The sequence below is a fragment of the Streptomyces sp. NPDC127129 genome, from assembly GCF_042671585.1.
Lineage (GTDB): Bacteria > Actinomycetota > Actinomycetes > Streptomycetales > Streptomycetaceae > Streptomyces.
Window position 1 is genome coordinate 278477 of the sequence record NZ_JBHXTV010000003.1, and the last position, 113923, is coordinate 392399.

General features: G+C 72.0%; 107 protein-coding genes and 1 riboswitch (2 of these 108 cut by a window edge). Of the genes, 40 read left to right on the forward strand and 67 right to left on the reverse strand.

Going from position 1 to position 113923, the window contains the following annotated elements:
• Positions 1–802: the start of a glutamate synthase large subunit gene (gltB, locus tag ACFVGW_RS07395; RefSeq protein WP_385851177.1), read on the reverse strand. It extends 3785 nt beyond the left edge of the window; 802 of the gene's 4587 nt are visible here — the first part of the coding sequence; the start codon lies at positions 800–802; its stop codon lies off the left edge, out of view.
• Between the two features lie 457 nt (positions 803–1259).
• Positions 1260–1988 (reverse strand): VIT1/CCC1 transporter family protein, encoded by a 729-nt coding sequence (locus ACFVGW_RS07400; RefSeq protein WP_352186392.1) that lies wholly within the window; start codon positions 1986–1988, stop codon positions 1260–1262.
• 219 nt (positions 1989–2207) lie between these two features.
• Here ACFVGW_RS07400 and ACFVGW_RS07405 point away from each other — a divergent pair, with 219 nt between their 5' ends.
• From ACFVGW_RS07405 to ACFVGW_RS07435, 7 genes are read left to right on the forward strand one after another with little or no spacing between them, the layout of a single operon-like run.
• Positions 2208–3218: an ADP-ribosylglycohydrolase family protein gene (locus ACFVGW_RS07405; protein WP_385851178.1), complete on the forward strand. Its 1011-nt coding sequence runs from the start codon at positions 2208–2210 to the stop codon at positions 3216–3218.
• Positions 3215–4558, forward strand: a complete 1344-nt coding sequence (locus ACFVGW_RS07410) for an ADP-ribosylglycohydrolase family protein (RefSeq protein WP_385851179.1) — start codon at positions 3215–3217, stop codon at positions 4556–4558. Before ACFVGW_RS07405 ends, ACFVGW_RS07410 begins: the two co-directional genes overlap by 4 nt.
• On the forward strand, positions 4539–5693 hold the full coding sequence (locus ACFVGW_RS07415) for an ADP-ribosylglycohydrolase family protein (protein WP_385851180.1): 1155 nt from the start codon (positions 4539–4541) through the stop codon (positions 5691–5693). Before ACFVGW_RS07410 ends, ACFVGW_RS07415 begins: the two co-directional genes overlap by 20 nt.
• Positions 5690–7156 (forward strand): ADP-ribosylglycohydrolase family protein, encoded by a 1467-nt coding sequence (locus ACFVGW_RS07420; RefSeq protein ID WP_385851181.1) that lies wholly within the window; start codon positions 5690–5692, stop codon positions 7154–7156. The genes ACFVGW_RS07415 and ACFVGW_RS07420 overlap by 4 nt, the downstream gene beginning before the upstream one ends.
• A complete protein-coding gene (gene rbsK, locus ACFVGW_RS07425) occupies positions 7153–8073 on the forward strand; it encodes a ribokinase (RefSeq protein WP_385851182.1) in 921 nt (306 codons plus the stop codon). The genes ACFVGW_RS07420 and rbsK overlap by 4 nt, the downstream gene beginning before the upstream one ends.
• Positions 8070–9278, forward strand: a complete 1209-nt coding sequence (locus ACFVGW_RS07430; RefSeq protein WP_385851183.1) for a CaiB/BaiF CoA transferase family protein — start codon at positions 8070–8072, stop codon at positions 9276–9278. The genes rbsK and ACFVGW_RS07430 overlap by 4 nt, the downstream gene beginning before the upstream one ends.
• A complete protein-coding gene (locus ACFVGW_RS07435; RefSeq protein ID WP_352186399.1) occupies positions 9275–10081 on the forward strand; it encodes an aldolase/citrate lyase family protein in 807 nt (268 codons plus the stop codon). The genes ACFVGW_RS07430 and ACFVGW_RS07435 overlap by 4 nt, the downstream gene beginning before the upstream one ends.
• An 83-nt stretch (positions 10082–10164) precedes the next feature.
• On the opposite strand, the gene lgt is transcribed toward ACFVGW_RS07435, so the two are convergent.
• From lgt to hisI, 11 genes are all read right to left on the reverse strand, one after another.
• Complete coding sequence (gene lgt, locus ACFVGW_RS07440; protein WP_385851184.1) at positions 10165–11154, reverse strand: prolipoprotein diacylglyceryl transferase; 990 nt, start codon at positions 11152–11154, stop codon at positions 10165–10167.
• 88 nt (positions 11155–11242) lie between these two features.
• The gene (locus ACFVGW_RS07445; RefSeq protein ID WP_385851185.1) at positions 11243–12064 is read right to left on the reverse strand and encodes a thioredoxin domain-containing protein; all 822 of its coding nucleotides are present in this window, start codon (positions 12062–12064) and stop codon (positions 11243–11245) included.
• A 64-nt stretch (positions 12065–12128) separates the two neighbouring features.
• Positions 12129–12944 (reverse strand): tryptophan synthase subunit alpha, encoded by an 816-nt coding sequence (trpA, locus tag ACFVGW_RS07450; RefSeq protein ID WP_383221288.1) that lies wholly within the window; start codon positions 12942–12944, stop codon positions 12129–12131.
• Complete coding sequence (gene trpB, locus ACFVGW_RS07455) at positions 12941–14236, reverse strand: tryptophan synthase subunit beta (protein ID WP_385851186.1); 1296 nt, start codon at positions 14234–14236, stop codon at positions 12941–12943. The genes trpA and trpB overlap by 4 nt, the downstream gene beginning before the upstream one ends.
• A 345-nt stretch (positions 14237–14581) precedes the next feature.
• On the reverse strand, positions 14582–14785 hold the full coding sequence (trpM, locus tag ACFVGW_RS07460) for a tryptophan biosynthesis modulator TrpM (RefSeq protein WP_385851312.1): 204 nt from the start codon (positions 14783–14785) through the stop codon (positions 14582–14584).
• 85 nt (positions 14786–14870) lie between these two features.
• Complete coding sequence (trpC, locus tag ACFVGW_RS07465) at positions 14871–15680, reverse strand: indole-3-glycerol phosphate synthase TrpC (protein WP_383221292.1); 810 nt, start codon at positions 15678–15680, stop codon at positions 14871–14873.
• Positions 15681–15822: 142 nt separating this feature from the next.
• Positions 15823–16326 carry a DUF2752 domain-containing protein gene (locus ACFVGW_RS07470; protein ID WP_385851187.1) on the reverse strand — a complete coding sequence of 168 codons (504 nt, stop codon included), beginning with the start codon at positions 16324–16326 and terminating at the stop codon, positions 15823–15825.
• Between the two features lie 91 nt (positions 16327–16417).
• Complete coding sequence (locus tag ACFVGW_RS07475; protein WP_383221295.1) at positions 16418–16669, reverse strand: HGxxPAAW family protein; 252 nt, start codon at positions 16667–16669, stop codon at positions 16418–16420.
• A 144-nt stretch (positions 16670–16813) separates the two neighbouring features.
• Complete coding sequence (locus tag ACFVGW_RS07480) at positions 16814–17473, reverse strand: TIGR02234 family membrane protein (RefSeq protein ID WP_385851188.1); 660 nt, start codon at positions 17471–17473, stop codon at positions 16814–16816.
• Between the two features lie 14 nt (positions 17474–17487).
• The gene (locus tag ACFVGW_RS07485; protein ID WP_385851189.1) at positions 17488–18978 is read right to left on the reverse strand and encodes an anthranilate synthase component I; all 1491 of its coding nucleotides are present in this window, start codon (positions 18976–18978) and stop codon (positions 17488–17490) included.
• A gap of 11 nt (positions 18979–18989) precedes the next feature.
• Entirely contained in the window at positions 18990–19340 is a 351-nt protein-coding gene (hisI, locus tag ACFVGW_RS07490; protein ID WP_345692165.1) for a phosphoribosyl-AMP cyclohydrolase, read from the reverse strand.
• Between the two features lie 84 nt (positions 19341–19424).
• Between hisI and ACFVGW_RS07495 the strand changes: the two genes are divergently transcribed.
• Positions 19425–20060 (forward strand): TIGR03085 family metal-binding protein, encoded by a 636-nt coding sequence (locus tag ACFVGW_RS07495; protein WP_383221300.1) that lies wholly within the window; start codon positions 19425–19427, stop codon positions 20058–20060.
• A 394-nt stretch (positions 20061–20454) separates the two neighbouring features.
• On the opposite strand, the gene ACFVGW_RS07500 is transcribed toward ACFVGW_RS07495, so the two are convergent.
• The 10 genes from ACFVGW_RS07500 to hisD all read right to left on the reverse strand — a co-directional run bounded on the left by ACFVGW_RS07500 (position 20455) and on the right by hisD (position 28162).
• Complete coding sequence (locus ACFVGW_RS07500; RefSeq protein WP_385851190.1) at positions 20455–21705, reverse strand: MFS transporter; 1251 nt, start codon at positions 21703–21705, stop codon at positions 20455–20457.
• Positions 21702–22289, reverse strand: coding sequence for a helix-turn-helix domain-containing protein (locus tag ACFVGW_RS07505; protein ID WP_385851191.1), 588 nt, complete (start codon positions 22287–22289; stop codon positions 21702–21704). The genes ACFVGW_RS07500 and ACFVGW_RS07505 overlap by 4 nt, the downstream gene beginning before the upstream one ends.
• 124 nt (positions 22290–22413) lie before the next feature.
• Positions 22414–23169, reverse strand: a complete 756-nt coding sequence (hisF, locus tag ACFVGW_RS07510; protein ID WP_352190536.1) for an imidazole glycerol phosphate synthase subunit HisF — start codon at positions 23167–23169, stop codon at positions 22414–22416.
• Positions 23166–23564, reverse strand: a complete 399-nt coding sequence (locus ACFVGW_RS07515) for a RidA family protein (protein ID WP_385851192.1) — start codon at positions 23562–23564, stop codon at positions 23166–23168. Before ACFVGW_RS07515 ends, hisF begins: the two co-directional genes overlap by 4 nt.
• Positions 23561–24298 (reverse strand): bifunctional 1-(5-phosphoribosyl)-5-((5-phosphoribosylamino)methylideneamino)imidazole-4-carboxamide isomerase/phosphoribosylanthranilate isomerase PriA, encoded by a 738-nt coding sequence (priA, locus tag ACFVGW_RS07520; protein ID WP_383292810.1) that lies wholly within the window; start codon positions 24296–24298, stop codon positions 23561–23563. Before priA ends, ACFVGW_RS07515 begins: the two co-directional genes overlap by 4 nt.
• A gap of 2 nt (positions 24299–24300) precedes the next feature.
• On the reverse strand, positions 24301–24951 hold the full coding sequence (gene hisH, locus ACFVGW_RS07525) for an imidazole glycerol phosphate synthase subunit HisH (protein ID WP_385851193.1): 651 nt from the start codon (positions 24949–24951) through the stop codon (positions 24301–24303).
• Positions 24948–25115: a hypothetical protein gene (locus ACFVGW_RS07530; protein WP_175439076.1), complete on the reverse strand. Its 168-nt coding sequence runs from the start codon at positions 25113–25115 to the stop codon at positions 24948–24950. Before ACFVGW_RS07530 ends, hisH begins: the two co-directional genes overlap by 4 nt.
• Before the next feature lie 4 nt (positions 25116–25119).
• Positions 25120–25713 (reverse strand): imidazoleglycerol-phosphate dehydratase HisB, encoded by a 594-nt coding sequence (hisB, locus tag ACFVGW_RS07535; RefSeq protein WP_158986436.1) that lies wholly within the window; start codon positions 25711–25713, stop codon positions 25120–25122.
• The gene (locus tag ACFVGW_RS07540) at positions 25710–26840 is read right to left on the reverse strand and encodes a histidinol-phosphate transaminase (protein ID WP_383221308.1); all 1131 of its coding nucleotides are present in this window, start codon (positions 26838–26840) and stop codon (positions 25710–25712) included. Before ACFVGW_RS07540 ends, hisB begins: the two co-directional genes overlap by 4 nt.
• The gene (hisD, locus tag ACFVGW_RS07545) at positions 26837–28162 is read right to left on the reverse strand and encodes a histidinol dehydrogenase (RefSeq protein WP_383221309.1); all 1326 of its coding nucleotides are present in this window, start codon (positions 28160–28162) and stop codon (positions 26837–26839) included. The genes ACFVGW_RS07540 and hisD overlap by 4 nt, the downstream gene beginning before the upstream one ends.
• Positions 28163–28336: 174 nt before the next feature.
• On the opposite strand from hisD, the gene ACFVGW_RS07550 reads away from it, so the two are divergent.
• From ACFVGW_RS07550 to ybaK, 4 genes are all read left to right on the forward strand, one after another.
• Entirely contained in the window at positions 28337–29938 is a 1602-nt protein-coding gene (locus ACFVGW_RS07550) for an oxidoreductase (protein WP_385851194.1), read from the forward strand.
• A gap of 139 nt (positions 29939–30077) precedes the next feature.
• Positions 30078–31115, forward strand: a complete 1038-nt coding sequence (locus ACFVGW_RS07555; protein WP_385851195.1) for a hypothetical protein — start codon at positions 30078–30080, stop codon at positions 31113–31115.
• 5 nt (positions 31116–31120) lie between these two features.
• Positions 31121–31858 (forward strand): LON peptidase substrate-binding domain-containing protein, encoded by a 738-nt coding sequence (locus tag ACFVGW_RS07560; protein ID WP_385851196.1) that lies wholly within the window; start codon positions 31121–31123, stop codon positions 31856–31858.
• Between the two features lie 12 nt (positions 31859–31870).
• Positions 31871–32368, forward strand: coding sequence for a Cys-tRNA(Pro) deacylase (gene ybaK / locus ACFVGW_RS07565; protein ID WP_385851197.1), 498 nt, complete (start codon positions 31871–31873; stop codon positions 32366–32368).
• Between the two features lie 31 nt (positions 32369–32399).
• On the opposite strand, the gene ACFVGW_RS07570 is transcribed toward ybaK, so the two are convergent.
• The 4 genes from ACFVGW_RS07570 to ACFVGW_RS07585 all read right to left on the reverse strand — a co-directional run bounded on the left by ACFVGW_RS07570 (position 32400) and on the right by ACFVGW_RS07585 (position 36248).
• Entirely contained in the window at positions 32400–33020 is a 621-nt protein-coding gene (locus ACFVGW_RS07570) for a DUF2567 domain-containing protein (protein ID WP_383221314.1), read from the reverse strand.
• 34 nt (positions 33021–33054) lie between these two features.
• The gene (locus ACFVGW_RS07575; RefSeq protein WP_385851313.1) at positions 33055–33831 is read right to left on the reverse strand and encodes an ABC transporter permease; all 777 of its coding nucleotides are present in this window, start codon (positions 33829–33831) and stop codon (positions 33055–33057) included.
• Positions 33832–33958: 127 nt separating this feature from the next.
• Complete coding sequence (locus ACFVGW_RS07580) at positions 33959–34924, reverse strand: ABC transporter ATP-binding protein (protein WP_385851314.1); 966 nt, start codon at positions 34922–34924, stop codon at positions 33959–33961.
• A 43-nt stretch (positions 34925–34967) separates the two neighbouring features.
• Entirely contained in the window at positions 34968–36248 is a 1281-nt protein-coding gene (locus ACFVGW_RS07585; RefSeq protein WP_385851198.1) for an NYN domain-containing protein, read from the reverse strand.
• Positions 36249–36474: 226 nt separating this feature from the next.
• On the opposite strand from ACFVGW_RS07585, the gene ACFVGW_RS07590 reads away from it, so the two are divergent.
• Positions 36475–36645, forward strand: coding sequence for a hypothetical protein (locus ACFVGW_RS07590; RefSeq protein ID WP_352190524.1), 171 nt, complete (start codon positions 36475–36477; stop codon positions 36643–36645).
• A 90-nt stretch (positions 36646–36735) separates the two neighbouring features.
• Here the strand turns inward: ACFVGW_RS07590 and dnaE are convergent, their stop codons facing one another.
• Positions 36736–40275, reverse strand: coding sequence for a DNA polymerase III subunit alpha (gene dnaE, locus ACFVGW_RS07595; protein WP_383221319.1), 3540 nt, complete (start codon positions 40273–40275; stop codon positions 36736–36738).
• 157 nt (positions 40276–40432) lie between these two features.
• Between dnaE and ACFVGW_RS07600 the strand changes: the two genes are divergently transcribed.
• The 5 genes from ACFVGW_RS07600 (at position 40433) to ACFVGW_RS07620 (ending at position 46593) form a co-directional block, all read left to right on the forward strand.
• Complete coding sequence (locus ACFVGW_RS07600) at positions 40433–41782, forward strand: DUF2252 domain-containing protein (RefSeq protein WP_385851199.1); 1350 nt, start codon at positions 40433–40435, stop codon at positions 41780–41782.
• An 81-nt stretch (positions 41783–41863) separates the two neighbouring features.
• Positions 41864–42553 (forward strand): hypothetical protein, encoded by a 690-nt coding sequence (locus ACFVGW_RS07605; RefSeq protein WP_385851200.1) that lies wholly within the window; start codon positions 41864–41866, stop codon positions 42551–42553.
• A gap of 59 nt (positions 42554–42612) precedes the next feature.
• Positions 42613–43428 (forward strand): DsbA family protein, encoded by an 816-nt coding sequence (locus tag ACFVGW_RS07610; protein ID WP_352190520.1) that lies wholly within the window; start codon positions 42613–42615, stop codon positions 43426–43428.
• A 221-nt stretch (positions 43429–43649) separates the two neighbouring features.
• The gene (locus ACFVGW_RS07615; RefSeq protein WP_385851201.1) at positions 43650–45299 is read left to right on the forward strand and encodes an alkaline phosphatase D family protein; all 1650 of its coding nucleotides are present in this window, start codon (positions 43650–43652) and stop codon (positions 45297–45299) included.
• Positions 45300–45627: 328 nt separating this feature from the next.
• The gene (locus ACFVGW_RS07620) at positions 45628–46593 is read left to right on the forward strand and encodes a zinc metalloprotease (RefSeq protein ID WP_385851202.1); all 966 of its coding nucleotides are present in this window, start codon (positions 45628–45630) and stop codon (positions 46591–46593) included.
• Positions 46594–46667: 74 nt separating this feature from the next.
• On the opposite strand, the gene ACFVGW_RS07625 is transcribed toward ACFVGW_RS07620, so the two are convergent.
• Positions 46668–47246, reverse strand: coding sequence for a dienelactone hydrolase family protein (locus ACFVGW_RS07625; protein ID WP_385851203.1), 579 nt, complete (start codon positions 47244–47246; stop codon positions 46668–46670).
• A gap of 47 nt (positions 47247–47293) precedes the next feature.
• Here ACFVGW_RS07625 and ACFVGW_RS07630 point away from each other — a divergent pair, with 47 nt between their 5' ends.
• Positions 47294–48436, forward strand: a complete 1143-nt coding sequence (locus ACFVGW_RS07630) for a mechanosensitive ion channel family protein (RefSeq protein WP_385851204.1) — start codon at positions 47294–47296, stop codon at positions 48434–48436.
• A gap of 20 nt (positions 48437–48456) precedes the next feature.
• Here the strand turns inward: ACFVGW_RS07630 and ACFVGW_RS07635 are convergent, their stop codons facing one another.
• The 5 genes from ACFVGW_RS07635 to ACFVGW_RS07655 all read right to left on the reverse strand — a co-directional run bounded on the left by ACFVGW_RS07635 (position 48457) and on the right by ACFVGW_RS07655 (position 53138).
• On the reverse strand, positions 48457–50043 hold the full coding sequence (locus ACFVGW_RS07635) for a Na+/H+ antiporter (RefSeq protein WP_383221330.1): 1587 nt from the start codon (positions 50041–50043) through the stop codon (positions 48457–48459).
• 148 nt (positions 50044–50191) lie between these two features.
• Complete coding sequence (locus ACFVGW_RS07640) at positions 50192–50659, reverse strand: GNAT family N-acetyltransferase (protein ID WP_385851205.1); 468 nt, start codon at positions 50657–50659, stop codon at positions 50192–50194.
• The gene (locus ACFVGW_RS07645) at positions 50656–51597 is read right to left on the reverse strand and encodes an RluA family pseudouridine synthase (RefSeq protein ID WP_385851206.1); all 942 of its coding nucleotides are present in this window, start codon (positions 51595–51597) and stop codon (positions 50656–50658) included. Before ACFVGW_RS07645 ends, ACFVGW_RS07640 begins: the two co-directional genes overlap by 4 nt.
• A 17-nt stretch (positions 51598–51614) precedes the next feature.
• Positions 51615–52196, reverse strand: coding sequence for a signal peptidase II (lspA, locus tag ACFVGW_RS07650; RefSeq protein WP_383221334.1), 582 nt, complete (start codon positions 52194–52196; stop codon positions 51615–51617).
• 63 nt (positions 52197–52259) lie between these two features.
• A complete protein-coding gene (locus ACFVGW_RS07655; protein WP_385851207.1) occupies positions 52260–53138 on the reverse strand; it encodes a TraR/DksA C4-type zinc finger protein in 879 nt (292 codons plus the stop codon).
• Between the two features lie 556 nt (positions 53139–53694).
• Here ACFVGW_RS07655 and ileS point away from each other — a divergent pair.
• Complete coding sequence (gene ileS, locus ACFVGW_RS07660) at positions 53695–56829, forward strand: isoleucine--tRNA ligase (RefSeq protein WP_385851208.1); 3135 nt, start codon at positions 53695–53697, stop codon at positions 56827–56829.
• Positions 56830–57452: 623 nt separating this feature from the next.
• Here ileS and ACFVGW_RS07665 read toward each other — a convergent pair.
• The 16 genes from ACFVGW_RS07665 to rsmH form a co-directional block, all read right to left on the reverse strand.
• Positions 57453–58547, reverse strand: coding sequence for a DivIVA domain-containing protein (locus tag ACFVGW_RS07665; protein WP_361433029.1), 1095 nt, complete (start codon positions 58545–58547; stop codon positions 57453–57455).
• A gap of 55 nt (positions 58548–58602) precedes the next feature.
• A complete protein-coding gene (locus ACFVGW_RS07670) occupies positions 58603–58893 on the reverse strand; it encodes a YggT family protein (protein WP_352190508.1) in 291 nt (96 codons plus the stop codon).
• 77 nt (positions 58894–58970) lie between these two features.
• Positions 58971–59591 carry a cell division protein SepF gene (locus ACFVGW_RS07675; RefSeq protein WP_383221339.1) on the reverse strand — a complete coding sequence of 207 codons (621 nt, stop codon included), beginning with the start codon at positions 59589–59591 and terminating at the stop codon, positions 58971–58973.
• A gap of 124 nt (positions 59592–59715) precedes the next feature.
• Positions 59716–60435, reverse strand: a complete 720-nt coding sequence (locus ACFVGW_RS07680; protein WP_385851209.1) for a YggS family pyridoxal phosphate-dependent enzyme — start codon at positions 60433–60435, stop codon at positions 59716–59718.
• On the reverse strand, positions 60422–61165 hold the full coding sequence (gene pgeF / locus ACFVGW_RS07685) for a peptidoglycan editing factor PgeF (protein ID WP_352190505.1): 744 nt from the start codon (positions 61163–61165) through the stop codon (positions 60422–60424). Before pgeF ends, ACFVGW_RS07680 begins: the two co-directional genes overlap by 14 nt.
• Complete coding sequence (gene ftsZ / locus ACFVGW_RS07690) at positions 61162–62376, reverse strand: cell division protein FtsZ (protein ID WP_385851210.1); 1215 nt, start codon at positions 62374–62376, stop codon at positions 61162–61164. Before ftsZ ends, pgeF begins: the two co-directional genes overlap by 4 nt.
• A 224-nt stretch (positions 62377–62600) precedes the next feature.
• On the reverse strand, positions 62601–63458 hold the full coding sequence (locus tag ACFVGW_RS07695; protein WP_385851211.1) for a cell division protein FtsQ/DivIB: 858 nt from the start codon (positions 63456–63458) through the stop codon (positions 62601–62603).
• Between the two features lie 33 nt (positions 63459–63491).
• Positions 63492–64577: an undecaprenyldiphospho-muramoylpentapeptide beta-N-acetylglucosaminyltransferase gene (murG, locus tag ACFVGW_RS07700; protein WP_352190502.1), complete on the reverse strand. Its 1086-nt coding sequence runs from the start codon at positions 64575–64577 to the stop codon at positions 63492–63494.
• A 6-nt stretch (positions 64578–64583) separates the two neighbouring features.
• The gene (ftsW, locus tag ACFVGW_RS07705; RefSeq protein ID WP_383221347.1) at positions 64584–65924 is read right to left on the reverse strand and encodes a putative lipid II flippase FtsW; all 1341 of its coding nucleotides are present in this window, start codon (positions 65922–65924) and stop codon (positions 64584–64586) included.
• A 55-nt stretch (positions 65925–65979) separates the two neighbouring features.
• The gene (murD, locus tag ACFVGW_RS07710; protein ID WP_385851212.1) at positions 65980–67407 is read right to left on the reverse strand and encodes a UDP-N-acetylmuramoyl-L-alanine--D-glutamate ligase; all 1428 of its coding nucleotides are present in this window, start codon (positions 67405–67407) and stop codon (positions 65980–65982) included.
• Positions 67389–68459, reverse strand: a complete 1071-nt coding sequence (gene mraY, locus ACFVGW_RS07715) for a phospho-N-acetylmuramoyl-pentapeptide-transferase (protein ID WP_189802264.1) — start codon at positions 68457–68459, stop codon at positions 67389–67391. The genes murD and mraY overlap by 19 nt, the downstream gene beginning before the upstream one ends.
• Entirely contained in the window at positions 68456–69880 is a 1425-nt protein-coding gene (gene murF / locus ACFVGW_RS07720) for a UDP-N-acetylmuramoyl-tripeptide--D-alanyl-D-alanine ligase (protein WP_385851213.1), read from the reverse strand. The genes mraY and murF overlap by 4 nt, the downstream gene beginning before the upstream one ends.
• A 3-nt stretch (positions 69881–69883) precedes the next feature.
• Complete coding sequence (locus ACFVGW_RS07725) at positions 69884–71533, reverse strand: UDP-N-acetylmuramoyl-L-alanyl-D-glutamate--2,6-diaminopimelate ligase (protein ID WP_385851214.1); 1650 nt, start codon at positions 71531–71533, stop codon at positions 69884–69886.
• A gap of 16 nt (positions 71534–71549) precedes the next feature.
• Entirely contained in the window at positions 71550–73538 is a 1989-nt protein-coding gene (locus ACFVGW_RS07730) for a peptidoglycan D,D-transpeptidase FtsI family protein (RefSeq protein ID WP_385851315.1), read from the reverse strand.
• 5 nt (positions 73539–73543) lie between these two features.
• Positions 73544–74104 (reverse strand): septum formation initiator family protein, encoded by a 561-nt coding sequence (locus ACFVGW_RS07735; protein ID WP_385851215.1) that lies wholly within the window; start codon positions 74102–74104, stop codon positions 73544–73546.
• Positions 74105–74204: 100 nt separating this feature from the next.
• Positions 74205–75161 (reverse strand): 16S rRNA (cytosine(1402)-N(4))-methyltransferase RsmH, encoded by a 957-nt coding sequence (gene rsmH / locus ACFVGW_RS07740; RefSeq protein WP_385851216.1) that lies wholly within the window; start codon positions 75159–75161, stop codon positions 74205–74207.
• Positions 75162–75473: 312 nt separating this feature from the next.
• Here rsmH and ACFVGW_RS07745 point away from each other — a divergent pair, with 312 nt between their 5' ends.
• From ACFVGW_RS07745 to ACFVGW_RS07760, 4 genes are all read left to right on the forward strand, one after another.
• Positions 75474–76013, forward strand: a complete 540-nt coding sequence (locus ACFVGW_RS07745; protein ID WP_385851217.1) for a beta-class carbonic anhydrase — start codon at positions 75474–75476, stop codon at positions 76011–76013.
• A gap of 161 nt (positions 76014–76174) precedes the next feature.
• Complete coding sequence (locus ACFVGW_RS07750) at positions 76175–77194, forward strand: MoxR family ATPase (protein WP_352190494.1); 1020 nt, start codon at positions 76175–76177, stop codon at positions 77192–77194.
• Complete coding sequence (locus ACFVGW_RS07755) at positions 77194–78570, forward strand: DUF58 domain-containing protein (protein WP_385851218.1); 1377 nt, start codon at positions 77194–77196, stop codon at positions 78568–78570. The genes ACFVGW_RS07750 and ACFVGW_RS07755 overlap by 1 nt, the downstream gene beginning before the upstream one ends.
• On the forward strand, positions 78567–80987 hold the full coding sequence (locus ACFVGW_RS07760) for a DUF3488 and DUF4129 domain-containing transglutaminase family protein (protein WP_385851219.1): 2421 nt from the start codon (positions 78567–78569) through the stop codon (positions 80985–80987). The genes ACFVGW_RS07755 and ACFVGW_RS07760 overlap by 4 nt, the downstream gene beginning before the upstream one ends.
• Before the next feature lie 526 nt (positions 80988–81513).
• Here the strand turns inward: ACFVGW_RS07760 and ACFVGW_RS07765 are convergent.
• The 3 genes from ACFVGW_RS07765 to ACFVGW_RS07775 form a co-directional block, all read right to left on the reverse strand.
• Positions 81514–81918 (reverse strand): DUF3040 domain-containing protein, encoded by a 405-nt coding sequence (locus ACFVGW_RS07765; RefSeq protein ID WP_352191812.1) that lies wholly within the window; start codon positions 81916–81918, stop codon positions 81514–81516.
• Between the two features lie 268 nt (positions 81919–82186).
• Positions 82187–82975 carry a class I SAM-dependent methyltransferase gene (locus tag ACFVGW_RS07770; RefSeq protein WP_383308072.1) on the reverse strand — a complete coding sequence of 263 codons (789 nt, stop codon included), beginning with the start codon at positions 82973–82975 and terminating at the stop codon, positions 82187–82189.
• 79 nt (positions 82976–83054) lie between these two features.
• Complete coding sequence (locus tag ACFVGW_RS07775) at positions 83055–83585, reverse strand: SAV_6107 family HEPN domain-containing protein (RefSeq protein WP_352191814.1); 531 nt, start codon at positions 83583–83585, stop codon at positions 83055–83057.
• Between the two features lie 165 nt (positions 83586–83750).
• Between ACFVGW_RS07775 and ACFVGW_RS07780 the strand changes: the two genes are divergently transcribed.
• The 5 genes from ACFVGW_RS07780 (at position 83751) to ACFVGW_RS07800 (ending at position 89798) form a co-directional block, all read left to right on the forward strand.
• On the forward strand, positions 83751–84659 hold the full coding sequence (locus ACFVGW_RS07780) for an ATP-binding cassette domain-containing protein (protein WP_385851220.1): 909 nt from the start codon (positions 83751–83753) through the stop codon (positions 84657–84659).
• Complete coding sequence (locus tag ACFVGW_RS07785) at positions 84631–86718, forward strand: YhgE/Pip family protein (protein ID WP_385851221.1); 2088 nt, start codon at positions 84631–84633, stop codon at positions 86716–86718. The genes ACFVGW_RS07780 and ACFVGW_RS07785 overlap by 29 nt, the downstream gene beginning before the upstream one ends.
• 43 nt (positions 86719–86761) lie before the next feature.
• Positions 86762–87370: a helix-turn-helix domain-containing protein gene (locus ACFVGW_RS07790; protein ID WP_352191817.1), complete on the forward strand. Its 609-nt coding sequence runs from the start codon at positions 86762–86764 to the stop codon at positions 87368–87370.
• Positions 87371–87672: 302 nt separating this feature from the next.
• Positions 87673–88293, forward strand: a complete 621-nt coding sequence (locus tag ACFVGW_RS07795; RefSeq protein WP_385851222.1) for a DUF4126 domain-containing protein — start codon at positions 87673–87675, stop codon at positions 88291–88293.
• Between the two features lie 71 nt (positions 88294–88364).
• Positions 88365–89798, forward strand: coding sequence for a phytoene desaturase family protein (locus tag ACFVGW_RS07800; RefSeq protein ID WP_385851223.1), 1434 nt, complete (start codon positions 88365–88367; stop codon positions 89796–89798).
• 49 nt (positions 89799–89847) lie between these two features.
• On the opposite strand, the gene ACFVGW_RS07805 is transcribed toward ACFVGW_RS07800, so the two are convergent.
• The 6 genes from ACFVGW_RS07805 to ACFVGW_RS07830 all read right to left on the reverse strand — a co-directional run bounded on the left by ACFVGW_RS07805 (position 89848) and on the right by ACFVGW_RS07830 (position 94493).
• A complete protein-coding gene (locus ACFVGW_RS07805; protein ID WP_385851224.1) occupies positions 89848–90663 on the reverse strand; it encodes a hypothetical protein in 816 nt (271 codons plus the stop codon).
• 51 nt (positions 90664–90714) lie between these two features.
• Complete coding sequence (gene metF, locus ACFVGW_RS07810; RefSeq protein WP_385851225.1) at positions 90715–91632, reverse strand: methylenetetrahydrofolate reductase [NAD(P)H]; 918 nt, start codon at positions 91630–91632, stop codon at positions 90715–90717.
• Positions 91633–91767: 135 nt separating this feature from the next.
• Positions 91768–92415, reverse strand: coding sequence for a thiamine phosphate synthase (thiE, locus tag ACFVGW_RS07815; protein ID WP_385851226.1), 648 nt, complete (start codon positions 92413–92415; stop codon positions 91768–91770).
• Positions 92416–92500: 85 nt separating this feature from the next.
• Positions 92501–92866, reverse strand: a complete 366-nt coding sequence (locus tag ACFVGW_RS07820; protein ID WP_352191823.1) for an Rv2175c family DNA-binding protein — start codon at positions 92864–92866, stop codon at positions 92501–92503.
• A gap of 42 nt (positions 92867–92908) precedes the next feature.
• A complete protein-coding gene (locus ACFVGW_RS07825; RefSeq protein ID WP_385851316.1) occupies positions 92909–94111 on the reverse strand; it encodes an NAD(P)/FAD-dependent oxidoreductase in 1203 nt (400 codons plus the stop codon).
• 40 nt (positions 94112–94151) lie between these two features.
• Positions 94152–94493 carry a hypothetical protein gene (locus tag ACFVGW_RS07830; protein ID WP_385851227.1) on the reverse strand — a complete coding sequence of 114 codons (342 nt, stop codon included), beginning with the start codon at positions 94491–94493 and terminating at the stop codon, positions 94152–94154.
• Positions 94494–94544: 51 nt separating this feature from the next.
• A riboswitch (TPP riboswitch) is annotated at positions 94545–94657 on the forward strand.
• Between ACFVGW_RS07830 and thiO the strand changes: the two genes are divergently transcribed.
• The 6 genes from thiO to ACFVGW_RS07860 all read left to right on the forward strand — a co-directional run bounded on the left by thiO (position 94655) and on the right by ACFVGW_RS07860 (position 100298).
• Complete coding sequence (thiO, locus tag ACFVGW_RS07835; protein WP_385851228.1) at positions 94655–95821, forward strand: glycine oxidase ThiO; 1167 nt, start codon at positions 94655–94657, stop codon at positions 95819–95821. It overlaps the preceding riboswitch by 3 nt.
• Positions 95818–96018 carry a sulfur carrier protein ThiS gene (gene thiS / locus ACFVGW_RS07840; protein WP_383293318.1) on the forward strand — a complete coding sequence of 67 codons (201 nt, stop codon included), beginning with the start codon at positions 95818–95820 and terminating at the stop codon, positions 96016–96018. Before thiO ends, thiS begins: the two co-directional genes overlap by 4 nt.
• A gap of 5 nt (positions 96019–96023) precedes the next feature.
• The gene (locus tag ACFVGW_RS07845; protein WP_352191828.1) at positions 96024–96818 is read left to right on the forward strand and encodes a thiazole synthase; all 795 of its coding nucleotides are present in this window, start codon (positions 96024–96026) and stop codon (positions 96816–96818) included.
• Positions 96819–96899: 81 nt separating this feature from the next.
• Entirely contained in the window at positions 96900–98822 is a 1923-nt protein-coding gene (gene pknB / locus ACFVGW_RS07850; protein WP_385851229.1) for a Stk1 family PASTA domain-containing Ser/Thr kinase, read from the forward strand.
• Positions 98823–98828: 6 nt separating this feature from the next.
• Complete coding sequence (locus ACFVGW_RS07855) at positions 98829–99680, forward strand: deoxyribonuclease IV (protein ID WP_385851230.1); 852 nt, start codon at positions 98829–98831, stop codon at positions 99678–99680.
• A gap of 90 nt (positions 99681–99770) precedes the next feature.
• Positions 99771–100298 (forward strand): DUF4396 domain-containing protein, encoded by a 528-nt coding sequence (locus ACFVGW_RS07860; protein WP_385851231.1) that lies wholly within the window; start codon positions 99771–99773, stop codon positions 100296–100298.
• 19 nt (positions 100299–100317) lie between these two features.
• Here ACFVGW_RS07860 and ACFVGW_RS07865 read toward each other — a convergent pair whose 3' ends face one another.
• Entirely contained in the window at positions 100318–100950 is a 633-nt protein-coding gene (locus tag ACFVGW_RS07865) for a sulfite oxidase-like oxidoreductase (RefSeq protein ID WP_352191832.1), read from the reverse strand.
• A 176-nt stretch (positions 100951–101126) separates the two neighbouring features.
• Between ACFVGW_RS07865 and bfr the strand changes: the two genes are divergently transcribed.
• Positions 101127–101603 carry a bacterioferritin gene (gene bfr / locus ACFVGW_RS07870; RefSeq protein ID WP_361433115.1) on the forward strand — a complete coding sequence of 159 codons (477 nt, stop codon included), beginning with the start codon at positions 101127–101129 and terminating at the stop codon, positions 101601–101603.
• A gap of 15 nt (positions 101604–101618) precedes the next feature.
• Here bfr and ACFVGW_RS07875 read toward each other — a convergent pair whose 3' ends face one another.
• Positions 101619–101879, reverse strand: a complete 261-nt coding sequence (locus ACFVGW_RS07875; RefSeq protein ID WP_385851232.1) for a bacterioferritin-associated ferredoxin — start codon at positions 101877–101879, stop codon at positions 101619–101621.
• Positions 101880–102001: 122 nt separating this feature from the next.
• The gene (locus ACFVGW_RS07880; protein WP_385851233.1) at positions 102002–103354 is read right to left on the reverse strand and encodes a class II 3-deoxy-7-phosphoheptulonate synthase; all 1353 of its coding nucleotides are present in this window, start codon (positions 103352–103354) and stop codon (positions 102002–102004) included.
• A 169-nt stretch (positions 103355–103523) separates the two neighbouring features.
• Between ACFVGW_RS07880 and ACFVGW_RS07885 the strand changes: the two genes are divergently transcribed.
• From ACFVGW_RS07885 to ACFVGW_RS07895, 3 genes are all read left to right on the forward strand, one after another.
• The gene (locus tag ACFVGW_RS07885) at positions 103524–106310 is read left to right on the forward strand and encodes an N-acetylmuramoyl-L-alanine amidase (RefSeq protein WP_385851234.1); all 2787 of its coding nucleotides are present in this window, start codon (positions 103524–103526) and stop codon (positions 106308–106310) included.
• A gap of 106 nt (positions 106311–106416) precedes the next feature.
• Positions 106417–106473, forward strand: coding sequence for a trp operon leader peptide (locus ACFVGW_RS07890; protein WP_078513512.1), 57 nt, complete (start codon positions 106417–106419; stop codon positions 106471–106473).
• A 101-nt stretch (positions 106474–106574) separates the two neighbouring features.
• Positions 106575–108449 carry an anthranilate synthase family protein gene (locus tag ACFVGW_RS07895; protein WP_385851235.1) on the forward strand — a complete coding sequence of 625 codons (1875 nt, stop codon included), beginning with the start codon at positions 106575–106577 and terminating at the stop codon, positions 108447–108449.
• A 31-nt stretch (positions 108450–108480) separates the two neighbouring features.
• On the opposite strand, the gene ACFVGW_RS07900 is transcribed toward ACFVGW_RS07895, so the two are convergent.
• From ACFVGW_RS07900 to ACFVGW_RS07920, 5 genes are all read right to left on the reverse strand, one after another.
• Entirely contained in the window at positions 108481–109479 is a 999-nt protein-coding gene (locus tag ACFVGW_RS07900) for a 2-hydroxyacid dehydrogenase (protein ID WP_385851236.1), read from the reverse strand.
• Between the two features lie 135 nt (positions 109480–109614).
• Positions 109615–110643 carry a 6-phosphofructokinase gene (locus tag ACFVGW_RS07905; RefSeq protein ID WP_385851237.1) on the reverse strand — a complete coding sequence of 343 codons (1029 nt, stop codon included), beginning with the start codon at positions 110641–110643 and terminating at the stop codon, positions 109615–109617.
• Between the two features lie 161 nt (positions 110644–110804).
• Positions 110805–111491 (reverse strand): response regulator, encoded by a 687-nt coding sequence (locus ACFVGW_RS07910; protein ID WP_385851238.1) that lies wholly within the window; start codon positions 111489–111491, stop codon positions 110805–110807.
• A complete protein-coding gene (gene macS / locus ACFVGW_RS07915) occupies positions 111488–112714 on the reverse strand; it encodes a MacS family sensor histidine kinase (RefSeq protein WP_383221395.1) in 1227 nt (408 codons plus the stop codon). Before macS ends, ACFVGW_RS07910 begins: the two co-directional genes overlap by 4 nt.
• Before the next feature lie 37 nt (positions 112715–112751).
• Positions 112752–113483: a lysophospholipid acyltransferase family protein gene (locus tag ACFVGW_RS07920; RefSeq protein ID WP_352191851.1), complete on the reverse strand. Its 732-nt coding sequence runs from the start codon at positions 113481–113483 to the stop codon at positions 112752–112754.
• Between the two features lie 225 nt (positions 113484–113708).
• On the opposite strand from ACFVGW_RS07920, the gene ACFVGW_RS07925 reads away from it, so the two are divergent.
• Positions 113709–113923, forward strand: the 5' end (the start) of a protein-coding gene (locus tag ACFVGW_RS07925; RefSeq protein ID WP_383221396.1) for an alpha/beta hydrolase. The gene runs 568 nt beyond the window's last position; 215 of the gene's 783 nt are visible here — the first part of the coding sequence; it begins with the start codon at positions 113709–113711; its stop codon lies off the right edge, out of view.

The following is a 113923-nucleotide window of genomic DNA, read 5'->3' on the forward strand; positions in this document are numbered from 1 at the left end:
AGTTGCGGTTGCCCTTGACCGTGTTGATCTCGCCGTTGTGCGCGACGAAGCGGTACGGGTGGGCGAGCGGCCAGCTCGGGAAGGTGTTGGTGGAGAACCGGGAGTGGACCAGGGCCACGGCGGTGGCGCAGCGGCGGTCCGACAGGTCCGGGAAGAAGGGCTCCAGCTGGCCGGTGGTCAGCATGCCCTTGTAGACGATGGTGCGGGCGGAGAGCGACGGGAAGTACGTCCCGGCCTCGCGCTCGGCGCGCTTGCGCAGCACGAACGCCTTGCGGTCGAGCGCGATGCCCGTGCTCGTTCCTCCCCCAGAGCCTTCGGCCTGGGAGGTACCCCCAGCGACGAAGAGCTGGCGGAAGACCGGCATGGTGGAGCGGGCGGAGGCGCCGAGCAGCTCGGGGGCGACGGGGACCTCGCGCCAGCCGAGGACGTTCAGACCCTCCTCGGACGCGATCGTCTCGATCTGCGAGACGGCCTGTGCGGAGCCGTCGGCAGGGAGGAAGGCGATTCCGACGGCGTAGGCGCCGGCGGCGGGGAGGTCGAAGTCGGTGACCTCGCGCAGGAAGGCGTCCGGAACCTGGAGCAGGATGCCGGCGCCGTCTCCGGAGTCGGGCTCGGAGCCGGTGGCGCCGCGGTGCTCGAGATTGCGCAGTACGGTCAGCGCCTGCTCGACCAGGGCGTGGCTGGCAACACCGGTCAGGGTGGCCACGAACCCGACACCACAGGCGTCGTGTTCGTTACGGGGGTCGTACATCCCCTGCGGAGCGGGGCGACCGTCCATGGGCGACCAGGCGTCGGAACGCATCGGCTCTCCCGTCGTCGTCGTGGCTGGGGGCATCTCCCAGACGACGTCTGGGGGAGCAGCTGCCGAGGGACGACGTTGGCCCTCCGCGAAATTTCGTGCAGGTTACATGATGGCTGGCTTCTCGCGAAGTGGATAGCTCATTCCAACATGCGGACACCGCTGACACGGAGCGGTGATGGTGGTTCACGCGTGAAGTGTGGGGTCTGGAGGTGATTCTCAAGGGGGTCGGCAGACCCGACGCAGAGCGGGCCTCATTGCCCGCGGCGCTTACGCCTCATGCCCGGTGGTCATGCATTCGAAACCGCCGGGTAACGGCTACATATGTCGCGCTGTGCATAGTGTCTCACCGGGCGGCCGATCCGCCCAGGGGATATACGTCACAGCAAGCATGCACGCGGAAGGCCCTCGCCGCAGGGCGAGGGCCTTCCAGGGGGTACCCGGGGGCAGGGCCACGAGGTCAGAGCGCCGCCCCGAAGAGCATGCCGAGTCCGTACGTGAGGGCCGCCGCGGCGCCACCGAGCACGAGCTGACGCAGTCCGCTGAACCACCAGCTGCGCGCCGTCACCCGGGCCACCAGTGCGCCGCAGCCGAAGAGCCCGAGGAGCGCCAGCAGCACGGCCGGCCACAGCGCGCTCGCGCCGAGCAGGTAGGGCAGCACGGGAAGCAGGGCGCCGAGCGCGAACGAGGCGAAGGACGACACGGCGGCGGTCATCGGCGACGGGAGGTCGTCGGGGTCGATGCCCAGCTCCTCGCGGGCGTGGATCTCCAGCGCCTGCTCCGGGTCGCGGGAGAGCTGCATCGCGACCTCGCGGGCGAGCGCGGGCTCGACGCCGCGGGACACGTACAGCGCGGCGAGCTCCTCCATCTCGTCGACCGGGTGCTTGCGCAACTGACGGCGCTCGACGTCCAGTTCCGCCTGGACGAGCTCGCGCTGCGAGGCGACGGAGGTGTACTCGCCGGCCGCCATGGAGAAGGCGCCGGCCGCGAGCCCTGCCAGGCCGGTGATGACGATGGTCTGCTGGGAGACCGCGCCTCCCGCGACACCGGTCATCAGCGCGAGGTTGGAGACCAGTCCGTCCATGGCTCCGAACACCGCCGGACGGAGCCAGCCGCCGTTCACATCGCGGTGCGTGTGGTTGTCGCGGTGGGCCTCGTGCAGTGGTGCCTGGACTTCGATGATGGACATGCTTCTCCCCTGTCTCCTCCGGCGGGCCGGGCCGCACCCGCCGCCCCCAACACCCTCGAAAATACGCCCGATGTAAGGGGCGCGCCAGCAAGGCAGGCCGTACTTAGTAAGGCTGACCTTGCTCTTCTGGCGGGGTGTCAGCCGGGTGACAGAGACGTTTCTGCGACGACATCGCCTCCCGATGTGGCACAGATTCAGGAACCGTGAAAGGGGTGCGAGATGGTGAGCGAGACGGCAACGACGGCATGCGATACGCGCGAGCGCGCGCGGGGCGCACTGCTCGGCCTCGCGGTCGGAGACGCGCTCGGCGCGCCGGCCGAGAACATGCGCCCGTCGGAGATCCGCCGCCGCTGGGGCCGGATCGAGGGCTTCGTGACGGACCGTCCGTCCGGCACGGACGACACCGAGTACGCGATCTTCTCGGGGCTGCTGCTCGCCCGGCACGGCTCGGCGCTGACCGTCCGGCACGTGGAACGGGCCTGGCACCACTGGATCGCGGACCTGGACGAAGGACCGTTCCGCGGGGCGGGCTTCAGCGAGCGCGGCACGCTGGAGAACCTCCGGCGGGGCCTTGCCGCGCCCATCTCGGCTCAGCACCGGCACGCGTGGTCGGACGGTCTGGCGATGCGGGCCGCGCCGTTCGGGGTCTTCGCGGCGGGCCGTCCGGCGGAGGCGGCCCGGCTGGTCGCCATCGACGGCACCGTGAGCCACGACGGCGAGGGCATCTACGGCGGCCAGGCGGTCGCGGCGGGCGTCGCGGCGGCGATGGGAGGCGCATCGGTGACCTCGGTCATCGCGGCGGCGCTCTCGGTGGTCCCGATGGACTCCTGGACGGCCCGCTCGATGCGCCGCGCGGTGGTGGCGGCCCAGCGGGTGGACCCCGATCCGCTGGTCCGCGAGCGGGCGGTCCGCTCGGCGGTGGTCATCGGCGGCTACCCGTGGACGGACCTCGCCCCGGAGGCGGTGGGTCTCGCGTTCGGGGCCTTCGCGGCGGCCCGCGGCGACTTCCGTACGGCGGTCCTCATGGCGGTCAACATGGGCCGCGACGCCGATACGACGGCGGCGGTGGCGGGCGCGCTCGCGGGCGCCGCGTCGGGCGTCTCGGCGATCCCGGAGGAGTGGGCGACGGCGATCGCCCCGGTGACGGGCAGCTGCCTCCCGTCGATGCGGGGCTACCACGTCCTGGACATCGCGGACCTGCTGACGGCGGACGAGGAGGAGGCGGCATGACCACCACGGACCCCACCCACCGCACCTACGGCTCAGCCGGCGCGGCCGCAGCCGTGGGCCTTCGTTCCGCGGGGCAGGGGGCACCGCCCAGAGGCAGCTCCGGGGGAGGGTGGGCGCAGCCCACGGAGACAGGCGTCCCGGACCGGAGCGCCGGCCGGGAGGGCCGGGAAACCGGGGCCGGCGCCCAGGGCGGACGCCCCGGCCCCGCCAGGATCGCCGGCCTCCTCCTGGGCCTCGCCGCGGGCGACGCCGCCGGCTGGCCCGCGGCCCGCCACCGCGCCGCCCGTATGCCCGAGTGGACCCGCCGCCTCACCCGCGAGCTCGACACCTTCGCCGAACAGAACGCCACCACCACCCTCCCCGTCCCCATCGCCCTCAACCAGCCGCCCGAACCCCTCCGCCTCGGCCCCTCCGACGACGCCGAATGGGCGGTCTTCACCGCCGAGGCCGTCCTCGCCGCCACCGGTCCCCTCTTCGCCACGCTCCCACCGGAGCGCCGCCTGCGCGCCGCCGTCGACCTCGCCTGGAACTCCCTCGCGAGCCAGGTCGCGGCCGCCGCCGACCGCGCCCCCGAGGTGGAGTCCGCCGTCCTGCCGCTGCGGGCCCGGATCTCCGTACGCGCCGGGCTCGGCAACCTCGCCACCGGGCTGCGTCCCCCCGCCACCGGCCACGACAACCCGCACTACTTCGACGACGCCGCCTGCGTCCGCGCCGCCGTGCTCGCGATCGTCCACCCGGGAGACCCGGTCGCCGCCGCCGAACTCGCCGAGTTCGACGCCCGGTACACCCAGGACGGCGACGGCGTCCACGGCGCCCGCGCGACGGCCGCCGCCGTCGCCGCCGCCCTCGGCGGTGCCACCGTCGACGAGGCCGTGGCGGCGGCCCTCGCCCAGCTCCCGCCCACCACCGAGATCGGCCGCAACGCCCAGCAGGCGGTGAAGATGGCCCGGAACGCCACGAGCGCCTTCGAGCTGGTCCCCCTCCTGGAGCACCAGATCGTCGACCACGTCTACAGCTACGGCATCGCCGCCGCCGAGACCGTCCCGGTCGCGCTGGCCCTCGCCCTCGCGGCGCGCGGCGAGGTGGCCGGGGCCGTACCCGCCGCCGCCTGTCTCTCGCGTGTCGCGGACTCCGCCCCCGCCCTCGCGGGCGCGCTCACCGGTGCGCTCGGCGGCGCCGACGCCCTCCCCGCCACCTGGCGGGAGGCCTGTCGCACACTCGCCGGCTGCGCCCTCCCCCGCCTCGCGGGCACGGATCTCGTCGAACTCGCCGGGCTGCTCGGAGACACGGAACTGACCACGCCGGGTGGACAATTCCGACATGACTCCCACACTGGATGACCGGATCACCGGAAGTCTCCTCGGGGCCGCCGTCGGCGACGCCCTCGGCGGCCCCGTGGAGGGCTACACCCCCGAGCAGATCGTCGAGCGCCACGGCGGCCGGGTCACCGGCGTCGTCGGCCCCTGGAACGGCGACGCCTGGCGCACGGCCCGTCCCATCGCGCCGTACCACAAGGGCGACGGGCACGTCACCGACGACACCTTGATGACCCACGCCCTGATCAGGGTGTACGAGAAGGTGCGTGACCATCTCGACGCGTACGCGGTGGCGGACCACCTCGTCCCCGAACTCATCGGCAACCCGGTCTGGATCCCCGAACTCGAGGCGGAGGCGCTCCCCCTCCAGCGGATCTTCCTGGCGGAGAAGTGGCTGGTGGCCCGACTCCACTACGGCCACGTCGATCCGCGCGAGGCGGGCAGCGGAAACATCGTCAACTGCGGTGCGGCGATGTACATGGCGCCCGTGGGTCTGATCAACGCGGCGCACCCGGAGGCGGCGTACGCGGAGGCCCTGGACATCGCGGCGCCGCACCAGTCCTCGTACGGCCGCGAGGCGGCGGGGGTGTTCGCGGCGGCCGTGGCGGCGGCGTGCGCGCCGGGCGCGACCCCCGATTCGGTCGTGACCGCCGCCGGCTCCCTGGCGAAGGACGGCACCCGCGCGGCGATCGAGTCGGTCGCCGAAGTCGCCGCCCGGTACACGGACTTCGAGTCGGCCCTCACGCCTCTGCGCCAGGCGGTGGCGCCGTTCGACACGGTCGGCCCCGACTACCGCGCCCCGTCGCTCGGAGCGCGCCGCCCGTCGCGGCTGCACGCGATCGAGGAGCTCCCGATCGCCCTGGGGATGCTGCTCGTCGGCGGCGGAGACTACCGGCGTACGGTCCTGGGCGCGGTCAACTACGGCCGGGACTGCGACTCGATCGCGACGATGGCGGGCGCGATCGCCGGCGCCCTTGCCGGCGAGTCCGCGGTCCCGGCCGCCTGGGCGAAGCAGGTCGCCGAGGCGAGCCGGCTGGACCTGCACGCCCCGGCGCGGGCGCTGACGGCCGTCGCCCACGAGGTCTTCGCCCGCGACACGGCGCGCCGCCGGGCCCACGAGTCCGCGTACGCGACGCTCACGAGCGCGGCCGTCCGATGAACCTGCGCGTCACCTGGGTCCAGCCGGAGGACCTCGTCGGCCACGAACTCCGCCAGGCCGCGGAGGACGGCCGCGACGCGACGGCCATCGCCGCCCGCTGGCACCGGGCGGGCGGCCACCCCGCCCCCCTGACGGCCGGCGCCTCCCCGACCCCGCGCCCGGACCTCCGTGCCCTGGCCGACACCCTTCTCTCCGAACTCGCCGCCCTGCCTTCCCCCGACCCCGACGAGCCGGGGCCCGTCGCCTCCCCCGTCCCGCCGGAGGAGCAGCTCCGGCCCACCCCCGGCAGCCCGCCTCCGAGCACCCCGGGGATCCCCGCGCGCGAAGCGCCGCGATCCCGGGGGGACGGGCCCGGAGCCGGCGGCCCGGCCGGGGATTCGGGAAGGCCCGGGGTGGCGGGAGGCCGCCGCCTGCCCGACCGGCTGCACGCCGCCTGGCTCGGCCGCGCCGCCGGATGTCTCCTCGGCAAGCCCGTCGAGAAGCTCCCCCTCCCCGCCATCCGCGCCCTCGCCCGGGCCGCCGGCAACTGGCCCCTCACCACCTGGTTCACCGCGGCCGGCGTCCCGGCGGAGCTGCTCGCCGCCCATCCGTGGAACCGCCGCTCCGCGGCCACCTCGCTCGCCGAGAACATCGACGGCATGCCCGAGGACGACGACCTCAACTACCCCCTCCTCAACCTGCTGCTCCTCCGGCGGTACGGCCGCGGCTTCTCCACCGCCGACGTCGCGCGCCTCTGGCTCGACGAACTCCCCGCCGGCCGCACCTTCACCGCCGAGCGCGTCGCCTACCGCAACCTCCTCGACGGCATCGAGCCGCCGCTGACCGCCCTCCACCGCAACCCCTTCCGCGAGTGGATCGGCGCCCAGATCCGCGCCGACGTCCACGGCTGGACGAACCCCGGCGACCCCGGGGCCGCAGCCGAGCAGGCGCACCGGGACGCGGCGCTCACCCACACCGCGAACGGCGTCCACGGCGCCCGGTTCGTCGCCGCGACGATCGCCGCCGCCGCGGGCGGCACCGCCGACGTGCACCGGGCCCTCGCCGCGGGTCTCGCCGTGGTCCCGCCCCGCTCGCGGCTCGCGCGCGCCGTCCGCCTCGGCATCGAGGCGGCCCGCACGACCCCCGACTTCGCCGCCGTCGTGGACCGGCTGCACGCCTCCCTCGGCGGGTACCACTGGGTCCATGCCGTCCCCAACTCCGCCCTCCTCGCCGCCGCCCTCACCCATGGCGACGGCGACTTCTCCCGCACCATCTGCGCGGCGGTCTCCGGCGGCTGGGACACCGACTCCAACGGCGCCACGGCCGGTTCCGTCGCCGGTCTCCTCGCCGGTCACCCCGACCGGCTGCCCGAGCGCTGGACCACCCCCCTCAAGAACCGGCTCTCCACCTCGATCCCGTCCTTCGACGGCATCGGCTTCGACACCCTGGCCGAACTGACGTATCTGGAGGCAGTACGCCCATGACCAGCATCGTGGTGCTCGGCAGCACCAACATGGACCTCGTCGCCTTCGTCCCCCGGGCCCCCGCGCTCGGCGAGACCGTCACCGGACGGGAGTTCCGGACGATCCCCGGCGGCAAGGGCGCCAACCAGGCCGTCGCCGCTGCCAGGGCCGGCGCCGACGTGTCGATGATCGGCGCGGTCGGCACCGACGACTTCGGCACACGGCTCCGGGCGGCGCTCGAAGCCTCCGGGGTCGAGACCGACCTGCTGCGCACCGTCGAAGGCCCCTCCGGCACCGCGCACATCGTCGTCGACGACGAGGGCGGCAACGCGATCGTCGTCGTCCCCGGCGCCAACGGCACCGTCGCCTCCCTCGACCACGGCGACGAGGCCCTGATCGCCAACGCCGGAACCCTGCTCCTCCAGCTCGAACTCCCCCTCCCCGTGGTCGTCGAGGGCGCCGTCACCGCCCGCCGCCTCGGGGTCCGCACCGTCCTCACCCCCGCACCGGCACAGCCCCTCCCTCCCGAACTCCTCGCCGCCACCGACCTCTTGGTGCCCAACGAGCACGAGGCAGCCGCGCTCACCGGGGTCGCCGACCCGCGCTCCGCCGCCACCGCCCTGCTCGCCCAGGTCCCGGAGGTGGTCATCACCCTCGGCGCGGCCGGCTCCCTCTACGCCGCCCGCGGCACCGAGCCGTTCACGGTCCCCGCCCCCCGCGTCCGCGCCGTGGACACCACCGCCGCGGGCGACACCTTCGTGGGCGCGCTCGCCGTCGCCCTCGGCGAGGGGCGGCCCGTCCGCGAGGCCATGGCCTGGGCCTCGGCCGCGGCGGCGCTCTCCGTCCAGCACGAAGGCGCCTCGTCCTCGATGCCGTACCGCCCCGAGATCGACGCGGCCCACGACTCCCTCGACGGCCAGGAGGTCGACGCCGTATGACCACCCGTACCCCCGACTCGGCACCTCCCCTCGAAGGACTGCGCGTCCTGGATCTCGCCACCCTCTTCGCCGGCCCGCTCGCGGCGATGATGCTCGGCGACTTCGGCGCGGACGTCATCAAGGTCGAGCATCCCCGCAAGCCCGATCCGTCCCGCGGTCACGGACCCGCCAAGGACGGGGTCGGTCTCTGGTGGAAGGTCCTCGGCCGCAACAAGCGGACCATCACCCTCGATCTCTCCTCCCCCGGCGGCCGGGACACCCTGCTGCGGCTGGCCGCCGACGCGGACGTGATCGTGGAGAACTTCCGCCCCGGCACCCTGGAACGCTGGGGTCTGGGCTGGGAGAAGCTGTCCGCCGCCAACCCCGGGCTCGTCCTCGCCCGGGTCACCGGCTTCGGCCAGTTCGGCCCGTACTCCCACCGTCCCGGCTTCGGCACCCTGGCCGAGGCGATGAGCGGCTTCGCCGCCATCACCGGCGAACCGGACGGTCCGCCCACCCTTCCCCCCTTCGGCCTCGCCGACTCGATCGCCGCCCTGGCCACGGCGTACGCGGTGATGACCGCGCTCACCGCCAGGACGGCCACCGGCCGCGGCCAGGTCGTCGACATGGCCATCATCGAACCGATGCTCTCCGTCATCGGCCCCCACGCCCTCTGGTACGACCAGCTCGGTTACGTCCAGCCCCGCACCGGAAACCGCTCCCGCAACAACGCCCCCCGCAACACGTACCGCACGTCCGACGACTCCTGGGTCGCCGTCTCCACCTCCGCCCAGTCGATCGCCGAGCGCGTGCTCCGGCTGGTGGGCCGCCCCGAGCTGATCGACGAGCCCTGGTTCGCCGACGGAGCGGGCCGGGCCGCCCACGCGGACGAACTCGACGAGGCGGTCGGCACCTGGATCGCCCGCCACACCCGCGAAGAGGCGATGGCCGCCTTCGAGAAGGCCGAGGCGGCGATCGCGCCCGTCTACGACGTCCGGGACGTGATGGAGGATCCGCAGTTCCGTGCCCTGGACACCGTCACGGAGGTCCCCGACCCCGAGCTGGGGCCGATCCGTATGCAGAACGTCCTCTTCCGGCTCTCCGAGACCCCCGGCGGGATCCGCTGGGCCGGGCGCCCGCACGGCGCGGACACGGCCGAGGTCCTCGCCGAGCTCGGCCTCACTCCGGCCGAGATCGGCGCCCTACGCGGTGAAGGAGCCGTATGAGCGGAACGCACTTCCCCCTCACCTGGCTGTACGCCCCCGGGGACCGCCCGGCCGTCGTCCAGAAGGCCCTGGTCTCCGGCGCGGACGTGGTGATCGTCGATCTGGAGGACGCGGTGGCCCCGGACCGCAAGGCGTACGCGCTGGCCGCCACGGCCGATCTGCTCGCCGATCCCCACCCCGTACCGATCCATGTCCGCATCCACTCCCCACGCGACATCCCCTCGCTGGCCCCCCTCCCGGGCCTCCGCGGTCTCCGTGTTCCCAAGGTGACACACGCCACTGACATCCACCGGATCGCCGAGGTCACCTCCGGCCTCCCCCTGTACGCGCTCCTGGAGAACGCGCTCGCCGTCGAGCGGGCGTACACCATCGCCACCGCCCATCCCTCCGTCCACGGCATCGCCCTCGGCGAGGCGGACCTCCGCGCCGACCTGGGGGTACGCGACGACTGCGGCCTCGACTGGTCGCGCGGCCGTCTCGTGGTCGCCGCCCGCGCGGCGGCCCTCCCTCCGCCCATCCAGTCGGTCCACCCCGACATCCGCGACCTGGACTCCCTGGCGGCCGGCTGCGCGCGCGGCCGGGCCATGGGGTTCCTCGGCCGGGCGGCGATCCACCCCCGCCAGCTCCCGGTCATCGAGCAGGCCTACCTCCCCACACCCGACGAGGTCGCCGCGGCCGAGGAGGTCGTGAAGGCGTCCCAGACGGAGGAGGGCGCCCTGGCCCTCCCGGACGGCCGTTTCGTCGACGCGGCGGTCGTCGAGGGCGCCCGCCGCGTCCTGACCCTGTCGGCGCGGAGCGCCTGAGCACGGCCCGGGCTCCCGCCCGAACGCCACAGGGCCGCCGGAACCCATCGGTCCCGGCGGCCCTGTGGCGCGACTCCGCCCGGTCAGCCCTTGGCGGCGGACTCCGTGCCGTTCGCGGGCGCGTCGTCCGGCTCGCCGGTCAGGGCCTCGCGCCGGGCGGTCCCGGGCTCGCCCTCGGCGTCGCCCTCATCGTCTCCGGCCGGAGCGGAGCTCTCGTCCTTCGGCTCGACCGCTCCCTTGCCGTCGCCGGCCGGCTTGTCCCTGTCGGGCTCCACGATCTCCTCGCGGCCCGGGCGGAGCCGGGACGAGATCACGATGTACGCGACGGCCAGGACGAAGACGACGATCGCGGTCCAGACGTTCAGCCGGAGGCCGAGGATGTGGTGCGCCTCGTCGACCCGCATGTACTCGATCCAGCCGCGGCCCGCGCAGTACGCGGCGACGTACAGCGCGAACGCCCGGCCGTGGCCCATCCGGAAGCGGCGGTCGGCCCAGATGACCAGGAGCGCGACACCGATGCACCAGAGCGACTCGTACAGGAAGGTCGGGTGGTAGATCCCTTCCTCGCGGTTCGCGCCGGCGGAGATCTCCAGGCCCCAGGGGAGCGTGGTCTCCTTGCCGTACAGCTCCTGGTTGAACCAGTTGCCCCAGCGGCCGATGGCCTGGGCGAGGGCGATGCCGGGAGCGATCGCGTCCGCGTACGCGGGCAGCGGGATGCCGCGCCGGCGGGCGCCGATCCAGGCGCCCACCGCGCCGAGCGCGATGGCGCCCCAGATACCGAGGCCGCCCTCCCAGATCTTGAAGGCGTCGACCCAGTCCTCGCCCTCGCTGAAGTAGAGCTGGTAGTCGGTGATGACGTGGTAGAGCCGGCCGCCGACGAGGCCGAAGGGCACGGCCCAGACGGCGATGTCGGCCACGGTGCCGGCTTTGCCGCCCCGGGCGATCCAGCGCTTGTTGCCGATCCAGACGGCGACGAAGACACCGATGATGATGCAGAAGGCGTAGGCGCGCAGCGGGACCGGTCCGAGGTGGAGGACACCGGTCGAGGGGCTGGGAATGTAGGCAAGGTCCATGGCAGAACCGACGCTACCTTGCCGGGCGGGCGTCGCGGCAGCCCACCCGGCAACGTCTGCGTAACTAAGGGGATCATCCCGGCGAACGTCAGCCCGCCGCGGGCGAGGCCGTGCCGGGCTTCTTGCCCTGGTTGGCCTCGGCGACCCACTTCTTCAGGTTCTCCGGGGAGATCTGCTCGCTCCCCTTCGACGGGAAGATCGATTCTCCGTTGAGCAGCACCGACGGCGTGCCCTGGAAGTCGCCCTTCTGGAAGGCTTCGTTCGACTTCCCGACCCAGCTGTCGTGCGTGCCGTCCTCGACACAGCTGCGGAAGGCCGGCGTGTCGAGCCCCGGCACCTTCGCCGCGAGCTCGATCAGCTTGGCGTTGTCGCCGAAGGCGTCGTCCGTCTCCTGCGGCTGGTTGATGTACAGCGTGTCGTGGTACGCGGTGAACTTCCCGGCGTCCTGGGCGCAGGCCGCCGCGTTCGCCGCCCGGAGCGAGCCCTGGCCGCCCATGTTCCGGTCGATGAGGGTGGCGAGGTGGTACTCGGTCTTGAGCGCGCCCGAGGCCTCCAGCTCGTGGATCGTGTCCCGGAACGCGTTCTCGAAGGAGGCGCAGGCCGGGCAGCGGAAGTCCTCCCAGATCGCGAGCGTGGACGGGGCGTCCGACGCCCCCGTGGGGATCGCGGGCTTGTCCCCCTCGACCGAACCGGTGGGGGCGACGACCGGTCCCGCCTTGTCCGAGCCGCCGTCGTCGCCCCCGGTGTTGGCGGCGATCACCCCGGCGACCGCGGCCAGGCCGAGGACGCCGACGACCGCGGCCGACACGATCAGGACGCGCCGCTGCTTCTCCCGGGCCTTCTCGCGCTCGCGCTGCTGCTGGAGGCGCTCCCGCGCGCTCCGATTACCGTCACTGTTCTTCTGGCTCACGCCCTCAGCAACGAACCGGGGAGGCGCGTCCGCGCCTCCCCGGTCACAGATCCACCCGTACGGGTTACGAAACGCGACGCACGCCCTCGGCGAGTTCGGCCGCCAGTTCCCTTACGGCGGTGAGTCCGGCGGCCTCGCCGTCGGCGTCGAGCATCCGCTTGACGAAGGCGGAGCCGACGATGACACCGTCGGCGAAGCCCGCGACCTCCTTGGCCTGCTCGGCGTTGGAGACGCCGAGACCCACGCAGACGGGCAGGTCGGAGGTGGCACGGGTACGGCGGACGAGGTCGGCCGCCTCGGCGCCGACGGACTCGCGGGTGCCGGTGACGCCCATGAGCGAGGCGGCGTAGACGAAGCCGGAGCCGGCGGCGGTGATGGTGGCGAGCCGCGCGTCCTGGCTGCTCGGGGCGACCACGAAGACGGTCGCGAGCCCGTGCTTCTCGGCGTGCTCACGCCACTGGGCGGACTCCTGGACCGGCAGGTCGGGCAGGATGCAGCCCGCGCCGCCGGCCGCGGCCAGCTCCTCGGTGAACCGCTCGACGCCGTAGCGGTCGATCGGGTTCCAGTACGTCATGACCAGGACCGGCTTCCCGGTGGCCTCGAAGGCCTCGCGGACCGTGCGCATCACGTCGGCGATCCTGACGCCGCCGCGCAGGGCGATGTCGTCGGCGGTCTGGATGACGGGGCCGTCCAGGACCGGGTCGCTGTGCGGGAGGCCGACCTCGACGATGTCGGCGCCGCCGTCGAAGACGGCCTTGATCGCCGCGATGCCGCCGTCCACGGTCGGGAATCCGGCCGGGAGGTAGGCGATGAGAGCGGCGCGGTTCTCGGCCTTCGCCTTGGCCAGGGTGTCGCTGAGGAGCTGGATGTTGCCGCTCACTTGGTGTCCCTCCGGATCTCGCCCGCGCCGTCCTCGGCGGCGGCGTCGGCCTCGACGGGGGCCGCGTCGGTGTCGTACAGCCCGAAGTAGCGGGCGGCGGTGTCCATGTCCTTGTCGCCACGCCCGGAGAGGTTGACGACGAGCAGACCCTCCGGGCCCAGCTCCCTGCCGACCTCGAGGGCCCCGGCGAGCGCGTGCGCGGACTCGATGGCCGGGATGATGCCCTCGGTGCGGGAGAGCAGCCGCAGGGCCTGCATGGAGGCGTCGTCGGTGACGGCGCGGTACTCGCCGCGGCCGCTGTCCTTGAGGTACGAGTGCTCCGGGCCGATGCCCGGGTAGTCCAGACCGGCCGAGATGGAGTACGGCTCGGTGATCTGGCCCTCGTCGTCCTGGAGGACGTACGACCGGGAGCCGTGCAGGATGCCGGGCTCTCCGGCGGTGAGGGTGGCGGCGTGCTCGCCGGTCTCGACGCCGTGGCCGGCCGGCTCGCAGCCGATGAGGCGCACGTCGGCGTCGGGGATGAAGGCGTGGAAGAGGCCGATGGCGTTGGATCCGCCGCCGACGCAGGCGATGGCCGCGTCGGGGAGGCGGCCCGCGCGCTCCAGGATCTGCCGGCGGGCCTCGACGCCGATGACGCGGTGGAAGTCGCGGACCATGGCGGGGAACGGGTGCGGTCCGGCGACGGTGCCGAAGAGGTAGTGCGTGCGGTCGACATTGGCGACCCAGTCGCGGAACGCCTCGTTGATGGCGTCCTTGAGGGTGCGGCTGCCCGACTTCACCGGCACGACCTCGGCGCCGAGCATGCGCATCCGGGCGACGTTCAGCGCCTGGCGCTGGGTGTCGATCTCGCCCATGTAGATGGTGCACTCGAGCCCGAAGAGGGCGCAGGCGGTGGCAGTGGCGACGCCGTGCTGACCGGCGCCGGTCTCGGCGATGACGCGGGTCTTGCCCATGCGCTTGGTGAGCAGGGCCTGGCCGAGGACGTTGTTGATCTTGTGCGAGCCGGTGTGGTTGAGGTCCTCGCGCTTGAGGAACACCCGGGCACCGCCGGCGTGCTCGGCGAACCGGGGCACCTCGGTCAGCGCGCTCGGACGGCCGGTGTAGTCGACCATCAGGTCGTTGAGCTCACGGGCGAACTCGGGGTCGGCCTTGGCCTTGTCGTACTCGACGGCGACCTCGTCCACGGCGGCGACGAGCGCCTCCGGGATGAACTTGCCGCCGAAGGCACCGAAGTAACCCTCGGCGTTCGGAACCTGACCCTCCGGGTCCGGAATGAAGAACTCGCTGGACATGCGGCTGCTCCTCGCGGGGCGGATGCCCCGACGTACTGGGTGGTGGTCACGTTATGCGCGCGCCCACCTCACGTACGGCAACGCCGTGGCCGTCCCGGCCGCCTCCGTTGTGGGCATTCGTTCCGCTGGGGCGGAACGGGTGGGCACAAACGGACGGCGCCCTTGCCGGGCCCAGGCTCCCGGTCCCTACGGTGCCCACAGATGCGGGCGCCTCGTGGTGCGGAAGGCCAGGGAGCGGACGCGCCCGTATGGGCGCCGTCCCGTGTGCCCATACGTCCCGCCCAGCGGGACGATTGCCCACACGGGGGTGGGCTGGGGGCCTTGCCTCGGCCAGGCGGCGTTGCTCTACGTGAATGCGGGCGCGAAGCGCCCGCGCCATCGCATGCCGTTGACCTGGCCGGGCTCGTCACCGATCACGTACCGCACCCGGCGCCCGTGGACACGGCGTGCGGGTGCGCGGCAGCCGCGCGGCCGGCAGCCCCGGGCCAGCGGGGCGTGGGCGGGCGCGGCGGCGGTACGGAGCCGGGTGCGCAGCGCACGGCTGGGCACCGCGATCACCGCGCCCGCGCCGAAGCCACCCGGGGCGGCGAGGCCCTGGGCGGTCGGCGTGGCGCGGTGCGGGGTCATGGCGGGGTCAGCCCCGCCCGTGGCGCAGGGCCGGGTGGGCGCCGGCGGCGACGAGGTCGGCGACGGCGGCCTTCGGGTCGCGGCCGGTCACCAGGGACTCGCCGACCAGGACCGCGTCCGCGCCGGCGTTGGCGTACGCGATGAGGTCGTGCGGGCCGCGGACGCCGGACTCGGCGATCTTGACGATGCCGGCCGGGATCTCGGGGGCGACGCGCTCGAACGTGGAGCGGTCGACCTTCAGGGTCTTGAGGTTCCGCGCGTTGACGCCGATGATCCGGGCGCCCGCGTCGACGGCACGCTCGACCTCTTCCTCGTCGTGGACCTCGACCAGCGGCGTCAGGCCGATGGACTCGGCGCGCTCGATCAGGGAGACGAGGGCCTCCTGCTCGAGGGCGGCGACGATCAGGAGGGCGAGGTCGGCGCCGTAGGCACGGGCCTCCCACAGCTGGTACGCCGTGACGATGAAGTCCTTGCGCAGCACCGGGATGTCGACCCGGGCCCGTACGGCCTCCAGGTCGGCGAGCGAGCCGCCGAAGCGGCGCTCCTCGGTGAGCACGGAGATGACGGCGGCGCCGCCCGCCTCGTAGTCCGCGGCCAGACCGGCCGGGTCGGCGATCGCGGCGAGCGCGCCCTTGGACGGGCTGGAGCGCTTGACCTCGCAGATCACGGTGACGCCCTCGCCGCGCAGTGCGGCGACGCCGTCCTTGGCCTGCGGCGCCTTGGCGGCGCGCTCCTTGAGCTCGTCGAGGGAGACCCGCGCCTGCCGCTCTGCGAGGTCGGCGCGCACGCCTTCGATGATCTCGTCGAGCACACTCACGCGAGAGGCCCCCTTCCGGGACGGTGATGGTGACGGTGGTGCAGATGAACCAGGTTCAGCCATGTCGATGGTATCCGCACCAAGGCTCCGGACTCGCATCCGGCCGAGATGCGTCCCACCCACTGGGACTTCCGGTGCGGGGTCAGGGGGCGAGCCCGGAGCCGAACGGAAGGTTCCGCACAAGGGTGAAGAGGGCGAGGAGGGCGCCGGTCGCCCACCCCCAGGCGGGGGTGACGCCGATCCTCATGGGCACGCCCCGTACGGCGCGAATCAGCCACAGGGCCATCACGAGGGCGAAGAGGCCGTAGCCGGCGACGGCGAGGGCGTTGGCGCCGAACGCGGCCGCGAGGTCGCCGTGGACGAAGGCGTGGGCACTGCGCAGGCCGCCGCAGCCGGGGCAGTACAGCCCGGTGAAGCGGAGCAGGGGGCAGACGGGATAGTGCCCGGGCTCGTTGGGATCGACGGCCCCGACGTAGGCGAACGCGGCGGCGACCCCGCCGAGCACCCCCAGCGGCACCCCCAGCCGCCGCACCACGTGCGTCGGGGGGCCTGACCGGACGGGGGCCGGGGGCCCGGCTGCCGCGGGGGGCGTCGCCGTCGCCGCTGCGGGCTCCGGGTGCGCGAGGTGCTCGGGGTTGGCGTCCACGCGGTGATTCTCGCGTCTTACGCGCGAAGGCGCAGCCCGGCCCCGCCGGACTGCGCCTTCGCGCGTGTCGCTTGTCGCGTCGCGTGCGTCGTCAGACGGCGCGCGCCTTCGCCGTCGCCGTCTCACGGGCCGCGGCGACCGCCGCCGACTCCTTCGGCATGCCCAGACCCGCCACCCTCATCGCCAGGCCGATCACACCGCCCAGCAGGACGACGGCCATGCCGGCCCAGAAGCCGGCCACGTTGGCGGCCACCATGAAGACTCCGGCGATGCAGAAGCCGATGAAGGAGATGATGACACCGGTCCAGGCGGCCGGGGTGTGTCCGTGGGCGCTGCCCGCCATGAGTTGCTCCTCGTTGCTGTTGCTCGGTGGCTCGATGGTGAGGTCTCGCGTGCGCGGACACTCGTGGTTCATTGTCCCGCACACAGGGGCGCGAGGATGAATCGGGGTGGTGCGACGATCACGCGTCGCGTCCGGCCTCCGCGATCACCCCTCGCGCGTCGGGTCCTCGCCGCGGTCCAGGGCCTTCCACAGGTCCTCGGGCCGGTCCGGCGACGCGGCCGGTGCCCGGCGCGCCGCACGGGGCGTGCCGGTCCGCTCGTACCGCCCGCCCATCGTCGGCCAGCGCGTGCCGAACCGCAGCGCGAGGAGCCCCGCGGCGAGGATCAGCAGCGCACCGCCGGCCGTGACGTAGGGCCACGCGGTGTGCGTGAGGCCCGCGACCGTCGCCGCGGTGTCGCCGGAGATCCGGGCCGCCTCGGCGTCCAGGGCGTCGCCGTCGGACGCGCCGAGGAACGCGGCGGCCGCCGCTCCCGCGCCGCTCAGCGCGAGCAGGCCGGAGACCAGGGTGCGGCCGGCGCGGCGGACGGCGAAGACGGCGACGAGCGCGGCGAGGCCGACGATCGCGAGCGCCGTCGGCACGCCGGTGACGGCGCCGCCGTCGGCCTCGACGGGCACCGTGCCGCCGCCGACCGACGCCGTGCCCTCGGCCCAGATCTGGCCCGCGGACAGCAGCACGACGGTGGCACCGAGGGCGCCGAGCAGGAGAGCCGCGGCCAGGCTGCGGCGGCCGCCGGACGCGGCGGCGGCGCCGCCCGCGCGAGCGGCTCGGGGCTGGGGTACGGGAACAGCACTCACGTACCCCACTATCCCTTACGCCGTCACGCGCCGTTCATCCGGTTGGCGGTGTGTACGGCGCGGAGCACGGCCGCGGCCTTGTTGCGGCACTCGTTGTCCTCCGCGACCGGGTCGGAATCGGCGACGACACCCGCTCCCGCCTGCACGTACGCGGTGCCGTCACGCAGCAGGGCCGTACGGATGGCGATCGCGGTGTCGGAGTCGCCGGCGAAGTCGAGGTAGCCGACGCAGCCGCCGTACAGCCCGCGCCGGGAGGGTTCGAGCTCCTCGATGATCTGCATGGCGCGCGGCTTCGGCGCGCCGGACAGCGTCCCGGCCGGGAAGCAGGCGGTGAGCACGTCGAAGGCGGTCCGTCCCTGGGCGACCCGTCCGGTCACCGTCGAGACGATGTGCATGACGTGCGAGTACCGCTCGATCGACATGAAGTCGACGACCTCCACCGAGCCCGGCTCGCAGACCCGGCCGAGGTCGTTGCGGCCGAGGTCGACGAGCATCAGGTGCTCGGCCCTCTCCTTGGGGTCGGCGAGCAGCTCCTCGGCGAGGTCGTGGTCCTCCTGCGGGCTCGCGCCGCGGTGCCGGGTGCCGGCGATGGGGTGCACCATCGCCTGCCCGTCCTCGACCTTGACCAGGGCCTCGGGGCTGGATCCGACGACGTCGAAGCCGTTCTCGAAGCGGAAGAGGTACATGTACGGCGACGGGTTGGTGGCCCGCAGGACCCGGTAGACGTCGAGCGCCGAGGCGTGGCAGGGGGTCTCGAAGCGCTGCGAGGGGACCACCTGGAAGGCCTCGCCGGCCCGGATGCGCTCCTTGATGTCCTCGACGGCGTCCTGGTAGGCCCGGCCGCCCCAGAGCGCGGAGAACTCGGGCAGTTCGGAGGGCGGGAGCGCGGCGGGCACGGTGGCGACGGGACGGGCCAGGTCCGCCTGCATGGCGTCGAGCCGGGCGACGGCGCCGGCGTACGCCTCGTCGACACCGGTCTCCAGGTCGTTGTGGTTGATCGCGTTGGCGATCAGCAGGACCGTGCCGTCCCAGTGGTCCAGGACGGCGAGGTCGCTGGTGAGCAGCATGGTCAGCTCGGGGAGCTCCAGGTCGTCGCGGGTGGAGTCCCCGATGCGCTCCAGGCGGCGGACGACGTCGTAGCCGAGGTAGCCGACCATGCCGCCGGTGAAGGGCGGCATGCCGGAGGCGAGGTCGCGTGGAGTGTGGAGGGCCTCGACGGTGGCGCGGAGCGCGGCGAGCGGGTCGCCGTCCGTGGGGACGCCGACGGGCGGGGTGCCGAGCCAGTGCGCCTGGCCGTCACGGACGGTGAGGGTGGCGTCGCTGCGGACCCCGATGAAGGAGTAGCGCGACCAGGAGCGGCCGTTCTCGGCGGATTCGAGGAGGAACGTGCCGGGGCGCTCGGCGGCGAGCTTGCGGTAGAGCGCGACCGGGGTGTCGCCGTCCGCGAGGAGGCGGCGGCTGACGGGGATGACACGGCGGTCTGCCGCCAGCTTGCGGAAGGTCTCGAGATCCATGGCGCCAGACCCTACTTGCCCAGGGGCAGGACGTCGGCGTCGAAACAGGTCCGTGCGCCGGTGTGGCAGGCGGCGCCGACCTGGTCGACCTTGACGAGCACGGTGTCGGCGTCGCAGTCGAGCGCGACGGACTTGACGTGCTGGACGTGGCCGGAGGTGTCACCCTTGACCCAGTACTCCTGACGGCTGCGCGACCAGTAGGTGCAGCGGCCGGTGGTGAGGGTGCGGTGGAGGGCCTCGTCGTCCATCCAGCCGAGCATCAGCACCTCGCCGGTGTCGTACTGCTGGGCGATGGCCGGGACGAGGCCGTCCGGGCTGCGCTTGAGGCGGGCGGCGATGGCCGGGTCGAGATTGCTGCTCATGCGGCCATTGTGCCGTGGCCGGCGGGTGCGCCCGGATGACCGTCCACTGGGCGGACCGCGGGCGGCGGCCGTACGCTGGCGGACATGTCGACCCATGCGAAGCGTGAACGCCTTCTGCTCGCCGACCTGTTGGAGGCGGCCGGGCCCGATGCCCCGACGCTCTGCGAGGGCTGGCTGACCCGTGACCTCGCGGCCCACGTGGTGGTGCGCGAGCGCCGTCCGGACGCGGCCGCCGGAACGGTCGTACCGGCGTTGAAGGCACGGCTCGACCGGGTGCAGGCGGAGTTCGCGGAGAAGCCGTACGAGGAGCTGATCCAGCTCATCCGGACGGGGCCGCCGCGGATGTCCCCGTTCACGATCAAGCAGGTGGACGAGGGGGCGAACATCGTCGAGTTCTACGTCCACGCGGAGGACGTGCGGCGCGCCCAGCCGGAATGGTCGGCGCGCGAGCTCGACCCGGTCTTCTCGGAAGCCCTCTGGTCCCGTCTGGAGAAGGGCGCGAAGCTGCTGGGCCGCAGGGCCCCGGTGGGCCTGGTGCTGCGCCGCCCGAACGGCCAGACGGCGGTGGCCCACCGCGGCACCCCGGTGGTGACGGTCTCCGGGGAGCCGGGTGAGCTGACGATGTTCGTCTTCGGCCGCCAGGACCAGGCGAAGGTGGAGCTGGACGGGGAGCAGGACGCGATCGACCGTCTGCACGAGACGAAGCAGCTGGGGATCTAACGCCTCGGGCCGCCGTCCCGGACCCGGGCCGGGCCGCCGGGCGGCCGATCCGAGGCCCACGCGGACCACACCCCCCGGTCCGCGGCCAGAACGCAGCCCGGGACGCAAGCCCGCGCGGCCCGAGCGCCAGGCCCGTGCGGCCCGAGCGCCAGGCCCGTGCCGCCGGGACGCCGAGCCCAGTGCAGCCGGGGCGCCGAGCCCAGCGCGGCCGGGACGCCGAGCCCACTGCAGCCCGAGCGCCAGGCCCGTGCAGCCCGAGCGCCAAGCCCGTGCCCCCGGGGCGCCAAGCCCGTGCGGCCGGGACGCCGAGCCCAGTGCAGCCCAAGCGCCGCGCCCGTGCCGCCGGGCGCCAGGCCCGTGCCGCCGGGGCGCCAGGCCCGTGCGGCCGGGCGTTTCAGTTCTGGCTCGCCGGCCCGGGCAGTTCCGCGCGGCGCAGGGCTCTTACGGAGAGTCCGTACAGGCCGCCGAGCGCGCAGACCGCGGCGCTGGCGGTGTAGACCGGGGCGAGCCCCCACAGGCCGATCGCCGCCCCGGTGAGGGGGAAGCTCAGCGGGGCGACGCCGAGGCTGAAGAAGCTGGAGACGGCTGTCACCCGCCCGAGGTACGCGGGGTCGCACTGCGTCTGGGTGAGCGCGCCGCAGAGCGCGCCGCTGAGGCCCGCGAGCAGGCCGACGGAGACGGACACGGCGACGGCGACGGGCAGCCGCGGTACGTGGGCGAGGGCGCCGATCGAGACCGCGCCGAGTGTGATCGTCCAGGCCATGACGGCACCCGCCCGGGGTATGCGGCCCCGTACGGTCAGCAGAAGCGAGGCGGCACCGGCGCCGACGCCGAATCCGGCGAGGACCCAGCCGATGCCGGCGGCGCCCCAGCCGCGCTCGTCCGCGAGGAGTGCGAGGCCGACGTTGAGGGGGCCGACGAAGCCGAGGTCGCTGAGCGCGACGACGATCATCAGCGGGCCGAGGACGCGGTGCCGGCGGATGTAGCGCAGCCCGTCGGCGAGGTCGCGCAGGGCGGTGCCGTCGCGGGCGGGCTCGTCGCCGGGCAGCGGGGCGATCCGGAGCTTCAGGAGCAGGGGCAGGGAGAACGCGAAGAGGAGACCCGCGGCTCCGAAGGCGGCCGCCGGTCCGCCGAGGGCGACGGCGAGGCCGCCGAGCGGCGCGCCGAGGACGAGCCCGCCGCGGTAGGCGAGGCCGCGCATGCCCTGGACGCGGGCGAGCTCCTCGCGTGGCGCGATCCGCGACGGCAGCGCGCCGACAGCGGGCAGGAAGAGTGCGTCGACGGCGCCGAAGACGAGGGCCACGGCGGCGAGCACCCAGAGGGCCGGGCTCGTGAGGAGCACGAGGGCGGCCACGCCGAGGACGACGAGGCAGCGGACGGTGTCGGAGAGGACGACGACCCGGCGCGGCCCGAAGCGGTCGGCGATCACTCCGCCGCCGAGCATGAGCAGGGCTCGCGGCACGGCGCTGACGGCCATGACGAGTCCGGCCTCGGCGGGGGTTCCGCCGCGTACGGCGGACCAGGAGAGGGCGAGGTGGTAGAGGCTGTCGCCGAGGGTGGAGGCGGTGTAGGCGCCGAGCCAGCGCAGGACGTTCGGGTCGCGGTGGGCGGGCCGGGCGTCCGGGACCGCGGTGAGCGCCGTCATGAGCGGTAGGGAAAGCCGTGGAGGTGGATGGCCACGTTCTCGCGGCCTTCGGTGTCGCCGGCCCGCTCGGCGGCGCGGGCGGCCTGGTCGTACTTCTTGAGCAGCGCGTCGAGCTCCTCGCCGAGCGCGGAAAGTTCGGCCGCGGTCAGACGGGGCAGCCACTCGGCGCTGACGGCGGCCGAGCGCCACTCGTCGGACCAGGTGAGCCGCTCGTCGAGGAAGCGGCGGTGGAGTGCGTCCCGCTGCTCGTTGATCGTGCGCCCCAGGGCGTCGCTCGCGGCGACCAGCTCGGGGCTGTTCCGCACGTCCTCGTCGCGGATGGAGACCCCGTACGAACTGGGCTGCCACCAGCGTTCGCGACCGTCGGCGGAGTGTCCCGGCGCCTCCTCGATGAGGTCGTGCTCGGCCAGTTTGCGCAGGTGGTAGCTGACGAGGGAGACCGCCTCGTCGACCTGGTCGGCGAGTTGGGAGGCGGTGGCGGTGCGGGCGACGAAGAGGGCGCGGTAGAGCCGCATCCTCAGCGGGTGCGAGAGGGCTTTGAGGGTGCCCACGTCGGTGATCCGGCGGTTCTCCTGCGAGGTCATGTCCACGACCGTAGATGCGAAAGAAATTTTGCACAACTGAAATTGCACAAATAATCCTGCACATCTTGGCGCAAGAAAGGCCCCCTTCCGGGGGCCTTCCTGGAACCGCTCCTGGAAACGCTGCTCAGCGGACCGCGTGGCCCGCGTCCCGCAGCGCGCCCTTGACCTCGGAGATCCGCAGGTCGCCGAAGTGGAACACCGAGGCGGCCAGCACCGCGTCCGCGCCCGCCTCGATCGCCGGCGGGAAGTCGGACAGCCTGCCCGCTCCCCCGCTCGCGATCACCGGCACGGTCACGTGCCTGCGCACGGCCGCGATCATCTCGGTGTCGTAGCCGTCCTTCGTGCCGTCCGCGTCCATCGAGTTGAGCAGGATCTCGCCCGCGCCCAGTTCGGCGGCCCGGTGCGCCCACTCGACGGCGTCGATGCCGGTGCCCTTGCGGCCGCCGTGCGTCGTCACCTCGAACGACCCGGAGGCCGTACGCCGGGCGTCCACGGAGAGGACGAGCACCTGGCGGCCGAAGCGCTCCGCGATCTCGCGGATCAGCTCGGGCCGGGCGATGGCGGCCGTGTTCACGCCCACCTTGTCGGCACCGGCGCGCAGCAGCTTGTCGACGTCCTCCGCCGCACGCACCCCGCCGCCCACGGTCAGCGGGATGAAGACCTGCTCGGCGGTGCGGCGCACCACGTCGTAGGTCGTCTCCCGGTTGCCGGAGGAGGCGGTGATGTCGAGGAAGGTCAGCTCGTCGGCGCCCTCGGCGTCGTACAGCTTCGCCATCTCGACAGGGTCGCCCGCGTCGCGCAGGTTCTGGAAGTTGACGCCCTTCACGACGCGGCCGTTGTCCACGTCCAGGCAGGGGATCACCCGTACGGCGAGGCTCATTCCGCACCACTCCGGTAGGCCTCGACCTCGACCTCGACGACCAGGCTCGGATCGACGAAGCCGGAGACGATGATCATCGAAGCGGCCGGGCGGACGGCGTCGAACAGCTCCTTGTGGGCGCGGCCGACCTCCTCGACGTCCCGCGCGTGCGTGATGTACATCCGGGTCCGTACGACGTCCTCCGGGCCCAGACCGAGCTTCTTGAGCGCGTCGAAGGCCACGTTGAAGGAGTTGATCGCCTGCTCGTACGGGCCTCCGCCGGCGATCTGGCCGCCGACCACCGACGTACAGCCGGCGACGAGGACCAGGCCGTTCGGCAGCTCCACCGCGCGGGAGTAGCCGAACTGCTCCTCCCAGGGAGCGCCGGTGACGACCTTCTTCACGCCGCCGCTCATACGGAAGCCACCGCCTCCAGCGCCTCCTCCAGGGTGAACGCCTCGGCGTACAGCGCCTTGCCGACGATCGCGCCCTCGACGCCCAGCGGGACGAGCCCGGACAGGGCGCGCAGGTCGTCCAGGGACGACACGCCGCCGGAGGCGACGACGGGCTTGTCGGTGGCGGCGCAGACGTTCTTCAGGAGCTCCAGGTTCGGGCCCTGGAGCGTGCCGTCCTTGGCGATGTCGGTGACGACGTAGCGGGAGCAGCCCTCGGAGTCGAGGCGGGCGAGCGTCTCGTACAGGTCGCCGCCGTCACGGGTCCAGCCACGTCCGCGCAGGGTCGTGCCGCGCACGTCGAGGCCGACGGCGATCTTGTCGCCGTGCTCGGCGATGACCTTGGCGACCCACTCGGGGGTCTCCAGGGCGGCGGTGCCCAGGTTGACGCGGGTGCAGCCGGTGGCGAGGGCGGCGGCGAGCGAGGCGTCGTCGCGGATGCCGCCGGAGAGCTCGACCTTGATGTCCATGGCCTTGGCGACCTCGGCGATCAGCTCGCGGTTGTCGCCGGTGCCGAAGGCGGCGTCCAGGTCGACCAGGTGCAGCCACTCGGCGCCGGAGCGCTGCCAGGCGAGGGCGGCCTCCAGCGGGGAGCCGTAGGAGGTCTCCGTACCGGACTCCCCGTGCACGAGGCGGACGGCCTGGCCGTCACGGACGTCGACGGCGGGGAGGAGTTCGAGCACGCTGTCAGAAGACACAGTCACAGGGTTCCGATCCAGTTGGTGAGCAGCTGCGCTCCGGCGTCGCCGGACTTCTCGGGGTGGAACTGGGTCGCCCACAGGGCGCCGTTCTCGACGGCCGCGACGAACGGCTCGCCGTGGGTGGCCCAGGTGACCTTCGGGGCGCGGATGTTCGGGTTGCCGACTTCCAGGGTCCACTCCCGCACTCCGTAGGAGTGCACGAAGTAGAACCGGGCGTCGGCGCCGAGGCCCGCGAACAGCTCGCTGTCCTCGGGCGCGTCGACGGTGTTCCAGCCCATGTGGGGCACGACCGGAGCCTTGAGCGGCTCGACCGTACCGGGCCACTCGTCGAGACCCTCGGTCTCCACGCCGTGCTCGATGCCCCGGGCGAAGAGGATCTGCATGCCGACGCAGATGCCCATGACGGGGCGGCCGCCGGAGAGTCGGCGGTCGATGACCCACTCGCCGCGGGCCTCCTTGAGGCCCTTCATGCAGGCGGAGAAGGCGCCGACGCCGGGGACGAGGAGTCCGTCGGCGTTCATGGCCCTGTCGTAGTCGCGGGTGATCTCGACGTCGGCGCCGACATGGGCGAGGGCCCGCTCGGCGGAGCGGACGTTGCCGAAGCCGTAGTCGAAGACGACGACCTTCTTGGGAGAACTCGCAGTGCTCATTCCCAGATCCCCTGAATCCGGAGGACACCCGCGACCAGGCACATCGCGGAGGCGACGGCGAGGAGGACGATCACGCCCTTGGGCAGCTCCTGCTTGGAGAAGGAGTACACACCGCCGGCGAGGAAGAGACCGACGACGATGAGGATGGTGGAGAGGCCGGTCATGGAGTTAGAGCGCGCCCTTCGTGGAAGGCAGGATGCCGGCCGCGCGCGGGTCGCGCTCGGAGGCGTAGCGCAGGGCCCGGGCCAGCGCCTTGAACTGGCACTCCACGATGTGGTGGGCGTTGCGCCCGTACGGCACGTGGATGTGGAGCGCGATCTGCGCCTGCGCGACGAAGGACTCGAAGATGTGACGGGTCATGGTCGTGTCGTAGGACCCGATCATCGGCGCCATGTTCTCGGGCTCGGTGTGCACCAGGTACGGACGGCCGGAGAGGTCGACGGTCACCTGGGCGAGCGACTCGTCCAGCGGGACGGTGCAGTTGCCGAAGCGGTAGATGCCGACCTTGTCGCCGAGCGCCTGCTTGAAGGCGGCGCCGAGGGCGAGGGCGGTGTCCTCGATGGTGTGGTGCGAGTCGATGTGCAGGTCGCCGTCGGTCTTGACGGTGAGGTCGAAGAGCCCGTGGCGGCCGAGCTGGTCGAGCATGTGGTCGTAGAACCCGACGCCGGTGGCGACATCGACCTTGCCGGTGCCGTCGAGGTCGATCTCGACGACGACGGAGGTCTCCTTGGTGGTGCGCTCGACTCTGCCAACGCGGCTCATGAGCTCTGCTCCTTCTTCAGTGCGCGAACCGCATCGAGGAACGCGTCATTCTCTTCGGGGGTGCCTGCGGTGACCCGCAGCCAGCCCGGTACGCCGTTGTCCCGGACCAGGACACCCCGGTCGAGGATCTTCGCCCAGGCCTCGTGGGAGCCCTCGGCTCCGTCGAAGTGTCCGAACTGGACGAAGTTGGCGTCGGACTCGGTGACCTCGTAGCCGATCGCCCGCAGCTCGGTGACGAGGCGGTCCCGCTCGGTCTTGAGCTGCTCGACGTACCCGAGGAGCGTATCGGTGTGCTCCAGGGCGGCGAGGGCGGTGGCCTGGGTGACGGCGGAGAGGTGGTACGGCAGCCGTACGAGCTGCACGGCGTCGACCACGGCCGGGTGCGCGGCGAGGTAGCCCAGGCGCAGACCGGCCGCGCCGAAGGCCTTGGACATGGTGCGGGAGACGACCAGGTTCGGCCGGCCCTCGATCAGCGGCAGGAGGGAGTCCCGGTGGCTGAACTCGACGTACGCCTCGTCGACGACGACGAGCGAGGGCTTGGCGGCCTGGGCGGCCTCGTAGAGCGCGAGGACCGTCTCGGCCCCGACCGCCGTGCCGGTGGGGTTGTTGGGCGAGGTGACGAAGACGACGTCGGGCCGGTTCTCGGCGATCGCCTTCTCGGCCGCCTCGACGTCGATGGTGAAGTCGTCGTTGCGCGGCCCCGAGATCCAGCCGGTGCCGGTGCCGCGCGCGATCAGCGCGTGCATCGAGTACGACGGCTCGAAGCCGATGGCGGTACGGCCCGGGCCGCCGAAGGTCTGCAGCAGCTGCTGGAGGACCTCGTTGGAGCCGTTGGCGGCCCAGACGTTCTCGACGGCGACGGGGTGCTTTCCGGTACGGGTGAGGTAGCGGGCGAGCTCGGTGCGCAGCTCGATCGCGTCCCGGTCGGGGTAGCGGTTGAGGCCGCGGGCGGCTTCGGCGACCCGTTCCGCGATCCGGGCCACGAGGGGCTCGGGCAGCGGGTACGGGTTCTCGTTGGTGTTCAGCTGGACGGGGACGTCGAGCTGGGGCGCGCCGTAGGGGGACTTGCCCTTCAGCTCGTCGCGGATCGGGAGGTCGTCGATCCGGATGGTGTCGTTCGCGGTCACTTGCTCTCTGGCACCTTCCAACCGAAACGGGCCTTGAGCGCGGCACCGTGCGCGGGCAGGTCCTCGGCCTCGGCGAGGGTGACCACGTGGTGGGTGACCTCGGCGAGGGCGTCCCGGGTGTAGTCGACGATGTGGACGCCGCGCAGGAAGGACTGCACGGACAGGCCCGAGGAGTGGCAGGCGCACCCGCCGGTGGGCAGTACGTGGTTGGAGCCGGCGCAGTAGTCGCCGAGGGAGACCGGGGCCCAGGGGCCGACGAAGATCGCGCCCGCGTTGCGGACCCGCTCGGCGCGGGCGGCGGCGTCGGCGGTCTGGATCTCCAGGTGCTCGGCGCCGTACGCGTCGACGACCTTGAGGCCGTCCTCCAGGTCGCCGACGAGGACGATCGCGGACTGCTTTCCGGCCAGGGCCGGGACGATCCGGTCGTCGATGTGCTTGGTGGCGGCGACCTGGGTCTTCAGCTCGGCCTCGGTGGCCTCGGCCAGCTCCTCGGAGTCGGTGACGAGGACGGCGGCGGCCATCGGGTCGTGCTCGGCCTGGCTGATCAGGTCGGCGGCGACGTGCACGGGGTCGGCGGTGGAGTCCGCGAGGATCGCGATCTCGGTCGGGCCGGCCTCGGCGTCGATGCCGATGCGGCCGGTGAAGTACCGCTTGGCCGCGGCGACCCAGATGTTGCCGGGGCCGGTGACCATGTTGGCGGGGGCGCAGGACTCGGTGCCGTACGCGAACATCGCGACGGCCTGGGCGCCTCCGGCGGCGTACACCTCGTCGACGCCGAGCAGGGCGCACGCGGCGAGGATCGTCGGGTGCGGCAGCCCGCCGAACTCCTTCTGCGGCGGCGACGCGAGCGCGACGGACTCGACGCCCGCCTCCTGCGCCGGGACGATGTTCATGATCACGGAGGAGGGGTAGACGGAGCGGCCGCCGGGCGCGTAGAGGCCGACGCGCTGGACCGGGATCCACTTCTCGGTGACGGTGCCGCCGGGCACGACCTGGGTGGTGTGCGTCGAGCGGCGCTGGGCGCGGTGGACGATCCTCGTGCGCCGGATGGACTCCTCGAGGGCCGCGCGGACGGCCGGGTCGAGCTGCTCCAGGGCCTCGGCGAGCGCCTCGGCCGGCACGCGGACGTGCTCCAGCTTCACACCGTCGAACTTCTCCGCGTACTCGACCAGCGCCGCATCGCCACGATGATGGACGTCCTCGCAGATGGGCCGCACCTTCTCCAGGGCGGCTTCCACGTCGAACTCGGCACGGGGCAGCAGGTCGCGCAGTGCGCCACCCTCGGGGAGGGCGTCGCCGCGCAGGTCGATACGAGAGATCACGGGTCAATTCTCGCAGACGCCCCACAAGCGCCGGACGTCCGTATCACTGGCTGATACGAGCCACATTGGCGTCTTGTCGCCACAGCTGACCGTTAGCGTTCAGTCCGTCACTCAGCGGGAAGAACGGCTGTACGAATCCAGGGAAGCGGGTTCGTGGAAAGCGAGGGGGCGGCAGTGACCGAGCCGCACGAGGACGGAATGCCGGACGGTCTGACGGGCCCGGAGCGGGCCATGTGGCGGGCTTTCCGGATCGGCAGGAGCTGTGATCTGAGCGAGGGGGACGCGGCACGGGACGACCCGTTCGGGGCGGAGGCGTGGGGCGAGCAGCGCAGTGTGCGCGCCGAGGTGGTGGCGCTGCTGCTGCTCGACGGCCCGCAGGCGCGCGCCGGACGGGTCGCCGCCCTGAAGCTGCGCGGGGTGCGGATCACCGGCGTGCTCAATCTGGCCGGCGGGACGATCGACCCGTACGTGGAGTGGAACCGCTGCCGTTTCGACCAGGAGATCGTGCTGCCGGAGGCGCGTTTCGGCACGGTCCGGATGGTGGAGTGCGCGATACCGCGCCTTGAGGCGGCGCGGCTGCACACGGAGGGGGATCTGCATCTGCCGCGCTGCCGGGTGCAGCGGGGGATCCGGCTGACGGACGCCCAGATAGGCACCGATCTGCTGATCAACCAGATCCAGGTGTGGCCGGACCGGCGCGGCCGGGCGATCACCGCCGACGGGCTGGTGGTGGCGCAGGACCTCCAGGCCGAGCTGATCGAGGCGTACGGGGAGCTGAGCCTGCGCGGGGCGAAGGTGGGCGTGTCACTGAGCCTGCGGGGCAGCGTGCTGCGCGGCGCGCAGCAGCGGCGCGCGCTGAACGCTCCGCAGCTGACGGTGGAGCGCTCGCTCTATCTGAACGCGGCGTGGGTGTACGAGGGCTCGGGGAACTCGACGGCCACTCCTCCGTACGGCGTGGGGTACACCCCGGTGCGCGGCGCCCGGCGCAAGCCCGTGGAGTGCCATGGCGGGGTGCGCCTCGACGACGGGCGGTTCGGCGATGCGGTCGACCTGCACTACGCGCGGTTCATGCTGAACGGGGCGAGCCGGGAGGAGGTGTCGCTGCGCAGGATCGCCACGCCCGAGCTGCGGTTCAACGGGGAGCGCCCGGAGGAGGGGCGGGTGGTGCTCAACGGCGCCCGGGTGGTGACGCTGATCGACCTGTCCACGAGCTGGCCGGGCCCGGGGGGCCTGTCGATGAACGGTTTCGTCTACGAGAACCTCGTGCCGTACGGACACTTTCCGCTGACGCGCCGTCTGGAGTGGGTGGCGGCGGCGACCCCCGAATACGCCCCTGAGCCGTACGAACGGCTGGCGACGGTGCTGCGCAACAGCGGGGAGGACGCGGACGCCCGGGTCGTGCTGCTCGCCAAGCAGCGGCGGCGCCGGGAGACGCTGCCGGTGGCCGGGAAGCTCTGGGGCTACCTCCAGGACTGGACGGTGGCGTACGGCTACCGGCCGGGCCGGGCGGCGCTGTGGATGGCGGTGCTCTGGGCGGCGGGGGCGCTGGCGTTCTCGCGCTACGACCCGGTGCCGCTGAAGGCGGAGGAGTCGCCCAACTGGAACGCCACGCTGTACGCGCTGGATCTGCTGCTGCCGGTGATCAATCTCGGCCAGGACGGCTACTGGCGGCTGGAGGGCCTGTGGCAGTGGGCCGCGACGGCGCTCATCCTGCTCGGCTGGGTGCTGGCGACGACGGTGGCGGCGGGGGCGTCGAGGCTGTTGCGACGAGGGTGACGGGTGGGGCGTGGGGGGCGGATTGTGCCGACTCCCACCCCTTTCTTTACGCTGTCTTGACCTCCCGCAGGACAACTTTCCCGCCGCTACCAAAGCTTCACAGTCCCCCACTGGCGCCGCCCCCACCTGCGGTTTTTGAATGGTCCGCACGATGTCTCTGCTCCGCGCCCTGATCGGCACCGCCCGGATGGTCCTGCTTGCACCGCGGCTCGACGCCGCGCTGCCGCCGGACGACGACGTGCTGCTCGACGCGCCGGACGACAGGCTCGCCCCGGCCCTGGTGGCGGCGGCGCTCGCCGACCCCGAACCCGCCGCGAAGCTGCTGGCGACGACCCGGGACGCGGCCGAGTGGGAGAAGCGCGACCGGTACGTGGCGCGGCTCGCCACCTTCGCGTACAGCCGTGACGAGTGGCTGGCCCACTGGCTGGCCGTCTCTCCCCGCGACCCGGACGCGCTGCTCGTCAAGGCGGAGCTGGCGGTGCGCAGGGCCTGGGAGTCGCCGGCCCGCTCCGAGCGGCTGCGCGAGCTCGGACCGCTGATCGACGCGGCCGCCGAGGCCTCGCCGCGCGACCCGGTGCCCTGGCGGCTCGCCCTGGACCACGCGCGGGGCACCCATGCCGGGCACACGGCCTTCGAGGCGCTGTGGGAGCAGGCCGTGCGCCGCTCCCCGCACCACTACGGCTGCCATGTCGCCGCGCTGCGCTATCTGTCGGCCCAGTGGTACGGCTCGCACCACGAGTGCTTCGACTTCGCGGAGCAGGCCGCCGAGGACGCTCCGCCGGGCACCCTGGCCCGGGCGCTCCCGGTCAACGCCGCCTTCGCCCAGCTCCTCGCCGACCCGTTCCCCCTCCACGGTCACCGGATCGACGCCGCGGCGGACCGGGGCATCGCGCTGTCGGCAGAGTTCCCCGATGGGGATCCGTGGGCGGCCGAGGTCCGCAACCTGCTGGTGTACGTGCTGGTCAGGCGGGGGCGCTGGGCGGACGCGCTGGAGGAGTTCCGCAAGATCGGCCCGTACGCGACGACGTTTCCGTGGGGGCTGGTCGAGGACGATCCGCTCGCGGCCTTCCTGGAGACGAGGGACCTGGTGCGGGCCGAGGCGGGCCGCGCGGGGGCACCGCGCGGAACCGGAGCCGGACGGGCCGGACGGGGTGTGCCCGACGGCCATTACTCTTGACCGCTGTGACCACCGCCAGCCTGCCTCTCTTTCCGCTCAACGCGGTGCTGTTCCCGGGCCTCGTGCTGCCCCTGAACGTGTTCGAGGAGCGGTATCGCGCCATGATGCGCGAGCTGCTCAAGACCGACGAGTCGGAACCGCGCCGGTTCGCCGTCGTCGCGATCCGCGACGGCCGTGAGGTCGCGCCGACGGCGCCGGGGTTGCCGGACCAGACGGCGCTGCCGGAGAAGGGGCCCGCCGCGGGCTTCGGCCCCGACCCGATCCAGGCGTTCCACCGGGTGGGCTGCATCGCCGACGCGGCGACGATCCGGGAGCGGTCGAACGGCAGCTTCGAGGTGATGGCGACGGGGACGACCCGGGTGAAGCTGCTGTCGGTGGACGCGACCGGACCGTTCCTTACGGCCGAGGTCGAGGAGATCCCGGAGGAGCAGGGCGACGAGGCGGGCACGCTCGCGGAGGGTGTGCTGCGGGCGTTCCGGAGCTACCAGAAGCGGCTGGCGGGGGCGCGGGAGCGGTCGCTGACGACGAGCGAGCTGCCGGACGACCCGTCGGTGGTGTCGTACCTGGTCGCGGCGGCCGCGGTGCTCGACATCCCGGCGAAGCAGCGACTGCTGCAGGCACCGGACACGGCGACGCGGCTGAGGGAGGAGCTGACGCTGCTCCGGTCGGAGACGGCCGTGCTGCGGCATCTGCCGTCGCTTCCGGCGGTGGAGCTGACCCGGGCGCCGACGAGCCCGAACTGACGGAGGAGCGCGGTGGCGAAGAAGCAGAAGAAGCAGACGGGCGGCACGCCGGCGACGGTGGCCCTGACGACGGCCGGCGTGCCGTTCACCGTCCACTCCTACGACCACGACCCGGCGTCGCCCTCGTACGGCGAGGAGGCTGCGGAGGCGCTCGGTGTCTCGCCCGACCGGGTCTTCAAGACGCTGGTCGCGGACGTCGACGGCGAACTGACGGTGGCCGTCGTCCCCGTCGCCGGCCAGCTGGACCTGAAGGCCCTGGCCACGGCGGTCGGCGGCAAACGCGCGGCGATGGCGGACCCTGCCCTGGCGGAACGCACGACGGGCTACGTCCGCGGCGGCATCTCCCCGCTGGGCCAGCGCAAGCGCCTGCGCACGGTCCTGGACGCCTCGGCCTCGGCGCACGCCACGATCTGCGTCTCGGCGGGCCGCCGGGGCCTGGAGGTCGAACTCGCCCCCCAGGCCCTGACCACGCTCACCACGGCCGTTCTCGCCCCCATCGGCCGCGCGTAGCCGCAGGGCCGGGCCCCCGGGCCCGGGCGGGTCAGGACTGCTCGGGCCAGTCCGGTTCCGGGTCCCTCGGGCCGAAGAGCGCCGTCAGGGACAGGTGGACGATCATCGCCGCGAGCGGCCACGCCAGCATCGCCCCCGCCCACATCTCCAGCTTCAGCGGCGCGTCGAACTGCACGCCCGCCCCCACCTCGCGCGCGTGCGCGACCACGTCGTGCGTCGGTCCCAGGGCCGTGCCCACGCCCCAGCCGAGCAGCGAACCGAGCACCCCGCCCGCCGCCAGCGCGAGCACCAGCGCCACACCGCCGTGCCGGTGGAACAGGAAGACGAGCGCCGCCGCCACCGCCCCGAACCCGAGCGCCAGCAGGACGAACGTTCCGTCCGCCCCGACCGCCGACTCGCCCTCGCTGTTGCGCAGGAACACCGCCTTGCCGTCCGAGATCAGCGGAACGCGCGGCGCCAGCCACAGCCACAGCAGCCCCAGCGCCGCCCCGGCGACCGCCGAGACCGCGGCCACCACGGCGGCCTGCCGGAGCTCCTTGGCCACGCTCGGGGCACCGTCCCCCGAGGGCGACGGCGGATGGTGCGCCGGCCAGCCGTGCGGCGGCACGGCATCGTTCGGCGGCTGGTGAGGCGGTGTCAGAGGTGCGGTCACACCGCCATCGTGCCAGGTACGGGAGCGGCCCGCCTCAGCGGACCGCCGCCCGCCGGTACGCCCAGGTCGCCACCGCGAGCGAGACCACCCCGACCGCCCCGCACACCGCGAGGTCGAGCCCGACCGCCGCCCAGTCCGGGTGCGCGTCGAACGTACGGGCCAGCGCCTCCACGCCGTACGTCGACGGCAGCAGGTCCCGCGCCCAGCCGATCGGGCCGGGCAGCCGCTCCGCCGGCAGCACGCCGAGCAGCAGCGCGGCCGACATGCCCAGCTGACCGAGGAGCGTCGCGAACTCCTGACGCGGCGCGAGCAGCCCGAGCGCCGCCCCGAGACCGGCCAGCGCGGCCCCCGCCAGCGGCACGACCGCCGCGAGGATCCACAGATGACCGAGCGGCAGTCCGAAGAGCAGTGAGCCGATGACCGCGGTCACCACGGTCCCCGGCACCGTGAAGGAGGCGTACGCCCCCGCCGCTCCGAGCACGACCGCGGCGGGCGGCACCGGCAGCGTGGCGTAGTGGTCGAGGCCGCCGGTCGCCCGCAGCTGCCCGAAGTACTGGGCGAGGAGGTTGAGCGCGACGAACGCGACCACGAGCACCGACGAGCCCGCCACGACGGCGCGCGCCTCCGACCCGCCGTCGACGACCCCCCGCATCAGGACCATGATCCCGACGGACTGGAACGTGGCCACGAAGAGCAGGGGTATCCGGGAGACCCGGGCACGCGAGAGCTGTGCGCGGTACACGGCGGCGAGGGCGGGCAGCAGCCGGGCACGCGGCGCCAGCGGCGCGGCGGCCGGGTTCCCGGCCGGCACGCCGGCGGACCGGGCCGCCGAGCCTTCGGCCGACGCCGGTCCCGACGCCGGTCCTGACGCCGGTCCTGACGCCGGTCCTGACGCCGACGCGGCCTGGGCGGGCACGATACTCACTCCGTACAGCTCCTCACGCCTTGACCAGCCCCTGCGTCTCGCCGCCCAGCGCCAGATACACGTCCTCCAGGCTCGGCGTGGCCAGTGTGAAGTCGTCCAGGGCCGCGAACGCCGCCCCGCCCGTCACGGCCGCCACCGTCGCCCGCGCCTCGTCCGGGGCGAGCCGGAACGTCCAGCGCCGGCCCGACTCCTGGGCGAGTCCGCGCAGCGCGGCGACCTCGGGCACGTCCAGCGGGGCGTGCTCGCGCCACACCAGATCGACCCGGATCTCGCCCGCGACGCGCTCCTTGAGCCCGGCCGGCGTGTCGCAGGCGATGACCCGGCCCCGCTCCAGGACGGCGACCCGGTCCAGTACGGTCTCGGCCTCGATCACGTTGTGGGTGACGAGCAGGACGGTGGTGCCGTGCTCGGCGCGCCGCCGGTCGACGGCGGACCAGACGGCCCGCCGGGCGATCGGGTCCATGCCGGTGGTGGGTTCGTCGAGGACCAGGACCGGCCGCTCGCCCACCAGGGCGGTCGCGACACAGGCGAGCCGCCGCTGTCCGCCCGAGAGCCTCTTCAGCGGGCGGCTGGCGAGCTCGGTGAGGCCCAGCTCCTCCAGGACGGCGTCCGTCGCGGCGCGCGCGTCCCGTGCGGTCAGCCCGCGCAGCCGCCCGGTGGTCTCGGCGGCGAGCGCGACCGTCAGCTCGTCGAGCGCGGTCGACTCCTGCCCGAGGTAGGCGAGCAGGCGCGCGGCGCGTTCCGGGTGGCGCACGAGATCGTGGCCGAGCAGCTCGACCGTTCCGGAGTCGGGGCACATCAGCCCGGTCAGCTGGCGGACCAGCGTCGACTTGCCGGCGCCGTTGGGCCCGAGCAGGCCGAAGATCTCGCCGCCGTGGACATCGAGGCTGATGCCGTCGGTGGCACGGATCTCGGGGGTCGCCGGCGTCCCCCTGCGGGCGCGCGCGGCGGGGTACGTCTTGACCAGATCCCGCACCACGCACACCGTACTCACGAGGGATGAGCCTACGGGGTCCCCCGGCCTACTCCCCCGCGGGGGCGCGTTCCGCGGCGGCCCGGACATCGATCTCGCGCCAGAACCCCGCCCGGATCGCGTACCGGTCGTGCTCGTCGATCTGGTCGTCCTTGTGCGCGAGCAGGCCGAACCTGGCCGCGTACCGGAGCAGTTCGCCGTCGATGCGGTGCGGGATCCTCGGGTACATCACGGAGAGCTTCTGGACGTGGCTCTGCTCGGGGAGCCGCTCCATCCAGCGGCGGGCGAACACCTGCCCGACCTCGAAGGGGTCGCCGCCGACGGTGGTGATGTCCTCCTCGCGGTCCGCCCAGCGCTGTTCGGCGCTGGTGAGCTGGGCGAGGGTGGGCAGGGAGGCGGTCTCGGCCGGCTCGCCGAGCGCGCCTCCGGGGCGCTCGATCCAGCCCTTGTCGGAGGACCAGCGCAGCGTGGCGTTGGTGGCCGGCGGGGCGGCGGGGCCACCGGGTCCGCGCAGCCCGGCGAGGTCCTTGGGCGTGGGGACGCCCCGGCCCGCGGCCGGCGCCGGAACGGCGGACGCCGGCCCGCCCTCGGTGTCCGGGGGCGCGGCGTCGGCGGGGGCCGACGCCCCGTTGTGCACGGAGGCGGCTTCCGCGGCCGCCGCCGCGGCGGCCCGCTCGGCAGAGGCGGCGAGCGCCGACTCGGGCAGCGGGGCGGAGAGGATGGCGGCGATCTCGGGGCGCGGGGCGGGCGGCGGCGCGCAGAGGCCGCTGAGGTCCTTGGCGCGGACGGCCCGGGTGATCCAGGCCCGGTCGAGGACGCGGCGTTCGTCGGCCTCGGCGACGAGGTCCTCGGACTGGTTGTAGTCGCCGTCGGCGGCCTGCACCGCCCAGAGGTGGACGGCGACGCCGTGCTCCTTGGCGGACATCAGGCCCGGCAGCAGATCGCCGTCGCCGGTCACCAGGACCACGTCGGAGCAGGCCCGGTTCCTGGCCAGCTCGGTGAGCTCGGCGTGCATCGCGGCGTCGACGCCCTTCTGCGCCCAGCGGCCGTCGCTGCGGGTCAGGGCGCCGAGCCGGACGGTGACCCGGGGCATCACGCGCAGCCTGCGGTGCTCCGGCTGGGGGACGCGGTCGGGTGCGCCGTCGAACCAGTAGATGCGGAGCAGGGGCTGTTCGGTGTCCGCCTCGGCCCGTTCGCGCAGGCCCTGGATGAGGGCGGCGTGATCGACGGTGATCCGGGAGCGGGCCGGTTCCCCGGCGAGAAGGCTCGCGGCGGCGCCCAGCAGATAGCCGGCGTCCACCAGAACGACGCAGCGGTCCACGTGTTCCACCCTCTTTCGGGAACCTCGGGATCGGAAGTTGCTTCGGATTTCCTTCGAGTCTGCCCGAACGTGGGGAGGTAGACCGTCGGAACTGGATCATCGGCGTGGCGAATATCACTCCGCCACCCCCCGGCACTCCCCTCACTGTCGGTAATGATCCAAAATGCGACGGTTCACCCCATGTGTGAGTCTGACAGCGGCCCTGAGCCCGAGATCCCTTTGAGGAGGCATCACCATGGCCAAGAATCGAAAGCAGAACCGCAGTCAGCAGTCCTCGCAGGCCGAGCGCGGCGCCCAGCAGGCGCAGCAGTCCTCGATGGAGTCGCAGGCCGAGCAGCGCGCCTCGCAGGTGACTCCCGGCGACATGGCCCGCAAGGGCCGGCAGAAGCGCTTCGGTCACAACTGATCGCGCGTAACCCCGGAAGGGGCGCACCCGTGACGACGGGCGCGCCCCTTCCGCGCGTGTGTCCCGGCGTCCGCGCCGGGGGTCCGGCCGTCAGCCGGCCAGGCAGGACGGGCCGAGCAGCACCTTCAGGTCGCCGAAGAGTGCGGGGTCGGGCTGGACCCGGTGCCGGTCGAGCCGCAGGACGGTCGTCGTGCGGGGGCCCTGGAGCTTGATCCGTACCTCGGTGTTGCCCTTGTGGTGCCCGAGGATCTCGCCGAGCCGGCTGATCATCGGCGGGGTGACCTTCACGGTCGGGATGGTGAGGATGACGGGCGCGTTGGTCCCGGCGTTCGACAGGTCGGGGACCATCAGCTCCATGGCGACCAGCCGGGGCACGTCCTCGCGCTTGTCGAGGCGGCCCTTGACGAAGACGACCGTGTCCTCGACGAGCTGGGTGGACACCAGCTGGTACGTGGCCGGGAAGAACATGCACTCGATGGAGCCGGCCAGGTCCTCGACGGTGGCGATGGCCCAGGCGTTGCCCTGCTTGGTCATCTTGCGCTGGAGGCCGGAGATGATGCCGCCGATGGTGACCACGGCACCGTCGGAGTGCTCGCCGCCGGTCAGCTGGGAGATCGCCGCGTCCGTCTTGTCCGAGAGGACGTGCTCGATGCCGAAGAGCGGGTGGTCGGAGACGTAGAGGCCGAGCATCTCGCGCTCCTGGGCGAGCAGGTAGGACTTCTCCCACTCCAGGTCGGAGAACTCCACGTCCAGGCCGAAGCCGGGCTCGTCGCTCGCCTCGTCGCCCATGCCGCCGAAGAGGTCGAACTGTCCCTCGGCCTCCTTGCGCTTGACCGCGACCACGTTGTCGATCATCGGCTCGTGGTGGGCGACCAGGCTCTTGCGGGTGTGGCCCATCTCGTCGAAGGCGCCGGCCTTGATCAGCGACTCGATGGTCCGCTTGTTGCAGACGACCGCCTCGACCTTGTCGAGGAAGTCGGGGAACGTGGAGTACTTCCCCTTGGCCTTGCGCGACTTGATGATCGACTCGACGACGTTGGTACCGACGTTGCGGACGGCGGAGAGGCCGAAGAGGATCACGTCGTCGCCCTGGGCGGCGAAGTTCGACTCGGACTCGTTGACGTTCGGCGGCAGGACCTTGATGCCCATGCGGCGGCACTCGTTCAGGTAGACCGCGGACTTGTCCTTGTCGTCCTTGACCGAGGTCAGCAGACCGGCCATGTACTCGGCCGGGTAGTTGGCCTTGAGGTACGCCGTCCAGTAGGAGACCAGGCCGTACGCGGCGGAGTGCGCCTTGTTGAAGGCGTAGCCGGCGAAGGGGACCAGGACGTCCCACAGGGCCTGGATCGCCTCGTCGCTGTAGCCCTTCTCCCGGGCGCCCTTCTGGAAGAGGACGAAGTTCTTCGCCAGCTCCTCGGGCTTCTTCTTGCCCATCACGCGGCGGAGGATGTCGGCCTCGCCGAGGGAGTACCCGGCGATGATCTGGGCGGCCTTCTGCACCTGCTCCTGGTAGACGATCAGGCCGTAGGTGACCGCGAGCACCTCTTCGAGCGGCTTCTCCAGCTCGGGGTGGATCGGGGTGATCTCCTGCTGCTTGTTCTTGCGCAGGGCGTAGTTCGTGTGCGAGTTCATGCCCATCGGGCCCGGCCGGTACAGGGCGGACACGGCGGAGATGTCTTCGAAGTTGTCGGGCTTCATCAGCCGCAGCAGCGAGCGCATGGGGCCGCCGTCGAACTGGAAGACGCCGAGGGTGTCGCCGCGCTGGAGCAGTTCGAAGGTCTTCGGGTCGTCCAGCGGCAGGGCCAGCAGGTCGAGGTCGAGCCCCTTGTTGGCCTTCACCATCTTGACGGCGTCGTCCATGATGGTCAGGTTCCGCAGGCCCAGGAAGTCCATCTTCAGCAGGCCGAGCGACTCGCACTGGGGATAGTCCCACTGCGTGATGGTCACGCCGTCCGTGTGCCGCACCCAGATCGGCGCGTGGTCGACGATGGGCTCGCTGGACATGATCACGCCGGCCGCGTGCACACCCATCTGCCGGACGAGGCCCTCCACGCCCTTGGCGGTGTCGATGACCTTCTTCACGTCGGGCTCGTTCTCGTACATCGCCCGGATCTCGCCCGCCTCGCTGTAGCGCGGGTGCGAGGGGTCGGTGATGCCGTTGAGGTCGATGCCCTTGCCGAGGACGTCGGCGGGCATCGCCTTGGTGAGCCGGTCGCCCATGGCGTACGGGTAGCCGAGGACACGGGCCGAGTCCTTGATGGCGTTCTTCGCCTTGATCTTGCCGTACGTGCCGATCATGGCGACCTTGTCGGAGCCGTACTTCTCCGTCACGTACCGGATCACCTCGACGCGCCGGCGCTCGTCGAAGTCGATGTCGACATCGGGCATCGAGACGCGCTCGGGGTTGAGGAAGCGCTCGAAGATCAGTCCGTGCGGGATCGGGTCGAGGTCGGTGATGCCCATGGCGTACGCGACGATCGAGCCGGCCGCGGAGCCTCGGCCGGGGCCGACGGCGATGCCCTGCTTCTTGGCCCACATGATGAAGTCGGCGACGACGAGGAAGTAGCCGGGGAAGCCCATCGAGATGATGGTGTCCATCTCGTACTCGACCTGCTTCATGCGGTCGTCCGGGATGCCGTCCGGGAAGCGGCGCGCCATGCCGCGCATGGTCTCCTCGCGGAACCAGGAGACCTCGGTGTAGCCCTCGGGGATGTCGAACTTCGGCATGAGGTTCTTCTCGACGAACATGCCGTCGGTGCTGACCTGCTCGGCGACGAGCAGCGTGTTGCGGCAGCCCTCCTGCCAGGCGTCCGAGGAGTCGACGGCGTACATCTCGTCCGTGGACTTCAGGTAGTAGCCCGTGCCGTCGAACTTGAACCGGTCCGGGTCGGAGAGGTTCTTGCCGGTCTGGATGCACAGCAGCGCGTCGTGGGCGGTCGCCTCGTGCGCGTACGTGTAGTGCGAGTCGTTGGTGACCAGCGGCGGGATGCCGAGCTTCTTGCCGATCTCCAGGAGCCCGTCGCGGACGCGCCGCTCGATCTCGATGCCGTGGTCCATCAGCTCCAGGAAGTACCGGTCCTTGCCGAAGATGTCCTGGTACTCGGAGGCGGACTTCAGGGCCTCGTCGAACTGGCCGAGGCGCAGCCGGGTCTGCAGCTCGCCGGAGGGGCAGCCGGTGGAGGCGATGAGCCCCTCGGACCACTGGGAGATGGTCTCCTTGTCCATCCGGGGCCACTTCTGGAGCCAGCCCTCGGCGTACGCGTCGGAGGAGAGCCGGAAGAGGTTGTGCAGTCCGGTGTTGTTCGCCGCCCAGATCGTCTTGTGGGTGTAACCGCCCGAACCGGAGACGTCGTCCCGCTTCTGGTGCGGCTGGCCCCACTGGATCTTCCGCTTGTTGCGCCGGGACTCCGGGGCGACGTACGCCTCGATGCCGATGATCGGCGTCACGCCGGCCTTCTTGGCCGTGTGGAAGAAGTCGTACGCCCCGTGGAGGTTGCCGTGGTCGGACATGGCGATGTGGGTCATGCCCATCTCGTTGCACGCGTCGAACATGTCCTTGAGCCGCGCGGCACCGTCCAGCAGCGAGTACTGGGTGTGTACGTGAAGGTGCGTGAAGGGCGGCTTGGTCACGACGGCATGCCTCCGATGAAATTCTGGGGGGACAGCGTGGAAGTCTACGTCTCCGGACTGACAGGCCGCGGGCACTCGGCGGTACCGTCGCGCGTTGAGAGACGCAGAACGCCTGTCCTAATTGTCATGAACAGTCTTGCACCAGGAGGCACCCTCGATGTCGGTCCCCCAGCCCACCGCCGCCGCGCGCGGTGAGCAGATCCTCACCGTCTTCGACACCGCCTTCGGCGAGCTGCTCGCCGCCGACCCGGCCGCCTTCCGCGTGAAGTTCCGCAAGATGGCCGGCTCCGCCTTCGCCTTCTACCGGGGCACGGCGTGCCTCTTCTACGCGGATCTGGAGGCGGAGCACACCGGTCGGGTGGGCGGCAGCGAGCCCAGCGGCCCGTACCTGGACGAGCGGACCGGCCGGGTGTGGATCCACGGCGATCTGCACGCGGAGAACTTCGGCACGTACATGGACGCCAACGGCCGGCTGATCTTCAACGTCAACGACTTCGACGAGGCGTACGTCGGCCCCTTCACCTGGGACCTGAAGCGGCTCTCCGCCTCGCTCGCGCTGATCGGCTACACGAAGGCGCTCAGCGACGAGCAGATCACGGAGCTGGTACGGATCTACGCCGCCGCCTATCGCGAGCGGATCCACGCCCTGGCGACCGGCTCCAAGGACGACGAGCTGCCGCCCTTCACCCTGGACACCGCCGAGGGCCCCCTCCTGGGCGCCCTGCGCGTCGCCCGCTCGCTGACCCGCTTCGGGCTCCTGGACTCGATGACGGAGATCCGTGAGTTCGAGCGCCGCTTCTCCTCCGGCGGCGGCTCCGTCGAGCTGGACGCGGCCACCCGCTACAAGGTGCTTGCGGCCTTCGACGGCTATCTGGAGACCCTGCCGGAGTCCTCGCTCGCGCGCCCCGACTCCTACCGGGTCAAGGACGTCGTGGGGCGGCGCGGGATCGGCATCGGCTCGGCCGGTCTCCCGTCGTACAACATCCTCCTGGAGGGCAACAGCGACGCCCTGGAGAACGACGTCGTCATCTACATGAAGCAGGCGCAGACGCCGGCGGTGTCGCGCCATGTCACGGACGCGGCGGTACGGGAGTACTTCCAGCACGAGGGCCACCGCACGGTCATCTCCCAGCGGGCCCTTCAGGCGCACGCCGACCCGTGGCTGGGCTGGACCGAGCTGGACGGCTCCGGGCAGCTGGTCGCCGAGGTCTCGCCGTACGCGGTGGACCTGGACTGGTCGGACATCGACGACCCGGCGGAGATCGCGGCGACCGTGGCCGACCTGGGGCGGGCGACGGCGACCATGCACGCGGCGGCCGACGACTCCAGCGGGCACTCCCTGGTGCCGTTCTCGACGGAGCGGGCCATCGACGCGGCGATCGCGGCCGACGAGGACGGCTTCGCGGAGCTGCTGGTCGACTTCGCGCACGGCTACGGGGCACGCGCGCGTGCGGACCACCAGATCTTCGTGGACCTGTTCCGCAACGGCCGGATCCCGGGCCTGTAGGCCGGTCCCCGGTTCGGCGACCCTTCTCACAGCTCGCCCTTAGGGGCCTCTTACGGGCGGGCGTGGCAGACTTCCTCCGCTATGGACATATCAGGGACGCGGCTCAGAGGGCTGCGGGCGGCGCTCTTCACGGCACTGGTCGTGACGCTGTCCGCCGGCTCGCACGTGCTGCTGTCCCAGGTGCCGCTGCCCCTCCTGACCGTGGGGCTGCTCACGGTCGGCGTCTTCGCCGTCGCGTACGCCCTGGCCGGCCGGGAGCGTCGCTTCTGGCCGATCGCCGGGCTGCTCGTCCCGCTGGAGCTGGCGGCCGACACGGTCTTCACCGCCGGCCAGACGGTCTGTTACGGCCCGTCCGGCGGCCCGGTCGCCGGTTCGCTGCGCTCGGTGGGCGTGGACGTGCTGTGCGGCGGCGCCCTCGGTACTCCGCTGCCGGGCGTCGCCGGCCCCGAGAGCGGGACCGCGGCCGCGCTGCTGAGCTCCCCCGCCCCGGCCCTGCCGTGGCTGCTGCTCGCCGCCCATGTGTCGGTCGGCCTGTTCGCGGCGGCCTGGCTGCGGCACGGCGAGCGGGCGCTCGCCCGGCTGCTCTCCGCGATGGCCGCCTTCGCGTTCCGCCCCCTGATGCTCGTCGTCGCGCTCTTCGGCACCCCGCGCACGGCTCGTGGGCGCGGCGGGCGCCCCCTGGACCGGCCGCGCCGGTCCCGTCGTACCCGTCTTCTCGTGCACTCCGTCGGACGGCGGGGACCGCCGCGCCCGGGCTTCGTCCTCGCCTGAGCCCTCGCAGTCCCGCCTTTCGCCCGTCCGGGCTTTCGACTTTCACGGAGATCACGATCATGAGCGCACGCAACAGCCACGCCAACAAGGCTGCCGCCCGCGAGCGGCTGCGCGTCGAGCGCGAACGCCAGGCCAAGAAGGAGAAGGTCCGCCGCCAGGTGACCGTCGCCGTGTCGGCCGTCGCCGTCCTGGCGGTCGCCGGCGGTGTCGGCTACGCCGTCGTCCAGGCCAACAAGCCGTCCCACTGGGAGGCGGCGGCCGAGGCCTCGGACGTCACCGCGCCCAAGAACACCGAGGGCACGGACGGCACGACGGTCGTCGTCGGCAAGCCGTCCGCGAAGAAGACCCTGGAGATCTACGAGGACTCGCGCTGCCCGGTGTGCGCGCAGTTCGAGCAGCAGGTGGGCGCGACCGTCGACAAGGACGTGGAGGCCGGCAAGTACAGGCTGAAGTACGTCGGCGCCACCTTCATCGACAACGCCGACCAGGGCGAGGGGTCGAAGAACGCCCTCTCGGCGCTGGGCGCGGCCCTGAACGTGAGCCCCGAGGCGTTCATGAAGTACAAGGCGGCGCTGTACTCCACGCAGTTCCACCCCGAGGAGAGCCAGGACAAGTTCGCCAAGGACTCCTACCTCCTGGAGGTCGCGGACTCGGTCCCCGCGCTGAAGGGGAACGCGGAGTTCAAGAAGAACGTGGAGAACGGCACCTTCGACGCCTGGGCGATGAAGATGTCCGCCGCCTTCGACAAGAGCGGGGTCACCGGCACTCCGACGCTGAAGATGGACGGCAAGGCGCTGACCGTCGCGGGCAGCAAGAACCCGCCGCTGACGGTGGAGGAGTTCAACGCGGCGCTCACCCCGGCGCTCAAGGGCTGACGCACGGCGACGGCCGGTTCGCGGGCCGACGGTACGGGTCCGTGGGAGTTCGCTCCCGCGGACCCGCCGTTCGTCCGAAGGGTCCCGGGGTATCCGGACGCTCCCGATCCGTCCGCCCGGTCCCGAGGTGTCCGCCGGATCACGACCTCGGGGCGACGAGTGCGCGAACTTTCCGGATTTCGTCTGCCTGTTCGGCATACCGGTCAGTAATCTGACTGCCCGTGACCAGTCGACACATATCCTCCGCGCCCACCCGCCGCACCGTCGTGAAGGCTGCCGCCGTCACGGCGGTCGCCACCCCGGTCCTGGTGGGCGCCGCCTCTCCCGCGCTCGCGGGCTCCGAGGCCCCCGCCTTCCTGCACGGTGTCGCCTCCGGCGACCCGCTGCCCGACGGCGTCCTGCTCTGGACGCGCGTCACCCCCACCTCCGACGCCGCACCCGGCTCGGGCAGAGGTCCCGACGTCACGGTCGAGTGGGAGGTCGCCGAGGACCGGGAGTTCGCCCGGACCGTGGCCCGCGGCACCACGACCGCGACGGCCGCCTCGGACCACACCGTGAAGGTGGACGTCCGGGGCCTGCGCCCCGCGACCGCCCACTGGTTCCGCTTCACGGCGGGCGGCACCGTCTCCCCCGTGGGCCGCACCCGCACCACTCCGACGACCGACGCCGCCACCCCGGGCGTCCGGTTCGGCGTGGTCTCCTGCGCCAACTGGGAAGCCGGCCACTTCTCCGCGTACCGCCATCTCGCGGCCCGCGCGGACCTGGACGCGATCCTCCATCTCGGCGACTACATCTACGAGTACGCGGCCGGTTCCTACCCGGACGCCGCGTACTCCGTACGGCAGCACGAGCCGAAGCACGAGATCGTCTCGCTCGCCGACTACCGCCTCCGGCACGCCACGTACAAGACGGACACCGACCTCCAGGCACTGCACGCCGCCCACCCCGTGATCGCGATCTGGGACGACCACGAGGTCGCCAACGACGCCTGGTCGGGCGGCGCGGAGAACCACACGCCGGGCGCCGAGGGCGAGTGGGCGGCCCGGGTCGCCGCCGCCAAGCAGGCGTACTTCGAGTGGATGCCGGTCCGCGCCTCGACCGAGGGCACGGTCTACCGGCGGCTGCGCTTCGGCAAGCTGGCCGATCTGCACCTGCTCGACCTGCGGTCGTTCCGCTCCCAGCAGGCCAAGATCGGCAGCGGCTCGGTCGACGACCCGGAGCGCACGATCACCGGCCGCGCGCAGCTCGACTGGCTGAAGTCGGGGCTCGCGAGCTCGGACGCCACCTGGAAGCTGGTCGGCACCTCGGTGATGATCTCGCCGGTCGCCTTCGGTTCGCTGCCGGCCCAACTCCTCGGCCCGCTCGCCGAGCTGCTCGGCCTGCCGAAGGAGGGGCTCGCGATCAACGTCGACCAGTGGGACGGCTACACGGACGACCGCAAGGAGCTGCTCGCGCACCTGACGCAGCGGTCCGTCCGGAACACCGTCTTCCTGACCGGTGACATCCACATGGCCTGGGCCACCGACGTGCCGGTGAAGGCGGCGACGTACCCGCTGTCGCAGTCGGCGGCGACCGAGTTCGTGGTGACCTCGGTGACCTCGGACAACATCGACGACCTCCTCCACGTGGCGCCGGGCACGCTCTCCCTGGTGGCCGCCGGGGCGATCAAGGCCGCCAACCGCCATGTGAAGTGGGTGGACATGGACAACCACGGCTACGGCGTCCTGGACGTCACGGCCGAGCACTCCCAGATGGACTACTACACGGTCTCCGACAAGACGAAGGCCGACGCGACGACCGCCTGGGCGCGCTCGTACCGGACCCGGAACGGAACGCAGCGCGTCGAGCGTGTGTACCAGCCGGTGCGATGAGATGACCGCAGGGTCGATTTTCGGCCATGATCCCTCCTGTTAACGGGAGATCACATCATCACGGCGGGTGGTGAGTCCGGAGCGATCGAATCCGGACACACCACCCGCCTCAGGCCCCTGATTCGTTACGTCCACGTCTCAAACTCCGGAACCGGCGAAAGTTCTTCTTCCTGATCACCCGATTTGCACCCTGGATGATTGGGCTTGTTCCATGCTCAACAGCTTCTGACATGGACCCGTAATCTCCCCGCGGTGGCGAGGAATCCCCTCTCCACAAACCCCCCGCGAGGAGTCACCTGTGCGTGCTCTTGTTCGTATATCGCCGCGTATGTCACGTCGTCTGCTCGGCACCGCGGTCATGGCCGGAACCCTGGCCCTGGCCCCCCTCTCCGCCCCGGCGGCCGCCCCGGCCACCACCACCTCCGCCGCCGGCGTCTCCGCCGAGGAGTGCGCGGACGGTGCGGAGGCCTTCTCCGGCGCCCGCAAGTCCCGCGGCGCCGACAACCACGGCCACGAGCCCAACGAGCTCTCCGCCGCCCAGGCCAAGGCCATGGACGCGGACCTGCAGAAGAGACTGGAGTCGGTCCGCGCCGGCGGCATGAACGCCACCGCCGCCGTGGTGAACATCCCCGTCTACTTCCACGTCATCCACAGCGGCACCACGGGCAAGCTGAGCGCCACCGCGATCAACAACCAGCTGGCGGTCCTCAACGCGGCCTACGGCGGCCAGGGCACCGGCAACGTGAACACCAACTTCCAGTTCACGCTCGCCTCGACCGACTACACGGACAACGCCACCTGGTACAACCTGTCGTCCGGGTCCACGGCCGAGAAGCAGATGAAGCAGACGCTGCGCAAGGGCGGCGCCGGCGCGCTGAACTTCTACACCGCCAAGCTCGGCGGCGGTCTGCTCGGCTGGGCGACCTTCCCGTCCTCGTACAACTCCAGCCCGTCCATGGACGGTGTGGTCGTCCTCGACTCCTCGCTGCCGGGCGGCTCCGCGGCCAACTACAACGAGGGTGACACCGCCACCCACGAGGTCGGTCACTGGCTGGGGCTGTACCACACCTTCCAGGGCGGCTGCAGCGGCAGCGGCGACTCGGTGAGCGACACCCCGGCCGAGAAGAGCCCGGCCTACGAGTGCCCGACCGGGCGTGACAGCTGCACCAACAAGACCGGTGTGGACCCGATCCACAACTTCATGGACTACACGTACGACGCGTGCATGTACCAGTTCACCGCGGGCCAGGTCGCGCGGATGAGCAGCATGTGGACCGCGTACCGCGCGGGCTGACACACCGTAGGACGAGAAGGGTGCGGCGGGAGAGCCCCCGCCGCACCCTTCTCGTATGTCCGGAAACCTTCGTCCTACAGGCTGTCGACGAACGCCAGCGCGACCGCCCAGGCCTGCTCGGCCGCCGCCTCGTCCCAGTCCGGCAGGTCCGGGTCGGTGAACAGGTGCCCGGCGCCCGGGTAGCGGTAGACCTCCACGTCCGCCCCCGCCTTCCCCATCCCCAGATACCAGGACGTCAGCCAGTCGTGCGACTCGAAGGGGTCCGGGTCGGCGATGTGCAGCTGTACGGGAAGGTCGTCGACAGCCGCGGACTCGGCGATGTCCGAGGTGCCGTGGAGCAGCAGCAGCCCGCGCGCCTTCTCGTCCCCCAGGGCCAGGGTCTGCGCGACGGAGGCACCGAAGGAGAAGCCGGCGTAGACGAGACCGCGGTCCGAGTAGGGCGCGGCGGCGAGGACGGCACGCCGCAGCAGCTCCTCCTTGCCGATCGACTTCTGGAGCTCCATCCCCTCCTCGGCCGTCTCCGCGGTTTGGCCCCCGAACAGGTCGGGCACCCGAACCTGATGCCCGGCGGACCGCAGCCGCTCGGCCGCGGACTCCACCGCCGGACGCAGACCGTACGTCGAGTGGAAAAGCATGATGTCCATGCGGTCCATCCTGCCAGCCGGGCACACCGAGCCGGAGACACGGAGGTCTCGATCACATGGACACCGCGCTGCGCCCGCTCCTCGTCGTCGGAGGGGCGCTCCTGCTCACGCTGCTGGTCGGCTGGGCCGTCGACCAGCTGCTGCGCCGGGCCGACGAGCATCATCGCGAGACCCCGCTCTGGGGTCTGCTGCGCCGCTGCCGGCCACCGCTCCAGGCGGTCCTGCTCGCCTCGCTCCTGCGCGGCACCTACCGCCAGACGGGGTGGAGGGTGGTCGAGGAGCACGCGGCGGGCATCGGCCAGATCCTCTCCCTGATCCTCATCGGCTCCGGGGCGTGGCTGATCATCCACATCGCCTCGGCCGTGGTCGAGGCCACCTTCGCCCGGTACGCCTCCGCCACCCGCGACCCGGCCCGGGTCCGCCGGGTGCGCACCCAGGTCACGCTCATCACGCGCATCGTGACGGCGGTCGTCGCCGTGGTCGCCGTGGCCGCGGCGCTGCTGACCTTCCCCGCTCTCAGCACCGTGGGGACCTCGATGCTGGCCTCCGCCGGCATCATCGGGATCGTCGCGGGCGTCGCCGCCCAGTCCACCCTCGGCAACCTCTTCGCCGGCTTCCAGATCGCCTTCGGCGACATGGTGCGGATCGGCGACACCGTGGTCGTCGACGGCGAGTGGGGCGTGGTCGAGGAGGTCACGCTGACGTTCCTCGCCGTACGGACCTGGGACGAGCGCCGGATCACCATGCCGGTCTCGTACTTCACCGGCAAGCCCTTCGAGAACTGGTCGCGCGGCGGGGCGCAGATGACGGGGGCGGTCCTCCTCCATCTCGACCACTCCGCGCCGCTCGACGCGATGCGCGCGAAGACCGAGGAGATCCTGGAAGCCTGTGCGGCCTGGGACCGCCGCGACTGGAGCCTGGCCGTCACCGACACCACGCCCAGCACGATCCAGGTGCGGGTGGTGGTCACCGCCAAGGACGCGGACGACCTGTGGACGGCCCGGTGCACGGTGCGGGAGCAGCTGGTGGCCTGGCTGTCGGAGCGTCATCCGTACGCCCTGCCGCGGATCGCGACCTCACAGGCGGCGCCTTCGCCGCGCGAGGCGGCGAAAGCGTCCAACGGCCGGCCGCCCACACCGCTCCCGACGCCCTCCGCCTCCTCGGACGGAGACCGTCCGGCGCGCACCGGCCGCGGCTGAGCGCACGACACGGCCGTTCGTCACCGCAGGCTGCGGACGTCCAGCTGGCGCAGCACCCGGTCCACCACCTCGGGATCGGCGCCCGGCTCGCTGCGTGCCGCGAGCACCTCGTGCCGGGCGGCCGACATCATCTCCCGCTGGATCCGCTGGACGGCCTTGAGGCGCCCGGCCCGCTCGACGAAGGCCGCCCGCCGTTCCTCGTCCATCATCTCCGGGCTGATCCGCGCCCCGATGTCGAACGCCCCGCGCTGGAGCCGCTCCTGGACCTCCTCCGGGAGCTCCTCGATCTCCTCGATCTCCTTCAGCCGGCGCCGGGCCGCCTTGGCCGCGCGCAGCGCCAGCTCGTGCTCCAGGGCCCGCTCGGCGTCCGTGTCGGCCTGCACACCGAGCCGCTTGACCAGCCAGGGCAGGGTGAGCCCCTGGAGCAGGAGTGTGGTCATGATCACACAGAAGGCGATGAAGATGATCTGGTCCCGCGCGGGGAACGGCGAGCCGTCGTCCGTACGGAGCGGAATGGCGAGGGCGAGCGCCACGGAGGCCACTCCGCGCATTCCGGCCCACCACATGACGACGGTCTCCCGCCAGCTGACCGGGATCTCCTCGTCGTAGTCGCGCCGGGTGTGCAGCCGCTTGGCCAGCCAGGTGGCGGGCAGCAGCCACAGCAGCCGTACGCCGATCACGACACCGGCCACGGCCGCGCCCCAGCCGAGCATCTCGCCGAGCCGGTTCTCGGCCGTGCCGAAGACGACGTGGAGCTCCAGGCCGATGAGCCCGAAGGCGATGCCGGTGACGAGGGTGTCGACGACCTCCCAGAAGGTCTGCCCGGCGAGCCGGCCCATCACGTCGTCGGCGTCGAGCGCGTTCTCGGCGAGGTAGAGGGCGACGACCAGCACGGCGAGGACGCCGGAGCCGCGCAGCTCCTCGGCGAGGACGTAGGCGACGAAGGGGACGAGGAGGGTGAGCCCGGTCTGCAGGGTGGCCTCGCCGAGGATCCCCATGAGCTTGTTGCTGAGCCAGCCGAGGACGAGCCCGACGGCGACGGCCACCACGGCGGAGAGGATAAGTTCCAGGCCCGCGCCCTCCCAGCTGAAGCTGCCGCCGACGACCGCCGCGATCGCCACGTGGTAGAGGACGATCGCGGTGACGTCGTTGAACAGCCCCTCCCCCTCCAGGATCGAGATCAGCCGCCGCGGCAGCCCGAGCGAACCGGCGACGGCGGTCGCGGCGACCGGGTCGGGCGGGGCTACGAGGGCGCCGAGCGCGACGGCGGCGGCGAGGGGCAGCCCGGGGACGAGCGCGTTCGCGGTGGCGGCGACGGCGGCCGTGGTGACGAAGACGAGGGCGACGGCCAGCAGGAAGATGGGCCGCCGGTTGGCCGCGAACTGACGCCAGGAGGTGCGCTGCACCGAGGCGTACAACAGCGGCGGCAGGACGAGCGGAAGAATGAACTCGGGCGGGATGTCGACGTTCGGCACGAAGGGCAGGAACGCGAACACGACCCCGATGACGGTCATGAGCACCGGGGCGGGCAGTCCGAGCCGGTCCCCGAGCGGCACCGTGAGCACGGCGCCGAGCAACAGCACGAACAGCAGGGCCAATTGGTCCACGGGGGCGCCCTTCCGGCCTGGCGGCAGGCAGCACGGTCGATGATCGGACCTCAACCCTGCCACGCCAGGGGACGAATCACCCCGGACCACCGCATGTGCCCCGGCGCCCCGCCGCCGGACCGGGCCGCCGGCCGGAGCAGGACGCTCCCTAGAGCGCCCGCCGCATCGCGCGGTGCGGGATGCCCGCGTCCGGGAACTCGGGGCCGTACACCTCGTAGCCGAGCCGCTCGTAGAAGCCGAGCGCATGGGTCTGGGCGTGCAGGTCGACGGCCGAGAGACCGCGCTCGCGCGCCGCGTCCTCGATCGCGCGGACCAGCGCCGCGCCCACCCCGAGGCCGCGCGCGGCCTTGGAGACGGCGAGCCGGCCGAGCGAGCCGACCGAGGCGTCCCCGCCGGTCTTGCCCAGCGCGTCGGCGCCGTGCAGCAGCCGGCCGGTGCCCAGCGGAAGCCCGTCCTCGCGCACGGCGAGGACGTGGACGGCGGTCTCGTCGTAACGGTCGTACTCGATCTCCTGCGGCACGTTCTGCTCGACGACGAAGACCTCGCGGCGGACCCTGAAGCAGGCCTCCCGGTCGTCGGGGCCGATCGCCTCGCGGACGGCGTATCCGGTGCTCACGCGCTCTCCGCCGCGATCCGGTCCAGGGCGTTCTGCAGGTCCGCCGGGTACGTGCTCTCGAACTCGACCCAGCGCCCGTCCGACGGGTGCTCGAAGCCGAGGCGTACGGCGTGCAGCCACTGGCGCGTCAGCCCGAGCCGCTTGGCCATCGTCGGGTCCGCGCCGTAGGTGAGATCGCCGACGCAGGGGTGGCGGTGGGCCGACATGTGCACGCGGATCTGGTGCGTACGGCCGGTCTCCAGCTTGATGTCGAGCAGCGAGGCCGCGCGGTAGGCCTCGATCAGGTCGTAGTGCGTCACCGAGGGCTTGCCCTCGGCGGTGACGGCCCACTTGTAGTCGTGCTGGGGGTGGCGCCCGATCGGGGCGTCGATCGTGCCGCTCATCGGGTCCGGGTGCCCCTGGACCAGCGCGTGGTAGCGCTTGTCGACGACCCGCTCCTTGAACTGCGCCTTGAGCAGCGTGTACGCCCGCTCGGACTTGGCGACGACCATGAGTCCCGACGTACCGACGTCGAGGCGGTGCACGATCCCCTGGCGCTCGGCGGCGCCCGAGGTGGAGATGCGGTACCCGGCGGCGGCGAGGCCGCCGATGACCGTGGTCCCGGTCCAGCCGGGGCTCGGGTGCGCGGCGACCCCGATCGGCTTCATGATCACGACGATGTCGTCGTCGTCGTGGATGATCTCCATGCCCTCGACGGGCTCGGCCACGATCTGCACCGGAACGGGGGCCCCGGGCATCTCGACCTCGAGCCACGCGCCGCCGCTGACCCGCTCGGACTTGCCGACGACGGCGCCGTCGACCTGGACCTTGCCGGAGGCGGCCAGCTCCGCCGCCTTCGTGCGGGAGAACCCGAACATCCGGGCGATGGCGGCGTCGACGCGCTCGCCCTCCAGGCCATCGGGAACGGGCAGGGTGCGGATCTCGGGACTCGTACTCACCCGTCGAGTATGCCTTGTCAGTCCTTGTGGACGGTGCCGTCGGGGTCCAGGCCCCGGAACGACAGGATGACGATCAGGAAGCCGCCGCAGACGATCGCCGAGTCCGCGAGGTTGAAGACGGCGAAGTGCGCGGGCGCGATGAAGTCCACGACCGCGCCCTCGAAGACGCCGGGCGAGCGGAAGATCCGGTCGGTCAGGTTGCCCAGCGCACCGCCGAGCAGCAGACCGAGCGCGACCGCCCACCACGTGCTGTAGAGCTTGCGCGCGAGCCGGATGATGACCACGATCACGGCGGCGGCGATGAAGGTGAAGATGATCGTGAAGGCCTCACCCATGCCGAAGGCGGCGCCCGGGTTCCGGATCGCCTCGAACCTCAGCACGTCGCCGATCACCTGGATCGGCTCGTGGCCCTCCAGCTCGGCGACCACGAGCATCTTGCTTCCGAGGTCGAGCAGGTACGCGAAGAGCGCCACGACCAGCAGCGCGACGATCTTGCGCCGGCCCTTCGGCCGCTCGTCCGCGACCGGGGCGGCGGCCTCGCCGCCCGAGCCGTCCGCGTCTGAATCCGGCGTACCGATGATGCGCTCCGCCTCTGCCACGTGAGTCCCTCAACCTAGGTGCCCTGACTGTGCACGAGGGTACGGCACACCCCTTCGGGCCCGTCAGCCGCGGCGCTCCTGCTTCTGCTTGTCCTCGACGCAGAGGGTGGCCCGCGGGAACGCCTGCATGCGCGCCTTGCCGATCGGCTTGCCGCACACCTCGCAGAGGCCGTACGTGCCCGCGTCGAGGCGCTCCAGGGCGTGCTCGGACTGTTCCAGCATCTCGCGGGCGTTGGCGGCCAGGGCGAGCTCGTGCTCGCGGGTGATGTTCTTGGTGCCGGTGTCGGCCTGGTCGTCCCCGGCGCCGTCCCCGGAGTCGCGCATGAGGCCGGTCAGCTCCTCCTGGGAGTGGAGCAGCTCGGCCCGGAGGCGGAGGACCTCGCTCTCCAGCCCTGCCCGGGCCTCCGCGACCTCCGCGGGCGTCCAGGGGTCCTCACCGGGGCGTACGGCGAGCTCACCGGCGCGCGCCGGAGGGACCGCGGCCTCGCCTTCTGCCGTCGTGACGCCACCCGCGGTCTTCTTAGCTGCCACTGTCGCGGCTCCTGTCTGCTTCACGTGCGCCGCGGATGCGGCCTTCTTCTTGGCTGCGGTCTTCTCGGCCGCGGTCTTCTTCGCGACCGTCTTCCCGGCGGCCGGGGCCTTCTCGGCCGCCGTGGCCTTCTTCGTCGGCGGAGCCTTCGTGGCGGCCGTCTTCCCGGCCGGGGTCTTCCCGGCCGAGGTCTTCTTCGCGGAGGTCTTCCTGCCCGACGTCTTCTTCGCCGGGGTGGCTTCGGCCTCGGCCTTCGCCGTGCTCTTCGCCGTCGTCGTGCGTGCCGGGGCCTTCTTCGCTGCCGCCTTCTTCGCGACCGTCGTCTTCTTGCCGGTGACGTCCTTGGCCGCCCCGTCCACACCGGTGGATCCGGCGGTCGAGGTCTTCTTCGCGGCGGTCTTCTTCGCCACCATGTCGCGGCCCCTTCACATTTTGTGATCTTGCTCGCGAATCGTGCTGGGACGATAAATCGGCCCAAGGCCCGCGGCAACGGGGCACGCCGCCGTTCGCACCCGCCCCATGCCGCCGGCAAGGCGAGTCTGCATCGGTTGTGCCCAGCTCCCCGCCCCGTAATCCGCCCCGCGGCGGCCGGTGAAGTCCGGCCACGGCCGTATGGCCATTCGGGTCATGTCCGGCCGCCCCGCGCGCCGCCGGAAAAGCGGTCTGCCGAGCGGCCTGCGGCCCCGTACACTGGGCTGAGCGAAAGGCTTGGATGGGGACGAGTAGCGTCGTACGCAGCCATGAGCGACCCGGGGACGGTGAGAGCCCGGGGGCGAGCCCGATGTGAAGCATCACCCCGGAGCCGCCGGAAGAAAGCCGTCAGGCGACTAGAACCGGCATCGCGACCCCAATGAGGGGGCCACGGACGACGCACGTCCGGGGCCAAGGAGGGTGGTACCGCGGGAGCCGCGCAGCACGGCGCTCTCGTCCCTCCGGACGGAAACGAAGCAGTCCGCCGGAGGAAGATCGATGACGCAGTACCGCCAGGTGCCCGCCCAGGTCGACCTGCCCGCGCTCGAGCACGCCGTGCTCGATTTCTGGCGCGAGAGCAAGGTCTTCGCCAAGACCCTGGAGCAGTCCGAGGGCCGCCCCGAGTGGGTGTTCTACGAGGGCCCGCCGACCGCCAACGGCATGCCCGGCGCCCACCACATCGAGGCCCGCGTCTTCAAGGACGTCTTCCCCCGCTTCCGGACCATGCGCGGCTACCACGTGGCCCGCAAGGCCGGCTGGGACTGCCACGGCCTCCCGGTCGAGCTCGCCGTCGAGAAGGAGCTCGGCTTCTCCGGCAAGAAGGACATCGAGGAATACGGCATCGCCGCGTTCAACGACAAGTGCCGCGAGTCCGTGACCCGCCACACCGACGCCTTCGCCGAGCTCACGACGCGCATGGGCTACTGGGTCGACCTGGACGACGCGTACCGGACGATGGACCCCGAGTACATCGAGTCGGTCTGGTGGTCGCTCAAGCAGATCTTCGACAAGGGCCTGCTCGTCCAGGACCACCGCGTCGCCCCTTGGTGCCCGCGCTGCGGCACCGGCCTGTCGGACCACGAGCTGGCGCAGGGGTACGAGACGGTCGTCGACCCCTCCGTCTTCGTCCGCTTCCCGCTGACCTCCGGCCCGCTGGCCGGCCAGGCGGCGCTCCTGGTCTGGACGACGACCCCCTGGACCCTGGTCTCCAACACGGCGGTCGCCGCGCACCCCGAGGTCACCTACGTCGTCGCGACCGACGGCGAGGAGAAGCTCGTCGTCGCCGCGCCACTGGTGGAGAAGGCGCTCGGCGAGGGCTGGGTCACCACGGGCGAGTCCTTCACGGGCGCCGAGATGGAGCGCTGGACGTACCAGCGCCCCTTCGAGCTGGTGGAGTTCCCGAGCGAGGCGCACTACGTCGTCAACGCGGAGTACGTCACGACCGAGGACGGCACGGGTCTGGTCCACCAGTCCCCCGCCTTCGGTGAGGACGACCTCAAGGTCTGCCGCGCCTACGGCCTGCCGGTCGTGAACCCGGTCCGCCCCGACGGCACCTTCGAGGAGGACGTACCGCTGGTCGGCGGCGTCTTCTTCAAGAAGGCCGACGAGCAGCTGACCGCCGACCTGGACGCACGCGGCCTGCTCTTCAAGCACATCCCGTACGAGCACAGCTACCCGCACTGCTGGCGCTGCCACACGGCCCTGCTCTACTACGCGCAGCCGTCCTGGTACATCCGTACGACGGCCGTGAAGGACCGCCTTCTCGAGGAGAACGAGAAGACGAACTGGTTCCCGGACTCGGTCAAGCACGGCCGCTTCGGCGACTGGCTGAACAACAACATCGACTGGGCGCTCTCCCGGAGCCGCTACTGGGGCACGCCGCTGCCGCTGTGGCGCTGCGAGGACGGCCACCTGACGTGCGTGGGCTCGCGCGCCGAGCTGACCGAGCTGACGGGCTCGGACCAGTCGGAGCTCGACCCGCACCGCCCGTACATCGACGCGGTGACCTTCCCCTGCCCGAGCTGCTCGAAGACGGCGACGCGCGTGCCGGAGGTCATCGACGCCTGGTACGACTCGGGCTCGATGCCGTTCGCCCAGTGGGGCTACCCGTACAAGAACAAGGAACTCTTCGAGTCCCGGTACCCGGCGCAGTTCATCTCCGAGGCCATCGACCAGACGCGTGGATGGTTCTACACGCTGATGGCGGTCGGCACGCTGGTCTTCGACAAGTCGTCGTACGAGAACGTGGTCTGCCTGGGCCACATCCTCGCCGAGGACGGCCGCAAGATGTCCAAGCACCTGGGCAACATCCTGCAGCCGATCCCGCTGATGGACCAGCACGGCGCGGACGCGGTCCGCTGGTTCATGGCGGCCGGCGGGTCCCCGTGGGCGGCGCGCAGGGTGGGCCACGGCACGATCCAGGAGGTCGTGCGCAAGACCCTCCTCACCTACTGGAACACGGTGGCCTTCCAGGCGCTGTACGCCCGTACGGCCGGCTGGGCGCCGAGCGCGTCCGACCCGGCGCCGGCGGAGCGCCCGGTCCTGGACAAGTGGCTCCTGTCCGAGCTGAACACGCTCGTCTCCGAGGTCACGCAGGCGCTGGAGTCGTACGACACGCAGCGGGCGGGCAAGCTCGTCTCGGCGTTCGTGGACGACCTGTCGAACTGGTACGTGCGGCGCTCGCGCCGCCGGTTCTGGCAGGGGGACAAGGCGGCGCTGCGCACGCTGCACGACGTGGTGGAGACGGTCACGCGGCTGATGGCCCCGCTGACCCCCTTCATCACGGAGCGGGTCTGGCAGGACCTGGTGGTCCCGGTGACGCCGGACGCCCCGGAGTCGGTCCACCTCTCGACGTGGCCGGAGCCGGACGCGTCCCTGGTCGACCCGGCGCTCTCGACCCGGATGACCCTGGTCCGCCGCCTGGTCGAGCTGGGCCGGGCGACGCGGGCGGAGTCGGGCGTCAAGACCCGCCAGCCGCTCTCCCGCGCTCTGGTGGCGGCGACGGGCTTCACCGAGCTCTCCCCGGAGCTGCAGGCCCAGATCACGGAGGAGCTGAACGTCACGTCCGTGGCCTCCCTCTCCGAGGTCGGCGGCTCGCTGGTCGACACGACGGCGAAGGCGAACTTCCGCGCGCTGGGCAAGCGCTTCGGCAAGGGCGTCCAGGACGTGGCGAAGGCCGTCGCGGCGGCGGACGCGGCGGAACTGTCGCTGGCGCTGCGCCAGGCGGGCGAGGCGACGCTGGAGGTGAACGGCGAGACGATCTTCGTCACCCCCGAGGAGATCATCATCACGGAGACGCCCCGCGAGGGCTGGTCGGTCGCCTCGGACGCGGGTGCGACGGTCGCCCTGGACCTGGAGATCACCCCGGAGCTGCGGAAGGCGGGCCTGGCCCGTGACGCGATCCGCCTGATCCAGGAGGCCCGCAAGAACAGCGGCCTGGACGTGGCGGACCGGATCGCCCTGCGCTGGGCGTCGGAGTCCTCCGAGACGACGGAGGCGCTGACGGCCCACGCGGAGCTGATCGCGGACGAGGTCCTCGCGACGGACTTCGCGCCGACCGCCCCGGACGACACGTTCGGCGCCCCGTTCACGGACGAAGGCCTCTCCCTGACCTTCAGCCTCCGCAAGGCGTAACCAGCACCACCGAGAGGCCCGGCCCCCGCACGGGGGCCGGGCCTCTCCGTTTCCCCCGCCCTCCGACGAACACAGGTCCCACCGCAGCCCGAAGCCGCGGCTCCCTGAGGCCGTGGCATCCCAGCCCCCAGGTCCCTGAGGCCGTGGCATCCCAGCCCCCAGGGTCCTGCGGCACGAAGCTGCCGCCCTCCCACGTCGCAGCGGCCCGGCGCGAAGCTGCCGGTCCCACGAGGGCGCGGACCAGCCACCCCCACCGGCCCCAAGCCGCGGGGCCCTCGGTGGCGTAGGGACGGAGCCCCGGTTCGGAGCGGGACGGCCTCCGGCCCGCCCGGCGCGAAGCTGCCGGCCCCACCGGGGCACGGGGGCGGAGCCCCCGTCGCCGCCCGCCTTCGGGGTCCGGGGCGGAGCCCCGGTTCGGGAAGGGGCGGGGTGGGGAAGGAGCCCGCCGCAGGCGCCCCAGCCCCAGCCCCAGCCCCCGCCCACGCCCCGCCCACGCCCACGTCCCCGGCCCCGCACCCCCGCTCGACGCCCGCGTCCACGCAAAAAGGCCGGGCCCCTGGTTTCCCAGGGGCCCGGCCTTCAGCCTGCCGACGGCTACGCGCTCACCGCGCGAACCGCCGCCGTCAGTTGTCGTCCTCGTCGATCAGGAAGCCGCGCATCGGCGCCGGCGCCTGCTGCATCGGCTGCGGCGCCTGCGGGCGGACCGGAGCCATCGGCTGGGTCATCGCCGGAGACATCTGCTGCTGGCCGCCGTAGGACGGGGCACCGCCCATGGACGGCGCGCCGCCCATCGAGCCGTTGCCGCCGTACGACGGCGCACCCGCGCCCGCCGAGGCCATCGAGGGCGACGGCGGCAGGGAGGCCGTGGCCGGCGTCCGCGGCGGAGCCAGCGAGTCGTCGGCCTGGGTCTCCAGCTGGCGCAGCTGCGACTCCAGGTACGACTTCAGACGCGTGCGGTACTCACGCTCGAAGCCGCGCAGGTCCTCGACCTTGCGCTCCAGCGTGGCGCGAGCGGACTCCAGGGAGCCCATCGCGACGCGGTGCTTCTCCTGCGCGTCCCGCTCCAGCGCGTCGGCCTTGGCGCGGGCGTCCCGCTCCAGGCCCTCGGCGCGCGAGCGCGCCTCGCCGACGATCTTGTTGGCCTCGGAACGGGCCTCCGCGATCGCCTGGTCGGCCGTCTGCTGGGCCAGCGAGAGGACACGGGCGGCGCTGTCGCCACCGGGGCCCTGCTGGGGCTGCTGCATCGGCTGCTGCATCTGCTGCTGGGGGTGCCCCATGGGGCCGCCCATCGGCTGACCCATCGGGCCGCCCTGCATCGGGCCGGGGCCCATCGGGCCACCCTGCATCGGGCCGGGGCCGTGGCCTCCGGGACCGGCAGGAAGCTGGGGCGCACCGGACGGCAGCTGCGGCGGGCCCATCTGCGGGGGCTGCTGCTGGACGGGCGGACCGGATATGGCGGCGGGCACCGGGGCGCCGGGACCGACGGGACGATCCTGCTGCTCCGGGGGCTTGCGCATGCCCTGCTGCTGCTGGTTCTGCGCAGCGGCACGCGTCGCCGCGGCCAGCTTGGCCCGCAGGTCCTCGTTCTCGCGGAGCAGGCGGGTCAGTTCGGCTTCGACCTCGTCGAGGAAGGCATCGACCTCGTCCTCGTCATAGCCTTCTCGAAGGCGGACGGTCGTGAACTGCTTGTTCCGCACGTCCTCGGGGGTCAGCGGCATCTCTTCTTCACCTCTACGTAGTCGTCGGCAGTCGGCAAGACCGTATCGTCCACATTCACCTCGCGAAGCCGCTCACGATGGAGATCAGGATGTAGACGATGATCATCAGAACGAAGAAGGACAGGTCAAGTGCCACGCCCCCGAGACGCAACGGCGGGATGAACCGCCGCAGAAGCTTGAGCGGTGGATCGGTGACAGTGTAGGTGGCCTCCAGAACGACCACCATCGCCTTACCGGGTTGCCATGAACGTGCGAACTGAAAGACATAGTCCATGACCAACCGGAAGATCAGCACGATGAGGAAGCACATCAGAGCGATGTAGACCACTTGTAGTGCGACGCCCATCCCGCGCTTCCCTCTCCCCTGGCTCTCGTGCTCTCACTTGCCCGGCCTTGCGGCCGGCCGTTCCGGTCTTCGTTTTCTCAGCTCTGGTTGAAGAATCCGCCCTCTGCGATCCGGGCCTTGTCCTCCGCCGTGACATCGACGTTAGCAGGCGACAACAGGAACACCTTCTGCGTCACTCGCTCAATGCTGCCATGGAGCCCGAAGACGAGTCCGGCGGCAAAGTCGACAAGTCGCTTCGCGTCCGTGTCGTCCATCTCCGTGAGGTTCATGATCACCGGAGTGCCCTCACGGAAGTGTTCCCCGATGGTACGGGCTTCGTTGTAGGTCCTCGGGTGCAGCGTGGTGATGCGGTACGGCTCCCGCTCGGACACGACCTTGGGCATGATCACCGGTGCGTTCTTCTCCAGGCTCGGGCGTTCGGGTGTGATGGACGCCACGGGGGCGATTCGAGCCGGACGTCCGCTTTCGGCGGATAGTGAGGCGACGTGAGCGACCGGCTCGCGCGGCGCGGGCTGCTGCACCACTCGCACCGGTTCCTCGCGCTCCACCTGTCGCGGGGGCTGATGGCGCCGCTCGCGCTCGGGTTCCGGTTCCAGCTCGGGTTCGAAGTCGTCGTCGGGGTCGAACCCCCGGCCGTCGTACCCATCGTCCTCCACGAGGCCGAGGTAGACCGCCATCTTGCGCATCGCGCCGGCCATTCTCTGAGTCCTCCGCTCTGTGGTGGATCGGCCTCGTCACCAAGTGCCCGTGATCCACGCGGTCCGCCCGCCGACCGGCGGGAATGACCATATTTTCTGCTGTGGTCCGACTTGCTTGGCGACGTTACCCGAGCCTGGGGCGGACACCCAGTACCGCCGTACCGATGCGCACATGTGTCGCTCCGGCCGCCACAGCATCCTCGAGGTCCGCGCTCATTCCCGCGGACACCATGTTCGCAGCCGGACGGGTCGCGCGCAGGAGAGTCGACAAATCCATCAGGCGGTCGAACGCCGCACGTTGGCGGCCCGCGAAGGGGCCTGCGAGCGGCGCGACGGTCATCAGTCCGTCGAGCCTCAGCCTGGGTGCGGCCTCCACGGCGGCGGCCAACTCCTCGACGCCGTCCGGCGACACGCCGCCGCGCTCGCCGCGCTCGCCCGACTCGGCGTCGAGCGCGACCTGGACGAGGCAGCCGAGCTCGCGACCCGACTTCTCCGCCGCCGTGGCGAGAGCGGTGACCAGCTTCAACCGGTCGACGGACTGCACGACATCCGCATAACTCGTCACAGAACGGACCTTGTTCGTCTGCAACTGGCCGACGAAGTGCCAGCGGAGGTCCAGATCCGCGCAGGCCGCGGCCTTGGGGGCGGCGTCCTGGTCGCGGTTCTCGGCGACGTCCCGTACACCGAGTTCGTGCAGGATGCGCACATCGGCGGCCGGGTAGGTCTTGGTGACCACGATCAGGGTCACGTCTTCCCGCTTGCGGCCGGCGGAGGCGCAGGCGGCAGAGATACGTTCCTCCACCCGCGCCAGGTTCTCGGCGAGTTCCGACTTACGGTCCGTCATATCCGTCCAACCAGACATATCCCGCGAGTCGCCCTGTGGTGCGATCGCGGCGGTACGAGTAGTGGTCACCCGACTCGCGCGTGCAGACCTCGCTGGCCTGCCGGTCCCGGATGCCGAGCCGCTCCAGCTGGGCGTGGACCCCGGCCGTGACGTCGACGGCCGGGGTGCCCCAGCTCGTCTCGGCGAAGGCGGCCGGCTCGACGGCGGCCACCTCGGCGCGCATCGTGTCCGGCACCTCGTAGCAGCGCCCGCAGACGGCGGGGCCGGTACGGGCGGTGATCCGGGCGGGGTCGGCGCCGAGTTCGATCATGGCCTTCACCGCGGCCGGCACGACCCCGGCGATCATCCCGGGCCGCCCGGCGTGGGCGGCGGCCACGACCCCGGCCACGGGGTCGGCGAGAAGGACCGGTGTGCAGTCGGCGGTGAGGACCGCGAGGGCGAGTCCGCGCCGGGTGGTGACGATCGCGTCGACCTGGGGAACCGGCCGGTCGCCCCAGGGTCCGTCGACCACCGCGACATCCGGGCCGTGCACCTGGTTCATCCAGACGACACGCCCGGGGTCGAGCCCCAGGGCCCCGGCCGCCCGGGCCCGGTTGGCGCGTACGGCCTCGGGGTCGTCCCCCACCGCGCCGCCGAGGTTGAGCTCCTCGTACGGAACGGCGCTCACCCCGCCCCACCTGTCGGTGAAGGCGAAGTGCGCGCCGCTCACGGGTTCGAGCTGCTCTATCACTTCAAGAAGTCCGGAACGTCCAGCTCTTCTGCCTGGGTGTCCGGGTACGGGCGGGCCGGCGGGACGACCGGCGGAACGGCCGACGGCAGCGTGGTCTCGGCGGAGACCGCCGGGGCGGCGGGCTCGGCCGGGGCGGCCGGCTCGTCCCGGGGGGCGACGGTACCGAGGCCGCCGAGCGGGCGCTCGGTGGCGCGCGGCGCGGGGGCCGGCTCCTCGCGCTTGGCCGAGGCCGAGCTGAGGATGTTGTCACGGCGGGCCGGCGGCTGACCGCCGTCGAAGCCGGCCGCGATGACCGTGACCCGTACCTCGTCGCCCAGGGCGTCGTCGATGACGGCACCGAAGATGATGTTGGCCTCGGGGTGGGCGGCCTCGCTCACCAGCTGCGCGGCCTCGTTGATCTCGAAGAGACCCAGGTCCGAGCCGCCGGAGATGGAGAGCAGCACGCCACGGGCGCCGTCGATGGACGCCTCGAGGAGCGGCGAGGAGATCGCCATCTCGGCCGCCGCGACCGCGCGGTCGTCGCCGCGGGCGGAGCCGATGCCCATGAGGGCCGAACCGGCCTCGGACATGACCGACTTGACGTCGGCGAAGTCGAGGTTGATCAGACCGGGGGTGGTGATGAGGTCGGTGATGCCCTGCACACCGCTCAGCAGCACCTGGTCGGCCGACTTGAAGGCGTCGAGCACGGAGACCTGGCGGTCCGAGATCGAGAGCAGCCGGTCGTTCGGGATGACGATGAGGGTGTCGACCTCTTCGCGGAGCTCGGCGATGCCGTCCTCCGCCTGGTTGGCCCGACGGCGTCCCTCGAAGGTGAACGGCCGGGTGACCACACCGATCGTCAGGGCGCCGAGCGAGCGCGCGATGTTGGCCACGACGGGTGCGCCGCCGGTGCCGGTGCCGCCACCTTCGCCGGCGGTCACGAAGACCATGTCGGCCCCCTTGAGGACCTCCTCGATCTCCTCACGGTGGTCCTCTGCCGCCTTGCGACCGACTGCCGGGTTCGCCCCGGCCCCGAGGCCACGGGTGAGTTCACGGCCGACGTCGAGCTTGACGTCGGCGTCGCTCATCAACAGCGCTTGCGCGTCGGTGTTGATCGCGATGAACTCGACGCCCTTGAGACCGACCTCGATCATTCGGTTGATGGCATTGACACCACCGCCGCCGACACCGATGACCTTGATGACTGCGAGGTAGTTCTGCGGTGCTGCCACGTCGAAGGCCTCTCGCCTCGAGTTACGTGTCGCCGCTTCGCGGTGGTAGTCGCGCTGCGACGACGGATGCCGATTGGGACGGTCCGAAACGCCGACCCAAACCCTAACGTTGAAGTTTAGGGTTACCAGTGTCTCTGTTCGCTGGACTCTTCCGAACAGGACACTAAGTCGACAAGTGGCGCACGTTCAACGAACACGCCGAACCTCCCGTTTTTCTTTTCACCCTATGTGATCACCCGTAGCGCTGGCCAACCAGGGTGCTGGCCAGCGGGAACGGGCGTCAACTCCCCCGAGGTGGCGGGGGCTGTGGGGGCGCTTACATCGAAGTGCCCCGCTTTGGGCGTCGCCTTCATGAGGGCGGTGAGCACGCGGGCCTTGACGGCACCCTCCTCGCCGCTGCCCCAGAAGACCGTACGGCCGCCGCTGAGCTCCAGAGTGATGGAGTCGTACGAGGTGATCTCGACGACACGAGTGTCCCGGGCGATTTTCTCGGGGAGTTCGCCCGTCACGCCCACCGCCTCCAGCAGGAGCCGGTCCTCGTCGAAGCGGCGCAGGCTGGGTGCGGAGACGGCCTTCAGGACGAGTTCGGGTACGCCCGGGGGCGCTTTGTCCACGGTGGCGAATCGTGTTCCGGTGGAGTCCACTTCCGTGAACTTTCCGCCCTTTTCCACCACCAGGACCGGCTTCCGTTCCGTCACTTTCAGACCGATTCCATCCGGCCAGGACCGAGTGACCTCGACCGCGTCGATACGGGGCAGTTCCCGCAGCAGTCGCGCCTCGATGGCGTCGGTGTCGACGGAGACGAGCGGGGATCCGACCGGCACGGAGGCGACCGTCTCCACCTCACGGGGTGTCAGAATCCGTGTTCCGGAGATCGACACGCGTTCCAGGCGCAGCCAGGACGAGCCGTAGAGCGCCCAGACCGTGCCGGACCCGACCAGGACGAGGACGAGCGCGGCCAGCAGGACCCGCGGCCCGGGCACCCGGAATCCACCGTCCCGGGCGCCCGTCCCCGCCGGCCGTTCCGACGACCCCTTCGGTTCGCGTGTGCCGCGCTTCTCCGCGGTCGTCGGTCCGGTCACGCCCTCTCTCCATCCCTGTGAGGCGCGCTCGCCTCAGCGCGCGGCGATCGCGTCGTACACCATGCCGACGAGCAGGTCGTCGGCATCCCTGCGGCCGAACTCGGCGGCGGCGCGGGACATCTCGTACAGCCGGTGCGGATCGGCCAGAACGGGCAGGACGTTGCCCTGCACCCACTGCGGCGACAGCTCCGCGTCGTCGACGAGCAGTCCGCCGCCCGCCTTGACCACCGGCTGGGCGTTGAGCCGCTGTTCGCCGTTGCCGATGGGCAGCGGGACGTATGCGGCGGGCAGCCCGACGGCGGAGAGTTCGGCGACGGTCATCGCGCCCGCGCGGCAGAGCATCATGTCCGCCGCCGCGTACGCGAGATCCATCCGGTCCACGTACGGTACCGGGACGTACGGCGGCATCCCGGGCATGTTGTCGACACGCGGCACTTCGTTCTTCGGGCCGACCGCGTGCAGGATCTGGATGCCGGAGCGCTGGAGCACCGGCGCGATCTGCTGGACGACCTCGTTGAGTCGGCGTGCGCCCTGCGAGCCGCCGGAGACGAGCAGCGTCGGCAGGTTCGGGTCGAGACCGAAGGCGGCGCGCGCCTCGGGCCGGACCCGGGCCCGGTCGAGGGTGGCGATCGTGTGCCGCAGCGGGATGCCGATGTAACGGGCGTTGCGGAGCTTGGAGTCCGGCGTGGCGACGGCGACCCCGGCCGCGTACCGCGAGCCGATCTTGTTGGCCAGGCCCGGCCGGGCGTTGGCCTCGTGGACCACGATCGGCACTCCGAGGCGCTTGGCCGCGAGATAGCCGGGCAGGGCCACGTAGCCGCCGAAGCCGACCACACAGTCCGCCTTGGTGCGCTCCAGGATCTGCTCGGCCGCCTTGATGGTGCCGCGCAGCCGTCCGGGGACGGTGATCAGCTCAGGGGTGGGCTTGCGTGGCAGCGGCACGGCAGGGATGAGCGCCAGCTCGTAGCCCCGCTCGGGGACGAGTCGGGTCTCCAGGCCCTTCTCCGTGCCGAGCGCCGTGATGCCCACGCTCGGGTCCTGCCTGCGCAGGGCGTCCGCGAGGGCGAGCGCGGGCTCGATGTGGCCGGCGGTCCCCCCACCGGCGAGTACGACATGCACCGAAATTCACCGCTCTCCGGACGGACGCTTCTTGACGCGCCGTCGCATCGACTTCCATCTCACCCCGGCCCGCCTACCCCAGCCGGGGCGCCGCATGGCCAGGGCCGCTTTCGCGGCGGGTTCCTGTCGCGCGAAGGCGATGAGGAGCCCGACGGCGAACATGGTCGGCAGCAGGGCCGACCCTCCGTAGGAGAACAGCGGGAGCGGGACCCCGGCGATCGGCAGCAGACCGAGCACCGCACCGATGTTGATCACGGCCTGGGCCGTGATCCACGTGGTCACACCTCCCGCGGCGTACCTCACGAAGGGGTCCTCCGTGCGTCCGGCCACGCGGATACCCGCATAGCCTAGAGCCGCGAACAGGGCGAGTACCGACAGCGTCCCCGCCAGACCCAGTTCCTCCCCGGTGACGGCGAAGATGAAGTCGGTGTGCGCTTCGGGTAGTTGGCCCCATTTTTCCACACTGGCACCCAGACCGGAACCGAACCATCCGCCCGAGGCCAGAGCATAGATCCCGTGGGCTGCCTGGAGACAGGGCGCGCCCTCTCCGCCGGGGTCGGTGGCACCGATGCAGGCGAACCGCTTCAGCCGGTTGTCGCTGGTCGTGATCAGCAGGTAACCGATGGCTCCGGCCACCGCCAGCACACCGACGAAGAGCCTGGTGGGCGCGCCGGCCGTCCACAGCAGCCCGAAGAGGATCGCGGTCAGCACGATCGCCGTGCCCATGTCCCCGCCGAGCATGATGAGCCCGAGCAGCAGGAACGCCGCGGGCACCAGCGGCACGAGCATGTGCTTCCACTGCGTGAGCAGTTTCATGTCCTGCTTGCGGGCCAGCAGGTCGGCACCCCACAGGATGAGCGCCAGCTTGCCGAACTCGCTGGGCTGCAGCATGAAGGGGCCGCCCAGCGAGATCCAGTTCTGGTTGCCGCCGACCGCCCGCCCTATCCCCGGGATCTGCACGAGCACCATCAGGAAGACCGCGCCGACGAGGATCGGGTACGCGAGCGCCCGGTGCAGCTTCACCGGCATCCGGGAGGCCACCAGGAGCAGCACCGCGCCGAGGGCGGCGGCGAAGAACTGCTTGCGGAAGAAGTACGAGGGCACGAGGTCGTACCGGAGCGCCGTGATCATCGAGGCGCTGTAGACCATCACCAGGCCGAGCGCGGTGATGAGCAGGGCCGCGCCGAGGATGACGTAGTACGCGGTGAGCGGCCGGTCCCAGGCCCGCCGCGCCTGCTCGTACATCCGCCGTACGCCGCCGGCGCGGGAGGCGCGCGGCGGCGCGGGAACGCGGCCTCCACCGCGGACGGCGGAGGGCCGGCGGGTCCCGGCGGTTCTGCTCGGCATGGTCGCTGTCCCCTCCAGTCGTGCCCGGCGCTGCCGGACCTCCTTGCTGGTCAGGTCAGTCGCGCCCGGCCGCGGCGAGGGCGCGGACGGCGTCCGCGAAGGCCTCGCCCCGCTTGTTGTAATTGGTGAACATGTCCATCGAGGCGCAGGCCGGGGCCAGCAGGACCGTGTCGCCCGGCCGCGCGAGCCGGGACGCCTCCTCGACCGCCGCGGACATCGCCCCAGTGTCGGTCCGGTCGAGGTCCACGACCGGTACTTCCGGGGCGTGTCGCGCCAGGGCTTCGCGGATCAGCGTCCGGTCGGCGCCGATGAGGACGACCCCGCGCAGGCGCTTCGCCGAGTTGGCGACGATCTCGTCGAAGGCGGCACCCTTGGCGAGGCCGCCGGCGATCCAGACGATCGGGTCGTAGGCCGCCAACGAGGCTTCCGCGGCATGGGTGTTGGTCGCCTTGGAGTCGTCGACGTAGACGACGCCCTGGATCTCCTCGACCAGTTCGATGCGGTGCGGGTCGGGCCGGAAGGCCCGCAGCCCGTCCCGTACGGCCTTCGGCTCCACGCCGAAGGCGCGGGCGAGGGCGGCCGCGGCGAGCGCGTTGGCGATGTTGTGCGGGGCCGGCGGCTGGACGTCCGCGACCTCGGCGAGCTCCTGGGCCTGCTTCTGCCGGTTCTCGACGAAGGCCCGGTCGACGAGGATGCCCTCGACGACGCCGAGCTGGGACGGGCCGGGGGTGCCGAGGGTGAAGCCGATGGCCCGGCAGCCCTCCTCGACGTCCGCCTCGCGGACCAGGTCCTCGGTGACCTTGTCGGCCACGTTGTAGACGCAGGCCACGGTGTTGCCCTCGTAGATCCGGCCCTTGTCGGCGGCGTACGCCTCCATGGTTCCGTGCCAGTCGAGGTGGTCGGGCGCCAGGTTGAGCACCACGGCCGAGTGGGCCCGCAGGCTCGGGGCCCAGTGGAGCTGGTAGCTGGAGAGCTCGACGGCGAGGACGTCGTACGTCTCCTCGCCGAGGACGGCGTCGAGGAGGGAGACCCCGATGTTCCCGACGGCGGCGGTCCGCAGCCCCGCGGCCTGGAGGATCGAGGCGAGCATCCGCACGGTCGTGGTCTTGCCGTTGGTGCCGGTCACGGCGAGCCAGGGAGCGGCATCAGGGCCACGCAGACGCCAGGCGAGCTCGACGTCGCCCCAGACCTCCACGCCCGCCTCCGCGGCGGCCGCGAAGAGCGGCTTGTCGGGCCGCCAGCCGGGGGCGGTGACGACCAGTTCGCTGCCCTCCGGCAGGGTGTCGCCGTCGCCGAGGCGGACGGTGATCCCCTCGGCCCGCAGCTCCTCGGCCTGCGCCCGGGACCGCGCGTCGTCGCCGTCGTTGACGACGGTCACGACGGCGCCCAGGCCGTGCAGGGCCCGGGCGGCCGGGATCCCGGAGACCCCGAGACCCGCGACGGTGACCCTCTTGCCGTTCCAGCTCACTTTTCGGATGCCCATCCCGCGTAGAAGAGGCCCAGGCCCACGATGACGCACATGCCCTGGATGATCCAGAACCGGACGACGACCAGGACCTCCGACCACCCCTTGAGTTCGAAGTGGTGCTGGAGCGGGGCCATCCGGAAGACGCGCTTGCCGGTCATCTTGAACGAGCCGACCTGGATGACCACCGACATGGTGATCAGCACGAACAGGCCGCCGAGCAGGGCGAGCAGCAGCTCGGTACGGGAGCAGATGGCGAGACCGGCGAGCGCGCCGCCGAGGGCCAGCGAGCCGGTGTCACCCATGAAGATCTTGGCCGGCGAGGTGTTCCACCACAGGAAGCCGAAGCAGGCACCCATGAGGGCGGAGGCGACGACCGCGAGGTCGAGCGGGTCGCGTACCTCGAAGCAGGCGTTGGGGTTGGTCAGGGTGACCGCGTTGGCGCAGGACTCCTGGAACTGCCACAGGCCGATGAACGTGTACGCGCCGAAGACCATCACCGACGCGCCGGTGGCCAGGCCGTCCAGACCGTCCGTCAGGTTCACGCCGTTGGACATGGCCAGGATCATGAAGAGCGCCCAGACCACGAACAGCACCGGCCCGATGGCCCAGCCGAAGTCGGTGATGAAGGAGAGCTTCGTGGAGGCGGGGGTGAGCCCGCGCAGGTCCGCGAACTGCAGGGAGAGCACGGCGAAGGCGATGCCGACGATCAGCTGGCCGGCCATCTTCGCCTTGGCGCGCAGGCCCAGCGAACGCTGCTTGACGATCTTGATGTAGTCGTCGAGGAAGCCGACGAGGCCCATGCCGGCCATCAGGAAGAGGACGAGCACACCCGAGTACGTCGGGTCCTCACCGGTGATGACCTTGGCGAGCGCGTACGCGATGAGCGTGGCCAGGATGAAGGAGATACCGCCCATGGTGGGCGTGCCCTTCTTCCCGGCGTGGCCGCGCGGGCCGTCGTCGCGGATGAACTGCCCGTACCCCTTGCGGGCAAGGAGCTTGATGAGCAGCGGGGTGCCGATCAGGGTCAGGAAGAGCCCGATGGCTCCCGCGAAGAGGATCTGCCTCATCGGCCCGTGACCTCGCTCTCGGAGTCGAGCAGCGCCAGGGCGACCTGCTCAAGACCGACAGACCTGGAAGCCTTCACAAGGACGACATCCCCCGGGCGCAGCTCTCTGCGCAACAGGTCGACAGCCGCCTGCGCGTCGGACACGTGCACCGACTCCTCACCCCACGAACCCTCGTTATATGCGCCCAGTTGCAGCCAGGACGCTTCCCTGTCCCCTACTGCCACGAGCTTGCTGACGTTGAGCCGGACGGCGAGCCGTCCGACCGCGTCGTGCTCGGCGAGCGATGCGTCTCCGAGCTCGGCCATCTTGCCGAGCACCGCCCACGTCCGGCCCCCCTGGGCCTGTGCGGCCCGGCCCATGGCCGCGAGCGCGCGCAGAGCGGCTCGCATGGACTCGGGGTTCGCGTTGTAGGCGTCGTTGACGATCGTCACGCCGTCCGGACGCTCGGTGACCTCCATGCGCCAGCGCGACAGGGTGCCCGCCTCCGAGAGCGCGGTGGCGATCTCCTCGACGGGCATGCCCAGCTCATGGGCGACGGCGGCCGCGGCGAGCGCGTTCGACACGTGGTGCTCACCGTACAGGCGCAAGGTCACGTCACTGCACCCGGTGGGTGTGTGAAGCTTGAAAGAGGGCTGTCCGTTCGCTGTGAGACGGACATTCTCGGCACGTACGACCGCTTCGTCCGACTCTCCGAAGAGCGTCACGCGCGCCCGGGTCCGCTCGGCCATGGCCCGGACGAGCGGGTCGTCGGCGTTGAGGACGGCCACGCCGCCCTCGTCGGCCGGGGGAAGCGCCTCCACGAGTTCGCCCTTCGCCTGGGCGATCTGCTCGCGGCCGCCGAACTCGCCGATGTGGGCGGTGCCCACGTTGAGGACGAGTCCGATGCGCGGCGGGGTCAGTCCGGTGAGGTAGCGGATGTGACCGATGCCGCGGGCGCCCATCTCGAGGACCAGGTGCTTGGTCTCGTCGCTCGCGCGCAGCGCCGTCAGCGGCAGCCCGATCTCGTTGTTGAGCGAGCCGGGCGTCCACACGGTGGGGGCGTGGCGGTCGAGGACCTGGGCGATCAGGTCCTTGGTGGAGGTCTTGCCGGCCGAGCCGGTCAGCGCGACGACATCGGTGCCGAGGCGTTCGACGACGGCGCGGGCGAGGGCGCCGAGGGCCGACTGGACGTCGTCCACGACGATGGCGGGTACGCCGACGGGGCGGGCGGCCAGCACGGCTGCCGCGCCCGCCTCGACGGCGCGGGCCGCGTAGTCGTGGCCGTCGACCTGTTCGCCGGCGAAGGCGGCGAACAGACTGCCGGGCTTCACCTCACGGGAGTCGATGACGACGGGACCGGTGATCCGGACGGCCGGATCCGGTATGTCGTACGACTGCCCGCCGACGATTTCGGCGATCTCGGCGAGGGAGAGGGCGATCACAACTTATCCCTGACTGTTCTTGAGGCTGCGTTCAATCGCTTCGCGCAGGACCTGGCGGTCGTCGAACGGGCGGACCACACCGGCGATGTCCTGGCCCTGCTCGTGGCCCTTGCCGGCGACGAGCACGGTGTCGCCGGGCCGGGCGCGGGCCACGGCCGCGGCGACGGCCGCCGCGCGGTCGGCGTCGACCAGGACGTCGCCGCGCTCGTGGGCGGGCACCTCGGCGGCGCCGGCGAGCATCGCGGCGAGGATCGCGAGCGGGTCCTCGGAACGGGGGTTGTCGGAGGTCAGTACGGCGGTGTCGGCGAGACGGGCCGCCGCGGCCCCCATCGGGCCGCGCTTGGTGGTGTCCCGGTCGCCGCCGCAGCCGATGACGATGTGCACCTTCCCCTCGGTGACCTTGCGCAGCGAGCGCAGGACCGATTCGACGGCGTCCGTCTTGTGGGCGTAGTCGACGACCGCGAGGTACGGCTGGCCGGCGTCGACGCGCTCCAGCCGGCCGGGGACGCCGGGGACGGCGGCGACGCCGTCGGCGGCGGTCTGCGGGTCGATCCCGGCGACGGCCAGGGTGACGATCGCGGCCAGGGTGTTGGCGACGTTGAACGGGCCGGGCAGCGGCGCGGCGGCGGAGATCCGCTCGCCCTCGGGCCCGACGACCGTGAACGTGGAGCCGTGGGAGCCGATCTCGACGGCCTCGGCGCGCCAGTCGGCGTCCGGGTGGCCCTCGGCGGAGAAGGTGACGACGGGGACGCCGGCCTCCCCGGCGAGCCGGCGGCCGTAGGCGTCGTCGAGGTTGACCACGCCGCGCCTGCTGCGCTCCGGAGTGAAGAGCTGCGCCTTGGCCTGAAAGTAGTCCTCCATGCCGGAGTGGAACTCCATGTGCTCCGGGCTGAGGTTGTTGAAGACGGCGACGTCGAAGACGCAGCCGTCGACCCGGCCGAGCACGAGGGCGTGGCTGGAGACCTCCATGGCGACCGCCTCCACCCCGCGTTCGCGCATCACCGCGAACAGGGCCTGGAGGTCGGTGGCTTCGGGGGTCGTACGCTCCGACTTGATGCGCTCGTCGCCGATCCGCATCTCGACGGTGCCGATGAGGCCGCTCGTGCGCCCGGCCGCCTTGAGGCCGCCCTCCACGAGGTAGGCCGTGGTGGTCTTGCCCGAGGTGCCGGTGATGCCGATCTGGAGGAGGTCCTCGCCCGGCCGGCCGTAGATCTCGGCGGCGAGCTCGCCCATCCGGCCGCGCGGGTTCTCCACGACCAGGACCGGCAGGCCGGTCGCGGCGGCGCGTTCGGCGCCGGAGGGGTCGGTGAGGATCGCGGCGGCGCCGAGGCCGGCGGCCTGGGCGGCGAAGTCGGCGCCGTGCAGCCGGGCGCCGGGGAGGGCCGCGTACACGTCGCCGGGCCGTACCGCCCGCGAGTCGTGGGTGATGCCCGTGACGGCGGCGTCGCCGGGCGTCTCGGTCCCGAGCCGGGAGGCCAGGTCGCCCAGGGGTGTCGGGCGGGCCTGCTCCGGGCGGGGCGGGGCGGTTCGGTACTGATCAGCGTGTGGCACGGCGGTGAGCGTACCGGGCCCACCCGCCGCGGGGCCAAAAGAGGCCGGGGCGTCGCCGGAGTTCGATTTCCGGTTCCCGGAATCGGGGGTGATCGTGCTCACTGGTGCTCCCGGGGTGTCACTCGCTGTCCTTGAAGATGACCGGCAGTCGGGCGGGCTCGCTGCCCGTCGGGGCCACGTGGAGTGTCTTGAGGGCGAACTCCATGACCTCCTTGTAGATGGGGCCGCAGATCTGGCCGCCGAAGTAGCTGCCCTTGGTGGGGTTCTGGATGGCGCAGTACACCGTGATCTGCGGGTCGTCGGCGGGTGCGAAGCCCGCGAACGAGGCGGTGTACCCGTGGTAGCCGCCGCGTTCGGGGTCGACCCGGTTGGCCGTTCCGGTCTTGCCCGCGACGCGGTAGCCGGGGATCCGGGCCTTGGTGCCGGTGCCCTCCCGGTCCTCGACCACGGACTCCAGCATCGTGGCGAGGGTCTTGGCCGTCTTCTCGCTGACCACCCGTGTCTCCTTCGGCGCGGGCGCCGGAGTGAAGCGGCCGTCGGGTCCCTTGGTGCCGCGGACGAGGGTGGGCTCGATCCGTACGCCGCCGTTGGCGATGGTCGAGTAGACCGAGGTCGCCTGCATGGCGTTGATCGAGAGCCCCTGGCCGAAGGGGATCGTGTACTGCTGCGAGGTCGACCAGTTCCGGGGCTTGGCGAGGATGCCCGGAGTCTCGCCCGGGTAGCCGAGCCCGGTGGGGCTGCCGATGCCGAACTTGCGCAGGTAGGAGTGGAGGACCTGGTTGGACTCGGCCTGCGTCCTGCCGAGCTGGCCGGTGGCCAGGATCGTGCCGATGTTGCTCGACTTGGCGAGGACTCCGTTGAGCGTCAGGTACCAGGTGGGGTGGTTGATGTCGTCCTTGAAGAGGCGGTCGCCGCGGTGCAGCCGGTTGGGGACGACGACGTGGGTGCCGGGGGTCGCCACGCCCTCCTCCAGGACGGCGGCCATGGACATGACCTTGCTGGTGGAGCCGGGCTCGTAGGCGTCCTGCAGGGCCGCGTTGCCCATCGCGGCGGAGTTGGCCGCGGAGAGGTCGTTGGGGTCGAAGCCGGGGGCGTTGGCCATGGCCAGGACCTCGCCGGTCCTCGTGTTCTGCACTATGACGTAGCCGCGGTCCGCCTTGGACTTCTTCACCTGCTCGGTGATGGCCTGCTGGGCGGCCCACTGGATGTCCCGGTCGATGGTCAGCTCGATGTCGGAGCCGGGTACGGCCGGGGTCCCCCGGGAGCCCGCGGTGGGCACCTGGCGGCCGCCGGACTCGGCGAACCTGATCTTGCCCTCCTGGCCCGCGAGTTCCTTGTCGAGCATCGACTCCAGACCGCCGCCGCCCCGCCCCTCGGCGTTGACGTACCCCAGTATTCCGGCGGCGAGCTCGCCGTTGGGGTACACGCGCTTGCTGCTGGGCTCGCTCAGGATGCCGCCGAGCAGGTTGACGCCGTTGCCGCCCTCGGAGGGCTTGGACTTCTGCCCGTAGACCTTCTTGAGGTCCTTGATCTGGTTCCAGACCTGCGGGGTCTGCTTGCGGGCCAGCAGGGTGTAGCGGGACTTGGGGGTGCGCAGCTTCTTCGCCAGGTCCGCGGGCTCCTTGCCCAGGAGCGGCGCGAGGAGCGCGGCGGCCTGCTCGGGGGCGTCCTGGACCTTGCTCTCCTCGGGGGTGAAGAGCTTGGGGTCGGCGGTGATGTCGTACGCGTCGACGCTGGCGGCCAGCGCGATCCCGGAGCGGTCGGTGATCTCGCCGCGCTCCGCGGAGAGCGTGTACTCCTGGTAGCGGTGCGCCTCGGCCTTCGCGGCGAGGGCGCTCGCGTCGACGGCCTGCACCTGGAGCAGGCGGACGACGAACACCAGCATCACGAGGGTCAGGCCGAGCGAGACGAGCCGCAGCCGGGGCTTCGGGCTGCCGAGCCGGATGGTGCGCACCTTGGGCCGTGCGGGAGGCCGGGGAGCGGGCCTGCGCGGGGCGCCGCCGGAGCGTGCGTCACCGGAGCGTGCGGCGGCGGGCCGGGGACGGGCGGGGCGCGCGGGCCCGGCGGGGCCGGGGACCCGGCGGCGCGGGGGCTCCTTGGGGGGCACTGCGGTCACCTGCCGGAGGTCGTCGGGGCGGGCGCGGTCGTCTTCTGCGTCGTCTCGGGCGCCTCTGGTGTCTCCGGCGGCTCCGCGGAGGTCGCGCCGGAAGGCGTGGCCGTCGTGGCGGTGCCGGAGGGGGCGCTCGTCGCCGGGTTCGTGCCCGGCGGAGCCGCGTCGGGCTTCGGGGCGGGCGGCGGCTTCGGCTCGGCCGTCGCCTCGGAGGGCTCGCCGAGGACCTTGCCGCTCGGGTCGAGGAAGGCGGGGCTGCCGCCGGGGACCATGCCGAGCTCCCGGGCCCTGCGCTCCAGTGCGTCGGGCGCCGAGTAGTCGTCCACGTCGCGCTGGAGGGCCTGCTCCTCGTCGGTCAGCTCGGTGGTGCGGTTCTTGAGGTCACGCAGCTTGAAGGAGCCCTGGTTGAGGGCGGAGTTGAGCAGCAGGAGCGTGATGAGACCGCCGCCGAGGAGCACCACGACAAGAAGGACGAAGGGGGTACGGGCGGCGGTGCTGGGCCCCGAGGGCATGAGCCGCCCGAGCCGCGCCGCCCGCCCTTTGAGCGGCCCCTTCGTCGTCATGCCCGCTCGCTTCCGTGAGCTTCTTCCCCGCCCACGAGGCGCGGAGCCGTGGCTGCGCCGGGCGCCTCGCGCGGGGTGGTGGTGCGACACGCCCCGGCGGTCACAGTGCGTCCTCCCGGATGCGCTGCGCCCCCCGGAGCCTGGCCGGGGCGGCTCGGCGGTTCTCGGCGATCTCCTCCTCGGTGGGGAGTTCGGCGCCTCGGGTGAGCAGCTTCAGCCGGGGCTGGTACTGCTCGGGGACCACCGGGAGGCCGGGCGGCGCGGTGTTCGCCGCGCCCGCCGCGAAGACCTGCTTGACCAGGCGGTCCTCCAGGGAGTGGTACGACAGGACCGCGATCCGGCCGCTCACGGCGAGCGCCTTCACCGCCGCCGGGATCGCCCGCTCCAGGACGGTCAGCTCGCCGTTCACCTCGATGCGCAGGGCCTGGAAGGTGCGCTTGGCCGGGTTGCCGCCGGTGCGCTTGGCCGCCTGCGGCAGCGCGTCGCGGATCAGCTCGACCAGGCGGGCGCTGCTGGTGAACGGCTCCTTGTCGCGCTCGCGCACGATCGCCGAGACGATCCGCTTGGCCTGCTTCTCCTCGCCGTACGCCCGCAGGATCCGGACCAGCTCGCCGGCCGGGTAGGTGTTGAGGACCTCCGCCGCGCTCATGCCGGTCGTCTGGTCCATGCGCATGTCGAGCGGGGCGTCCTGCGCGTAGGCGAAGCCCCGGTCGGCCTCGTCGAGCTGCATGGAGGAGACGCCCAGGTCGAAGAGGATGCCGTCGACGCGCGGGATGCCGAGCCGGTCGAGGACCTCGGGCAGCTCGTCGTAGACCGCGTGGACGAGCGTCGCGCGCTCACCGTACGGGGCGAGCCGTTCGCCCGAGAGCCGCAGCGCCTCCTTGTCCCGGTCGAGTGCGACCAGACGTGCCTCGGGGAACCGCGCGAGCAGCGCCTCGCTGTGGCCGCCGAGGCCGAGGGTGCAGTCGACGACGACCGCGCCGGGGCGCTCCAGGGCGGGGGCCAACATGTCCAGGCACCGCTGGAGCATCACCGGGACGTGTCGGTCGTTGCTCAATTGCGCCCTCTCAGAATTCGGCTCAGATTCGGCGCGGCCGCTACGCATCCGCCGCGCACGCGGGGGAGAAAGCGCGGAAATCGCTCAATGTCTCCGTGAACTTCGCGTCACTTTAGTCCACTGGCCGTGGCGGTCAATCAACCGGCTGGCGCGTCGCACGGGGCTTCGGCCGGAGCGGGGCATTCAGGATGACTCACCCGAATGGGCCCCCTCCTCCCCTGCCTGTGGGTTACCTCACAACAAGGCTCATTGACGTTCTTTGTCCGCTCTCACAGCGGGCCATGAGCGCCCGTGACCACTACCGTCGTAGACATGTCGACCTCTGCGCACCCTTCCGCCGACGTGATACGGACCCCCGGCACGGTCACCGACCGACTCGTCGAGGCCAACGAGCGGTACGCCGCCGGCTTCACCGATCCGGGCATGGACGCGCGACCCGTGCTGAATGTGGCCGTGGTCGCCTGCATGGACGCCCGTCTCGACCTCCACGCCGCGCTCGGCCTGGAACTCGGCGACTGTCACACCATCCGCAACGCGGGCGGCGTCGTCACCGACGACGTGATCCGCTCGCTCACGATCAGCCAGCGCGCGCTCAAGACCCGCAGCGTGGTGCTCATCCACCACACCGGCTGCGGTCTGGAGTCGCTCACCGAGGACTTCCGGCACGAACTGGAGATGGAGGTCGGTCAGCGGCCGGCCTGGGCCGTAGAGGCCTTCCGGGACGTCGAGCAGGACGTCCGGCAGTCCATGCAGCGCGTGCGGACCTCGCCGTTCCTGCTGCACACCGACGATGTCCGCGGGTTCGTCTTCGACGTGACCACCGGTCTGCTCCGCGAGATCGACCCCGCCTGATCCGCAGGGCGCAACATGGCAAACCCCGGCATAACGCTCCCACTTGTCCACAGGCGAGTGACACAACCCGGCAAGGGCAACAAGAATGCTCGGGTGACACCCCCCGCAAAGAACCGCGGGGGCAGGTGTCGGTGTGTTTCGGAGGGGCCGAGGAGGGCCGGGTGACGACCTATGACGATCGAGCGAGCCTCACAGATCTGACCACCACAGCGGAGCGCGTCCGCAGGTCGGTGGAGGGTGTGATCGAGGGCAAGCCTGAGGTCGTACGGCTTTCGCTGACCGTGCTGCTCGCCGAGGGACATCTTCTGATCGAGGATGTCCCCGGCGTCGGCAAGACGATGCTGGCCAAGACGCTGGCGCGGTCCATCGACTGTTCGGTGCGCCGTATCCAGTTCACGCCCGACCTGCTGCCGTCGGACATCACCGGCGTGTCGATCTTCGACCAGCAGCGGCGGGACTTCGAGTTCAAACCGGGCGCGATCTTCGCCCAGATCGTGATCGGCGACGAGATCAACCGCGCCTCGCCGAAGACCCAGTCCGCGCTCCTGGAGTCCATGGAGGAGCGGCAGGTCACGGTCGACGGGCAGACGTACGAGCTGCCGAGCCCGTTCATGGTCGTCGCCACGCAGAACCCGGTGGAGATGGAGGGCACGTACCCGCTCCCCGAGGCCCAGCGCGACCGCTTCATGGCGCGCGTCTCGATCGGCTACCCCAGTGCCGAGGCCGAGCTCCAGATGCTCGGCGTCCACGGCGCGGTCAACCCGCTGGACGACCTGCAGCCGGTCGCCCACGCCCACGACATCGTCAAGCTGATCGACGCGGTGCGGGCCGTCCATGTCGCCGACTCCGTGCGCCGGTACGCCGTGGACGTCGTCGCCGCGACCAGAACCCACCCGGACCTGAGACTCGGCGCCTCCCCGCGCGCCACGCTCCACCTGCTGCGTGCCGCCAAGGCCTCCGCGGCGCTCAGCGGCCGCGAGTACGTCCTGCCGGACGACCTCCAGGCGCTGGCCGTTCCGGTCCTCGCGCACCGGCTGCTCCCGACGGCGCAGGCCCAGCTGAACCGGCGTACGGCGGAGCAGGTCGTCCTCGACATCCTGCAGCGCACGCCCGTCCCGGCCACCGCGCCGCCCGCCGGCCCGCACTTCGGCCACCAGCAGCCCGGCGTTCGGCCGCTGTGATGACGACCGCTGCCACGTCTGAGGGGCAGCGGGGAGACGACCTGGGCGCTCGCGCGGGTGGTGACGACCGGGGCGGTCTGCGGGCAGCCCTGAGCGGACTCACCACGCGCGGCCGGTCCTTCCTCGCCGCCGGTGTCGCCGCCGCGATCTGCGCCTTCGTCCTCGGCCAGGGCGACCTGCTGCGCGTCGGGCTGCTGCTCGCGGTGCTGCCGCTGCTCTGCGCCGTGGTGCTCCACCGCACCCGTTACCGGGTCGCCGGCAGCCGCCGGCTCTCCCCGCAGCGGGTGCCGGTCGGCTCGGAGGCTCGCGTCCACCTGCGGATGGACAACGTCTCCCGGCTGCCCACCGGGCTGCTCATGCTCCAGGACCACGTCCCGTACATGCTCGGGCCGAGGCCCCGGTTCGTCCTGGACCGGGTCGAGGCGGGCGGCCGGCGCGAGGTGTCGTACCGGGTCCGCTCCGACCTGCGCGGCCGCTTCCCGCTGGGCCCGCTCCAGCTGCGGCTGAACGATCCGTTCGGCCTGTGCGAGCTGACGCGTTCCTTCAGCGCGTACGACACCCTGACCGTGGTCCCCCGGACCGAGCCGCTGCCGCCGGTGAAGCTGACCGGCGAGGCGGCGGGGTACGGCGACGGCAGCCTGCGCTCGCTGGCGCTGGCCGGCGACGACGACGTGATCCCCCGCACCTACCGCCACGGCGACGACCTGCGCCGGGTCCACTGGCGGTCCACCGCGCGCTACGGCGAGCTGATGGTGCGCCGTGAGGAGCAGCCGCAGCGGGCCCGCTGCACGGTGCTGCTCGACACCCGGGCCATCGCCTACGAGGGCGCCGGGCCGGACTCGGCCTTCGAGTGGGCGGTCTCCGGAGCGGCCTCCGCGCTGGTGCACATGCTGGAGCGGGGCTTCTCGGTACGGCTCCTCACCGACACGGGCACCGCGGTGCCCGGCGAGGGCGCCGAGGGCTTCGCCGGTACGACGCACGACTCGGCCGAGGCGGCCGGGCTGATGATGGACACCCTCGCCGTCGTGGACCACTCCGACGGCGCCGGTCTCTCGCGCGCGTACGACGTGCTGCGCGGCGGGAACGAGGGGCTGCTGATCGCCTTCGTCGGCGACATCGACGAGGAGCAGGCGGCGGTCGCCGCCCGGATGCGGCAGCGCAGCGGCGCGGCCGTGGCCTTCGTCCTGGACTCCGGCACGTGGATCTCCGGCGGCGCGGCGTCCGGGGCGGTCGAGGAGCGGCTGAGGCAGCTGCGGGAGGCCGGCTGGACGGCACTGGCCGTTCCCCCGGGCGCCCGGCTCGCCGAGCTGTGGCAGCAGGCGGGCGGGATCCGCGCGGAGAGCGCCGCGGGCGACACGTACGGAGGTTGGTCATGAGCGGCCTCGGGCGGCTGACGCTGGGCGCCTACGCCGCCACACTGATGGCGGCGGGCGCGCTCCTTCCGCTGGTGCGGCCGGCGAACTGGATCTTCACGGCGGCGCTGCTTCTCGCGGTGCAGAGCGGGGCCGGCGCGCTGGCCCGGCGGGTGCCGCTGGCCAGACCGCTGACGATCACGGCGCAGGCCGTCGTGAGCGTGCTGGCGATGACCCTGGTCTTCGCCCGGGAGCAGGCGCTGCTCGGACTGCTGCCGGGGCCGGAGGCCCTCGGACGGTTCGCCACGCTCTTCCAGTCGGGCGTCGACGACGTGGGGACCTTCGCGATCCCGGCCCCGGACACCGCGGGCATCCGGCTGATGGTGGTCGGCGGCGTGCTGGTGATCGGACTCCTGGTGGACACGCTCGCGGTGACCTTCCGCAGCGCGGCCCCGGCCGGTCTGCCACTGCTCGCGCTCTACTCGGTGGCCGCGGGGCTCTCCGCGGGCGGCGCGAGCTGGCTCTGGTTCCTGCTCGCGGCCTCCGGCTATCTCATGCTGCTCCTGGCGGAGAGCCGCGACCGGCTCTCCCAGTGGGGGCGTGTCTTCGGCGCCGCGCCGCGGGCCGGCCGGCCCGGTACGGCCGGCTCCGGGGGCGCGCGGCCGCTCGCCCCGGTGCGGACCGGCCGGCGGATCGGCGTGGTCGCGATGGGCGTCGCGCTGGCCGTGCCGGCGGTGCTGCCCACGCTCTCCGGCGGCCTGTTCGGCGGCTCGGGCGGAGGGCCGGGCGAGAGCGGCAAGGGCGGGACCATCTCGGCGGTGAACCCGCTGGTCTCGCTCCAGGACAACCTGCGCCAGCCCGAGGACCGTGAGGTGCTGCGGTACCGGACGAACGCGCCCGACACCAGCGGCATGTATCTGCGGCTCGTGGCGCTCGACCAGTTCGACGGCACGTCGTGGAAGTCCTCCGTCCGCCCGATCGAGGACGTGCCCAAGCCGCTGCCGCGGCCGGACGGCCTGAGCGGACAGGTCGCCACGACCGAGGTGACGGGCAACTTCGTCGCCGCCCCGACGTACGAGCAGAAGTGGCTGCCGATGCCGTACCCGGCGTCCCGGGTGGAGATCGGCGGGCGCTGGCGGTACGAGCCGGCCGGGCGGATGCTCGTCGGCGACGACGGGCAGACCACACGGGACGTCCGGTACACGGTGGCCAGCCTGGACGTGCGGCCCACGGCCGCTCAGCTGGCGGCCGCCCCGCCGGCGCCGGCCGCGCTCCGTGCCGAGTACACCAAGGTCCCCGCCTCGCTGCCGCTCGACGTACGGGCGACGGCGCTCCAGGTCACCAAGGGCGCGCGGAACGACTACGAGCGGGCCGTGAAGCTGCAGGAGTGGTTCGCGTCGGACGGCGGCTTCCGCTACGACGTCGACGTCGAGTCCGGTACGGGCGTCCAGGCGATCTCGCGCTTCCTGGAGCGGCGGGAGGGCTTCTGCGTCCACTTCTCGTTCTCGATGGCGGCGATGGCGCGGACCCTGGGGATCCCGGCGCGGGTGGCGGTCGGCTTCATGCCGGGCAGCCGGCAGGCCGACGGCGCGATGTCGGTGGGCATCCGGGACGCCCACGCCTGGCCCGAGGTGTACTTCGAGGGCGCGGGGTGGACCCGGTTCGAGCCGACGCCGACGCGGGGCTTCACGCCGGAGTACACGCGCCGGCAGTCCCCGTCGGGGACGCCGACCGAGACCGCGCAGCCGTCGGCCGGCGCCTCCGCGGCGCCGTCGGCGGTGCCGAGCGCGTCGGACAGCTGCCCGCCGCAGCTGCGCCGCCTCGGCGAGTGCGGACCGGACGCGGCGGCGGGCGGTGCCTCGTCGGACGGCGGCGGGATCGATCCGCTGACGGTGGTTCTGGTGAGCCTGGGTGTGGCGGTGGTGGTGCTGCTGCCGCTGACGCCTCTGCTGTGGCGCAGGCGGGTACGGTCGCGGCGGCTCGGCTCCTCGGGCCGTACCGCCGAGGACGCGGTGGCCAGGACGCTGGCCGCGTGGCAGGAGATCGTGGACACGGCCTGGGACCACGGGGTGGTGCCGGACGAGTCGATCACGCCGCGGAAGACGGCGGCGCGGATCGTCCGGCTCGGCGCCCTGGAGGGCGAGTCGGCCGACGCCGTGCACCGGGTGGCGCGCGCGGTGGAGCAGGTCCTCTACGCCCCGCAGCCCCGTCCGGGCACGGGTCTGGCGGACGAAGTGGCCCTGGTCGGCTCCGGCTTCGCGGCGACCGCGTCCCGGAAGGTCCGGCTGCGGGCGCTGCTGGCCCCGCGCTCGGCCGCGCGGGTGATCTGGAGGGCGTCGGCGGACTGGTCGGCCCTGACGGACCGCTGGGCCGCCCGCCGCCAGACCGCGACGCTCCGCCTGACCACCACCCTCCGCCGACTGACCCGCACGAACCCCTGACCCGTGGGCCCGTGGGGGACACCGGCCGGTGTCCCCCACGGGCCACGGAGCCGCTGTCTCTATGGAGGCACCGAACGGTGGAGCCCCGTCGGCCTCACGGGACAGTCATGCCCCGCCGGGGCACGGACGGGGCTCCACCGCGCGGGCACGGAGCCGTCGTCCCCCGCCCCCCGCAGGACACGGACGGTCCCGGCCCCGCGCCCTTCGGGGCGGGCGGCCACGCACGGTCGGCCCGTCCTCGGGCTACGGACAGTGGCCCCGTCAGGGGGCGCGACAGACGGACGGCCCCGTCAGGGGCACGGGCAGTCGGCCTCGTCAGCGGCACGGGCAGTCGGCCTCGTCAGTTGGGCGCGACAGACGGTTGGCCCCGTCAGAGGGCGCGACAAACGGCCGGCCCGTCCTCTGACCACAGACGGTCGGCCCCGGCAGGGGCTTGGGAACGGGCGAGCCCCCGCGGGACGCGCTGTGGCGCGGGCCCGCGGGGGCTCGGTTGCGTGAAGGGGCGCATCGCGCCCTCAGCGCGGCGTCAGTGGCCGCCGCCCTGCTGCTCGTCGCGGCGGCGCTGCCACCGCTCTTCGATCCGGTTCATCATCGAGCGGCGCTGCCGAGTCTGACGACCACCGGCCGCCGCCCCGCCACTCGCCTGCTGCTCACCCGGTTTGGGCGCCTTGCGCCATCCGGTGACCGCCAGTACCGCGCAGCCCAGCATGACGAGGAACCCCACCACGCTGATCCAGATCTGCTGAGCGACCATTCCAGCCATGAGGAGCGCGATACCCACCAGGAAGCCGGCGACTGCCTGGTAGACCCGTCGCCGGGTGTACGTACGCAGTCCGCTTCCCTCGAGCGCTGTCGCGAACTTGGGATCTTCGGCGTACAGCGCTCGCTCCATCTGCTCGAGCATTCGCTGCTCGTGCTCCGAGAGCGGCACGGAGTCCTCCTAGTCGTCGGTCGCGGGGGCGACCGGGATGCGGCCCTTTCAGGATAGGCAGGGAATCGCCCCCGTGAAACCCGCCCTCAACGCCTATTCGCCAATCCGGGCCGCCATGCGGTTCGGTTGCTGAGGCGTTGATTCCCCGGCTACCTGCCCGTCATGCCGGACGGTGTCCCCCGATCATACGGGGCAAAGCCCGCGACCGGAGGTGCTGTGGCGTACTCCATGTGCGGTTGCGCCGCTGATCAGCGGCGCAACCGAGGTATCAGGCGGGCTTCTCGCCCAGGACGTGCAACTGGGTGGCGATGGCATGGAAGGAGGGCAGCTCCGCCGCGGCGGCCTCCAGCTTGAGCAGCGCCTCGGCCGCACCCGGCTCGGTGTCGACGAGAACCCCGGGGACGAGGTCGGCGAAGACCCGCACGCCGTGCACCGCGCCGACGTCCAGACCGGCCGCGCCCGCCAGTTCGGTGAGCTGCTCCGCGGTGAACCGCCGGGGCACCGGGTCGCCGGTCCCCCAGCGGCCGGCCGGGTCGCTGAGCGCGTTCCTGGCCTCGGTGAAGTGTCCGGCCAGCGCGCGGGCGAGGACCGCGCCGCCGACACCCGCGGCGAGCAGGCTGAGCGCGCCCCCGTCCCGCAGCGCCGCGGTCGCGTTCCGTACGCCCTCGGCCGGGTCGTCCACGTACTCCAGGACGCCGTGGCAGAGCACCACGTCGAAGCCGTCGCGTCCGACCACGTCGAAGAGGCCGCGGATGTCGCCCTGGACCCCGCTGACCCGCTCAGCGACGCCGGCCTCGGCAGCCCGGCGCTCCAGCGCGAACAGCGCGTTGGGGCTGGGGTCGACGACGGTGACCCGGTGACCGAGGCGGGCCACCGGCACGGCGAAGTTCCCGGAGCCGCCGCCCGTGTCGAGGACATCCAGGCTGTCCTTCCCGGTGGCCTTGACCCGGCGATCGAGGGCGTCCTTGAGGACGTCCCAGACGACGGCCGTACGCAGGGAGGCGCGCGACGGTCGCGACGACGCCTCTCGACCGAAGACAGGGGAAGGGTCCGACACGGCTGTTGACTCCTCGGTGACGGTGTACGAACGCCTCCCACCCTATGGCCTCGGCCGCGCTGCCCCGCTCAACCGCCGCTCACCCCGTGGCCTCGCCGGCACCGGTCTGACGGGGCAGTACGGGCTGAAGGACGAGCAGCCGCTCGACCAGGCGCAGGAACATCGCGGCGTCCCGGATCAGGTCGTCGGCGTCCCGGCTGCTCGCGGCGCCCGGTATGCCCGCCTCGGCCCGGGCCCGGCGGGAGGCGCCGGCGGCGAAGAGGGCGCTCCACTCGGTGAGCTCGGGCGCTATCTCGGGCAGCACTTCCCATGCGCTGCGGATCCTGGCCCGTTTACGGGGGTTGGTCTCGGGGCGTCCCCGGACGGCGAGCACGGCGGCCGCGGTGCGGAGGGCGGCGAGGTGGGCCGTGGCGTACCGCTCGTTGGGCCGGTCGAAGGCGGCCGCCTCGTCGAGCCCGGTGCGGGCCTGGGCGAGCAGGTCGAGGGCGGCGGGCGGCGCCGTGGAGCGGCGCAGCACGGGGTGGACGTCGGACGGTGGTCCTGCCAGTGCGGGGGCGGGTCGGCTTCCCGGGCGGCGCCTGGGCGCGGCTGCTGCGGAGGAGCTGGTCATGACGAGCCTCCTGTCGTCGTGTGACGGCTCTGTGTCCGTATGTGTCCATCGTGAAGGGCACCACTGACAATCACGCTGACCTGCTGTTTTGCCGAGAGCGACGATCAAGGGGTAAGTTTTTGAACTGACTGGTCAGTTCAAAACGGGGAAGTTGGGGGTGGACCGGTGGAAGCGAACCCGGAGGAGCCGCACGGCGCAGCCGTGGTCGCGGACGGACTCGGGCTGAAGGGACCACGCGGCTGGGTCTTCCGCGAGGTCGGCTTCCGGGCCGGACCGGGCGCGCTCGTCGCGATCGAGGGCCCCTCGGGATCGGGCCGCACCTGCCTGCTGCTCGCGCTCACCGGCCGGATGAAGCCGCAGGAGGGCCACGCCGAGGTCGCGGGACACCCGCTGCCCCGCAGGATGGCCGCCGTGCGCCGGGTCAGCTCGCTCGGCCCGGTGCCCGGGGTCAGCGACCTCGACCCCTCGCTCACCGTCGCCGAGCATCTGCGCGAGCGCGCCCTGCTGCAGCGCCGCTACGACGGCGCCGTCCGCGCCCTGCTGCGACCGCCCGGCGAGCGGGCCGCCGCCACCCGGGCCCGGATCGACGCGGCCCTGGAGACCTCCGGGCTCGACCTGGAGGCCCTGCCGAAGGGCGAGCGGACCTCCGTACGGGACCTGGAGCGCCTGGAGGCGCTGCGCCTGTCCGTGGCCCTGGCCCTCATCGGCCGGCCCCGGCTGCTCGCCCTCGACGACACCGACCTCAAGCTCTCGCCGGCCGACCGGGCCGAGGCGTGGGCGCTCCTGCGCTCGATCGCCGACGCGGGCACGACGGTGCTCGCCGTGTGCAGCGAGGCTCCCGAGGGCGCCCTGAGGGTCACCACGGCACCACGCACCGCCGAAGACGCCACTGAAGACGCCGCAGACGTGACAGCCGGGGACGCGACGGCCGAAGACACCACCCACGAAGACACCGCCGACACGACGGCCGAGGACACGACCGACGCCTCCGCCGACGCCGACGCCGACGCCGAGAACGAAGACACGACCGAGGAGGGGGAAGCCGATGCGCTCGCCGAAACTGGCCGCGCTTGAGCTGAAGCGGTTCGGCAGGGGGAAGCTGCCGCGCGCCGCACTCGTCGCGATCCTGCTGCTGCCGCTGCTCTACGGAGCGCTGTACCTCTGGTCCTTCTGGGACCCGTACAGCAGGCTCGACCGGATACCCGTCGCGCTCGTCAACGCCGACAAGGGCGCCACCGCCGACGGCAAGAAGATCAATGCCGGCGACGACATCACCGAGAGCCTGCTCGACAGCAAGGTCTTCGCCTGGCGTCAGGTGAGCGACGAGGAGGCCCGCAAGGGCGTCGAGGACGGGACGTACTACCTGTCGCTGACCATGCCGGAGGACTTCAGCAGCCGGATCGCCTCCAGCTCGGGCGACGAACCCGAGACCGGTGCGCTGAAGGTCCGTACGAACGACGCCAACAACTACATCGTCGGGCAGATCTCGCGAACGGTCTTCTCCGAGGTGCGCACCGCCGCCTCCACCAAGTCCTCGCGCTCCTTCCTCGACAAGATCTTCATCTCCTTCTCCGACATCCACGACGCCACCGCCGACGCGGCCAAGGGTGCCGGCGACCTCAAGGACGGCGTGGACAAGGCCAAGAAGGGCTCCAAGAGCCTGGCCGACGGGCTGAAGGACGCCAAGACGGGAAGCGGGAACCTCTCCTCCGGCCTGAAGAAGCTCGACAAGGGCGCGGGCGACCTGGAGACCGGCTCCCGGCAGGTCGCCGCCGGCACCAAGGCGCTCGCGGACAAGGTCAACGGAAAGGCCGACAAGGTCCGCCCGTACCTGAAGAACAACGGCAAGACGATCGGCGACACCGCCCGGCTGGTCGCCGACGCCGCCGGCGCGGTCCGCCACGACCTGGACGACGTGGTCCGCCGGGCCCCGATCGCCCGCAGCGCCGCCCACGTCGCGGACGACAAGCTCAAGGCCCTCCACAAGAAGAGCTGCGTCGACAACCCGCTGCCGGACCCGAAGGCCTGCCAGGTCCTCAAGGAGGCCAAGACCTCGGCCGACGACGTCGCCAAGATCGCCGACGACCTCCACGAGCTGGCCAAGGACAGCGACGGCGACCTGAAGAAGCTGGACAAGCGGCTCGCCGCGGTCCAGAAGCAGGCCAACCAGCTCGCCAAGGACGCCCCGCACCTGGACGACGACCTCGAAGGCGCCGTCAAGAAGATCAACAGGCTGAACGAGGGCGCCCAGAAGGTCGCCAAGGGCGCCGACGAGCTCCACACCGGCCTGACCGGCGCCAAGACCGGCTCGGCGAAGCTCGACAGCGGCGTCGGCAAGCTCAAGAAGGGCGCGGGAGAGCTCGACGGCGGGCTGTTCAAGCTCGCCGACGGCTCGGGCGAGCTGGCCACCGGTCTGAAGGAGGGGGTCGCCAAGATCCCCGACTACGACAAGCAGGACCGCGACCGGCGTACGGAGGTCATGGCCGACCCCGTCGAGCTCGCCTCCCAGTCGCTCCACAAGGCGCCCAACTACGGCACCGGCTTCGCCCCGTACTTCATCCCGCTCTCCCTCTGGGTCGGCGCGATGGTGGCGTACATGCTGATCCAGCCGCTCAACCGGCGCGCGCTCGCCGCGGGGGCCTCGGCGTGGCGGATCGCCCTGGCCGGCTGGCTGCCCGTCGCGGCCATCGGACTGCTCCAGGTCGCCGCGCTGATGTCGGTCCTGCATTGGGGGCTCGGTCTCCAGATGACCAGGGCCGCCGGCACGGTCGGCTTCCTGGCCCTGGTGACCTGCTGCTTCGCCGCGATCATCCAGTGGCTCAACGCCCGCTTCGGCGCGGCGGGCCGGATCCTGGTGCTGGCCGTGCTGATGCTCCAGCTGACCTCGGCCGGCGGCACCTACCCCGTGCAGACCAGCCCGGGCTTCTTCAACGCGATCCACCCGTTCCTGCCGATGAGCTACGTGGTCGAGTCGCTGCGCCGGCTGATCTCGGGCGGCGGGATCGGACCGGTCTGGCAGGCGTGCGCGGTCCTGGCCGCCTTCACGGTGGGCGCGCTGGCGCTGACGGCCGTCTCCGCGCGGCGCAAGCAGGTGTGGACGCTGGACCGGCTCCACCCCGATCTGTCCTTGTGAACCCGCCCCTGCGGCACCCGCGAGACCTGTGAGAATCGAGCCCATGGACAGCAGCAGCACCAGACGCCGGGCCACGCGCGCGAAGCTCTACGAGGCCGCCGTCACCCTCATCGCCGAGCAGGGCTTCTCGGCGACGACGGTGGACGAGATCGCCGAGCGCGCGGGCGTCGCCAAGGGGACGGTCTACTACAACTTCAAGAGCAAGACCGAGCTGTTCGAGGAGCTGCTGCGGCACGGCGTCGGGCTCCTCACCGCCTCCCTGCGGGCGGCGGCCGAGGAGACCGCGGAACGGGGCGGGAGCCGGGTCGACGCGCTCGACGCCATGATCCGGGCGGGACTGGTCTTCATCGACCGCTACCCGGCCTTCACCCAGCTGTACGTGGCCGAGCTCTGGCGCACCAACCGGGCCTGGAACTCGACCCTGCTGGTGGTCCGCCAGCAGGCGGTCGCGGTGGTGGAGGGCGTGCTGCGCGAAGGAGTCGCGGAGGGCGAGCTGAGCGACGAGATCGACATCCCGCTCACCGCGGCCGCGCTGGTGGGGATGGTCCTGGTGGCCGCACTCGACTGGCAGGCCTTCCAGCGGGAGCGCTCGATCGACGACGTCCACAGCGCGCTGTCCCGGCTGCTGCACGGACGCGTGAGCGGCCGCTGACCGCCCGGCGGCCCCGGCCGGTGAACCCGGCCGGCGGACACGGCCGGCGAACACGGCCGGCGAACACGACGGACGGCGAGGCTCGATCCCCCCGAGCCTCGCCGTCCGCCGTTCCTGCAACCCCCGTTGCACCCCCGTGCCGTCAGGCACGCGACCCCGTTCCGCCACCCCGTGTCGGCGGTGCCGGAGCCGCGCCCCCTCCGTGCTCCCACTCTCTCGTCCTCGCAGGCCGGAACTCATCCGCGTACCTACTCATCCGGAGGTATAGGTACGGGTACTCAGACCTGGTTACGATCACGGGCGTGTCCGTACTCCCCCTCGTCTTCACCAGTGGCTGGGCCAGCGGGATCAACGCCTACGCGGTGGTCCTGCTGCTCGGCATCTTCGGCGCGACCGGTCTCACCGACGAGGTGCCCGAGTCGCTGCAGCGCACCGACGTCCTGATCGTCGCCGGGGTGCTGTTCCTCTGCGAGGCGGTGGCGGACAAGATCCCCTACGTCGACTCCGTCTGGGACTCGGTCCACACGGTGATCCGGCCGGTGGCGGGCGCCGTGGTGGCCGCGCTGCTCGCCGGTCAGTCCGGATCGATCCCCGAGCTCGCGGCGGGTGCGGTGGGCGGTACCACCGCCCTGCTGAGCCACTTCGTCAAGGCCGGAACCCGGATGGCGATCAACACCTCGCCCGAGCCGTTCTCCAACATCGCCATGAGCACGGCGGAGGACCTCGGAGTGGCCGGGATCATCACCTTCGCCATATTCAATCCGGAGGTGGCGGCGATCATCGCGGCCGTCCTGCTCCTGCTCGGCCTGGTGATACTCGTCGTCCTCGCCCGGAGCATCCGCCGCTTCCTGCGCCGGAGGGCGCAGCGGCGGGAGGAGCGGCGCCTGGCCGCGACGGAGGTCCCGAGGGTCCCGCCCTACTGACCGGGCCCGTGCCGCACAGTCCGCCGGGGCGCCCGGTCTGCCTGTCGGTGACGGCCGATAAGGTCGCTGACATGGCACGGATTGTGGTGATCGGCGCAGGTCTCGGCGCCATGGCGACCGCCGCCCGGCTGGCCGTGGCGGGCCACCGGGTGACGGTGTACGAGCGGGGCGGGACGTACGGCGGTGCGGTGCGCCGCTTCGAGCGGGACGGGTTCGGCTTCGACACCGGCCCCGGGCTGCTGCATCTGCCCGCGGTGTACCGCGATCTCTTCGTGAAGACCGGCAAGGAGCCGCTGGAGGACTGCGTCGAGCTGAGGCAGGTCGATCCGGCGAGCCGTCATGTCTTCGCCGACGGCACCCGCGTGGACCTGCCGAACGCCTCGCGGGCGGGCACGGTCTCCGCCCTGGACGAGGCGCTCGGCGCGGGCGCCGGCGAGCGCTGGGGCGACTTCCTGGTCCGGGCCCGCGAGGCGTGGGACCGCACGCGCCGCCCGCTCCTGGAGGAGCCGCAGACGACGGACACCTCGTCGTCGGCCCGCGAGCCCTATCCCGCTCTGAAGGCGGGGCTCCTGCGCCGCCCCACGACCACGCTCGCGCAGATCGGCGCCCGTGAGCTGCGCGACGCGCGGCTCGCCGCGCTCCTCGACTCGTACGCCTGGAGTTACGGCTTCGATCCGGCCACCGCCCCGGCGGCGGCCGCCGTCCTGCCGTACATGGAGCAGACGTTCGGGACCTGGTACGTGGGCGGTGGCATCCGGACGCTCGCGGACGCGGTGTACCAGCGGTGCCTGAAGCGGCGGGTGGAGTTCGTCTTCGACACCGCCGTCGACGAGGTGGTGGAGAAGGCCGGCCGGGCGGCCGGGGTCCGGCCGGCGGGCGGAGAGTTCGTCGAGGCGGACCACGTCGTCGCGGGCGCGCCCGTACCCGCGCTGTACCGGGAGCACGTCGTGGGCTGGGAGCGCCAGGACGAGTGGCCGCGGTACCAGGCCGACGGGACGGGCCGGATGACGGTCTGTCTGGCCCTGCGCGGGGCCCGGGAGGGGGGCGCCGTGCACCGTACGGTCGTCCACGCGACCGCGGACCGCCCGACCACGACCGTGCTGCGGCCCGACGACCCCGCGCTGCGCCCCGACGACGGCCACGAGTCGGTCACCCTCACCGCGACGGTGAACCTGTACCCGGAGCACGACTGGGCGGAGATCGCCGAGGAGATGGTGACGGCCGCGGAGTCGGCCGTCCCCGATCTGCGCGAGCGGCTGCTCTGGCAGGAGGTCCGTACGCCGGACGACACCCTGCGGGAGACCGGTGCCGCCGAGGTGCCGGGGCCCGCGCTCGCGGGCGGGCGGGGTGCCTTCCTGCCCGCCGCCAACCGCTCTCCGCTGCCCGGGCTGTACTTCGCGGGCGGCTGGTCCCATCCCGGCGGCGGGCTCGCCCACGCCGGGATGTCGGGGGCGCTCGTCGCCGGGCTGATCGTGGAGGGCGCGGACTTCCGCGGTTCGCGCTGAGCCGCGTCAGGAGCGGTGGGGCGGTAGGGCGGTAGGGCGGTAGGGCCGGTCAGTACCGGTACTGCTGGTCGTTGCCGTAGCCGTAGTGCTCCTGCCCCTGCTGCGGGGCGGGCTGCTCGTTGTCCCGCTGCTGGGGCACCCACACGCCGCCGGGCGGGGTGTCGTAGCCGTACGAGGGCGCGTAGGGGTCGGCGTACTGCTGCTGGCCCGTGCCGTAGTCGTACGAGGCGTACTGCTGGCCGTCCGTCCCCGGGCCGATGTACGGGTCGGAGTAGGCGGCGTACTGCTGCTGGCCGCTGCCGTAGTCGTAGGCCGGCTGCTCGTAGGTGTTCTGGTACGCGGGCTGCTCGTACCCGGGGGTGTAGCCGTCGTATCCGGCGCCGTAGGCGGGCTGCTCCTGCGGCTGCGCCTGGGTGTGGTCGTGACCGTGGCCGTACGGGGTGTCGTAGACGCCGTACTGGCCGGTGTCCTCGTCCATCGGCTGGGGCTCGTAGACCGCGGTGGTCTCGGCGGGGGACGGGTCGGCCTGCTCGTAGGAGAGGTCACTGACCTCCAGGGTGGGGCCGGCCTCGACCGGCGCGCCGGACTTGCGCCGCCTGCTCGCGCCGGGGCTGCCGCCGATCGCCCACCCGGTGGAGAAGCCGCGGCGGAACGACAGGGTCACGTAGGTCTGGCCGACGGCGAAGGCCACCGCGCCCACGACGATCACCGCGACGGACGGCATCAGCACGCCGAGGACGACTCCGAGGAAGCCGCAGAAGGCGAGCACGCGCCAGCGCAGCCTCGCCTTGTACTGCAGGAGCACCTCACCCAGCAGCCACAACGCGACGACACCGAACGCGATGTAGAGGACCGTCCACCCCATGCCCGCCCCTCTCCTACGGCCACCGCCGCGGGTCTGGGGCGGGTACGCCGGTCACGACTGCACGTGCAGTCCGAGATTCTCGTAGATCTCCAGCGTCGCGGTGGAGTTGTTCAGCGTGATGAAGTGCAGTCCGGGGACACCCTCGGAGAGCAGACGTGCGCAGAACTCCGTCGCGAACTCGATCCCCATGGAGCGTACAGCGGCGGGATCGTCCTTGACGGCGAGGATGCGGTCTTTCACATGGGCGGGGAAGGTCGCGTTGCTCAGCTGGGGCAGCCGGTCGAGGGTCTTCACGTTCACAACAGGCATGACTTCGGGGATGATCGGCGTCTCGCAGCCGGCCTTCGCCGCGCTGTCGCGCATCCGCAGATAGTTCTCGGGGTCGAAGAACATCTGGGTGATGGCGTAGTCCGCGCCGGCCCGGCACTTGTCCACGAAGTGACGGATGTCCGTGTCCCAGTCGGTGGAGCGCGGGTGCATCTCGGGGAAGGCCGCGACGCCGACGCAGAAGTCGCCGGACTCCTTGATCAGCCGGACCAGGTCGGCGGCGTACCGGACGCCCTCGGGGTGCTCGATCCACTCGCCCAGAGGGTCGCCCGGCGGGTCGCCGCGCAGGGCGAGCATGTTGCGGATGCCGGCGTCGGCGTACTGGCCGAGGACGTTGCGCAGCTCGGCGATCGAGTGGTCGACGGCGGTGAGGTGGGCGACAGGGGTGAGGGTGGTGTCGCCGGCGATCTTCTGGGTGGCCTTGACGGTGCCGCCGCGGGTCGAGCCGCCGGCGCCGTACGTCACGGAGACGAAGCTGGGGCCGACCGCCTCGACCCGCCGCAGGGCGTTCCAGAGGCTCCGCTCGCCCTTCTCGGTCCTGGGCGCGTAGAACTCGAAGGAGTACGAAGGCCTGCCGGAGGCGAGGATGTCGCGGACCGTTCGCGCGCGGTCCGAGCGGGTGGAAGCGGTACCAAGGGCCATACCGGCAGGTTAGACGGGGTGCCACGGCCGACGAAGCAGCGTCCGAGTAATGGACACGATTTTGGACATCACCCAGCGGACGGGTGGACCTCTCGGACGTTACGACAAACCGGACGGTGACGTCCGGGGTGCGGGCTACAGGCGCTCGCGGACCCGCTTGGCCAGCCGGGAGGCCGCCGCGGCCGGGTCGTCGGCCTCGGTGATCGCCCGGACGACCACGATCCGGCGCGCTCCCGCGTCCAGGACCTCGTCCAGGTTGGTCTCGTCGATCCCGCCGATGGCGAACCAGGGCCGGTCCTGCTCCAGGGCGGCCGCGTGGCGTACGAGACCGAGGCCGGGGGCGTACCGCCCGGGCTTGGTGGGGGTGGGCCAGCAGGGGCCGGTGCAGAAGTAGTCCACGCCGGGTTCGGCTGCGGCCGCGTCCACCTCGGACTCGGCGTGGCAGGACCGTCCGATCAGGATGTCCGTGCCGAGGATCGCGCGGGCGGCGGGCACCGGGAGGTCGCCCTGACCCAGGTGCAGCACGTCGGAGCCGATGGCGTGGGCGACGTCGGCCCGGTCGTTCACGGAGAGCAGCTTGCCGTGGCGGCGGCAGGCCTCGGCGAACACGGCGAGGTGCTCCAGCTCCTCGCCGGCCTCCATGCCCTTGTCGCGCAGCTGAACGATGTCCACGCCGGAGGAGAGCACGGCGTCGAGGAACGCGGGCAGGTCGCCCTGGCGCCGGCGGGCGTCCGTGCAGAGGTAGAGCCGGGCGTCGGCGAGCTGCGCGCGAGGCGTGGACATGGGTGCTTCCCCCCGTTGAGTGCGGTGGTCCCCGGGGGCCGGGCGGGCCCGGCCCCCGGGGACTCCTGGTGGTGTCTTCGGTGCGTCAGACGGCGAGCGCCTGGGCGCGGCGCTTCACCTCCGTGCCGCGATTCTCGCTGAGGGCCTGCGCGGGCGTGCCCGGCAGGGTCGGGTCGGGAGTGAAAAGCCACTCCAGCATCTCTTCGTCGGAGAAGCCGTCGTCCTTCAGGAGGGTCAGGGTTCCGGAGAGCCCCTTGACCACCTTGTCGCCGTCGATGAAGGCGGCGGGTACCTGGAGCGCCTTGTTCTCGCCGCGGCGCACGGCGATGAGCTGGCCCTCCTTGACCAGCTGCCGCACGCGCGTCACCTCGACGTCGAGCATTTCCGCGATGTCGGGGAGGTAGAGCCAGGCGGGGACGAGAGCATCGGTCTTTGCGTCAATCTCGGTCACGGGACAAGCCTGCCATCCCGGACTGACAGCCGGTAGTCGGGCCTACAGGACTGCCGCCTTCAGAGGGACGGCCGGGTCGGCGGCGCGCTCCGGGTCGAGCCGCGCGGCGGACTCGATCAGCTTGCGGCCCTGGGCCAGGTCGCGGGGGCGGCCGACGGCGAGCAGGGCGACCAGGGCGCCGTCGCGCAGCCACAGCGCGGACCAGGAGGGCTCGGCCGGATCGCCGCGGTGGACCAGCTCGGCGTCTCCGGCCTGGTGTCCGGCGTACTGCACGAAGCGGCCGAACTGCTCGGACCAGAAGTAGGGCACCGGGTCGTAGGTCCCGGGGGTCTCGCCGATGATGTCGGCCGCGACGGTGCGGGGGCCCTGGAGCGCGTTGTCCCAATGGTGGACCAGGAGCCGGGCGCCGTAGCGGGCGGAGGGGAACGAGGCGCAGTCGCCGACGGCGTACACGTCGGGCAGCGAGGTGCGCAGCCGGTCGTCGGCGGTGACGGAGCCGTCGGCGTCGAGGGCCATGCCGGAGCCGGCGAGCCAGCGGGTGGCGGGCCGGGCGCCGATGCCGACGACGACCGCGTCGGCGGGCAGCCGCCGGCCGTCGGCCAGGTGGACCGTGCCGGGTTCGATCCGGTCCACGCGCGCGTGGGTCAGGAGTTCGGCGCCGCTCTCCTCGTACCAGCGGGCCATCGGGGCGGAGACCTCGACGGGCAGCGCGCCGGCGAGCGGGCGGTCGGCGGCCTCGACGACGGTGACCGCGCAGCCCGCCTCGCGCGCGGCGGTGGCGAACTCGGCGCCGATCCAGCCGGCGCCGACCACCACGATGTCGTGCCGCCGTTCCAGGACGGGCTTGAGGCGGGCGGCGTCGTCGAGGGTGCGGAGCAGATGGACCCCGGGCACGCCCTCGGTGCCGGGCAGGGTGACGGGTTCGGCGCCGGTGGCGACGACCAGGACGTCGTACGGGACGGGCCCGGCCTCGGTGTCGACCTCGTGGGCGTCGGCGCGCAGCCCGGTCACGTCGAGGCCGAGGCGCAGTTCGATGGCGAGCGCCTCGAAGTCGACGTCGAAGGCGGAGTCCTCGGCCTTGCCGAGGAGGACCGCCTTGGAGAGGGGCGGGCGGTCGTAGGGCTGGTGGGGCTCGGCCCCGATGAGGGTGACCGCGCCGGTGAAGCCCTGCTCGCGCAGGGCGACGGCGGTCTGCACCCCCGCCATCCCGGCGCCCACCACGACGACCCGCTGCTGTGCCTGCATCTGCTCGCTCACCCGATCACCTTACGCATCTGACGAATCGTCAGGAAGACTGCTGCTCCACGACACTGGTGCCGGAGCCCTCCTGGGACTCCCATGCCCAGCTCTCCTCCAGTCGAACGCGGCCGTCGGGCAGCTCGACGACGGCGGAGACGCAATGCCCGGAAGAGGTCGATCCGTCCCTCTTCAACTGCACGTAACGGAAGTCGAGCCGGTCCCCCGCGCGCGTGCCGACGAGATGGCCGCGGACCACGTCCCCGCCCGCGTACTCGGCCCAGATCCGGCCGTCCTCCTCGTGGTACGTGAACCGGGTGCGCGTCCCTACCTGACCGGGCGCCTGGTCGGCGACGGGGAAGAGGACGAGTCCGTCGAGGGATCGGGCCACGGAGGCTCCCTTACTGGGCGTCGGGGGCGGGGGTTACGCTGACCGTCAACGTAGAGCACTCGCGGGAGCCCGGACGTACCGGGCTGAGAGGGAGGCTGGCCGGCCTCCGACCGTACGAACCTGATCCGGGTCATGCCGGCGAAGGGAGGGGCTGGACGCCCATGTCGCGTACATGCAGGACCTCTGACGTTCTCGTCGTCGGGGGCGGAATCATCGGCCTGGTCACGGCCTGGCGGGCCGCGCAGCGCGGGCTGAGCACCGCGGTCGTGGACCCCGAACCGGGCGGCGGGGCCGCCCGGGTGGCCGCCGGGATGCTGGCCGCCGTCACCGAACTCCACTACGGCGAGGAGACCCTGCTCGCCCTCAACCTCGCCTCCGCGCGCCGCTATCCGGAGTTCGTCGCCGAACTCCGGGACGCCACGGGGCACGACGTCGGCTACCGCGCCTCCGGCACGCTCGCCGTCGCCCTCGACGCCGACGACCGGGCACATCTGCGCGAACTCCACGCACTGCAGATCCGCTGCGGCCTGGAGTCGGAGTGGCTCAGCGGACGCGAGTGCCGGCGCCTGGAGCCGATGCTGGCGCCGGGGGTGCGCGGTGGGCTCCGGGTCGACGGCGACCACCAGGTCGATCCGCGCCGGCTCGCCGCCGCGCTGGTCACCGCCTGCGAGCGGGCCGGGGTGGTCTTCCACCGGGATCTCGCCGATCGGCTGACGGTGGTACGGGACCGGGCCACGGGTGTGGTGCTCGCGGACGGCTCCGAGCTCGCCGCGGAGCAGGTGGTCCTGGCCGCGGGCAGCCTCAGCGGGCGGCTCGCCGGAGTGCCGCGGGACGTCCTGCCTCCCGTACGCCCGGTGAAGGGACAGGTGCTGCGGCTCACCGTGCCGCGCGCCTTCGCCCCGTTCCTGTCCCGGACCGTCCGCGCCGTCGTCCGCGGCAGCCACGTCTATCTGGTGCCCCGCGAGAACGGGGAGCTCGTGATCGGCGCGACCAGCGAGGAGCTGGGCTGGGACACCACCGTCACGGCGGGCGGGGTCTACGAGCTGCTCCGGGACGCGCACGAGCTCGTACCGGGTCTCACCGAGCTGCCGCTCACCGAGACGCTGGCGGGTCTGCGGCCCGCCTCCCCCGACAACGCGCCCCTGCTCGGCCCGACCGCGCTGCCCGGCCTCCAGCTGGCCACCGGGCACTATCGCAACGGGGTCCTGCTCACGCCGGTCACCGGTGACGTCATGGCCGAGCTGCTCACCACGGGCGCGCTTCCGGACGAGGCCCGCCCCTTCACACCCCGCCGCTTCGCCCCCGTACGACAGGAGCAGCCCGCATGAACGTCTCCGTCAACGGCGAGGCGCGTGTCCTCGCCGCGCCCACGACCCTCGACGTCCTGGTGGCGACGCTGACGGCCGCGCCGTCGGGCGTGGCCGCGGCCGTCAACGAGAGCGTCGTGCCGCGCAGCCAGTGGTCCGCGACCCTCCTCGGCGAGGGCGACCGGGTCGAGATCCTCTCCGCCGTGCAAGGGGGCTGAGCACCATGTCCGACGACACCTTCCTCCTCGGCGGTACGGAGTTCTCCTCGCGGCTGATCATGGGCACCGGCGGGGCGCCCAGCCTGGACGTGCTCGAACGCTCGCTGGCCGTCAGCGGCACGGAGCTGACGACGGTCGCCATGCGCCGTCTGGACCCGACCGTCCAGGGCTCGGTCCTGTCCGTCCTGAACCGGCTCTCGATCCGCGTCCTGCCGAACACCGCGGGCTGCTACACGGCGGGCGAGGCGGTCCTCACCGCCCGCCTGGCCCGGGAGGCGCTCGGTACCGACTGGATCAAGCTGGAGGTCATCGCCGACGAGCGGACCCTGCTGCCCGACCCCGTCGAGACGCTGGAGGCGGCGGAGACACTGGTGGACGACGGCTTCACGGTCCTGCCGTACACCAGCGACGACCCGGTCCTCGCGCGGAAGCTGGAGGACGCGGGCTGCGCGGCGGTCATGCCGCTCGGCTCGCCGATCGGCTCCGGGCTCGGCATCCGCAACCCGCACAACTTCGAGCTGATCGTGGAGGCCGCGGGCGTGCCGGTGATCCTCGACGCGGGGGCCGGCACGGCCTCGGACGTGGCGCAGGCGATGGAGCTGGGGTGCTCGGCGGTGATGCTCGCCTCCGCGGTGACGCGGGCGCAGGACCCGGTCCTGATGGCGGAGGGCATGCGCCACGCGGTGGAGGCGGGCCGGCTGGCCCACCGGGCGGGCCGTATCCCCCGGCGCCACTTCGCCCGGGCCTCCTCCCCCACGGACGGCCGGGCCGCCCTGGACCCGGAGCGCCCGGCGTTCTGACGCGCGGCCGCACGTCACAGCTGTGCTGCGGTCGGGGGCGGTGGGGGCGGGTGGTGCTCGGCGGCTCGTAAACTCGGGGCCGTGGACACGACCCTTCAGGACCCCCTCGTCGGGCAGCTGCTCGACGGCCGCTACCGCGTCGACGCGCGCATCGCCGTCGGCGGGATGGCCACGGTCTACCGGGCCGTCGACATCCGCCTCGACCGGGTGGTCGCGCTCAAGGTGATGCACCCGGCCCTCGCCTCCGACGCCACGTTCGTCGAGCGCTTCATCCGCGAGGCCAAGTCCGTCGCCCGGCTCTCCCACCCCAACGTCGTCGGGGTCTTCGACCAGGGCGCGGACGGGGCGTACGTCTACCTCGCCATGGAGTACGTGGCCGGGTGCACCCTCCGCGACGTGCTGCGCGAGCGCGGGGCGCTCCAGCCGCGCGCCGCGCTCGACGTCCTGGAGCCGGTGCTCGCCGCGCTGGGGGCCGCGCACCGGGCCGGGTTCGTCCACCGTGACATGAAGCCGGAGAACGTCCTCATAGGGGACGACGGCCGGGTGAAGGTCGCCGACTTCGGTCTCGTACGCGCGGTCGGCTCGGCCACGAACACCACCGGCTCCGTCCTCGGCACGGTCTCGTACCTGGCCCCGGAGCAGATCGAGCACGGCACCGCCGACACCCGCGCCGACGTGTACGCCTGCGGTGTCGTCCTGTACGAGATGCTGACGGGCGGCAAGCCGCACTCCGGGGACACTCCCGCCCAGGTCCTCTACCAGCACCTGAACACCGACGTGCCGGCCCCCTCGGCGGCCGTCCCCGGCCTCGCCCTCGAACTGGACGAGCTCGTGGCGAGCGCCACCGCCCGCAACCCCGACGTCCGCCCGCACGACGCCGTCGCGCTCCTCGCGCAGACCCGTGACGCCCGCACGGCCCTCACGGACGAGCAGCTGGACGCCGTACCGCCGCAGGCCCGTCCCGAGGACCGGTCGGGCTCCGAGGACCGGACCAGCGTGATCCCCCGGGTGCTGCCCGTGGAGACCGAGCAGCCGGTGCAGCACACCAGCCGGCTGACCATGCCGCCGCCCGAGCCTCCGTCGCGACGCCGGAACACCGGGGGTCTGCCCCGTGGACTGCCCCGTGGGCCGCTCCTCGTCCTCGTCGCCGTACTGCTCGTCCTCGGGCTCGGCGGCGGCGTCTGGTACATCAACTCCGGCCAGTTCACGCGGGTGCCCGCCGTCCTCGGCCAGACCGAGAACGAGGCGGCCCAGCGCCTCACGGAGGCGGGGCTCGACGTCGGCGCGACGAAGCGGGCGTTCAGCGAGGTGTACGAGCGCGGCACGGTCATGGCCACCGACCCCGCCTCCGGCGCGCGGATCCGCGGCAACGGCACGGTCACGCTGACCATCTCCCGCGGTCCCGAGATCGTGAAGGTCCCGAACCTGAAGGGGAAGCCCCTGGCTGAGGCCAAGCGGCTCCTGGCGAAGGAGGGACTGGCCCCGGGTGTGATCACCAGCGCCTTCAGCGAGGACGTCGCACAGGGCGCCGTGATCAGCTCCGACCCCGAGCCCGGCACCGAGCGCAGCCCGGACTCCGCCGTCGCGCTCACGGTCAGCAAGGGCAGCCCCGTCGACGTCCCCGACGTGGCCGGTGCATCGGTGGCCGACGCCACCCGCACGCTCCAGGACGCCGGTCTCAGCGTGCGGATCGCGACCGAGCAGATCCACTCCTCCGAGGAGGCGGGCACGGTGGCGGCCCAGTCGCTCGCCGAGGGCAGCCGTGCCGCGAAGGGCGACCGGATCGTCCTCACCGTCTCCAAGGGCCCCCGGATGATCGAGGTCCCCGACGTGACGGGCGAGTCGGCCGACGCGGCGCGCCAGGCCCTGGAGGGGGCGGGCTTCGAGGTGAAGGTCGAGAAGACCTTCCCGTTCCTCGGGGACACCGTCGCGGGCCAGTCGGTCGACGGCGGATCCACCGCCCCCGAGGGCTCCACCATCACCATCACGATCAAGGGACTGTAAGAACTCATGCGCAACCCCGTCGGCGGCCATGTCCCCGTGGCCGGCGGCCTCGCCACGGTCGGTCTCGGCTACGCCCGCGAGCTGGGCGCCGAGACGGTCCAGGTCTTCGTCGCCAACCCGCGCGGCTGGGCGACCCCCGTGGGCAACCCGGCGCAGGACGAGCTGTTCCGCGCCGCGTGCGAGGCGGAGTCCCTGTCCGCCTGGGTCCACGCCCCGTACCTGATCAACTTCGGCTCCCACACCGAGGCCACCGTCGACCGGTCGGTGGAGTCGCTGCGGCACTCGCTGCGCCGGGGCCGGGAGATCGGCGCGAAGGGCGTGGTGGTGCACACCGGCTCGGCGACCGGAGGCCGCCCCCGCGCGGAGGCGCTGGCGCAGGTACGGGAGCGGATGCGGCCCCTCCTCGACGAGCTGACGCACCCGGACGACCCGTTCCTGCTGCTGGAGTCGACGGCGGGGCAGGGCTTCTCGCTCTGCTCGCGCGCCGAGGACTTCGGCCCGTACTTCGACGCGCTCGACCGCCACCCGAAGCTCGGGATCTGCCTCGACACTTGCCACATCTTCGCGGCGGGCCACGATCTGACCGGCCCCCACGGCATGGCGCAGACGCTCGACCAGCTGGTCGCGACCGTGGGCGAGGGGCGGCTGAAACTGATCCACGCCAACGACTCGCAGGACGTCGTCGGCGCGCACAAGGACCGGCACGCGAACATCGGGGCCGGCCATATCGGCGAGGAGCCGTTCCGCGAACTGATGCGGCACCACGCGACCGAGGGCGTGCCGCTGATCATCGAGACGCCGGGCGGCAAGGAAGGGCATGCGGCGGACGTGGAGAGGCTGAAGAAGCTCCGGGGGTGAGAGAGGTCGAGTTTCCCGTTGAGGAATACCCCTAGGGGGTATACGGTTCCTGTGAAGCAGCATGAACCGTCACCGGTCATTGGGGGACCCATGGAGCAGCACGAAGCGCACGCGCATCACCACACGACCTCCCACGAAGGCCACGACGCCCATGAGGGCCACGAGGGCCACGCCCCCGGCAAGGCCAGCTGGTCCATGGCGATGAAGGCGACCCTCCACTGCCTCACCGGATGCGCCATCGGCGAGGTCCTCGGCATGATCATCGGCACCGCGCTCGGCTGGGGGAACGCCCCGACGATGGTCCTCGCCATCGCCCTGGCCTTCTTCTTCGGCTACTCGCTCACCCTGTGGGCGGTCGTCCGCGCCGGCCTGAGCCTGAAGGCGGCCGTCGGTGTCGCGCTCGCCGCCGACACCCTCTCGATCCTGGTCATGGAGATCGTCGACAACGGAGTGCTGCTCCTGGTCCCGGGAGCGATGGACGCGCATCTCTCGGACGCCCTGTTCTGGGGCGCCCTGGCCTTCGCCTTCCTCGTCGCCTTCCTGATCACCACACCCGTCAACAAGTGGATGATCGGCCGCGGCAAGGGCCACGCGGTGGTGCACCGGTACCACCACTGAGCCGTCCGGCCCGGGGCTCCTACAGCTCCGGGCCGTCGCCCGGCTCCTCCTGGTACGAGTACCGCTGTTCCTTCCAGGGGTCGCCGATGTTGTGATAGCCGCGCTCCTCCCAGAAGCCGCGGCGATCGGCGGTCATGTACTCCACACCCCGGACCCACTTGGGCCCCTTCCAGGCGTAGAGGTGCGGGACGACGAGCCGCAGCGGGAAGCCGTGCTCGGCGGTGAGCAGCTCACCGTCCTTGTGGGTGGCGAAGATGGCGCCTTCGGCGGCGAAGTCGGCCAGCCGCATGTTCGCGCTGAAGCCGTACTCGGCCCAGACCATCACATGGGTGACACCGGGGGCCGGCGGGGCCAGCTCCAGGATCGTCCGGGCGGGCACCCCACCCCATTCGGCCCCGAGCATGCTGAATTTCGTGACGCAGTGCAGATCGGCCACGACCGTCGAGAACGGGAGCGCCGAGAACTCCTCGTGGTTCCAGCACCGCTTGTCGCCGTCCGCCGTCGCCCCGAAGACCCGGAACTCCCAGCGGTCCGGCTTGAACTTGGGGACGGGGCCGTAATGGGTGACCGGCCAGCCGCGCTGCAGCCGCTGTCCCGGCGGAAGATCCGACTGCTCTGCTTCCCGGCGTACTCCGCTCTCCGGCTGACCCATGTCATCCATGGTGACAGACCGCGAGGGGTGGTCATGACCAGGCAACCTCGCACGCGTGCGCGATTCGGGGCAAGTCCCACTAAGCCTCCACTTACTGGACGCCCCCCATCCGTGGTGCAAGGATGCGGCCATCCTGCCCAGTCACGACCCAGACATGCGTGGAAGGAGCCTCTGCGATGCAGGGCGACCCCGAGGTCCTCGAGTTCCTCAACGAGCAGCTGACCGGCGAGCTGACGGCCATCAACCAGTACTGGCTGCACTACCGCATCCAGGACAACAAGGGCTGGGCGAAACTCGCCAAGTACACCCGCGAAGAGTCCATCGACGAGATGAAGCACGCGGACAAGCTGACCGAGCGCATCCTGATGCTGGACGGCCTGCCCAACTACCAGCGGCTCTTCCATGTGCGGGTCGGTCAGACGGTGACCGAGATGTTCAAGGCGGACCGCCAGGTGGAGGTCGAGGCGATCGACCGCCTGAAGCGCGGGATCGAGGTCATGCGGGCCAAGGGAGACATCACCTCGGCCAACCTCTTCGAGGAGATCCTGGCCGACGAGGAGCACCACATCGACTATCTCGACACCCAGCTGGAGCTGATCGAGAACCTCGGCGAGGCGCTCTACATCTCGACGCTGATCGAGCAGCCGAGCTGATCCGAGGGGCGGGCCCTAGGCGGCCTCAGGCAGCTCCTGCAGATCCTCGGGGTCCGGGACCGAGGTCAGTGCCGGCAGCCCCTGGTCCAGGAGCTCCCGCCGCGGGCAGTTGCCGCGCCCGAGAATGGCCTGAATACGTCGTACGCACGAACCGCAGTCGGTTCCGGCCTTGCAGGCCGAGGCGATCTGGCGAGGCGTGCAGGCGCCCGCGTCCGCGTGCTCCTGGACCTGCTTCTCCGTGACACCGAAGCATGAGCATACGTACACGCGGTTCACCTCCTGCCGAGATCGATAAGGCTAACCTAACCTTACCCGGCACTCACGAGGCCCAAAAGCCCTCCCTACGACGATGGGGCGCGGATCACATGGATCCGCGCCCCATCGTCGTACGAAGCTACTTACTGATCGCGGTACATCTCCGCCACCAGGAACGCCAGGTCCAGGGACTGGCTGCGGTTCAGCCGCGGGTCGCAGGCCGTCTCGTAGCGCTGGTGCAGGTCGTCGACGAAGATCTCGTCGCCGCCGCCCACGCACTCGGTGACGTCGTCACCGGTGAGCTCGACGTGGATGCCGCCCGGGTGCGTACCGAGGCCCTTGTGCACCTCGAAGAAGCCCTTGACCTCGTCGAGCACGTCGTCGAAGCGCCGGGTCTTGTGGCCGGAGGCCGCCTCGAAGGTGTTGCCGTGCATCGGGTCGGTGACCCAGGCGACGGTCGCGCCCGAGGCGGTGACCTTCTCGACCAGCTCCGGGAGCTTGTCCCGGACCTTGTCGGCGCCCATGCGGACGATGAAGGTGAGCCGGCCGGGCTCGCGGTCCGGGTCGAGCCGGTCGATGTACGTCAGCGCGTCGTCGACCGTGGTCGTCGGGCCGAGCTTGATGCCGATCGGGTTCGCGATCTGCGAGGCGAACTCGATGTGGGCGTGGTCGAGCTGGCGGGTGCGCTCACCGATCCAGACCATGTGGCCGGAGGTGTCGTACAGCTTGCCGGTACGGGAGTCCGTACGGGTCAGGGCGCCCTCGTAGTCGAGCAGCAGCGCCTCGTGGGAGGCGTAGAACTCGACGGCCTTGAACTCGGCCGGGTCGGTGCCACAGGCCTTCATGAAGTTCAGCGCGTTGTCGATCTCGCGCGCCAGCTGCTCGTAGCGCTGGCCCGAGGGGGACGACTTCACGAAGTCCTGGTTCCAGGCGTGCACCTGGCGCAGGTCGGCGTAGCCGCCGGTCGTGAAGGCGCGCACCAGGTTGAGCGTGGAGGCGGACGCGTTGTACATCCGCTTCAGGCGCTCGGGGTCCGGGACGCGGGCCTTCTCGTTGAAGTCGAAGCCGTTGACCGAGTCCCCGCGGTACGTCGGCAGGGTCACGCCGTCGCGGGTCTCGGTCCCCTTGGAGCGGGGCTTGGAGTACTGCCCGGCGATGCGGCCGACCTTGACGACGGGCACGGAGGCCGCGTACGTCAGGACGGCGCTCATCTGGAGCAGCGTCTTGAGCTTGGCACGGATGTGGTCGGCGGACACGGCGTCGAAGGCCTCGGCGCAGTCGCCGCCCTGGAGCAGGAACGCCTCGCCACGGGCGACGGCTCCCATGCGGGCGCGCAGCTGATCGCACTCGCCCGCGAAGACGAGCGGCGGATACGACTCGAGGTCCGCGATCACATCGCGCAGAGCCTCGGCATCGGGGTACTCAGGCTGCTGCGCCGCGGGAAGGTCTCGCCAGGTGTTGCCACCGGTTGCGGTGGTCTTAGCGTTCACGGTCACAACCACCACATTACGGTGTCCGGCGGCTTGTCCAGGGACGCGCCCATTGAGTGAGACGCGTGCCCGAAATGTCCTTGGGCGAGGATCGCGCCCCGGACGGGTGTTACCCTCACGCGCGTTCAAACACATGTTTAAACATCTGAGGCCTAAATACTTCACAGGGGTGGGCGTGAGCCAGGGGCACCGCAGGGACCGCAAGAAGAGACGGCTGCTTTACGGTGCGGCGGCGGCCGTCGTCGCCACCGCGACCATCGGGACGATCGCCGTGGCATCGCCGGGGATCCTCGGCGCGGCGGACGACAAGCCCGGCGCAGAAACGTCGCTGCAGACGCAGTTCGCGGAGGCGGCGGCGGAATTCGACGTCCCGCAGAGCGTGCTGATGGCGGTGTCGTACCGGCAGACGCGGTGGGAGTCGCACGACGGCGAGCCGAGCACGACGGGTGCGTACAACGTCATGGGGTTGACGGACGTCGACGCCGAGGACGTCCAGGTGCACGAGGACGACGAGCGCCTCGCCCACCTCAACGCCAGTGGCAAGGAGGAGATCGAGAAGACCTTCGACAAGGCCAAGGCGCTGCGCAGCCTGCCGACCGAGACCGTCGACACCGACGATCCGCGGCTGCACACCCTGGACAAGGCCGCCGAGCTGATCGACGGCTCCGCCGAAACCCTGAAGAACGACACGGCGGAGAGCATCCGCGCCGGTGCGGCGCTGCTCGCCGAATACCAGAAGCAGGCGACCGGCGACCTGCCGGACGACCCGGGCCAGTGGTACGCGGCCGTGGCGCGTTTCAGCGAGTCGCCGGACAAGAAGGGCGCCGACCTCTTCGCGAAGCGCGTTTTCGAGTCGATCAAGACGGGTGAGCAGGCGCTCACGACGGACGGCGAGCAGGTCGTCCTGCCTGCCGACCCCTCGGTCGACCCGGTCAAGCCGTCGAACGTGCCGCTGGCCGCGAGCTTCGCGGCAACGACCGCCACGCCGACGCCCGAGTGCCCGTCCGGCCTGCAGTGCAACTACATCCCGGCCGAGGTCCCGAGCACCGGTCAGCGCAACTACACGCTCGCCCCTCGCCCGGCCGGCGGTGTCGACATCCGCCAGATCGTCATCCATGACACCGAGGGCAGCTACGCCGGCACCATCGCCACCTTCCAGAGCGCGACGGCCAAGGGCAGTGCGCACTACCTGATCCGCGCCTCGGACGGTCTGGTCACCCAGATGGTCGAGAACAAGAACATCGCCTGGCACGCGGGCAACTGGACCACGAACTCGCACGCCATCGGCGTGGAGCACGAGGGCTACGCCATCAAGGCGGGCAGCTGGTACACCGAGCCGCAGTACGAGTCCTCCGCGGCGCTGGTGAAGTTCCTGGCGGCCAAGTACGGCATCCCGCTCGACCGCGAGCACATCATCGGCCACGACGAGGTGGCGGGGTACAACGACGCCAAGATCTCCGGCATGCACTGGGACGCGGGCCCGTTCTGGGACTGGAACCACTACATGTCGCTGATGGGTGCCCCGACGGGCGCCGGGGGCGCGGGTGGCCTGCTCAAGCCCGGGCAGATCGTCCGTGTCGTGCCGCCGTTCACCTCGGCGAACCAGCCCAAGATCACGTACGGCGGCAGCACCGTCGCCGCCCAGCCGGCGAACTTCGGCTACCTGTACACCTCCGCGTCGACCGCGACGCCCATCAAGGACCCGTACATCCCCAACGTGCTGTGGAGTGACGGGCCGAACTGGGGGAACAAGGTCCGCGCGGGCGGCACGTACGTCGTCGCCGAAGCCCAGTACAACTGGACCGCGATCTGGTACGGCGGGCAGAAGGCCTGGTTCTACAACCCCGGCGGCCAGTACACGGCACCGGTCACCGGCTCCCCGACCATGGTCAAGGCCAAGGCCGGGGTGACGGTCCGAGTCTACGGACGCTCCTTCCCCGAGGCCGCCGCCTACACCGCGGCCGGCGAGGACCTGCCGAGCGACCCGGGCGCCTACTTCACGAAGTACTCGCTCTCGCTCCCCGCGGGCCAGGGGTACGTGAAGGCCGGCCCCGCGATGAAGGGCGACGACTGGTTCGGCGGCTCCCAGAAGAACGTCGTGGGCACCGACGAGTACATCCCGATCCGGTACAACCACCGCATGGCGTACGTGAAGGCGACCGAGGTCGTGGAGGCCCCCGGCGCCACCCCGGTCACCGCCACCAACCGCTACAACCTCCTCGCCCGCGACGCCTCCGGTGTGCTCTACCAGTACCAGGGCAGCGGCAGCGCCACCGCGCCGTTCCTGACCCGGTACCGCGTCGGCAGCGGGTGGAACATGTTCAACGCCATCACCCCGATGACCGCGCTGCGCGCGGACGGGACCGGGGACATGGTCGCCCGGGACTCCTCCGGCGTCCTCTGGTACTACCAGGGCACGGGCAACCCCTCCTCGCCGTTCAAGGCCCGGCTCAAGACCGGTGGCGGCTGGCAGATCTACGACCGGATCGTGGGCGCTCGCGACCTGAGCGGGGACTCCATACCGGACCTCGTGGCCCGCGAGAAGTCCGGCGTGCTCTGGTTCTACAAGGGCACGGGCAACCCCGCCTCGCCGTTCGCCGCCCGCGTGAAGGTCGGTGCCGGCTGGCAGACGTACAACCAGCTCGTCAGCACCGGTGACCTGAACGCCGACGGCAAGGCCGACCTCGTCGCCCGCGACACCGCCGGAACCCTGTGGTTCTACAAGGGCACCGGCAGCACCACCGCCCCGTACGCCGCCCGCGTGAAGGTCGGTGCCGGCTGGCAGTCGTACAACCAGCTCGTCGGTCCGAGCGACCTGAACGCCGACGGCAAGGTCGACCTCATCGGCCGCGACGGCTCCGGTGTCCTCTGGTACTACAAGGGCACCGGCAGCGCGACCGCTCCGTTCGCCGCCCGCACCCAGGTCGGCAGCGGCTGGCAGATCTACAACCTGATCTTCTGATCCTGGTTGGTTCCGGTTCGCCCGCACGACCGAGGGGCCCGGCTCGCACCGTCCGCGGTGTGAACCGGGCCCCTTGTCGATGCCCGGCTGCGTTACAGTGCAAGGCATGTTCGCGCAGACGACCCAGAACTGGTGGTGGACCGCTCATCCGGCGGCCCACTGACTGCGCGTACCTCCACGACACGCGAAAAGGCCGCCCCGAGGGGCGGCCTTCCGCGTTTCCCAGGGCCGTTCCTCTCCGATCCACCGGAAGGAACACGCACCATGGACCTGGACCTCTCCCGTCTCCTCGACGACTCGTGCCCCCCGTTCGCCCTCCTCCGACGCCGCACCCCCGGGCGCGACCACGACACCGTCGAGGTGCTGATCGGCTCGGTCCGGGAGGCCGGGCGGCTCGCCGAGCTGCCCGTCGGCGCGCTGCCGACGCTCGCCCTCGTGCCGTTCCGGCAGATCCGCGAGCGCGGTTTCGACGTGCGCGACGACGGCACCCCGCTCTCCGTGCTCGTCGCCGAGGAGGCGTACGAGCTGCCGCTCGCCGACGCGCTCGCCCAGCTCCCGGCGCACGCCGTCCGCGTCGAGGGAGGCGGGTTCGACGTGTCGGACGAGGCGTACGCCGAGACCGTACGGCGGGTGATCGACGAGGAGATCGGCGCCGGTGAGGGTGCCAACTTCGTCATCCGCCGGACCTACACCGGGGAGATTCCGGGCTTCGGGCGGGCGGACGCGCTCGCGCTGTTCCGGCGGCTGCTCGCCGGTGAGCGGGGCGCGTACTGGACGTTCGTCGTCCACACCGGCGACCGGACCCTCGTCGGCGCGAGCCCCGAGGTGCACGTCCGGATGTCGGGCGGAACCGTCGTCATGAACCCGATCAGCGGGACGTACCGCTACCCGGCCGGAGCCGCGCCCACCCCCGAGGATCTGCTGACGTTCCTGGCCGACCGCAAGGAGACCGAGGAGCTCTCCATGGTGGTGGACGAGGAGCTGAAGATGATGTGCACGGTCGGCGACATGGGCGGAGTGGTGGTCGGGCCGCGGCTCAAGGAGATGGCGCACCTCGCGCACACCGAGTACGAGTTGCGGGGCCGTTCGTCCCTCGACGTGCGGGAGGTGCTGCGGGAGACCATGTTCGCGGCGACCGTCACCGGCTCGCCCGTGCAGAACGCCTGCCGGGTGATCGAGCGGCACGAGGCCGGGGGGCGCGGCTACTACGCGGGCGCCCTGGCCCTGCTCGGCACCGACGAGAGCGGGGCGCAGACCCTGGACTCCCCCATCCTCATCCGTACCGCCGACATCTCCCGGGACGGGCGGCTGCGGGTGCCGGTGGGCGCGACGCTGGTGCGGCACTCCGACCCGGCGGGCGAGGTCGCCGAGACGCACGCCAAGGCGGCGGGCGTGCTCGCCGCGCTGGGGGTACGGGAGGGCCGCCCGCGCGACGGGTCGCCGGTCGCCCCGCGGCTGGCGGACGATCCGCGGGTACGGGCGGCGCTGGACGCCCGGAGGGCCGATCTGGCGCCGTTCTGGCTGCGGATGCAGGTGCGTTCGGCCGAGCTGACCGGCCACGCGCTGGTGATCGACGCCGAGGACACCTTCACCGCGATGCTCGCGCATCTGCTGCGCTCGTCCGGCCTGGAGGTCTCCGTGGTCCGCTACGACGAGCCGGGGCTGCGGGAGCTCGCGCTCGCCCACCGGGGTCCGGTGGTGCTCGGCCCCGGGCCGGGGGATCCGTCGGACGCCGCCGATCCGAAGATGCGTCTCCTGCGCGGGCTGACGGCCGCTCTCGTCCGGGACCACCGGCACGGCCTGCTGGGCGTCTGCCTCGGCCATGAGCTGATCGCGGCCGAACTGGGCCTGGAGATCGTCCGCAAGCGCACCCCGTTCCAGGGGGCGCAGGTGCGGATCGACCTCTTCGGTCAGGAGCAGACGGTCGGCTTCTACAACAGCTTCACGGCCCGCTGCGACGACCGGACCGCCACCGAACTGGCCCTGCACCGGATCGAGGTGAGCCGGGACGGGGAGACGGACGAGGTCCACGCGCTGCGCGGTCCGGGCTTCGCGGGCGTCCAGTTCCACCCGGAGTCGGTGCTGACGATGGAGGGGGCGGCGGTGACGGCGTCCCTGCTGGCCGGGGTGCTGGTCTAGGGTCCGGCGCTGGTCCGGCTCGCGACACGCCCTAGGAGGCGGCCGGGACCAGGACGTTCTCGCTGTGCCGCCCCGCGGTGTAGTCGAGGACGTTCTGGACGGTCGTGCCGATGATCTGGCCGACCGCATCGACCGTGTAGTACGCCTGGTGCGAGGTGACCACCACGTTCGGGAAGGTCACCAGGCGGGCCAGGATGTCGTCCTCGACGACCTCCAGCGACCTGTCGACGAAGAAGAGCCCGGCCTCCGCTTCGTAGACGTCGAGTCCCACGCCGGTGAACCGGCCGGCGCGGAGCTCGGCCACCAGCGCGTCGGTGTCGACCAGGCCTCCGCGGCTGGAGTTCACGAGGATGGCGTCGTCCCTCATCGTCCTGAGCGCGGCGGCGTCGAGGAGGTGCCGGGTCGCGGGGAGCAGCGGTACGTGCAGGCTGACGAGGTCGGACTCGGCGAGCAGCCGCTCCTTCTCTACGTACTGCATGCCGAGTTCGAGGCAGGCGGGGTTCTCGGCGATGTCCCAGCCGAGGAGGCGCATGCCGAAGCCGTGGGCGATCCGGGTGAACGCCTCGCCGATCTTCCCGGTGCCGAGGACACCGACCGTGCGGCCGCGCAGGTCGCGGCCCATGAGTCCGTCGAGCCGGAAGTCGAAGTCGCGGGTCCGGTTGGAGGCGCGGACGATCCGGCGGTTGACTGCCATGGCCAGGGTCCAGGCGAACTCGGCGACGGAGTACGGGGAGTAGTACGAGACGCGGGCGACGGTCAGGCCCAGCCGCTCGGCGACGTCGAGGTCGATGTTGTTGAAGCCGGTGGAGCGCTGGGCGATGAGTTTCGTGCCGCCGGCGGCGAGGGTGCGCAGGACACCCTCTCCGAGGTCGGCGTTGACGCTCGTGGAGACGATCTCGTGGCCCGCCGCGATGCGGGCGGTGTCCTCGGTGAGGAACACGTCCAGGCAGCGGACGTCGTGGAGTCCCGAGAACGCCTTCTCGATCAGCGGCTTCTCGTCGGCCTGCACACCGAATGCCAGGATTTCCACGGATCCCCTCCCGGGGTTTCGCCGGAATTGTCGGGTACCGGCGAATATACGACCCCGGGAGCGGTCCGCGTCGCAGGCCGGGACGGCCGGGCGGCCGGCCGGAAGACCCGGGCGGCCCCACCGGCGCCTCGTCGCTCAGCCGAAGAAGACGCCCACCTCCGTGTACAGCTCCGGATCGACCGTCTTCAGCCGGGCGGTGGCCTCGGCGATGGGGACGCGGACGATGTCGGTGCCCCGCAGCGCGACCATCTGCCCCCAGGCCCCGTCGCGGACGGCGTCGATGGCGTGCAGACCGAACCGGGTGGCGAGCCAGCGGTCGAAGGCACTGGGCGTGCCGCCGCGCTGCACATGGCCGAGGACGGTGGTCCTGGCCTCGTGGCCCGTCCGTTTCTCGATCTCCTTGGCGAGCCACTCGCCCACGCCGGAGAGCCGGACGTGTCCGTACGAGTCCAGCGTGCCGTCCTTGAGGACCATGTCGCCGTCCCGGGGCATCGCCCCCTCGGCGACGACCACGATCGGGGCGTAGGTGGCCTTGAAGCGGGAGGTGACCCAGGCGCAGACCTGGTCGAGGTCGAAGCGCTGCTCGGGGATGAGGATGACGTTGGCTCCGCCCGCGAGACCGGAGTGCAGCGCGATCCAGCCGGCGTGACGTCCCATCACCTCGACCACCAGGACCCGCATGTGGGACTCGGCGGTGGTGTGCAGCCGGTCGATCGCCTCGGTGGCGATGCCGACGGCCGTGTCGAAGCCGAAGGTGTAGTCGGTGGCGGACAGGTCGTTGTCGATCGTCTTCGGGACGCCGACGCAGCGGACCCCGTACTCGTCGACCAGCCGGGCGGCCGCGCCAAGGGTGTCCTCGCCGCCGATCGCGATCAGCGCGTCGATCTCGTACTTGGCGAGGTTCTCCTTGATCCGGCGGATGCCGTTCTCGGCGGTGAGCGGATTGGTGCGGGAGGAACCGAGGATCGTGCCGCCGCGCGGCAGGATGCCCCGGACGGTGGGGATGTCGAGCGGTACGGCGACGCCTTCCAGGGGGCCGCGCCAGCCGTCACGGAAGCCGGTGAACTCGTAGTCGTACTCCTGGACGCCCTTGCGGACGATGGCGCGGATGACCGCGTTGAGACCGGGGCAGTCGCCGCCTCCGGTCAGTACGCCGACGCGCATGGACCTCTCCTTCGCCGTGCGGACGGGATGCGCGACCCACGCTAATCGTGACGTGGGTCACTTCGACACGGCACGGAGGGTGAATTGTCCTGCGCCGTACGGGCGTACGGCTCCGCGCCCGGGTGGCCGGGCGCGGCGGCGAAAGGGCCTCGACGGCGGCCTCAGGCGTCGTCGAGACCGCGCTCGATCGCGTACCGGACGAGCTCCACCCGGTTGTGCAGCTGAAGCTTGCCGAGCGTGTTCTGGACGTGGTTCTGCACGGTCCGGTGCGAGATCACCAGACGCTCGGCGATCTGCTTGTAGCTCAGGCCCTTGGCCACGAGCCGCAGCACCTCCGTCTCACGCTCGGTCAGCTCGGGCGCCTTCGGCTCGTCCCCGCCGGCGGCCGGAGCGGGCTCGGAGGCGAGCCTGCGGTACTCGCCGAGGACCAGGCCCGCGAGACCGGGAGTGAAGACGGGGTCGCCGGCTGCCGTGCGGCGTACCGCGTCGATCAGCTCGGCCGTGCTGGCCGACTTCAGCAGATAGCCGGTGGCGCCGGACTTGACCGCCTCCAGGACGTCGGCGTGCTCGCCGCTCGCGGAGAGCACCAGGACCCGCAGCGCGGGCATGGCGCCGACCAGCTCCTTGCAGACCTGGACGCCCGGCTTGGCGGGCAGGTTGAGGTCGAGGACGAGCACGTCCGGGCTCACCGCCCCGGCGCGCCGCACCGCCTGCTCGCCGTCGCCCGCGGTGGCCACCACGTCGAACCCGGCCTCGGTCAGGTCGCGGGCGACCGCGTCCCGCCACATCGGATGGTCGTCGACGACCATCACCCTGATCTGCTGCTGCTCGATCTGCTGCTCGCTCATCTCGTTCCCGCCTTCCCCCGTGCGTCCGTCGGGCGTGAGCCCCTCGGGACCTTCAGTTCCACTTCCGTGCCCTGGCCCGGTACCGAGATCAGCTCGGCGGTGCCGCCCAGGTCGCGCAGTCTGCCGCGGATGGAGAGCGCGACACCCATCCGTCCCTCGCCCTCCGCCTGCGCGAGCCGCCCCTCCGGGATGCCGGGCCCGTCGTCCCGTACCGTCACGATCACCTCGTCCGGCCAGTCCTCGACCAGGATCCACGCCCGCGCGTCCTCGCCCGCGTGCACCCGGACGTTGTCCAGGGCCGCTCCGACGGCGGCGGCCAGCTCGCGGCCGGCGGCCTGCGGCAGCAGGACCGGGGCGCCCGGGTCCGAGAGCGTCACCTTCGCCCCGGCGCGCGGGACGAGCAGGGCGCGCAGATCGACCGGGGCGTCGTCGTCCGGCTCCTCGACGAAGCGGACCACCGCCCCTTCGGACTCGTCCTCCGAGACGAGCGACGGCCGGTTCAGCCCGCCGGCGACCAGGGTGCGCAGGGCGATCTCCTGCTCGCCCGCCATCCGGCCCAGTTCGGCGGCCTCTCCGCCCAGAGCCGTACCGCGCCGCTGCACCATCGCCAGGACCTGCAGGACGCTGTCGTGGATGTCCCGGGCGAGGCGCTCCCGCTCCCGGGTCGCGGCCTCGATCTCCAGGGCGCGGGCGAGGGTCCGTTCGGAGGCGCGGGCGACCTCGACGACGTAGCCGATGGCGATGGACGCCACCCACACCAGCAGGACGTTGTGGAGGGTGTCCCGGCTGGGGTGGGCACGCTCGATGATGTTGGCGACGGCGACCAGCGAGGAGGCGAAGCCGGCCCAGCGCCAGCCGCCCTTGATCGCGTACGCGAGGACGGCTCCGGCGGTCCATATCGTCGGCAGGGTGGGCCCGTCGACCGACTGGGCGTGCTGGTCCGCGAGCGGGGTGAGCAGGATGCCGGTCAGCGCGACGGTGAGGTCGGCGATCAGGAAGCGCTTGGTGCAGCTGGCCGCGTTCGCCACCTTGGGCAGGGTGGCGAGGGTCCAGACGCACATGACCGCGAGGAAGGCGACGGCCACCCAGGGCCGTTCGTAGTCGTCCCGGGCGAAGACGAAGATCAGAACGGCGTAGACCATCGTTCCGACGCGGTACGCGGTGAGCGCGCGCCACAGCGGCTGCTCGACCGACATCCGCACGACACGCTCGCGCTTGGCCATCTCCCCCACCCCCGTGGCGCCCCCCGCTGCGCGAGGATCAGGCGCCGGACTCTTCCCGTGCCGCGATCTCGGCCTTGACGGCCTCCTTGGCGGCCTTCTCGGCATCCGCGATCTGGCGCTTGGCGGCCGTCGCGTAGATGTCGACGTACTCCTGGCCGGACAGCTTCATGATCTCGTACATGACCTCGTCGGTCACCGAGCGGAGGATGAAGCGGTCGCCCTCCATGCCGTGGTAGCGGCTGAAGTCGAGCGGCTCGCCGATCCGGATCCCCGGGCGCATCAGCTTGGGGACGACCTTGCCGGGCGGCTGGATCTTCTCGGTGTCGATCATGGCGACCGGGATCACCGGCGCGCCGGTGGCCAGCGCCACGCGCGCGAGCCCGCCGGGCTTGCCCCGGTAGAGCCGGCCGTCGGGCGAGCGGGTGCCCTCGGGGTAGATACCGAAGAGCCCGCCCTTCTCGATGACCTCGATGCCGGCCTTGATCGCCGCCTCGCCCGCGCCGCGGGCGCCGGAGCGGTCCACGGGGAGCTGGCCGACGCCCTTGAAGAAGGCGGCGGTGAGCTTGCCCTTCACTCCGGGCGAGGTGAAGTACTCGGCCTTGGCGATGAAGGTGACCTTGCGATCGAGGACGGCCGGCAGGAAGAAGGAGTCCGAGAAGGAGAGATGGTTGCTCGCGAGGATCGCCGGCCCCTCGGCGGGAATGTTCTCGAGGCCCTCCACCCACGGCCTGAAGGCGAGCTTCAGTGACCCTCCGATGGAGAACTTCATTGCGCCGTAGATCAACTCGAGTACCTTCCGTGTGCCGTCGGACAGACCTTATCCCGCCTTTTCCCGCCTGCCCTCGCGGGTGTGGCCGTGAGCGTGGCACCTTCGTGGATACGGACCTGGTCGGTGTCGGTCCGGTCGCGTACCGTGAAGGCCTTCCCCTTTTGTCGTCGCTTCGTCGAAGCCTCGTCCTCCGCGAAGCCGAACCCCCCCGAACAGGAGACCCCGGTGCCGGTCCTTCCTGGAGCCGAGCCGTACCGCCACGAGGGCGGCAAGGTCGGCGTCCTTCTCTGTCACGGATTCACCGGTTCCCCGCAGTCGATGCGCCCCTGGGCCGAGTACCTGGCCGAGCGCGGACTGACGGTGTCGGTGCCACTGCTGCCCGGTCACGGCACGCGGTGGGAGGACATGCAGCTCACCACCTGGCACGACTGGTACGCGGA

Bases quoted from the DNA above. Each gene is read 5' to 3' on its own strand.
- ACFVGW_RS07400 (WP_352186392.1), bottom strand. From the start codon at position 1,988: ATGTCCATCATCGAAGTCCAGGCACCACTGCACGAGGCCCACCGCGAC.
- ACFVGW_RS07405 (WP_385851178.1), top strand. From the start codon at position 2,208: ATGGTGAGCGAGACGGCAACGACGGCATGCGATACGCGCGAGCGCGCG.
- ACFVGW_RS07410 (WP_385851179.1), top strand. From the start codon at position 3,215: ATGACCACCACGGACCCCACCCACCGCACCTACGGCTCAGCCGGCGCG.
- ACFVGW_RS07415 (WP_385851180.1), top strand. From the start codon at position 4,539: ATGACTCCCACACTGGATGACCGGATCACCGGAAGTCTCCTCGGGGCC.
- ACFVGW_RS07420 (WP_385851181.1), top strand. From the start codon at position 5,690: ATGAACCTGCGCGTCACCTGGGTCCAGCCGGAGGACCTCGTCGGCCAC.
- rbsK (WP_385851182.1), top strand. From the start codon at position 7,153: ATGACCAGCATCGTGGTGCTCGGCAGCACCAACATGGACCTCGTCGCC.
- ACFVGW_RS07430 (WP_385851183.1), top strand. From the start codon at position 8,070: ATGACCACCCGTACCCCCGACTCGGCACCTCCCCTCGAAGGACTGCGC.
- ACFVGW_RS07435 (WP_352186399.1), top strand. From the start codon at position 9,275: ATGAGCGGAACGCACTTCCCCCTCACCTGGCTGTACGCCCCCGGGGAC.
- lgt (WP_385851184.1), bottom strand. From the start codon at position 11,154: ATGGACCTTGCCTACATTCCCAGCCCCTCGACCGGTGTCCTCCACCTC.
- trpB (WP_385851186.1), bottom strand. From the start codon at position 14,236: ATGTCCAGCGAGTTCTTCATTCCGGACCCGGAGGGTCAGGTTCCGAAC.
- ACFVGW_RS07475 (WP_383221295.1), bottom strand. From the start codon at position 16,669: ATGGCGGGCAGCGCCCACGGACACACCCCGGCCGCCTGGACCGGTGTC.
- ACFVGW_RS07485 (WP_385851189.1), bottom strand. From the start codon at position 18,978: ATGGATCTCGAGACCTTCCGCAAGCTGGCGGCAGACCGCCGTGTCATC.
- hisI (WP_345692165.1), bottom strand. From the start codon at position 19,340: ATGAGCAGCAATCTCGACCCGGCCATCGCCGCCCGCCTCAAGCGCAGC.
- ACFVGW_RS07495 (WP_383221300.1), top strand. From the start codon at position 19,425: ATGTCGACCCATGCGAAGCGTGAACGCCTTCTGCTCGCCGACCTGTTG.
- ACFVGW_RS07500 (WP_385851190.1), bottom strand. From the start codon at position 21,705: ATGACGGCGCTCACCGCGGTCCCGGACGCCCGGCCCGCCCACCGCGAC.
- ACFVGW_RS07505 (WP_385851191.1), bottom strand. From the start codon at position 22,289: ATGACCTCGCAGGAGAACCGCCGGATCACCGACGTGGGCACCCTCAAA.
- hisF (WP_352190536.1), bottom strand. From the start codon at position 23,169: ATGAGCCTCGCCGTACGGGTGATCCCCTGCCTGGACGTGGACAACGGC.
- ACFVGW_RS07515 (WP_385851192.1), bottom strand. From the start codon at position 23,564: ATGAGCGGCGGCGTGAAGAAGGTCGTCACCGGCGCTCCCTGGGAGGAG.
- hisH (WP_385851193.1), bottom strand. From the start codon at position 24,951: ATGAGCACTGCGAGTTCTCCCAAGAAGGTCGTCGTCTTCGACTACGGC.
- ACFVGW_RS07530 (WP_175439076.1), bottom strand. From the start codon at position 25,115: ATGACCGGCCTCTCCACCATCCTCATCGTCGTCGGTCTCTTCCTCGCC.
- hisB (WP_158986436.1), bottom strand. From the start codon at position 25,713: ATGAGCCGCGTTGGCAGAGTCGAGCGCACCACCAAGGAGACCTCCGTC.
- ACFVGW_RS07555 (WP_385851195.1), top strand. From the start codon at position 30,078: ATGGTCCGCACGATGTCTCTGCTCCGCGCCCTGATCGGCACCGCCCGG.
- ACFVGW_RS07590 (WP_352190524.1), top strand. From the start codon at position 36,475: ATGGCCAAGAATCGAAAGCAGAACCGCAGTCAGCAGTCCTCGCAGGCC.
- ACFVGW_RS07600 (WP_385851199.1), top strand. From the start codon at position 40,433: ATGTCGGTCCCCCAGCCCACCGCCGCCGCGCGCGGTGAGCAGATCCTC.
- ACFVGW_RS07605 (WP_385851200.1), top strand. From the start codon at position 41,864: ATGGACATATCAGGGACGCGGCTCAGAGGGCTGCGGGCGGCGCTCTTC.
- ACFVGW_RS07610 (WP_352190520.1), top strand. From the start codon at position 42,613: ATGAGCGCACGCAACAGCCACGCCAACAAGGCTGCCGCCCGCGAGCGG.
- ACFVGW_RS07620 (WP_385851202.1), top strand. From the start codon at position 45,628: ATGTCACGTCGTCTGCTCGGCACCGCGGTCATGGCCGGAACCCTGGCC.
- ACFVGW_RS07625 (WP_385851203.1), bottom strand. From the start codon at position 47,246: ATGGACCGCATGGACATCATGCTTTTCCACTCGACGTACGGTCTGCGT.
- ACFVGW_RS07630 (WP_385851204.1), top strand. From the start codon at position 47,294: ATGGACACCGCGCTGCGCCCGCTCCTCGTCGTCGGAGGGGCGCTCCTG.
- ACFVGW_RS07655 (WP_385851207.1), bottom strand. From the start codon at position 53,138: ATGGTGGCGAAGAAGACCGCCGCGAAGAAGACCTCGACCGCCGGATCC.
- ileS (WP_385851208.1), top strand. From the start codon at position 53,695: ATGACGCAGTACCGCCAGGTGCCCGCCCAGGTCGACCTGCCCGCGCTC.
- ACFVGW_RS07665 (WP_361433029.1), bottom strand. From the start codon at position 58,547: ATGCCGCTGACCCCCGAGGACGTGCGGAACAAGCAGTTCACGACCGTC.
- ACFVGW_RS07670 (WP_352190508.1), bottom strand. From the start codon at position 58,893: ATGGGCGTCGCACTACAAGTGGTCTACATCGCTCTGATGTGCTTCCTC.
- ACFVGW_RS07675 (WP_383221339.1), bottom strand. From the start codon at position 59,591: ATGGCCGGCGCGATGCGCAAGATGGCGGTCTACCTCGGCCTCGTGGAG.
- ACFVGW_RS07680 (WP_385851209.1), bottom strand. From the start codon at position 60,435: ATGACGGACCGTAAGTCGGAACTCGCCGAGAACCTGGCGCGGGTGGAG.
- ftsW (WP_383221347.1), bottom strand. From the start codon at position 65,924: ATGCCGAGCAGAACCGCCGGGACCCGCCGGCCCTCCGCCGTCCGCGGT.
- murD (WP_385851212.1), bottom strand. From the start codon at position 67,407: ATGGGCATCCGAAAAGTGAGCTGGAACGGCAAGAGGGTCACCGTCGCG.
- mraY (WP_189802264.1), bottom strand. From the start codon at position 68,459: ATGAGGCAGATCCTCTTCGCGGGAGCCATCGGGCTCTTCCTGACCCTG.
- ACFVGW_RS07735 (WP_385851215.1), bottom strand. From the start codon at position 74,104: ATGACGACGAAGGGGCCGCTCAAAGGGCGGGCGGCGCGGCTCGGGCGG.
- ACFVGW_RS07745 (WP_385851217.1), top strand. From the start codon at position 75,474: ATGTCGACCTCTGCGCACCCTTCCGCCGACGTGATACGGACCCCCGGC.
- ACFVGW_RS07755 (WP_385851218.1), top strand. From the start codon at position 77,194: ATGACGACCGCTGCCACGTCTGAGGGGCAGCGGGGAGACGACCTGGGC.
- ACFVGW_RS07760 (WP_385851219.1), top strand. From the start codon at position 78,567: ATGAGCGGCCTCGGGCGGCTGACGCTGGGCGCCTACGCCGCCACACTG.
- ACFVGW_RS07775 (WP_352191814.1), bottom strand. From the start codon at position 83,585: ATGACCAGCTCCTCCGCAGCAGCCGCGCCCAGGCGCCGCCCGGGAAGC.
- ACFVGW_RS07785 (WP_385851221.1), top strand. From the start codon at position 84,631: ATGCGCTCGCCGAAACTGGCCGCGCTTGAGCTGAAGCGGTTCGGCAGG.
- ACFVGW_RS07790 (WP_352191817.1), top strand. From the start codon at position 86,762: ATGGACAGCAGCAGCACCAGACGCCGGGCCACGCGCGCGAAGCTCTAC.
- ACFVGW_RS07800 (WP_385851223.1), top strand. From the start codon at position 88,365: ATGGCACGGATTGTGGTGATCGGCGCAGGTCTCGGCGCCATGGCGACC.
- ACFVGW_RS07805 (WP_385851224.1), bottom strand. From the start codon at position 90,663: ATGGGGTGGACGGTCCTCTACATCGCGTTCGGTGTCGTCGCGTTGTGG.
- metF (WP_385851225.1), bottom strand. From the start codon at position 91,632: ATGGCCCTTGGTACCGCTTCCACCCGCTCGGACCGCGCGCGAACGGTC.
- thiE (WP_385851226.1), bottom strand. From the start codon at position 92,415: ATGTCCACGCCTCGCGCGCAGCTCGCCGACGCCCGGCTCTACCTCTGC.
- ACFVGW_RS07825 (WP_385851316.1), bottom strand. From the start codon at position 94,111: ATGCAGGCACAGCAGCGGGTCGTCGTGGTGGGCGCCGGGATGGCGGGG.
- thiO (WP_385851228.1), top strand. From the start codon at position 94,655: ATGTCGCGTACATGCAGGACCTCTGACGTTCTCGTCGTCGGGGGCGGA.
- thiS (WP_383293318.1), top strand. From the start codon at position 95,818: ATGAACGTCTCCGTCAACGGCGAGGCGCGTGTCCTCGCCGCGCCCACG.
- ACFVGW_RS07845 (WP_352191828.1), top strand. From the start codon at position 96,024: ATGTCCGACGACACCTTCCTCCTCGGCGGTACGGAGTTCTCCTCGCGG.
- ACFVGW_RS07855 (WP_385851230.1), top strand. From the start codon at position 98,829: ATGCGCAACCCCGTCGGCGGCCATGTCCCCGTGGCCGGCGGCCTCGCC.
- ACFVGW_RS07860 (WP_385851231.1), top strand. From the start codon at position 99,771: ATGGAGCAGCACGAAGCGCACGCGCATCACCACACGACCTCCCACGAA.
- ACFVGW_RS07865 (WP_352191832.1), bottom strand. From the start codon at position 100,950: ATGGGTCAGCCGGAGAGCGGAGTACGCCGGGAAGCAGAGCAGTCGGAT.
- bfr (WP_361433115.1), top strand. From the start codon at position 101,127: ATGCAGGGCGACCCCGAGGTCCTCGAGTTCCTCAACGAGCAGCTGACC.
- ACFVGW_RS07895 (WP_385851235.1), top strand. From the start codon at position 106,575: ATGGACCTGGACCTCTCCCGTCTCCTCGACGACTCGTGCCCCCCGTTC.
- ACFVGW_RS07905 (WP_385851237.1), bottom strand. From the start codon at position 110,643: ATGCGCGTCGGCGTACTGACCGGAGGCGGCGACTGCCCCGGTCTCAAC.
- ACFVGW_RS07910 (WP_385851238.1), bottom strand. From the start codon at position 111,491: ATGAGCGAGCAGCAGATCGAGCAGCAGCAGATCAGGGTGATGGTCGTC.
- macS (WP_383221395.1), bottom strand. From the start codon at position 112,714: ATGGCCAAGCGCGAGCGTGTCGTGCGGATGTCGGTCGAGCAGCCGCTG.
- ACFVGW_RS07920 (WP_352191851.1), bottom strand. From the start codon at position 113,483: ATGAAGTTCTCCATCGGAGGGTCACTGAAGCTCGCCTTCAGGCCGTGG.